The sequence below is a fragment of the Streptomyces sp. A3M-1-3 genome, from assembly GCF_024213665.1.
GTDB lineage: Bacteria > Actinomycetota > Actinomycetes > Streptomycetales > Streptomycetaceae > Streptomyces.
In genome coordinates this window covers 1-111,777 of sequence record NZ_JANAVP010000014.1, presented here as the reverse complement: position 1 = coordinate 111,777, position 111,777 = coordinate 1, and the positions used below count along the sequence as shown (strand labels likewise).

General features: G+C 69.3%; 122 protein-coding genes, 4 tRNA genes and 3 pseudogenes (1 of these 129 only partly in view). 31 read left to right on the top strand and 98 right to left on the bottom strand.

Translation table 11 applies throughout. The annotated features are described in order from the left end of the window. Nucleotides 1-578: the end of a glycosyltransferase family 2 protein gene (locus tag NLX86_RS18040; protein ID WP_254372785.1), read on the top strand. The gene continues 1,117 nt to the left of window position 1, outside the view; 578 of the gene's 1,695 nt are visible here — the last part of the coding sequence; its start codon lies off the left edge, out of view; the stop codon is at nt 576-578. Here NLX86_RS18040 and NLX86_RS18035 read toward each other — a convergent pair. The 5 genes and pseudogenes from NLX86_RS18035 to NLX86_RS18015 all read right to left on the bottom strand — a co-directional run. Then, nucleotides 572-1,489 (bottom strand): annotated as a pseudogene (locus NLX86_RS18035) (sorbosone dehydrogenase family protein); the annotation flags it as partial. The gene NLX86_RS18040 and the pseudogene NLX86_RS18035 sit on opposite strands and share 7 nt — an antisense overlap. Before the next feature lie 110 nt (nt 1,490-1,599). Further along, on the bottom strand, nt 1,600-2,586 hold the full coding sequence (locus NLX86_RS18030; protein ID WP_254372732.1) for a glycoside hydrolase family 5 protein: 987 nt from the start codon (nt 2,584-2,586) through the stop codon (nt 1,600-1,602). Between the two features lie 200 nt (nt 2,587-2,786). Next, complete coding sequence (locus NLX86_RS18025; protein ID WP_254372731.1) at nt 2,787-3,386, bottom strand: hypothetical protein; 600 nt, start codon at nt 3,384-3,386, stop codon at nt 2,787-2,789. Between the two features lie 89 nt (nt 3,387-3,475). Further along, on the bottom strand, nt 3,476-3,655 hold the full coding sequence (locus NLX86_RS18020) for a DUF397 domain-containing protein (RefSeq protein ID WP_308409606.1): 180 nt from the start codon (nt 3,653-3,655) through the stop codon (nt 3,476-3,478). Next, nucleotides 3,649-4,464, bottom strand: a complete 816-nt coding sequence (locus NLX86_RS18015) for a helix-turn-helix transcriptional regulator (RefSeq protein ID WP_254372730.1) — start codon at nt 4,462-4,464, stop codon at nt 3,649-3,651. Before NLX86_RS18015 ends, NLX86_RS18020 begins: the two co-directional genes overlap by 7 nt. Nucleotides 4,465-4,757: 293 nt before the next feature. On the opposite strand from NLX86_RS18015, the gene NLX86_RS34465 reads away from it, so the two are divergent. The 3 genes from NLX86_RS34465 to NLX86_RS18005 all read left to right on the top strand — a co-directional run bounded on the left by NLX86_RS34465 (nt 4,758) and on the right by NLX86_RS18005 (nt 5,951). Then, nucleotides 4,758-4,883: a hypothetical protein gene (locus NLX86_RS34465; RefSeq protein ID WP_302061458.1), complete on the top strand. Its 126-nt coding sequence runs from the start codon at nt 4,758-4,760 to the stop codon at nt 4,881-4,883. Between the two features lie 119 nt (nt 4,884-5,002). Continuing rightward, nucleotides 5,003-5,593: a TetR/AcrR family transcriptional regulator gene (locus tag NLX86_RS18010; protein ID WP_254372729.1), complete on the top strand. Its 591-nt coding sequence runs from the start codon at nt 5,003-5,005 to the stop codon at nt 5,591-5,593. A gap of 1 nt (nt 5,594) precedes the next feature. Further along, on the top strand, nt 5,595-5,951 hold the full coding sequence (locus NLX86_RS18005) for a hypothetical protein (RefSeq protein ID WP_254372728.1): 357 nt from the start codon (nt 5,595-5,597) through the stop codon (nt 5,949-5,951). A 371-nt stretch (nt 5,952-6,322) separates the two neighbouring features. Here NLX86_RS18005 and NLX86_RS18000 read toward each other — a convergent pair whose 3' ends face one another. From NLX86_RS18000 to tsaB, 4 genes are read right to left on the bottom strand one after another with little or no spacing between them, the layout of a single operon-like run. Then, nucleotides 6,323-6,589, bottom strand: a complete 267-nt coding sequence (locus NLX86_RS18000; protein WP_254372727.1) for a hypothetical protein — start codon at nt 6,587-6,589, stop codon at nt 6,323-6,325. Beyond that, on the bottom strand, nt 6,586-7,701 hold the full coding sequence (gene tsaD, locus NLX86_RS17995; protein ID WP_254372726.1) for a tRNA (adenosine(37)-N6)-threonylcarbamoyltransferase complex transferase subunit TsaD: 1,116 nt from the start codon (nt 7,699-7,701) through the stop codon (nt 6,586-6,588). The genes NLX86_RS18000 and tsaD overlap by 4 nt, the downstream gene beginning before the upstream one ends. Further along, nucleotides 7,694-8,215, bottom strand: coding sequence for a ribosomal protein S18-alanine N-acetyltransferase (rimI, locus tag NLX86_RS17990; protein ID WP_254372784.1), 522 nt, complete (start codon nt 8,213-8,215; stop codon nt 7,694-7,696). The genes tsaD and rimI overlap by 8 nt, the downstream gene beginning before the upstream one ends. Before the next feature lie 35 nt (nt 8,216-8,250). After that, complete coding sequence (gene tsaB / locus NLX86_RS17985; protein ID WP_254372725.1) at nt 8,251-8,919, bottom strand: tRNA (adenosine(37)-N6)-threonylcarbamoyltransferase complex dimerization subunit type 1 TsaB; 669 nt, start codon at nt 8,917-8,919, stop codon at nt 8,251-8,253. 122 nt (nt 8,920-9,041) lie between these two features. Here tsaB and NLX86_RS17980 point away from each other — a divergent pair, with 122 nt between their 5' ends. Then, the gene (locus tag NLX86_RS17980) at nt 9,042-9,602 is read left to right on the top strand and encodes a hypothetical protein (protein ID WP_254372724.1); all 561 of its coding nucleotides are present in this window, start codon (nt 9,042-9,044) and stop codon (nt 9,600-9,602) included. Between the two features lie 388 nt (nt 9,603-9,990). Here the strand turns inward: NLX86_RS17980 and tsaE are convergent, their stop codons facing one another. From tsaE to NLX86_RS17930, 9 genes are all read right to left on the bottom strand, one after another. Beyond that, the gene (gene tsaE / locus NLX86_RS17970; RefSeq protein ID WP_254372722.1) at nt 9,991-10,533 is read right to left on the bottom strand and encodes a tRNA (adenosine(37)-N6)-threonylcarbamoyltransferase complex ATPase subunit type 1 TsaE; all 543 of its coding nucleotides are present in this window, start codon (nt 10,531-10,533) and stop codon (nt 9,991-9,993) included. Further along, a complete protein-coding gene (locus NLX86_RS17965) occupies nt 10,505-11,737 on the bottom strand; it encodes an alpha/beta fold hydrolase (protein WP_254372721.1) in 1,233 nt (410 codons plus the stop codon). Before NLX86_RS17965 ends, tsaE begins: the two co-directional genes overlap by 29 nt. Next, nucleotides 11,734-12,912, bottom strand: coding sequence for an alanine racemase (gene alr, locus NLX86_RS17960; protein ID WP_254372720.1), 1,179 nt, complete (start codon nt 12,910-12,912; stop codon nt 11,734-11,736). The genes NLX86_RS17965 and alr overlap by 4 nt, the downstream gene beginning before the upstream one ends. A gap of 475 nt (nt 12,913-13,387) precedes the next feature. Beyond that, on the bottom strand, nt 13,388-14,803 hold the full coding sequence (locus NLX86_RS17955; RefSeq protein ID WP_254372719.1) for an NAD(P)H-hydrate dehydratase: 1,416 nt from the start codon (nt 14,801-14,803) through the stop codon (nt 13,388-13,390). A gap of 7 nt (nt 14,804-14,810) precedes the next feature. After that, nucleotides 14,811-15,179, bottom strand: a complete 369-nt coding sequence (locus NLX86_RS17950) for a holo-ACP synthase (RefSeq protein ID WP_254372718.1) — start codon at nt 15,177-15,179, stop codon at nt 14,811-14,813. Further along, complete coding sequence (gene glmS, locus NLX86_RS17945; protein ID WP_254372717.1) at nt 15,176-17,023, bottom strand: glutamine--fructose-6-phosphate transaminase (isomerizing); 1,848 nt, start codon at nt 17,021-17,023, stop codon at nt 15,176-15,178. Before glmS ends, NLX86_RS17950 begins: the two co-directional genes overlap by 4 nt. 122 nt (nt 17,024-17,145) lie before the next feature. Then, a complete protein-coding gene (locus tag NLX86_RS17940) occupies nt 17,146-17,901 on the bottom strand; it encodes a hypothetical protein (protein ID WP_254372716.1) in 756 nt (251 codons plus the stop codon). A gap of 183 nt (nt 17,902-18,084) precedes the next feature. Further along, nucleotides 18,085-18,276 (bottom strand): DUF397 domain-containing protein, encoded by a 192-nt coding sequence (locus NLX86_RS34745; protein ID WP_254372715.1) that lies wholly within the window; start codon nt 18,274-18,276, stop codon nt 18,085-18,087. A 12-nt stretch (nt 18,277-18,288) separates the two neighbouring features. Continuing rightward, the gene (locus NLX86_RS17930) at nt 18,289-19,140 is read right to left on the bottom strand and encodes a helix-turn-helix transcriptional regulator (RefSeq protein ID WP_254372714.1); all 852 of its coding nucleotides are present in this window, start codon (nt 19,138-19,140) and stop codon (nt 18,289-18,291) included. Between the two features lie 206 nt (nt 19,141-19,346). On the opposite strand from NLX86_RS17930, the gene NLX86_RS17925 reads away from it, so the two are divergent. The 4 genes from NLX86_RS17925 (at nt 19,347) to NLX86_RS17910 (ending at nt 23,465) form a co-directional block, all read left to right on the top strand. Further along, complete coding sequence (locus NLX86_RS17925; protein WP_254372713.1) at nt 19,347-19,823, top strand: ATP-binding protein; 477 nt, start codon at nt 19,347-19,349, stop codon at nt 19,821-19,823. Between the two features lie 104 nt (nt 19,824-19,927). Continuing rightward, entirely contained in the window at nt 19,928-21,349 is a 1,422-nt protein-coding gene (locus tag NLX86_RS17920; RefSeq protein ID WP_254372712.1) for an ATP-binding protein, read from the top strand. A gap of 126 nt (nt 21,350-21,475) precedes the next feature. Further along, nucleotides 21,476-22,474, top strand: a complete 999-nt coding sequence (gene coaA / locus NLX86_RS17915) for a type I pantothenate kinase (RefSeq protein ID WP_374213904.1) — start codon at nt 21,476-21,478, stop codon at nt 22,472-22,474. 25 nt (nt 22,475-22,499) lie between these two features. Then, entirely contained in the window at nt 22,500-23,465 is a 966-nt protein-coding gene (locus NLX86_RS17910) for a DUF389 domain-containing protein (protein ID WP_254372711.1), read from the top strand. Between the two features lie 6 nt (nt 23,466-23,471). On the opposite strand, the gene glmM is transcribed toward NLX86_RS17910, so the two are convergent. The 5 genes from glmM to NLX86_RS17885 form a co-directional block, all read right to left on the bottom strand. Continuing rightward, nucleotides 23,472-24,830 carry a phosphoglucosamine mutase gene (gene glmM / locus NLX86_RS17905; RefSeq protein ID WP_254372710.1) on the bottom strand — a complete coding sequence of 453 codons (1,359 nt, stop codon included), beginning with the start codon at nt 24,828-24,830 and terminating at the stop codon, nt 23,472-23,474. 140 nt (nt 24,831-24,970) lie between these two features. After that, a complete protein-coding gene (gene rpsI, locus NLX86_RS17900; RefSeq protein ID WP_254372709.1) occupies nt 24,971-25,489 on the bottom strand; it encodes a 30S ribosomal protein S9 in 519 nt (172 codons plus the stop codon). Between the two features lie 42 nt (nt 25,490-25,531). Next, nucleotides 25,532-25,975, bottom strand: a complete 444-nt coding sequence (gene rplM / locus NLX86_RS17895; RefSeq protein WP_254372708.1) for a 50S ribosomal protein L13 — start codon at nt 25,973-25,975, stop codon at nt 25,532-25,534. Between the two features lie 204 nt (nt 25,976-26,179). Next, nucleotides 26,180-27,403, bottom strand: coding sequence for a glycosyltransferase family 87 protein (locus NLX86_RS17890; protein ID WP_254372707.1), 1,224 nt, complete (start codon nt 27,401-27,403; stop codon nt 26,180-26,182). An 851-nt stretch (nt 27,404-28,254) separates the two neighbouring features. Beyond that, nucleotides 28,255-29,874, bottom strand: a complete 1,620-nt coding sequence (locus NLX86_RS17885) for an ATP-binding cassette domain-containing protein (protein ID WP_254372706.1) — start codon at nt 29,872-29,874, stop codon at nt 28,255-28,257. A gap of 56 nt (nt 29,875-29,930) precedes the next feature. On the opposite strand from NLX86_RS17885, the gene NLX86_RS17880 reads away from it, so the two are divergent. Then, entirely contained in the window at nt 29,931-30,797 is an 867-nt protein-coding gene (locus tag NLX86_RS17880) for a hypothetical protein (RefSeq protein WP_254372705.1), read from the top strand. Here NLX86_RS17880 and truA read toward each other — a convergent pair. The 31 genes from truA to rpsJ form a co-directional block, all read right to left on the bottom strand. Further along, nucleotides 30,768-31,625: a tRNA pseudouridine(38-40) synthase TruA gene (gene truA / locus NLX86_RS17875; protein WP_254372704.1), complete on the bottom strand. Its 858-nt coding sequence runs from the start codon at nt 31,623-31,625 to the stop codon at nt 30,768-30,770. The two genes, NLX86_RS17880 and truA, sit on opposite strands and share 30 nt — an antisense overlap. An 89-nt stretch (nt 31,626-31,714) precedes the next feature. Then, nucleotides 31,715-32,221, bottom strand: coding sequence for a 50S ribosomal protein L17 (gene rplQ / locus NLX86_RS17870; protein WP_254372703.1), 507 nt, complete (start codon nt 32,219-32,221; stop codon nt 31,715-31,717). A gap of 162 nt (nt 32,222-32,383) precedes the next feature. Further along, nucleotides 32,384-33,406 carry a DNA-directed RNA polymerase subunit alpha gene (locus tag NLX86_RS17865; protein ID WP_010473911.1) on the bottom strand — a complete coding sequence of 341 codons (1,023 nt, stop codon included), beginning with the start codon at nt 33,404-33,406 and terminating at the stop codon, nt 32,384-32,386. Nucleotides 33,407-33,533: 127 nt separating this feature from the next. Then, entirely contained in the window at nt 33,534-33,938 is a 405-nt protein-coding gene (gene rpsK, locus NLX86_RS17860) for a 30S ribosomal protein S11 (protein WP_003956432.1), read from the bottom strand. Between the two features lie 66 nt (nt 33,939-34,004). Further along, a complete protein-coding gene (gene rpsM, locus NLX86_RS17855) occupies nt 34,005-34,385 on the bottom strand; it encodes a 30S ribosomal protein S13 (protein WP_254372702.1) in 381 nt (126 codons plus the stop codon). Between the two features lie 192 nt (nt 34,386-34,577). Next, the gene (gene rpmJ / locus NLX86_RS17850) at nt 34,578-34,691 is read right to left on the bottom strand and encodes a 50S ribosomal protein L36 (protein WP_003956441.1); all 114 of its coding nucleotides are present in this window, start codon (nt 34,689-34,691) and stop codon (nt 34,578-34,580) included. A 63-nt stretch (nt 34,692-34,754) separates the two neighbouring features. Then, nucleotides 34,755-34,976 (bottom strand): translation initiation factor IF-1, encoded by a 222-nt coding sequence (gene infA, locus NLX86_RS17845; RefSeq protein WP_003956442.1) that lies wholly within the window; start codon nt 34,974-34,976, stop codon nt 34,755-34,757. A gap of 139 nt (nt 34,977-35,115) precedes the next feature. Next, nucleotides 35,116-35,952 (bottom strand): type I methionyl aminopeptidase, encoded by an 837-nt coding sequence (gene map / locus NLX86_RS17840; RefSeq protein WP_254372782.1) that lies wholly within the window; start codon nt 35,950-35,952, stop codon nt 35,116-35,118. A gap of 98 nt (nt 35,953-36,050) precedes the next feature. After that, complete coding sequence (locus tag NLX86_RS17835; RefSeq protein ID WP_254372701.1) at nt 36,051-36,710, bottom strand: adenylate kinase; 660 nt, start codon at nt 36,708-36,710, stop codon at nt 36,051-36,053. Next, nucleotides 36,710-38,020 (bottom strand): preprotein translocase subunit SecY, encoded by a 1,311-nt coding sequence (secY, locus tag NLX86_RS17830; RefSeq protein WP_254372700.1) that lies wholly within the window; start codon nt 38,018-38,020, stop codon nt 36,710-36,712. The genes NLX86_RS17835 and secY overlap by 1 nt, the downstream gene beginning before the upstream one ends. 252 nt (nt 38,021-38,272) lie before the next feature. Further along, the gene (rplO, locus tag NLX86_RS17825; protein ID WP_254372699.1) at nt 38,273-38,728 is read right to left on the bottom strand and encodes a 50S ribosomal protein L15; all 456 of its coding nucleotides are present in this window, start codon (nt 38,726-38,728) and stop codon (nt 38,273-38,275) included. A 1-nt stretch (nt 38,729) separates the two neighbouring features. Next, nucleotides 38,730-38,912 (bottom strand): 50S ribosomal protein L30, encoded by a 183-nt coding sequence (rpmD, locus tag NLX86_RS17820; protein WP_005313525.1) that lies wholly within the window; start codon nt 38,910-38,912, stop codon nt 38,730-38,732. Beyond that, nucleotides 38,912-39,514 (bottom strand): 30S ribosomal protein S5, encoded by a 603-nt coding sequence (gene rpsE / locus NLX86_RS17815; protein WP_254372698.1) that lies wholly within the window; start codon nt 39,512-39,514, stop codon nt 38,912-38,914. Before rpsE ends, rpmD begins: the two co-directional genes overlap by 1 nt. 46 nt (nt 39,515-39,560) lie before the next feature. Further along, nucleotides 39,561-39,944 carry a 50S ribosomal protein L18 gene (rplR, locus tag NLX86_RS17810; RefSeq protein ID WP_254372697.1) on the bottom strand — a complete coding sequence of 128 codons (384 nt, stop codon included), beginning with the start codon at nt 39,942-39,944 and terminating at the stop codon, nt 39,561-39,563. Between the two features lie 3 nt (nt 39,945-39,947). After that, a complete protein-coding gene (gene rplF / locus NLX86_RS17805; protein WP_254372696.1) occupies nt 39,948-40,487 on the bottom strand; it encodes a 50S ribosomal protein L6 in 540 nt (179 codons plus the stop codon). 21 nt (nt 40,488-40,508) lie between these two features. Further along, a complete protein-coding gene (rpsH, locus tag NLX86_RS17800) occupies nt 40,509-40,907 on the bottom strand; it encodes a 30S ribosomal protein S8 (protein WP_067163170.1) in 399 nt (132 codons plus the stop codon). Between the two features lie 249 nt (nt 40,908-41,156). Beyond that, entirely contained in the window at nt 41,157-41,342 is a 186-nt protein-coding gene (locus NLX86_RS17795; RefSeq protein WP_030368403.1) for a type Z 30S ribosomal protein S14, read from the bottom strand. A gap of 2 nt (nt 41,343-41,344) precedes the next feature. After that, on the bottom strand, nt 41,345-41,902 hold the full coding sequence (gene rplE, locus NLX86_RS17790; RefSeq protein ID WP_254372695.1) for a 50S ribosomal protein L5: 558 nt from the start codon (nt 41,900-41,902) through the stop codon (nt 41,345-41,347). Beyond that, complete coding sequence (rplX, locus tag NLX86_RS17785) at nt 41,902-42,225, bottom strand: 50S ribosomal protein L24 (protein ID WP_214920408.1); 324 nt, start codon at nt 42,223-42,225, stop codon at nt 41,902-41,904. The genes rplE and rplX overlap by 1 nt, the downstream gene beginning before the upstream one ends. 2 nt (nt 42,226-42,227) lie before the next feature. Next, nucleotides 42,228-42,596, bottom strand: a complete 369-nt coding sequence (rplN, locus tag NLX86_RS17780) for a 50S ribosomal protein L14 (RefSeq protein ID WP_003956455.1) — start codon at nt 42,594-42,596, stop codon at nt 42,228-42,230. A gap of 99 nt (nt 42,597-42,695) precedes the next feature. Further along, complete coding sequence (gene rpsQ, locus NLX86_RS17775; protein ID WP_254372694.1) at nt 42,696-42,980, bottom strand: 30S ribosomal protein S17; 285 nt, start codon at nt 42,978-42,980, stop codon at nt 42,696-42,698. Then, a complete protein-coding gene (gene rpmC / locus NLX86_RS17770) occupies nt 42,980-43,204 on the bottom strand; it encodes a 50S ribosomal protein L29 (RefSeq protein WP_254372693.1) in 225 nt (74 codons plus the stop codon). The genes rpsQ and rpmC overlap by 1 nt, the downstream gene beginning before the upstream one ends. Then, the gene (gene rplP / locus NLX86_RS17765; RefSeq protein WP_119286204.1) at nt 43,204-43,623 is read right to left on the bottom strand and encodes a 50S ribosomal protein L16; all 420 of its coding nucleotides are present in this window, start codon (nt 43,621-43,623) and stop codon (nt 43,204-43,206) included. Before rplP ends, rpmC begins: the two co-directional genes overlap by 1 nt. Nucleotides 43,624-43,628: 5 nt before the next feature. Further along, nucleotides 43,629-44,474, bottom strand: coding sequence for a 30S ribosomal protein S3 (gene rpsC, locus NLX86_RS17760; RefSeq protein WP_254372692.1), 846 nt, complete (start codon nt 44,472-44,474; stop codon nt 43,629-43,631). Next, nucleotides 44,474-44,821, bottom strand: coding sequence for a 50S ribosomal protein L22 (gene rplV, locus NLX86_RS17755; protein ID WP_004571827.1), 348 nt, complete (start codon nt 44,819-44,821; stop codon nt 44,474-44,476). The genes rpsC and rplV overlap by 1 nt, the downstream gene beginning before the upstream one ends. Nucleotides 44,822-44,862: 41 nt before the next feature. Continuing rightward, on the bottom strand, nt 44,863-45,144 hold the full coding sequence (rpsS, locus tag NLX86_RS17750; protein ID WP_254372691.1) for a 30S ribosomal protein S19: 282 nt from the start codon (nt 45,142-45,144) through the stop codon (nt 44,863-44,865). A gap of 12 nt (nt 45,145-45,156) precedes the next feature. After that, nucleotides 45,157-45,993, bottom strand: a complete 837-nt coding sequence (gene rplB / locus NLX86_RS17745) for a 50S ribosomal protein L2 (RefSeq protein ID WP_254372690.1) — start codon at nt 45,991-45,993, stop codon at nt 45,157-45,159. 39 nt (nt 45,994-46,032) lie between these two features. Next, nucleotides 46,033-46,365 carry a 50S ribosomal protein L23 gene (gene rplW / locus NLX86_RS17740; protein ID WP_254372689.1) on the bottom strand — a complete coding sequence of 111 codons (333 nt, stop codon included), beginning with the start codon at nt 46,363-46,365 and terminating at the stop codon, nt 46,033-46,035. Continuing rightward, a complete protein-coding gene (gene rplD, locus NLX86_RS17735; protein ID WP_254372688.1) occupies nt 46,365-47,039 on the bottom strand; it encodes a 50S ribosomal protein L4 in 675 nt (224 codons plus the stop codon). The genes rplW and rplD overlap by 1 nt, the downstream gene beginning before the upstream one ends. 4 nt (nt 47,040-47,043) lie before the next feature. Then, complete coding sequence (gene rplC, locus NLX86_RS17730; RefSeq protein ID WP_254372687.1) at nt 47,044-47,688, bottom strand: 50S ribosomal protein L3; 645 nt, start codon at nt 47,686-47,688, stop codon at nt 47,044-47,046. Nucleotides 47,689-47,702: 14 nt separating this feature from the next. Beyond that, complete coding sequence (gene rpsJ, locus NLX86_RS17725) at nt 47,703-48,011, bottom strand: 30S ribosomal protein S10 (protein WP_003948644.1); 309 nt, start codon at nt 48,009-48,011, stop codon at nt 47,703-47,705. 545 nt (nt 48,012-48,556) lie between these two features. Between rpsJ and NLX86_RS17720 the strand changes: the two genes are divergently transcribed. Together NLX86_RS17720 and NLX86_RS17715 are read left to right on the top strand one after the other, a co-directional pair. Then, nucleotides 48,557-48,814, top strand: coding sequence for a type II toxin-antitoxin system VapB family antitoxin (locus tag NLX86_RS17720; protein WP_254372686.1), 258 nt, complete (start codon nt 48,557-48,559; stop codon nt 48,812-48,814). Continuing rightward, complete coding sequence (locus NLX86_RS17715; protein WP_254372685.1) at nt 48,811-49,227, top strand: PIN domain nuclease; 417 nt, start codon at nt 48,811-48,813, stop codon at nt 49,225-49,227. Before NLX86_RS17720 ends, NLX86_RS17715 begins: the two co-directional genes overlap by 4 nt. Nucleotides 49,228-49,231: 4 nt before the next feature. Here the strand turns inward: NLX86_RS17715 and NLX86_RS17710 are convergent, their stop codons facing one another. Both NLX86_RS17710 and NLX86_RS17705 read right to left on the bottom strand, forming a co-directional pair. After that, entirely contained in the window at nt 49,232-49,417 is a 186-nt protein-coding gene (locus NLX86_RS17710; RefSeq protein WP_254372684.1) for a DUF397 domain-containing protein, read from the bottom strand. Beyond that, entirely contained in the window at nt 49,414-50,262 is an 849-nt protein-coding gene (locus NLX86_RS17705; protein ID WP_254372683.1) for a helix-turn-helix transcriptional regulator, read from the bottom strand. The genes NLX86_RS17710 and NLX86_RS17705 overlap by 4 nt, the downstream gene beginning before the upstream one ends. Before the next feature lie 118 nt (nt 50,263-50,380). Between NLX86_RS17705 and NLX86_RS17700 the strand changes: the two genes are divergently transcribed. From NLX86_RS17700 to NLX86_RS17690, 3 genes are read left to right on the top strand one after another with little or no spacing between them, the layout of a single operon-like run. Continuing rightward, nucleotides 50,381-50,827, top strand: a complete 447-nt coding sequence (locus tag NLX86_RS17700; protein ID WP_254372682.1) for an ATP-binding protein — start codon at nt 50,381-50,383, stop codon at nt 50,825-50,827. Next, nucleotides 50,824-51,078 (top strand): hypothetical protein, encoded by a 255-nt coding sequence (locus tag NLX86_RS17695; RefSeq protein ID WP_254372681.1) that lies wholly within the window; start codon nt 50,824-50,826, stop codon nt 51,076-51,078. Before NLX86_RS17700 ends, NLX86_RS17695 begins: the two co-directional genes overlap by 4 nt. Further along, on the top strand, nt 51,075-51,482 hold the full coding sequence (locus NLX86_RS17690; protein ID WP_254372680.1) for a PIN domain-containing protein: 408 nt from the start codon (nt 51,075-51,077) through the stop codon (nt 51,480-51,482). Before NLX86_RS17695 ends, NLX86_RS17690 begins: the two co-directional genes overlap by 4 nt. Nucleotides 51,483-51,576: 94 nt before the next feature. On the opposite strand, the gene NLX86_RS17685 is transcribed toward NLX86_RS17690, so the two are convergent. The 3 genes from NLX86_RS17685 to NLX86_RS17675 all read right to left on the bottom strand — a co-directional run bounded on the left by NLX86_RS17685 (nt 51,577) and on the right by NLX86_RS17675 (nt 53,720). Then, nucleotides 51,577-51,819 carry a hypothetical protein gene (locus NLX86_RS17685; protein WP_254372679.1) on the bottom strand — a complete coding sequence of 81 codons (243 nt, stop codon included), beginning with the start codon at nt 51,817-51,819 and terminating at the stop codon, nt 51,577-51,579. A gap of 104 nt (nt 51,820-51,923) precedes the next feature. Next, the gene (locus NLX86_RS17680; RefSeq protein WP_254372678.1) at nt 51,924-53,261 is read right to left on the bottom strand and encodes a lytic transglycosylase domain-containing protein; all 1,338 of its coding nucleotides are present in this window, start codon (nt 53,259-53,261) and stop codon (nt 51,924-51,926) included. Between the two features lie 6 nt (nt 53,262-53,267). Further along, on the bottom strand, nt 53,268-53,720 hold the full coding sequence (locus tag NLX86_RS17675; RefSeq protein ID WP_254372677.1) for a hypothetical protein: 453 nt from the start codon (nt 53,718-53,720) through the stop codon (nt 53,268-53,270). Nucleotides 53,721-54,098: 378 nt separating this feature from the next. Between NLX86_RS17675 and NLX86_RS17670 the strand changes: the two genes are divergently transcribed. From NLX86_RS17670 to NLX86_RS17660, 3 genes are all read left to right on the top strand, one after another. Next, the gene (locus NLX86_RS17670; RefSeq protein ID WP_254372676.1) at nt 54,099-54,974 is read left to right on the top strand and encodes a helix-turn-helix domain-containing protein; all 876 of its coding nucleotides are present in this window, start codon (nt 54,099-54,101) and stop codon (nt 54,972-54,974) included. Nucleotides 54,975-55,023: 49 nt separating this feature from the next. Continuing rightward, nucleotides 55,024-55,611 (top strand): Uma2 family endonuclease, encoded by a 588-nt coding sequence (locus NLX86_RS17665; RefSeq protein WP_254372675.1) that lies wholly within the window; start codon nt 55,024-55,026, stop codon nt 55,609-55,611. A 209-nt stretch (nt 55,612-55,820) separates the two neighbouring features. Continuing rightward, nucleotides 55,821-57,815, top strand: coding sequence for a PIG-L family deacetylase (locus NLX86_RS17660; protein ID WP_374213903.1), 1,995 nt, complete (start codon nt 55,821-55,823; stop codon nt 57,813-57,815). 98 nt (nt 57,816-57,913) lie between these two features. On the opposite strand, the gene tuf is transcribed toward NLX86_RS17660, so the two are convergent. The 14 genes from tuf to NLX86_RS17590 all read right to left on the bottom strand — a co-directional run bounded on the left by tuf (nt 57,914) and on the right by NLX86_RS17590 (nt 75,822). Further along, a complete protein-coding gene (tuf, locus tag NLX86_RS17655; protein WP_254372674.1) occupies nt 57,914-59,107 on the bottom strand; it encodes an elongation factor Tu in 1,194 nt (397 codons plus the stop codon). Between the two features lie 146 nt (nt 59,108-59,253). Further along, complete coding sequence (gene fusA, locus NLX86_RS17650) at nt 59,254-61,383, bottom strand: elongation factor G (protein ID WP_254372673.1); 2,130 nt, start codon at nt 61,381-61,383, stop codon at nt 59,254-59,256. Between the two features lie 38 nt (nt 61,384-61,421). Then, complete coding sequence (gene rpsG / locus NLX86_RS17645) at nt 61,422-61,892, bottom strand: 30S ribosomal protein S7 (protein ID WP_254372672.1); 471 nt, start codon at nt 61,890-61,892, stop codon at nt 61,422-61,424. Between the two features lie 2 nt (nt 61,893-61,894). Continuing rightward, nucleotides 61,895-62,266, bottom strand: coding sequence for a 30S ribosomal protein S12 (rpsL, locus tag NLX86_RS17640; RefSeq protein WP_003948652.1), 372 nt, complete (start codon nt 62,264-62,266; stop codon nt 61,895-61,897). A gap of 383 nt (nt 62,267-62,649) precedes the next feature. After that, nucleotides 62,650-66,549: a DNA-directed RNA polymerase subunit beta' gene (locus NLX86_RS17635; RefSeq protein ID WP_254372671.1), complete on the bottom strand. Its 3,900-nt coding sequence runs from the start codon at nt 66,547-66,549 to the stop codon at nt 62,650-62,652. A 95-nt stretch (nt 66,550-66,644) separates the two neighbouring features. Continuing rightward, complete coding sequence (rpoB, locus tag NLX86_RS17630) at nt 66,645-70,130, bottom strand: DNA-directed RNA polymerase subunit beta (protein WP_254372670.1); 3,486 nt, start codon at nt 70,128-70,130, stop codon at nt 66,645-66,647. A gap of 475 nt (nt 70,131-70,605) precedes the next feature. Next, a complete protein-coding gene (gene rplL, locus NLX86_RS17625; RefSeq protein WP_254372669.1) occupies nt 70,606-70,992 on the bottom strand; it encodes a 50S ribosomal protein L7/L12 in 387 nt (128 codons plus the stop codon). Nucleotides 70,993-71,102: 110 nt separating this feature from the next. Beyond that, on the bottom strand, nt 71,103-71,633 hold the full coding sequence (rplJ, locus tag NLX86_RS17620) for a 50S ribosomal protein L10 (RefSeq protein WP_254372668.1): 531 nt from the start codon (nt 71,631-71,633) through the stop codon (nt 71,103-71,105). Between the two features lie 276 nt (nt 71,634-71,909). Further along, nucleotides 71,910-72,788 (bottom strand): DUF1396 domain-containing protein, encoded by an 879-nt coding sequence (locus NLX86_RS17615; protein WP_254372667.1) that lies wholly within the window; start codon nt 72,786-72,788, stop codon nt 71,910-71,912. Nucleotides 72,789-72,950: 162 nt separating this feature from the next. Then, entirely contained in the window at nt 72,951-73,673 is a 723-nt protein-coding gene (rplA, locus tag NLX86_RS17610; RefSeq protein WP_254372666.1) for a 50S ribosomal protein L1, read from the bottom strand. Between the two features lie 84 nt (nt 73,674-73,757). Then, nucleotides 73,758-74,192, bottom strand: a complete 435-nt coding sequence (gene rplK / locus NLX86_RS17605; protein ID WP_254372665.1) for a 50S ribosomal protein L11 — start codon at nt 74,190-74,192, stop codon at nt 73,758-73,760. A gap of 167 nt (nt 74,193-74,359) precedes the next feature. Next, on the bottom strand, nt 74,360-75,271 hold the full coding sequence (nusG, locus tag NLX86_RS17600) for a transcription termination/antitermination protein NusG (protein ID WP_254372664.1): 912 nt from the start codon (nt 75,269-75,271) through the stop codon (nt 74,360-74,362). A gap of 82 nt (nt 75,272-75,353) precedes the next feature. Then, entirely contained in the window at nt 75,354-75,641 is a 288-nt protein-coding gene (secE, locus tag NLX86_RS17595; protein ID WP_254372663.1) for a preprotein translocase subunit SecE, read from the bottom strand. A 108-nt stretch (nt 75,642-75,749) separates the two neighbouring features. Continuing rightward, nucleotides 75,750-75,822, bottom strand: a tRNA-Trp gene (locus tag NLX86_RS17590). A 192-nt stretch (nt 75,823-76,014) separates the two neighbouring features. Between NLX86_RS17590 and NLX86_RS17585 the strand changes: the two genes are divergently transcribed. The 3 genes and pseudogenes from NLX86_RS17585 to NLX86_RS17575 form a co-directional block, all read left to right on the top strand. Then, a complete protein-coding gene (locus NLX86_RS17585; RefSeq protein WP_254372662.1) occupies nt 76,015-77,241 on the top strand; it encodes a pyridoxal phosphate-dependent aminotransferase in 1,227 nt (408 codons plus the stop codon). Between the two features lie 330 nt (nt 77,242-77,571). Further along, nucleotides 77,572-78,600, top strand: a complete 1,029-nt coding sequence (locus tag NLX86_RS17580; protein ID WP_254372661.1) for an adenosine deaminase — start codon at nt 77,572-77,574, stop codon at nt 78,598-78,600. A gap of 168 nt (nt 78,601-78,768) precedes the next feature. After that, nucleotides 78,769-78,870 (top strand): annotated as a pseudogene (locus tag NLX86_RS17575) (epimerase); the annotation flags it as partial. Between the two features lie 21 nt (nt 78,871-78,891). On the opposite strand, the gene NLX86_RS17570 reads toward NLX86_RS17575, so the two are convergent. The 7 genes and pseudogenes from NLX86_RS17570 to NLX86_RS17540 form a co-directional block, all read right to left on the bottom strand. Next, nucleotides 78,892-80,049: a UDP-N-acetylmuramate dehydrogenase gene (locus NLX86_RS17570; RefSeq protein ID WP_254372660.1), complete on the bottom strand. Its 1,158-nt coding sequence runs from the start codon at nt 80,047-80,049 to the stop codon at nt 78,892-78,894. 171 nt (nt 80,050-80,220) lie between these two features. Beyond that, nucleotides 80,221-80,495: pseudogene (locus NLX86_RS35080) on the bottom strand (MFS transporter); the annotation flags it as partial. 51 nt (nt 80,496-80,546) lie between these two features. Beyond that, the gene (locus NLX86_RS17560; protein ID WP_254372659.1) at nt 80,547-80,975 is read right to left on the bottom strand and encodes a MaoC family dehydratase; all 429 of its coding nucleotides are present in this window, start codon (nt 80,973-80,975) and stop codon (nt 80,547-80,549) included. A 5-nt stretch (nt 80,976-80,980) separates the two neighbouring features. Further along, entirely contained in the window at nt 80,981-81,433 is a 453-nt protein-coding gene (locus NLX86_RS17555) for a MaoC family dehydratase N-terminal domain-containing protein (RefSeq protein WP_254372658.1), read from the bottom strand. Nucleotides 81,434-81,591: 158 nt separating this feature from the next. Further along, nucleotides 81,592-81,756, bottom strand: a complete 165-nt coding sequence (rpmG, locus tag NLX86_RS17550; RefSeq protein WP_006604855.1) for a 50S ribosomal protein L33 — start codon at nt 81,754-81,756, stop codon at nt 81,592-81,594. Nucleotides 81,757-81,842: 86 nt separating this feature from the next. Further along, nucleotides 81,843-81,915: transfer RNA gene (locus tag NLX86_RS17545), tRNA-Met, on the bottom strand. A 48-nt stretch (nt 81,916-81,963) separates the two neighbouring features. Then, a tRNA-Thr gene (locus NLX86_RS17540) sits at nt 81,964-82,036 on the bottom strand. Between the two features lie 250 nt (nt 82,037-82,286). Here NLX86_RS17540 and NLX86_RS17535 point away from each other — a divergent pair. From NLX86_RS17535 to NLX86_RS17520, 4 genes are all read left to right on the top strand, one after another. Beyond that, the gene (locus tag NLX86_RS17535; RefSeq protein ID WP_254372657.1) at nt 82,287-83,534 is read left to right on the top strand and encodes an amidohydrolase family protein; all 1,248 of its coding nucleotides are present in this window, start codon (nt 82,287-82,289) and stop codon (nt 83,532-83,534) included. 93 nt (nt 83,535-83,627) lie between these two features. Further along, nucleotides 83,628-84,284, top strand: coding sequence for an SDR family oxidoreductase (locus NLX86_RS17530; protein WP_254372656.1), 657 nt, complete (start codon nt 83,628-83,630; stop codon nt 84,282-84,284). Between the two features lie 218 nt (nt 84,285-84,502). Then, entirely contained in the window at nt 84,503-86,140 is a 1,638-nt protein-coding gene (locus NLX86_RS17525; protein WP_254372655.1) for a serine hydrolase, read from the top strand. A gap of 665 nt (nt 86,141-86,805) precedes the next feature. Further along, complete coding sequence (locus NLX86_RS17520) at nt 86,806-87,027, top strand: hypothetical protein (RefSeq protein WP_254372654.1); 222 nt, start codon at nt 86,806-86,808, stop codon at nt 87,025-87,027. 111 nt (nt 87,028-87,138) lie between these two features. Here NLX86_RS17520 and NLX86_RS17515 read toward each other — a convergent pair. Beyond that, a tRNA-Tyr gene (locus tag NLX86_RS17515) sits at nt 87,139-87,220 on the bottom strand. Between the two features lie 193 nt (nt 87,221-87,413). Here NLX86_RS17515 and NLX86_RS17510 point away from each other — a divergent pair. Next, a complete protein-coding gene (locus NLX86_RS17510) occupies nt 87,414-87,902 on the top strand; it encodes a YajQ family cyclic di-GMP-binding protein (protein WP_254372653.1) in 489 nt (162 codons plus the stop codon). Between the two features lie 52 nt (nt 87,903-87,954). On the opposite strand, the gene NLX86_RS17505 is transcribed toward NLX86_RS17510, so the two are convergent. Then, complete coding sequence (locus tag NLX86_RS17505) at nt 87,955-91,152, bottom strand: AAA family ATPase (protein WP_254372652.1); 3,198 nt, start codon at nt 91,150-91,152, stop codon at nt 87,955-87,957. A 277-nt stretch (nt 91,153-91,429) separates the two neighbouring features. Continuing rightward, complete coding sequence (locus tag NLX86_RS17500) at nt 91,430-93,124, bottom strand: S8 family serine peptidase (RefSeq protein ID WP_254372780.1); 1,695 nt, start codon at nt 93,122-93,124, stop codon at nt 91,430-91,432. A 633-nt stretch (nt 93,125-93,757) separates the two neighbouring features. Here NLX86_RS17500 and NLX86_RS17495 point away from each other — a divergent pair. Beyond that, on the top strand, nt 93,758-95,005 hold the full coding sequence (locus tag NLX86_RS17495) for an APC family permease (RefSeq protein WP_254372651.1): 1,248 nt from the start codon (nt 93,758-93,760) through the stop codon (nt 95,003-95,005). Here the strand turns inward: NLX86_RS17495 and NLX86_RS34455 are convergent. From NLX86_RS34455 to NLX86_RS17425, 15 genes are all read right to left on the bottom strand, one after another. After that, complete coding sequence (locus NLX86_RS34455) at nt 94,986-95,339, bottom strand: barstar family protein (protein WP_308409608.1); 354 nt, start codon at nt 95,337-95,339, stop codon at nt 94,986-94,988. The two genes, NLX86_RS17495 and NLX86_RS34455, sit on opposite strands and share 20 nt — an antisense overlap. After that, nucleotides 95,336-95,638: a hypothetical protein gene (locus tag NLX86_RS34740; RefSeq protein WP_254372649.1), complete on the bottom strand. Its 303-nt coding sequence runs from the start codon at nt 95,636-95,638 to the stop codon at nt 95,336-95,338. Before NLX86_RS34740 ends, NLX86_RS34455 begins: the two co-directional genes overlap by 4 nt. Nucleotides 95,639-96,026: 388 nt before the next feature. Beyond that, on the bottom strand, nt 96,027-96,161 hold the full coding sequence (locus tag NLX86_RS34450) for a hypothetical protein (protein WP_302061455.1): 135 nt from the start codon (nt 96,159-96,161) through the stop codon (nt 96,027-96,029). After that, complete coding sequence (locus NLX86_RS17480; RefSeq protein ID WP_254372648.1) at nt 96,158-96,550, bottom strand: YccF domain-containing protein; 393 nt, start codon at nt 96,548-96,550, stop codon at nt 96,158-96,160. Before NLX86_RS17480 ends, NLX86_RS34450 begins: the two co-directional genes overlap by 4 nt. Then, nucleotides 96,547-97,410, bottom strand: coding sequence for a zinc metalloprotease HtpX (gene htpX / locus NLX86_RS17475; RefSeq protein ID WP_254372647.1), 864 nt, complete (start codon nt 97,408-97,410; stop codon nt 96,547-96,549). Before htpX ends, NLX86_RS17480 begins: the two co-directional genes overlap by 4 nt. 217 nt (nt 97,411-97,627) lie before the next feature. Further along, nucleotides 97,628-99,196 (bottom strand): NADH-quinone oxidoreductase subunit N, encoded by a 1,569-nt coding sequence (locus NLX86_RS17470; protein ID WP_254372646.1) that lies wholly within the window; start codon nt 99,194-99,196, stop codon nt 97,628-97,630. Then, on the bottom strand, nt 99,193-100,797 hold the full coding sequence (locus NLX86_RS17465) for an NADH-quinone oxidoreductase subunit M (protein WP_254372645.1): 1,605 nt from the start codon (nt 100,795-100,797) through the stop codon (nt 99,193-99,195). Before NLX86_RS17465 ends, NLX86_RS17470 begins: the two co-directional genes overlap by 4 nt. A 3-nt stretch (nt 100,798-100,800) precedes the next feature. Then, a complete protein-coding gene (locus NLX86_RS17460) occupies nt 100,801-102,771 on the bottom strand; it encodes an NADH-quinone oxidoreductase subunit L (RefSeq protein WP_254372644.1) in 1,971 nt (656 codons plus the stop codon). After that, nucleotides 102,768-103,097, bottom strand: coding sequence for an NADH-quinone oxidoreductase subunit NuoK (nuoK, locus tag NLX86_RS17455; RefSeq protein WP_254372643.1), 330 nt, complete (start codon nt 103,095-103,097; stop codon nt 102,768-102,770). The genes NLX86_RS17460 and nuoK overlap by 4 nt, the downstream gene beginning before the upstream one ends. Continuing rightward, nucleotides 103,097-103,660, bottom strand: coding sequence for an NADH-quinone oxidoreductase subunit J (locus NLX86_RS17450; protein WP_254372642.1), 564 nt, complete (start codon nt 103,658-103,660; stop codon nt 103,097-103,099). The genes nuoK and NLX86_RS17450 overlap by 1 nt, the downstream gene beginning before the upstream one ends. Continuing rightward, nucleotides 103,657-104,220, bottom strand: coding sequence for an NADH-quinone oxidoreductase subunit I (locus NLX86_RS17445; protein WP_254372641.1), 564 nt, complete (start codon nt 104,218-104,220; stop codon nt 103,657-103,659). Before NLX86_RS17445 ends, NLX86_RS17450 begins: the two co-directional genes overlap by 4 nt. Then, nucleotides 104,220-105,188: a complex I subunit 1 family protein gene (locus tag NLX86_RS17440; RefSeq protein WP_254372640.1), complete on the bottom strand. Its 969-nt coding sequence runs from the start codon at nt 105,186-105,188 to the stop codon at nt 104,220-104,222. The genes NLX86_RS17445 and NLX86_RS17440 overlap by 1 nt, the downstream gene beginning before the upstream one ends. Beyond that, a complete protein-coding gene (locus tag NLX86_RS17435; RefSeq protein WP_254372639.1) occupies nt 105,185-106,351 on the bottom strand; it encodes an NADH-quinone oxidoreductase subunit C in 1,167 nt (388 codons plus the stop codon). The genes NLX86_RS17440 and NLX86_RS17435 overlap by 4 nt, the downstream gene beginning before the upstream one ends. Continuing rightward, a complete protein-coding gene (locus NLX86_RS17430; RefSeq protein WP_254372638.1) occupies nt 106,348-106,956 on the bottom strand; it encodes an NADH-quinone oxidoreductase subunit B in 609 nt (202 codons plus the stop codon). Before NLX86_RS17430 ends, NLX86_RS17435 begins: the two co-directional genes overlap by 4 nt. Next, complete coding sequence (locus tag NLX86_RS17425) at nt 106,947-107,369, bottom strand: NADH-quinone oxidoreductase subunit A (protein ID WP_254372637.1); 423 nt, start codon at nt 107,367-107,369, stop codon at nt 106,947-106,949. Before NLX86_RS17425 ends, NLX86_RS17430 begins: the two co-directional genes overlap by 10 nt. Before the next feature lie 181 nt (nt 107,370-107,550). Between NLX86_RS17425 and NLX86_RS17420 the strand changes: the two genes are divergently transcribed. From NLX86_RS17420 to NLX86_RS17405, 4 genes are all read left to right on the top strand, one after another. Continuing rightward, nucleotides 107,551-108,744 carry a sensor histidine kinase gene (locus NLX86_RS17420; RefSeq protein WP_254372636.1) on the top strand — a complete coding sequence of 398 codons (1,194 nt, stop codon included), beginning with the start codon at nt 107,551-107,553 and terminating at the stop codon, nt 108,742-108,744. Between the two features lie 157 nt (nt 108,745-108,901). Continuing rightward, nucleotides 108,902-110,224: a sensor histidine kinase gene (locus tag NLX86_RS17415; RefSeq protein ID WP_254372635.1), complete on the top strand. Its 1,323-nt coding sequence runs from the start codon at nt 108,902-108,904 to the stop codon at nt 110,222-110,224. Between the two features lie 156 nt (nt 110,225-110,380). After that, complete coding sequence (locus tag NLX86_RS17410) at nt 110,381-111,040, top strand: response regulator transcription factor (protein ID WP_308409607.1); 660 nt, start codon at nt 110,381-110,383, stop codon at nt 111,038-111,040. Nucleotides 111,041-111,208: 168 nt separating this feature from the next. After that, the coding region (locus NLX86_RS17405) for a 2-oxoacid:acceptor oxidoreductase family protein (protein WP_254372633.1) at nt 111,209-111,777 on the top strand (569 nt) is incomplete at its 3' end.

The window sequence follows — 111,777 nt, the reverse complement described above, 5'->3', positions numbered from 1 at the left end:
TCCTTGCCCCGCTGATCCCCATCACCCTGCTGGTCGCCCTGCCCGGCCATCTCAAGGTCGAGTACACGCTGCTGGTCCTGCCCAGCGTCCTGTACACCACCGTCATCTTCCCCTGGTGGCACAACTGCCCCTACCGGCTCGAAGCATGGGCGGCGCGCATGCTGTACGGCTGGGCGCACGTGTTCGCCGTCTGGGACATCCTGCGCGGCAGACGCATGAGCTGGCGGCCCACCGGCTCGGCAACCGCCAAACAGGACGCCAGCCGTCGGCTGTGGACCGGTATCCGCCTCTGGAACGGCGGCACAGCCGTGGCCTGGGTGGGCACCGCACTGTGGCGCATGCTCACCCTGCACCCGCCCGACTTCGTCCTCATCCTGTGCTGCGGACTGTTCTACGCCGCCATCGTCGCCCGCGTGCTGATCCCCGGCGAGGCCACCCGGCCACGGCCACGCCGCTACTTGAGCGCGACCTCGAACACCTTGTCCCCGTCCTTGTCCCCGTCCTTGCCCGCCCGGTCGGTGGTGATCCACAGACTGCTGCGGCCCGGCACCTTCTCGGCGAGGCGCATCCGGCCATGAGCCTTGACGTAGTACGCGACCGGTTTGCCGGTGGTGGTGCCGGTGACCGGAATGCGCCACAGCCGCTCGCCGCGCAACGCCGCGACGTACAGGGCGCCATGGGCGTACGTGAGGCCGCTCGGCACGGCGTCGACGGGGCGCCACTGCTGCTTGGGGTTGGTCATACCGGCGACGGAGCAGGCGCCCTCGCAGGTCGGCCAGCCGTAGTTCTTCCCCGGCCTGATGAGGTTGACCTCGTCGTACGTGTCCTTGCCGATCTCGGTCTCCCACAGGCGGCCGTGCGCGTCCCAGGCGATGCCCTGCGGGTTGCGGTGGCCGTAGGAGTAGACGAGGGTGCCGAACGGGTTGCCGGGGGCCGGTTTGCCGGCGGTGGTCATGCGCAGGACCTTGCCGTTGAGGGACTTCTTGTCCTGCGCGTCGCGGGGCGTCCAGGCATCGCCGGTGGTGGCGTACAGATAGCCGTCCGGGCCGAACTTGATACGGCCGCCGTTCTTCCCGCCCTTCTTGATGCCGGTGACGAGCGTCTTGTAGCCGCTGAGCTTTGAGCCGTCGTAGACCATCCGGGCGATCCGGTTGCCCTCCTTGGCCGCGTGGTAGATGTAGATGTAGTGGTCGCGGCTCCAGTTGGGCGACACGGCGATACTGCGCAGCCCGCTCTCAGGCTTGGCGTTCACCACGTACGGCACGGTGCCGACCTTGGTCTTGACCCCGGACCGGGTGAGCTTGAAGATCTTGAAAGAGTCCCGCTCATTGATCAGCGCTGAGCCGTCGGGCAGCCAGCTCAGGCCCCAGGGAATATTCCACCCGGACGAGATGGCCCTGATACCGGACGGCACTTTGCCGGCGCCGGCGTCGGCGCCGGCGCCGGGCAGGATCGGAGCGGCATTGCCGGTCCCGGTGAGCGGCACCATCAGTCCGGCGACCGCGGCTGCCACGGCGCGCACTCTGCTGGTTCGGAGAAAACGTGGGACGGACACTGCACAACCTCCTGTAGGGCGGAAATGAGCGACGCGGCGCTCGCTCAGCCTCTGATCTGGTTCCTGACCCAGGCACCGGCGGGCTTGAGGACGCGGGTTCCGGCGAATGTGCGACCGCTGCAGACACCTTTGTTGAAGACCGAGAATTCACGCGCGTTGTCGGAGATGCTCCAGTTGGTCCAGCCGATCTTCTTTTTCTTCATCAGGTCGGTGTACCGCTGTGACATGGGGAAGTCGTTGCCGTAGCCCGTCCAGGACGTGGTGCCCCACTCCGTGACGAACACGGGGAGCCTGGACGAGGCGCGGTCGAGGGCCTTCAGGAACGGCTCCCCGGCCTTCGGGGCGTAGAAGTGGAACGTGTACATGATGTTGGTGGCGCGTACGGGGTCGTCGACGATGGCCTGCTCGTTGGAACCGTCGGCGAGGCCGAGCGTGGACCAGCCGGGGGTGGGCACGAGGATCACGCTGTCGCGGTCCAGGGCGCGGATCACCGGAATGACCTTCTCGGCGTAGCTCTTGATCGTCGACCAGTTCACGTGGTTGGGCTCATTGGCGATCTCGTAGAGCACATTGGACTTGCGCTTGTGCCGCTTGGCGATCTCCTTGAAGAACGCCTTCGCGTTGGCGATGTCAGCGTTCGGGTCGCCCGGATTGAGTGTGTGCCAGTCCACGATGACGTACATGCCCCGGGCGCTCGCCCGGTCGACCAATTGGCTCGCCAGGTCGGTGAACTTCTTCGGATTCTTCTCATACCCGCCCTCACGCGCGTACGTGGAGATCCGCAGGACACTCGCCTTCCAGTCGTAGGCGAACGCATCCATGGCGCGGTTCACCAGGCAATGGGGATACCACTGCGTACCGTGCGTGCTCATACCCCTGAGCTGAACGGGCTTGCCGGCCGCGCTGCACAGCTGGGTGCCGCAGACACGGACCTTGCCGTACGTCCCGACCGGAGTTCTGGCCCCGGCCGCCGCGCCGATTGCCTCGCCCCTCGCCGTATTCACGGCGAAGAGGCCGAGTACCGTAGCCATGACGAGGGTGACGCGCAGAAACCAGAAGTGAACGGAAGTGAGCGAGCGCACTCCACGCCTCCATTCGGACATTCGGGTGAGATGGCGACTGCGGGAATGCGACGTAATCGGAGCACCGCGATGCCGCAGCGTCAATTCGCTTCGGCGGAGCGGCAGGGATTATTCACTCTGCCGGCCGAAGCCCCGTATTCCCGAAGGCGTTAGAGCTGCGCGGCGCGCTTCAGCAGCAGCGTGCGCTCCCGCTCGTTCCGGGTGAGCGCCGCCGGGCGCGAACAAATGTCACGGCATCCGGCGCACTGGCCGCCCGGCAGGGCCTCCGGACGGCCCGGGATACCGCAGTTGGTGCACTCCATCAGCCGCAGCGGTACGGCGGCCGGAGCCGTCGGGACCACCGGTTCCAGCTCGGGCGGGAGCTTGTCGATCAGCCGGGTGCGGGCGAGGGCTCGCGCGCAGTGGACGACCGGTGGCAGCCCGGCCGTCAGTTCCGCGGCGCAGTCGGCCGCCGACAGCGTCATCCGCGGATCGGTACGGCCGACCTTGGCCAGCACGGCGTACGACCGCGGGCGAGCGGGCCTCGCGGGCTGCCGCTCCTGCGGTACGTCACCGGCCAGGAAGGCGGCCCACCAGTCGTTGTCCCGTGCGGTACGGGAGAAGAACGACCGGAACACCCAACGGATGCCGCCGTCCTGGTCCTTGCGTTCCCGGATACGGCGCAGATGCCCGGCGGCGGAGAGGTTGTTGAGCGCGGTCCGCACGGCGCACGGGCCGTAGTCGGCCAGCTCCTGGGCCAGGGTCTTCACAGAGATGTCCGCGCGGGCGGGTTGGGGCGGGCGGGTCAGGACCCACCACCCATTCCTTGGAAAAGGGGGCGTGTCTCGACGCCCGAAGCTCAAGCGATGTACGCGACGAACTCCGCCCAGGCGCCGACCGGAACGGCCAGCTCGGGACCGGAGTTGAGCTTCGAGTCCCGGACATGAACGGTGCCGGGACAGGCGGCGACCTCGACGCAGTCACCACCCTCGGTGCCGCTGTAGCTGGACTTGAACCACTTCAGTCCGCTGCTCACCATTCCGCCGCCACCCCTTCGATGAACCGCGCCGACTCTTCAGTGTCGAGGGCCTGCATCCGGATCATTCCATGGCGCTGAGTCAGCAAGTTGACTACTCCCGGGTCGGAGTGCAGCGCGCTCGTCGTCTGCCCCTCCTCGTACGCGAAGCGCTCATGGTCGACGTTCTCCAACAGCACCAGCGGGCCGTTCATCCCGGCATGCGCGCCCCGGTCGTTTGCCAGCACCTGTACCGAGACATTGCGCAACTCGCCCACCTCCAGCAGCCGGTGCATCTGCGTTTTCATCACGCCGGGCCCGCCCACCGGGCGGCGCAGCACCGCCTCCTCGACGACGAAGCCGAAGTACGCGGTGGGCTTGCGGATCAGCAGTTCCTGGCGCTCCATTCGGGCCGCTACCCGCTGTTCAATGGTCTCGTCGTCGAGCGGCGGATAGTGGGCGTTGAGCAGCGCCCGCGCATAGCCCTCGGTCTGCAACAGCCCCGGAATCAGCAGCGTCTGATACGAGTGAAGAGCGATCGCATCCGCCTCGCGTTCCATGAACTCCTGCGTACGCGGCGGGAACTTCTCCGGTTCCAGGAAGTTCGTCGCCGCCAGCAGCTTCCCCTCCGCCCCGAACAGCTCGTCCGCGACGCGCAGCACCTGCGGCGTCGGACGTCTCCGCCCGCACTCCATCGAGCGGACCGTGTCCTCCGCGTACCCGGCGGCCTCGGCCAGCTGCCGGCGGTTCAGCCCGGCAGCCGTACGCCACAGCTTGATCTGGTTGCCGCAGTACCGCCAGGCAGTCGGCGTCCGGGCACCCTGGTCCGTCATGGGACCCCCTCCCCCGTGTACAGCACTCTGTGTACGCGCATCGTCACTGAGCAGGCTATGCCCGCCCCAGCAGGCCGGATGCCATGAAGGACGAAACTCCCCCGACCGGGGCCCTGGTCGTCGACACGTACCGACCGGGTCGGGCACGTGATGGACCGCATCGGAAGGGTGGTCCAACTGCGCCCGCCCGGTGGCGGCGTGGAATGGGACTGTCCGCCGCAGCTGCGGCCGGCGGCCGACCGGGACGAACTCCGCGCCCGCATCAGCGAGATGAGCCGCCGACGGAGGCTGCCATGACGCCCACGACCATCCGAACCCTGCACTGGACGCTGGAGCCGGACCGCGAGCCGGACGCCGAACCGGTGATCCACCGCCCGTGGCGGGCCTGGTACGCAAACCCGGGGCGAGGGTGCATCTGAACCAGTGTCGACAGCGAGAGGCCGTGTCTCAGGAGTCTCAGATTCACGTACGGGCCAGGAGTCAAGTTTCGGAACGATCGTTCTTGACTGATCATTCTTAAACCTTTACCGTCTTGGGCATGGGAAGACCACGCGCCTTCGACGAAGACCAGGCCATCGCGGCAGCGGCCGAACTCTTCGCAGCCCACGGCTACGAGGGCACCTCGGTCGACGACCTCGTCACAGGACTCGGCGTCCACCGGGGCAGCCTCTACAAGGTGTTCGGCAGCAAGCGGGGGCTTTACCTCACCGCGCTGCGCCGCCACATCGACCAGCAGGTACTGCCCGTCGCTGCGGCGGTCGCGGCGTCTGCGAACCTGTGCCAGGCGCTCGCCTCGGCGAGCGCGGCCTACGACAGCGGCCCGGGGGCCGGACTGCTGCTACTGGCAGCAGTTGAGCGGGCACCGCACGATCCAGAGGTCGCCGCACTGGCGGCGGAAGCGTTCGAGGCCCTGGACCGAGCCATCGCAGAGGTTCTGGCCGTATCGGGCGAGACTCCCGATACAGGACCGGACCTCGCCACCGCGCTCAGCGCGACCGTCCTGGGCGTGCGCCTGCGCTCCCGCGCCGCCTCGGCCCTCCTGCCGGGCACGCCCACCAGCGCCCGGCCGGTGCTCGCCCTCGCGACCCGGATCTCTCCACTGCCCGCCAACCACCCGTCAGGAGAATGACATGGCCCGCGTCACCATCGAGAACGACACCCTCGCCGTCGAGATCGAAGGCCTCGACAAGCTGTGGGCACTCAGGAGCCGCCTCGATATCCCCCTCGCCAACGTCCGGGGTGCCACGCGTGATCCCGGCATCATCCGCGACCGCAAGGGTGTCCGAGCCCCCGGCACCCACCTCCCCGGCGTCATCACCGCGGGCACCTGGTATCACGAAGGCGAGCGCATCTTCTGGGACGTGAAGAACCCCGACGCGGCTGTCGTCATCGAGCTTGCCGATGAGCGCTACACCCGCCTCGTCATCGAGGTCGACGACCCCCGCGCCGTTGTCGCCCTCATCGAACGGGCGGCGAGCCTCCGCTGACAGACCGCCGGGCCGCGGGCCGTACCCCTGGGGCCGTCCAACAGCTTTCCCGCTCCCGGCCCACACTCCCGCAGGCGGGCGGCCCCAAACGGTCAACTCACGCTCCCGGGCAAGCCTCACCCCGGCAGCTTGATCCAGCTCCCTGTTGAAGCCGGCAGGGCTGCGGGGGCGATCTGCGCGCGACAGCCTGCCGCAACGCGGTGACGGTCGCCGCGGGCTGCGGAATCAGAGGCTGCTCGGAGGCACCGGCGGTCATACGGTCTCCCATGTACGGGATTCTGAGCCGTCCGCCCAGCCTACTCAGACCGAACGCCCACCCGGCCATCCGAACGAGCGGCGGACTACTGTCCCCTTGACCGCGCGGACGGCCGTCAGTCCGTACCAGCCGACTCGAAACGCCACCTGTGTACCGGGCGCGCGATCAACTCCGCCTCCGGCTCCGGTAGTTCCGGGAGTTCGTCGGTGAGGTTCGCCTGCCACCAGGTGATCACCAGGACCCGGTCCTGCTGCGCGCGGAAGAGCTCGCGGCGCTCCGGCTCGCGGGCGAGCTGGTCCGCCTGGGCGCGGGCCCACTCCAGCAGCTCCGGGCCCCGGCCCTCGACAGCGCGGGCCTCCCACATCAGCGCGACGGTCGTCATGAGTAGAGGTTGTCCTTGCTCAGCTCGTGCACATGGTCATGCGAATGCCCGCCACCGCCACCGGCCCCGGCCCCCGGTACGTGCGGCTCCGTCACCGGCAGCGACGAGTCCGCCGACAGGTCCCAGTCGGAAGGCCCCCGCCCCCGGGCCACCATCTCCGCGCCCAGCGCCGCGACCATCGCCCCGTTGTCCGTACACAGCTTGGGTCGCGGCACCCGCAGAATGATCCCCGCGTCGGCGCACCGCTCCTCTGCCAGCGACCGCAGCCGCGAGTTGGCCGCCACGCCCCCGCCGATCATCAGGTGGTCGACCCCCTCGTCCTTGCACGCGCGGATCGCCTTACGGGTCAGCACGTCGACCACCGCCTCCTGGAAGGACGCCGCGACATCGCGGACCGGCACCTCCTCGCCCGCGTTCCGCTTGGCCTCGATCCAGCGCGCCACCGCCGTCTTCAGCCCGGAGAAGGAGAAGTCGTACGCCGCGTCGCGCGGACCCGTCAGCCCGCGCGGGAACGCGATCGCCGCCGGGTCGCCCTCCTTCGCGAGCCGGTCGATGACCGGGCCGCCCGGGAAGCCGAGGTTCAGTACCCGCGCGATCTTGTCGAACGCCTCGCCCGCCGCGTCGTCGATGGTCGCACCCAGCGGCCGTACGTCCGACGTGATGTCGGGCGCCAGCAGCAGCGACGAGTGGCCGCCGGACACCAGCAGCGCCATCGTCGGCTCGGGCAGCGGCCCGTGCTCCAGCTGGTCGACGCAGATGTGCGAGGCCAGGTGGTTCACGCCGTACAGCGGCTTGCCGAGCGCGTACGCATACGCCTTCGCCGCCGAAACGCCCACCAGCAGCGCCCCCGCGAGCCCCGGGCCCGCCGTGACCGCGATGCCGTCGAGGTCCTTCGCACTGACCCCGGCCTTCTTCAGCGCGCGCTCGACGGTCGGCACCATCGCCTCCAGGTGCGCGCGCGAGGCGACCTCCGGCACGACGCCGCCGAAGCGCGCGTGCTCGTCGACGCTCGACGCGATCGCGTCGGCCAGCAGGGTGTGGCCGCGCACGATGCCGACGCCGGTCTCGTCGCAGGAGGTCTCAATGCCGAGGACGAGAGGTTCGTCAGCCATGGATCTCAGTTCCTTGTACAGGTCCTTGTACGGATACGGACTCGGATACGGGTTCGGATGCCGGTACGGACGACGGGTCGGTCAGCCGCATCACGAGGGCGTCCACATTGCCCGGCTGGTAGTAGCCGCGCCGAAAGCCGATCGGCTCGAAGCCGAAGCGCTCGTAGAGCCGCTGCGCACGCGTGTTGTCCACCCGCACTTCGAGCAGCACCTCGGAGCACTCGAAAGCGGTGGCGTACCGCAGCAGGTCGGTGAGCAGCCGGGCCCCGAGCCCGGTGCCCCACTGGTCGCGGGCGGCGGCGATCGTCTGTACGTCGCCGAGTCCCCCGGCGGCGGCCAGCCCCGCGTATCCGACCAGCCGGCCGGCAGCGTCCTCCGCCACCGCATAGTGGCGGGTGGCCTGCGGGCCCCGCGAGTGGGCGAGCTCGGACCAGAACATCCCGGCCGACCAGGCGTCCTCCGGGAACAGCTCGCGTTCGAGTTCCAGCACCGGCTCGATGTCCCACCAGCGCATCTCGCGCAGCTCGGCGGCAGCGGCAGCGGCGGCGCTCACTTCGGCGTAACCACCTTGTAGTTCTTGGGCACCTGCGCGTCCGGCCGGCGCAGATACATCGGCAGCGGCGCCAGGAACGCGGCGCCCGCCACCGACACCCCCGCCGCCAGCTTCTCGGCGGCCAGCGCCGCCAGCGCCGCCGCCGACTGGTGCTCGGGGCCGCGCGCGTCCGGGAAGACCTCCGGGTACAGCAGGGCGCCGGCGCCCACCGCCGGAAGCCCGGCGACATCCGCCGCGATGTCCGCGGGCCGGTCGACGGACGGCTCCGACGCGCGCGTACGGGCGTCGTCGTACCGCGCCCAGTAGACCTCCTTGCGCCGCGCGTCCGTCGCCACCACGAACGGGCCGTCGATACCGGACGCGTACGCGAGGCCGTCCAGCGTGCACAGCCCGTGCACCGGCACACCGAGCACCGAACCGAACGTCGTGGCGGTCACCAGTCCGACGCGCAGCCCGGTGTACGGGCCCGGGCCGACGCCGACGACGACGCCCGTCACCGCGTCGAGTTTCAGCCCCGCCTCGGCGAGCACCCGGTCCACGGCGGGCAGCAGCAGCTCCCCGTGCCGGCGGGCGTCGATCTGACTGGTCTCGGCGACAACGGAGTCGCCGTCGTGGAGGGCGACGGTGACGGCGGGCGTGGCGGTATCAACAGCGAGCAGGAGCACGCAAACAGCCTAGGCCCTGTCCGGCGGGGGCACGGCGCCCCGCCCCCGTGGGCACCGGCTGCTACCGTCACCACAAGTCCGTATGTACGAGTGGTGCGAGTGGTTGCGAGAGGTGGAGCAAGGTGTCACGGAGCAGCTCGGGATTCGTGGCCGGGCTCACCGCGGCGGCCCTCGCCGTGGTCGGTTTCCTCGCGTACCAGGCCTCGGCCAACGCGCCGGCGCTGCCGGTGAAGGCCAAGCCCTCCACGTCGGCCTCCGCCGAGGCGTCCACACCGCCGAAGGGGAAAGGCAAGGCCGGCTCCACGGCCGTCCCGGCCGATTCCGGTACGGGCGTACGTGTCGTCTACTCGCTCAGCGCCAAGCGCGTCTGGCTGGTGGGCGAGGCGGGTCGGCCCGTCACGACGTTCGAGGTCATGCCAAGCACGGTCAGCCCGGAGCCCGGCTCGTACAAGGTGACCTCGCGCACCGGTAAGACCACCGGATCCGACGGGGTTCCGGTCGAGCACGTCGTACGGTTCGCGAACGTCGACAGCGTCCCGGTCGGCTTCAGCGCCGCGGTGGACGGCTCGGTGCCGACCCCCGATCCGGGCCGCAAGACGGGCGGCATCCGCATGGCGCAGAGGGGCGGCGACGCGATGTGGAGGTTCGCGACGATCAACTCGAAGGTCGTCGTCGTCCCATAAGCTCACCCGTACGGAGTACGCATACCCGTAGGAGCCGCGTCACGCGGCGGCGCGTCCAGGCCCCTGCCGCTGCCCCTGCTCCGGCTCTCGGGGCGGCGTAGAAACGGCCGTCGCCGCGGCGCACGACGCCAGCAGGTCCCGCATCGACACGACCGACGGCGGCTGCGGCCGTGCGTGCGACCGCGCGGAGCCCGACTGCGAGGAACCCGACTGCGAGGAACCCGACTGCGCTTCGCGTTCTGATGCCGGCATGGATGCCTCCTGGGGCTCCGGGGGAAGGCGTGGTTAGGTAGACCTAACCAGGTCTCGGTATCCATGTGACCACGGGCGACACCACCCGCGCAACATCTTCCCGACGACTTGTCGGAACGTACGGGATCGAAAGAGTTCAGGCAGCCAGACCGGCCAGCTCCGCAGCCGTCCAGCGCGCGCCGATGCCGGTCAGCGTCACCTCGCGCACATCGTCGAGGACCATCTCGTGGCCGACGGCCCGCCTGATCACGACATGCAGCCGGTCGTCGGACAGCTCCTCGACCTTGTTGTCGCCCCACTCCACGACCACCACCGAGTCCGGCAGCGAGACGTCGAGGTCGAGATCCTCCATCTCGTCCAGCCCTCCGCCGAGCCGGTACGCGTCCACATGCACCAGCGGCGGGCCGCCGGCCGGCGACGGGTGCACGCGCGCGATCACGAAGGTCGGCGAGGTCACGGCGCCCCGGACGCCCATGCCCTCGCCCAGGCCCCGGGTCAGTGTCGTCTTGCCCGCGCCGAGTTCGCCGGTGAGCAGTACGAGGTCGCCGGCGCGCAGCACCTTGGCGAGCCTGCGGCCGAGCTCCTGCATCTGCTCGGGCGATTGAACGGTGATCCGGGCGACGCTCTCGGCTGCAACGCCCTCAGTTGCCTCAGTTGCCGGGTTGTGCGGTGCTTCCATACGCGCCAACGTTAGTCGCTGCCGGGACGGCCCCCGCGCGCGCCAGCAGATCCGCCAGCCGGTCGGTGACGGCCTCCGGATGTTCGAGCATCACCAGATGCCCCGCGTCCGGCACGATCACCAGCTCGGCGTCCGGCAGCAGGTCCGCGATCGCCTCGCTGTGGCCGCTCGGGGTCACCAGGTCCTTGTCCCCCGCGAGGACGAGCGTGGGGATCCCGACGAAGACGGGGAGCGCCTCCGCCTTGTCGTGCTCCTGGAACGCCGGGTAGAACTCCGCTACCACGTCGATCGGCGTGCCCTCGATCAGCCGCTCGGCGAACCGCGCGACCGCCGGGTCCACGTCCTTCGAGCCGAAGGAATAGCGCTTGATCATCCCCGCGAAGAGGTCGGCGGTGGCCCGCCTGCCCCGCTCGACGAGGTCCACCTGCGAGCCGAGCGCCTTGAGTACGCCCGGCAGCACCCTGCGGACGGCGTTCACGCCCGCCACCGGCAGCCCGTAGTTCACCTCGCCGAGCTTCCCGCACGACGTACCGACGAAGGCGACGCCGGCGACCCGCTCGCGCATCAGCTCGGGGTAGTGCGCGGCGAGCGCCATCATCGTCATGCCGCCCATCGAATGCCCCACCAGCACCAGCGGCCCCTCGGGCGCGGCCGCGTCGAGGACCGCCTTCAGGTCGCGGCCCAGCTGGTCGATCGTGACCGGCACGCCGTCCGCCTGCGCGGCGCCGCGCGCCGAGCGGCCGTGGCTGCGCTGGTCCCAGTGGACCGTACGGACGACGCCGCGCAGCGCGGCCCGCTGGAAATGCCAGGAGTCCTGGCTGAGGCAGTAGCCGTGGCTGAACACCACGGTTACGGGCGCGGGGGTCTTCCGGCCGAACAGCCGGCGCTTGCGCGGGGCCGTGCCGCCGGTGTCCGGGTCGACCTCGTCGACCTCGTAGTACAGCTCCGTACCGTCGTCGGCTACCACCCGGCCCGGCATGCCGCGCAGCGACCCGTACGGGCCCGAGGCGTCCAGCGCGAGCCGCGCCTTCCTTCGCATGCCCCGGCCCACCGTGAGCCGCTCCACCGCCACGCCCGCCGCGGCGCCCGCCGCGATGACGCCTATCGCGGCTCCGGCCAGCCCCGCCCGGCGCCAGTTGCCCGCCGCGGCCACGGCGTCCGCCACCGCCTCGGCCGCCGCTTCCCCCGCGTTGATCTCGCTCACTGTGCCGCTCCGTTCGCCCCGCGCTCCCGCTCGTCCGGACGCTCGTTCAGATAGACGCGCGGCACCCGCGATCCGATGCGCGTGACAATCTCGTACGCGATGGTGTCGGCCGCCTGCGCCCAGTCCTCGGCGGTCGGCTCACCCCGGTCGCCGGGCCCGAACAGCACGGCCTCAGCGCCGGGTTCGAGGAGGTCCCCGCCCAGGTCGATCACGAACTGGTCCATCGCGACCCGGCCGGCGACGGTACGCCGCTTGCCGCCGACCAGCACCGGGCCGCGGCCCGAGGCGTGGCGCGGAATGCCGTCCGCGTAACCGGCGGGCACGAGGCCGAGGGTGGTCTCGGTGGGGGTGACGTAGTGGTGTCCGTAACTGACTCCGTGGCCCTCCGGAGCGCGCTTGACCAGCGCCACGGAGGCGATCAGCGACATCGCGGGGCGCAGTCCGAGGGCCGCGGGCGTGCCGAGTTCGGGGCTGGGCGAGACGCCGTACACGGCGATGCCGGGGCGTACGAGGTCGAAGTGCGACTCCGGGACGGTCAGGGTCGCCGGGGAGTTGGCGATGTGCCGCACTTCCGGGTCGACGCCCTCCTTCTCGGCGTACGCCACCAGCTCCTGGAACACGGCCAGCTGGGCGGCGATGCTCGGATGCCCCGGCTCGTCGGCGCACGCGAAGTGCGACCACAGTCCGGTCACCCGGACGGCGCCCTCCGCCTCGGCGGCGCGCGCGTGCTGGACGAGTTCGGGCCAGTCGGCGGGCTGGCAGCCGTTGCGGCCGAGCCCGGTGTCGGCCTTCAGCTGGATCCTGGCCGTACGCCCCGCCGCGCGGGCGGCCGCGACGACCTCCCGCAGGGCCCACATCCCACTGACGGACACGTCGACATCCGCCTCGACGGCCTCGCGCCAGGGCCCGCCCGGCGTCCACAGCCAGCACATCACGGGCCCGCCGACGTCGGCGGCCCGCAGCGCGAGCGCCTCCTGCGGGGTAGCGGTCCCGAGCCACGCCGCACCGGCCTGCTGCGCGGCCCTGGCGCAGGGCACCATGCCGTGCCCGTACGCGTCGGCCTTGACGACGGCCATCAGCGCAGCCCGGGGCGCTCGGGCGCGCAGCGCGCGCACATTGGCGCGCACGGCGGCCAGATCGATCTCGGCGCGGACGCGCGGCGGTGTCTCGTTCATCGCGCCAAGTCTCTCAGAGCCCCACCCCACCCGATCCGCACACACCCCAAACGGCCCCGCGGACCAGAAGGCGGCGCAATGGGCAGGGCGGGGCGGCACGAAGCGCCCGCGCCGGGGGGACGCCCTCCGCAGCGCGCCGCACTCGGCACCCGCACGGGCGCGCCCGGCAAGGCCGCATACCCCGGCGCGAGGCAACCGCACCGGACGGTGGACTCCCCGGCGCGCCGCACTCAGCACCCGCCCGGGCGCGCCCGGCAAGGCCGCATACCCCGGCGCGAGGCAACCGCACCGGACGCCGGCGCGCCGCACTCGGCACCCGCACGGGGCCCCCGGGGAGGCGGCACGCCGCGGCGTGAAGCGACCGCGCCCCGCCGGGGGCTGGGGGCTTGCCCCCAGGGTTCGGGAAGGTGGGGGTCCCACGGACGGAGTCTGGGGGAGGGTAGGGGGAACAAGGCGCGCCCCGGCGGGGCCTCGCTCAGGGGTTTGTTACGTCGCGCCACGCGCCCGGGAGTTCCTCCGCCACTTCGTGGGCCGCGATCGGCGCGCCGGTCGCCGCCCTGCGTGCCGCCAGGCCGTGCAGGTACGCCGCCACCGAGCCCGCGTCCCGCGCGGCCAGGCCCGCCGCCAGCAGGGAGCCGGCCAGGCCGGAGAGGACGTCGCCGCTGCCCGCCGTGGCCAGCCAGGGCGTGCCCGTCGGGTTGACCCGTACCGGGCCCTCCGCGCCCGCGACGAGCGTGGTCGAGCCCTTCAGCAGCACCGTCACCCCGTACTTCCGCGCCAGCGCCCGTACGGACGCCAGCCGCGCGCCCTCCACCTCCTCCCGGGAGACACCGAGCAGCGCCGCCGCCTCCCCGGCGTGCGGGGTCAGCAGCGTCGGGGCCGTACGCCCCCGCAGCACCGTCTCGTCCAGCAGCCGCAGGCCATCCGCGTCGACCAGGGCCGGGACGTCGGAGGCGAGCACGTCGGCGACCTCCGACGAGCGGTCGCCCAGCCCCGGGCCGACGACCCACGCCTGGACCCGCCCCGCCTTCGACGGCGGTCCCGTGTGGACCAGGGCCTCCGGGAAGCGGGCGATGACCTCGTCGCCGCCCGGCCCGACGTACCGCACCGCGCCCGCACCACCCCGCAGCGCGCCCGCCACCGCGAGGACCGCCGCGCCGGGATAGCGCGCCGACCCGGCGACGACGCCCACCACGCCCCGCCGGTACTTGTCGCTCTCCGCGGCGGGCACGGGCAGCAGCGCGGCCACATCGGCGTGCTGAAGCGCCTCCAGGTCCGGCCCGGCGGGGAGTTCGAGCCCGATGTCCACGAGCCGCAGCGCGCCCGCCCGTTCGGCCGCCGGGTCGATCAGCAGCCCCGGCTTGTACGTCCCGAACGTCACCGTCGCGTCGGCCCGTACCGACTCACCCAGCACCTGCCCGGTGTCCGCCTCCACGCCGCTCGGCAGGTCGACGGCGACGACGACCGCCCCGGACGCCTCCGCCGCCCGCACCAGCGGAACCGCCGCCTCACGCAGCCCGCCGCGCCCGCCGATACCGGTGATGCCGTCCAGTACGAGATCCACCCGCGGCGGCACCTCCGGCACCACGCGGCCCCCCGCCGCCCGCAGCGCCGCGAGCCCGCCGGCGTGCGCCCGGTCGGGGGCCAGCAGTACGGCGAAGACGCCCGCGCCGCGCCGGGCGAGCCGCGCCCCGGCGTAGAGCGCGTCGCCCCCGTTGTCCCCGGCGCCCACCAGGAGCACGACGCGCGCCCCATAGACCTGGCCCAGCAGGCCCGCGCAGGCGGCGGCCAGCCCCGCCGCGGCGCGCTGCATCAGCGCGCCCTCCGGCAGCCGGGCCATCAGCGCCTGCTCGGCGGCCCGTACCGTCTCCATGCTGTACGCAAAACGCACCGGTTCCTCATCCCTCTGCGATCACCACTGCCGACGCGATACCCGCGTCATGGCTGAGCGAGACGTGCCACGACCGCACGCCGAGCTGCTCCGCCCGCGCGGCCACCGTGCCGCGCACCCGCAACTGAGGCTGCCCGCTGTCCTCGACGTACACCTCGGCGTCGGTCCAGAGGAGCCCGCTGGGCGCTCCCAGCGCCTTGGCCAGCGCCTCTTTCGCGGCGAACCGGGCCGCCAGCGAGGCGATTCCGCGCCGCTCCCCGCTCGCCAGCAGCAACTCCCGCTCGACGAAAAGCCGTTCGGCCATGTGCGGCGTACGGTCCAGCGCGGCCCGGAACCGGTCGATCTCGGCGACGTCGATGCCAACCCCGATGATCATTCGACAGTGACCGACTTGGCGAGGTTCCGCGGCTGGTCCACCTCATTGCCGCGCGCCGTCGCCAGTTCGCACGCGAACACCTGCAACGGCACCGTCGCGACGAGCGGTTGCAGCAGCGTCGGCGTGACCGGGATGCGGATCAGGTGGTCGGCGTACGGCACCACCGTCTCGTCGCCGTCCTCCGCGATCACGATGGTCCGCGCCCCGCGCGCCCGGATCTCCTGGATGTTCGACACGATCTTGTCGTGCAGTACGGACCGCCCGCGCGGCGACGGCACCACGACCACCACCGGCAGGTCGTGCTCGATCAGCGCGATCGGACCGTGCTTGAGCTCACCGGCCGCGAAGCCCTCCGCGTGCATGTACGCGAGTTCCTTCAGCTTCAGCGCGCCCTCCAGGGCGACCGGATAGCCCACATGCCGCCCCAGGAACAGCACGGTGTCCTTGTCGGCGAGCGACCGCGCCAGCTCCCGTACCGGCTGCATCGTCTCCAGGACCTTCCCGACCTTGATCCCGATCTCCGAAAGCTCCCGGATCACGGCCTGGATCTCGTCGCCCCACTTGGTCCCACGGACCTGCCCCAGATACAGAGCGACCAGGTAGCAGGCCACCAGCTGCGTCAGGAACGCCTTGGTCGACGCGACGGCGACCTCCGGCCCGGCGTGCGTGTAGAGCACGGCGTCGGACTCACGCGGGATCGTCGAGCCGTTCGTGTTGCAGATGGCGAGCACCCGCGCGCCCTGCTCGCGGGCGTGTCGCAGCGCCATCAGCGTGTCCATGGTCTCGCCGGACTGAGAGATGGCGATGACGAGCGTCCGCTGGTCCAGGATCGGGTCCCGGTAGCGGAACTCGCTCGCGAGCTCGGTCTCGCACGGGATGCGGGTCCAGTGCTCGATGGCGTACTTGGCGATCATGCCCGCGTGGTACGCCGTACCGCACGCCACGATGACGACCTTGTCGACCTCCCGCAGCACCGAGGCCGGAATCCGTACCTCGTCGAGCAACAGCGACCCGGCGGCGTCGATCCGCCCCAGCAGCGTGTCGGCGACCGCCTTCGGCTGCTCGGCGATCTCCTTGAGCATGAAGTAGTCGTAGCCGCCCTTCTCGGCGGCGGAGGCGTCCCAGTCGACGTGGTACGAGTGGACCTCGGCCGGCGCACCGGCGAAATCGGTGACCCTCACGCCGTCCCGGCGCAGTTCTACGACCTGGTCCTGTCCCAGCTCGATGGCCGACCGGGTGTGGGCGATGAAGGCGGCCACGTCGGAGGCGAGAAACGCCTCGCCGTCCCCGACCCCCACCACCAGCGGCGAGTTCCTTCTCGCCCCCACGACGACATCGGGCTCGTCCGCGTGCACGGCGACCAGCGTGAACGCGCCCTGAAGCTGCCTGCACACCTGCCGCATCGACTCGGCGAGGTCCCCGCAGGACGAGAACGACTCGGCCAGCAGATGCGCCACGACCTCGGTGTCCGTCTCGGACGCCAGGTCGTGCCCGCGGTCGGTCAGCTCGGCCCGCAGCGCGGCGAAGTTCTCGATGATGCCGTTGTGGACGACGGCGACGCGGCCCGAATTGTCCAGGTGGGGATGGGCGTTGACGTCCGTGGGGGCGCCATGGGTGGCCCACCGGGTGTGCCCGATCCCGGTCGTTCCGGTCGGCAGGGGCCGGTCGACCAGCTCCTTCTCCAGGTTGAGGAGCTTGCCCGCCTTCTTCGCCGCGGCGAGACCGCCATCGGCGAGAACGGCCACGCCCGCCGAGTCGTAGCCCCGGTATTCCAGCCGCTTGAGTCCTGCGACAACGACATCGAGCGCGGACTGCGCTCCGACGTAACCCACGATTCCGCACATGACGGCAGCCTACGACCCTCCGTGTGACGCAACACGTCTTGACGCGGTACGCACCCATTCCGGCCCCCGCCCAGCGATCTGCGCCAGGGCGGGGGCCGGGAAAATCCACCGACGTGGCGGGCTCAGCCGAGCTTGGCCACCTGCGCGTCGATGACGGCCTTCGGCAGGTCGTAGTCGGGGGTCGCGAGGTTGATCGCGGAGAAGGAGGCGAGCGTCGTGCCCTGGCGTACGAACGCGAGCTTGAACGCGCCCTTCTCCCCGTCCTGCTCCACGTGCACGGTCCAGGCGAGAGCCTCCTGGCCGCCGGAGACGGTCTCCGGAGTGAGCTTGGTGATCTTCTGCTTCTCGCCGGCGACAGACATGGTGAACCCGGTGGCACACGTACTGCCGGCCTCGCGCAGAACGCCGACGACGTCCTCGGCGCCCTCGCCCTCGTAGGAGGAGAGAGACGCCATCGTCATCGTCATGCCGAGGCCTGAAAGGAGTGCCTCCTCCGGCGAGGCGGAGGCATCCTTCTTGGGCTCGGCAACGACCTTGCGCTGGACGGTGGCCACGGGCTTGCCAACGGCGAGGGCGGAGAGCGCCTTGGCGACCGGCGCACACGCGGGCTTGTCGGCGGTGAGGCCGGCGGGCGTGAGGTCGTCCTTGGCGGGCTTGGCGATCTTGTGGTCCTTGACGTCACCCTGAACCAGCGCGAGCTTCTCCAGCTCGGCCGCCGTCAGCGCCTTGGCCGCGGGCTCGGCGGCAGCCGTCCCCTTTGCCTTCCCGTCACCCTTGGCGTCACCACCCGACTCCTGGCCACCGCAGGCGGCGGCCAGGAGAGCCAGGGAGACCGCGGAGGCGGCGACGGCACTACGACGTATGAGCATGGCTCGCATGGCACAACTTTCTGAGTCAATGAACAACGGCCCGCCCACCGGCGAGAAGGGTCAGCGCCTTGGGTGTCGCGGCCGGTTGTGGCTGTGCAAACCCTATGAGGTGACGTCACTTCGGTGATCTCAGGGGTCCAGGACGGTACGTGATCGTCATGTCTGCGTGACCAACGCAGACATGACGCCCATTCATCCCCGGTCGAACTGCCCCATGGCGACAGCGCCTATGAATCTGCGCAAGGCCTGGGAACTCGCGGCAAAGATGATTTCGGGCGCCTTGCTGTCGCGGAGTCGGAGGGTTCCGTCCGGGGCGACAGCGACGCAGACGCAGTTGGCGGCTTCGGCACTGTAGGAGGATTTCCGCCATTCGAGTTCGAGCACGAGGACTCCCTGTCAGGTGCCTTGGGCAATGTGGTGAATGAGTTCGCGGGACTTCGTGGCGGAGAGTGCTCGGGCCTCCATCCGGTCGAGCACGGACCTGTAGCGCCCCAACTGGGCCTCGGCATCCAGAAATTCACAGCCGTGGTCGGTGTCGAGGACGACCGTGTCGAGCTGGGGGACCGGCCCGGACGCATACGTGATCGACTGGCCGGAAGCGGGAAAGGACGCCTCGCCGAACGGGATGACCAGGATGGTCACGTTGTCGCGCTCGCTCTCTTCCAGCAGAGTGCCGAGCTGCTCACGGGCAACCAGGGGACCGCCATAGCCCATGCGCAGCGCAGCTTCGTGGACGATGGCCGTGTAGTGGGTGGGGATGCCCTCGTAGAGGACGGCCTGCCGTTTGATGCGGTACGAGACGCGGTGCTCGATCTCGTACGGCCGCAAGGGCGGGACGCTCTCCGCCATCACAGCACGTGCGTGGGCGGTGGTCTGGAGCAGGCCGGGAATGTGAATCACCACCGCGACGCGCAGGGCGGTTGCCTGATGTTCCAGCTCGGCGAGATCGAGCAGGCCAGGGGCCAGCAGTTCCTGGTACTCGTCCCACCAGCCGCGAGCGCGCGTGCCTGTCATGGACGCGAGCGCTTCGGCATAAGGCTCGTCCGAACAGGCGTAGTTGTGGGTCATGGTGCGCACCCGGTCCGCGCTCACCGCGTACCGGCCGGCCTCGATGTTGCTGATCCGGGACTGCGGGCCACCGAGAAGGGCCGCCGCCTGCGTCGAGGTGAGCCCGGCCCGCTCGCGGAGTTTGCGCAGCTCGGTACCGAGGCGTTGCTGGCGCAGGGTCAGGGACGTACGGGCCGGCATCGGGTCTCTCCAAGGTCACCCACACGAGTGGAGATGAAACATCTTCCCAGAATCGATATAAGACCTTACAACTTGCACGCTACGGTGTGACCCAAGCCACTCACCGGCCCGGCCGGTCAGCCGGAAGCGCACCGCATCCCGCGGCACTGCCACCGCACCGCGCCGTCGGCGCGTGAACCAACTCCACCTCCCCGCAGGAGACTTCCGTGAACACCGTATCCCCGCACGCACCCTGGTCGTACGTACTCCAACTCCCCCACGATCCCCGCGCCCCGCGCGTGGCCCGGAAGACGCTGCGGGCCGTACTGGGAGGGCATGGCATGGGTGAACTGCTCGATACCGCCGAACTGCTGGCCTGCGAACTGGTCACCAACGCGTACCGGCACTCCGCCGGGCCGGCGATGCTGCGGCTACGGCACATGGACGGAGGCTGGCTGCGGATCAGCGTCTGGGACAGCAACCCCGTCATCCCGGCCCCGTTCGACAAGCCTCCGGGAGCGCTACGACCCGTACCCGCCCGGGGCCCGGCCGACCGGGACGGCGGGCGGGGGCTGCTGCTCGTACGGCTCTGTGCCGACAACTGGGGCGGCTACCCGCTCGGCGAAGACCTCTTCGGCCGCGGCGGCAAACTCCTCTGGTTCGAACTCGGCCCCGGGCGGCCGGAACCGGCCCACGCCGCCTGAGTCGTGTTCCTGTTGATCGTATCGAGCACAATACTATCGGGTGCGATACTATTGCTATCGATACCATTCAGTGCCGAGGCTTGTCACCTGAGAGGTGGTCCCCCATGCCACGCTTCATCGGCAGAGAGCGGGAAATCCAGACCCTTGACGGAGTGCTCGAACAGGTGCGCACCGCCACCGGCGAGCCGCGTCCCGGGCAGTGCGTGCTCATCCGGGGGCGCAGGCGCATTGGCAAGTCCAGCCTGGTGGAGGAGTTCCTGCACCGGTCCGGCGTGCCGTTTCTGTTCTTCACCGCGGCCGGCCGATCCGCCGAGGCCGAGCTGGCGGAGTTCCTTGAGGCCGCGGCCGCCTCGGCGCTGCCCGAACGCGATCTGCTCACCGAGGCGGCGCCGACGCAGTGGCCGGCGGCGTTCCGCTTGTTGGCCCAGGTGCTCCCGGACGATGCTCCGAGCGTGGTCGTGCTGGACGAGGTGCCGTACCTGATGGACAGCGTCGACGCCTTCGAGGGCGTACTCCAACGGGCCTGGGACCGCCATCTCCGCAACAAGCCGGTGCTCCTGCTGCTGATCGGCTCCGACCTCTCGATGATGGAGGCCCTCAACAGCTACGAGCGACCGTTCCATCAGCGCGGCCGCGAAATGGTGGTCGGCCCGCTCAATCCCGCGGACATCGCCGACATGCTCGACCTCGACCCGGCGGCTGCCTTCGACGCCGCGCTGCTGACCGGCGGTCTGCCGCTCGTCTGCGCCGAGTGGCGGCCCGGTGCGACCGTATGGCAGTTCCTCGAAGCCTCCCTCGCCAATCCCATCTCGGCACTGCTGGTCTCCGCCGAGCGGTCGCTCGCCGCCGAGTTCCCGCCCCATGCGACGGCGCGCGAGGTCCTCCAGGCGATCGGCAGCGGCGAACGCACGTTCAGCAACATCGCCCGCGCGGCCGGCGGAATCTCGCACTCCACACTCAGCCGAGCGGCCGAACTCCTCGCCGGCAAGCGCGTGGTGTCAGCCGAACTGCCGGTCTCCCTGCGCCCCTCCAAGGAGCGCCGCTACCGCGTGGCCGACCCGTACCTGAGATTCTGGCTCGCGTTTCTCGGCCCGCACATGGCGGAGGTCGAGCGCCTGCGCGGTGATCTGACCCTGGCCAGGATCAAGGAACGCTGGACGAGCTGGCGTGGCAGGGCGGTCGAGCCCCTGGTCCGCGAATCGCTCGCACGGCTGCTGCCGGACGGTGACTTGCCCGCGGCCCCGGCGATCGGCGGCTACTGGACGCGCAGCAACGACGTCGAGATCGACATCGTCGCAGCGGATCGCGCCCCGGCCGCCAAGCGCCTGCTCTTCCTCGGCTCGGTCAAGTGGCTGGAGAACTCCCCCTTCGACGCCCACGACCTGGCCGCCCTCCACAAACACCGCGCCGCGGTGAGCGACGACCCACTGCCCCTGGTCGCAGTCTCCCGCAGCGGCGTCTCCTGCACCGGCTTCCAGGCCACGTACGGCCCGGAGGAGTTGCTGGGCGCCTGGCGCCGGCCCTGACTGACCGACTGACCGACTGACTGACTGACTGACGCATAGATCACCACATCCCGCCGATGGGGCGGGGGGCTCCCGCGTGACCGATCCCACCCGCCACAGTGTTCGTGGAGCCGCGACAATGGCTCTGTGATCACTTCGCCGCCAGGAAGCGCCCACCGCCGGGCCGACTCCACGACGTCGTCCCCGTACGTGGACCTCACCCGTACGGAGTGGAGCGCGCTGCGCGAGAAGACGCCGCTGCCGCTGAGCGCCGAGGAGGTCGAGCGGCTGCGCGGCCTCGGCGACGTCATCGACCTCGACGAGGTACGGGACGTCTATCTGCCGCTCTCCCGCCTGCTCAACCTCTATGTGGGGGCCACCAGCAGCCTGCGCGGCGCCCTGAACACCTTCCTGGGCGACGCGGGCAACGGCCATGGCGCCCAGCAGGGCACCCCGTTCGTCATAGGGGTCGCCGGCAGCGTCGCGGTCGGCAAGTCCACGGTCGCGCGTCTCCTCCAGGCGCTGCTGGCCCGCTGGCCGGAACACCCGCGGGTCGAGCTGGTCACCACGGACGGGTTCCTTCTGCCGATGAAGGAACTGCGGGATCGCGGCCTGATGTCGCGCAAGGGCTTCCCCGAGTCGTACGACCGCCGCGCGCTGACCCGGTTCGTCGCCGACATCAAAGCCGGCAAGGACGAGGTGACCGCGCCCGTCTACTCACACCTCATCTACGACATCGTGCCCGGCGAGCGCCTGACGGTCCGCCGCCCCGACATCCTGATCGTCGAGGGCCTCAACGTCCTCCAGCCCGCTCTGCCCGGCAAGGACGGCCGCACACGGGTCGGCCTCGCCGACTACTTCGACTTCAGCGTGTACGTCGACGCGCGCCCGGAGGACATCGAGAACTGGTACCTGAACCGCTTCCGGAAGCTGCGCGAGACGGCGTTCCAGAACCCCTTCTCGTACTTCAGGAAGTACACCCAGGTCTCCGAGGAGGAGGCCCTGGACTACGCGCGCACCATGTGGCGGACGATCAACCGGCCGAATCTGCTGGAGAACGTGGCTCCGACGCGCGGCCGTGCCACCCTGGTGCTGCGCAAGGGCCCTGACCACAAGGTCCAGCGACTCAGCCTGCGCAAACTCTAGGGGACGCCCCCGCTAAGGTGCGGCCATGCTGCATCTTCGGATGATCACCCCTCACGACCGTACGGACGAGGTGCTCGCGCTGATCGACAAGACGGTCGGTACCACCCATCTGGTCGTACTGACCGGCGCCGCCCGCAACCCCAAGGGCGATCTCGTACTGTGCGACGTCGCGCGCGAGGCGGCCGACGAGCTGCTGGCCGAGATGCGGACGCTCGGCATCGACAAGTCCGGGTCGATCGCCGTCGAGAACATCGACCTCTCCATCTCCAAGCGCGCCGAGCAGGCGGAGGAAGAGGCTCCGGGCGAGGCCGCGGACGCGGTGGTCTGGGAGCAGCTGGCCGAGGCAACCCATGAGGAGTCCACCCTCACGATCACCTACATCGCCTTCCTGATCCTCGCGACGATGATCGCGGCCTGCGGCGTGGTCCTGGACAACGCGATTCTGATCGTCGGCGCGATGGCGGTCGGCCCGGAGTTCGGCCCGCTCGCCGGAATCTGTACGGGCCTGGTGCAGCGCGCTCCGAGGCTCGCCGCGCGCTCGCTGGTCGCCCTGTTGGTCGGTTTCGCCGTGGCGATCGTGGCGACGACGGTGTTCAGCCTGGTGATGGACTCCCTCGGCCAGTTCGACCAGGGCATGCTCAAAAATCCCCGCCCGAACACCAGCTTCATCTGGCAGCCCGACCCCTTCTCCTTCATCGTGGCGCTGCTCGCCGGTGCGGCCGGGGTGCTCTCACTGACCTCCGCCAAATCCGGCGCTCTGGTGGGCGTCGCGATCTCGGTGACCACGGTCCCGGCCGCGGCGAACGCCGCCGTGGCGCTCAGCTACGGCGAGGTGGGCCAGATGTGGGGCTCGGCCGCGCAGCTGCTGCTGAACCTGCTCGGCATCATCCTCGCCGGCACGCTCACCCTCATCGGCTGGAAACTGCTGTGGCGCACCCAGCAGGGCCGGATGACCCGGCGACCGGGTACGCCACAGCTCCCGAAGGAGTAAGTCCGACTAGCCCAGCGCGGACTTGACCGCGTCCGCCAGTCGGCCCGCCACTGATCGGGCCTGGTCGATGTCGGCCGCTTCGACCATGACGCGGACCAGCGGCTCGGTGCCCGACGAGCGCAGCAGCACTCGGCCCGTCGAGCCCAGCTCGCGCTCGGCCTCGACGACCGCGGCGGCCAGCTCGGGTGACGTAGCGACGCGCGACTTGTCGACGTCGGGGACGTTGATCAGCACCTGCGGCAGCCGCTGCATAACGCCGGCCAGCTCGGCCAGCGAGCGGCCGGTGGCGGCGACCCGGGCGGCCAGCAGCAGGCCGGTGAGGGTGCCGTCGCCGGTCGTCGCGTGGTCGAGGATGATCACGTGGCCGGACTGCTCGCCGCCCAGCGCGTATCCGTGCTCCTTCATCGACTCCAGTACGTACCGGTCGCCGACGCCCGTCTGTACGAGCTCGATGCCCTCGCGCTCCATCGCCAGCTTGAAGCCGAGGTTGGACATGACCGTGCCGACGACGGTGTTCTCCCGCAGCTCGCCCGACTCGCGCATCGCGAGGGCCAGCACGGCGAGGATCTGGTCGCCGTCGACCTCCTCGCCCGCGCCGTCCACGGCGAGGCAGCGGTCGGCGTCGCCGTCGTGCGCGATGCCGAAGTCCGCGCCGTGCTCGACGACGGCGGCCTTCAGCTGGCCGAGGTGCGTGGAGCCGCAGCCGTCGTTGATGTTCAGGCCGTCCGGATCGGCGCCGATCGTCACGACCTCGGCGCCGGCGCGCGCGAAGGCCTCGGGCGAGACGCGGGAGGCGGCGCCGTGCGCCTCGTCGAGGACGACCTTGAGCCCGTCGAGACGGTTCGGGAGGACGCCGATGAGGTGGGCGACGTACCGCTCGAAGCCCTCACCGTACGAGCGGACGCGGCCGACACCGGAACCGGTGGGCCGCTCCCACGGGGCACCGGTGCGGTGCTGCTCGTACACCGTCTCGATGCGGTCCTCGAGGTCGTCGGCCAGCTTGTGGCCCCCGCGCGCGAAGAACTTGATGCCGTTGTCCGGCATGGCGTTGTGGCTCGCCGAGAGCATCACGCCGAGGTCGGCACCCAGCGCACCGGTGAGATACGCCACCGCCGGGGTGGGCAGCACACCGACGCGCAGGACGTCCACGCCCGCGCTCGCGAGACCCGCCACGACGGCGGCCTCCAGGAACTCTCCCGACGCACGCGGGTCACGGCCGACCACGGCGGTCGGCCGATGGCCCTCGAAGGTGCCCGCCTCGGCGAGCACATGAGCCGCCGCGACCGACAGGCCGAGCGCGAGCTCCGCCGTCAGATCCGCGTTGGCGACACCGCGCACACCGTCCGTGCCGAAGAGTCGTCCCACTGTTGTCCTCCGAATTGCTCCGAAACTGCAAGCGTTTGAACGCCCCAGTCACATATACGCCCTGCCCGCCATAGACGAACGCCCCGGCAGCACAGCGAGTGTGCCGCCGGGGCGGATTCGTGGCAGAAGCGAGCGGCGATTTAGCGCTTGCTGTACTGCGGCGCCTTGCGGGCCTTCTTCAGACCGGCCTTCTTGCGCTCGACCGCACGGTCGTCGCGGCTCAGGAAGCCGGCCTTCTTCAGCGGGCCGCGGTTGTTGTCCACGTCCGCCTCGTTGAGCGCACGGGCCACGCCGAGGCGCAGGGCGCCGGCCTGACCCGAGACGCCGCCACCCGAGATACGGGCGATGACGTCGTAGCGGTTGTCGAGCTCGAGCACCTTGAAGGGCTCGTTGACTTCCTGCTGGTGCACCTTGTTGGGGAAGTAGTCCTCAAGGGTGCGACCGTTGATCTTCCACTTGCCGGTGCCCGGAACGATCCGGACGCGGGCGATGGCGTTCTTGCGACGGCCCAGGCCGGCCGCCGGCTGCGGGTCGCCGAAGCGGGACGCCAGCGACTCGCTGGTGTACTCGCCCTCGACGGGGACCTCGGACTCGAAGGTCGTCACCTCGGCGAAGGTCTCTTCGCCCTCGACGGGGGTCTCAACAGTGGTCTCGGCCACGATGCTCCTCAGATTTCTTTTCGTCTTAGGGGGTGGCCGGAACTACTGCGCGACCTGGGTGATCTCGAACGGGACCGGCTGCTGAGCAGCGTGCGGGTGCTCGGCGCCCGCGTAGACCTTCAGCTTCGAGAGCATCTGACGGCCCAGGGTGTTCTTCGGGATCATGCCCTTGATGGCCTTCTCCACGGCCTTCTCCGGGCTCTTGGCCAGCAGCTCGTCGTAGCGGACGGAGCGCAGACCACCCGGGTAGCCGGAGTGGCGGTACGCCATCTTCTGGGTCTTCTTGTTGCCGGTGAGGTGGACCTTCTCGGCGTTGATGATGATGACGAAGTCGCCCATGTCCATGTGGGGGGCGTAGATCGGCTTGTGCTTGCCCCGGAGGAGGTTCGCTGCCGTAGTCGCCAGACGGCCCAGGACAATGTCCTGCGCGTCGATGATGTGCCACTGGCGCGTGACATCGCCGGGCTTGGGGCTGTACGTACGCACGGTCGTAGCCTTCGCTTCTTCAGTGAGTGGGTCCTGACAAGGCCACCCGGACGATCACGACAGCCATGGCGGACATACGGGGACGCAACCCGTGCCTGCCGCTGGTCATCGGCCCGGTGGACCGGCGTAAGGGCCTCTCACGTGAGAATGAACAAGCCAATACGCATAACGAACCAGCAGGATACCCGCGATGGCCCGTACGGGTCAAAACGGGGTCCGGGCGGCCACCACAGTGGCCTCCGGGGTCGCCGGCTGCTCCGTCCTCACCACGGTAGCGCGCTGCCGACGCAGACAGCACCACATGACGGTGAGGGCCAGCACGGCCAGGGTGGCGAGGTCCTTGAAGGCGCGCCGGGTGGGCGGCTCCGTGATGTACGGCCAGTAGAAGCCGCCGACCTGCGGCAGGAGGGCGATCCAGAACCAGGGCGTACGGGGCGCGGAGCGCGCTGCCGCGCCGGATGCGAGCAGCAGCGGAAGTACCACCATCAGGTAGTGGTCGAAGGACGGCCGCGAGACCAGGAACGCCGCGAGCATCAGCATGGAGCCGGTCTCCACGAACCGCAGCGGCCCGGGGTCGGCGCGCCGCCAGCGCTGCCACGCGCACCACACGCCCGTGCCGGCGGCCGCGGCGGCGATCAGGAATGCGGCGGACTGGGGCACCCCGAGCCGGGGCAGGACGGCGACCGGGGAAGCGTCCCAGACCAGGGCGAAGTCGTCCTGGCCGTTCAGCAGGAACGGCAGCGTACGGGTGAAGAAGAAGGTCGGATTGGGCATGGCCAGCGCCCCCAGCACGGACGCCGCCGCCGGCAGCAGGGCCGCGACGGCGAGGCCGCGCCACTGCCGCGCGAAGACGAAGAGCAGACCGACGGGTACGAGCATCGGCTTGAAGGCGATGGCCACCCCGATGACCAGCCCGGCCGCGACCCAGCGGGAGCGGTGCGCGAGCAGCAGCGCGAGCGGTAGCGCGGCGGCGGAGACGGCCGTCCAGTTCCCCAGCAGTACGAGATTGCCGAACGGTACGAACCCGAGCGCGAGCCCGCCGATCCCGAGGGCCGCGAAACGGCTGCCCAGCGGCACGGAGAAGATCCGCAGCGCGCAGCCCCACCCGGTGAGCAGCAGCGCCATGATCAGCGAGGGGACCAGCACCCGCAGCACCCGCAGGGGCAGCAGCGCCTCGGGCACGGCGGCGAGCACAGCGCTGGGCAGGTACAGGAACCGCTTGTCGGCGTACGGTGAGCGCCCTTCGAGCAGCGCCTCCGCGGCCCTCACCACAAACGCGTTGTCCATCCCCCCGTCCCAGGCCCGGCACGCGACGGAGGCGAGGACAACAAGCAGGATGCCGCCGACAGCAGCCCGGCACACCCAGGAGGCGGGCCGCATCAGCCACTCCAGCACCGGCAAAGAATTGTCCGGTTCATCCCTCTTCATGCGCCGCATGCTAGGCCGCGAACCGCCCCCGGCCACCGCCCCACGCCGGACCTGCGGCGCGACGACGGCACCCCCACCGCGCAGAAAGCGCCCCGCCACTCAGCGGACGCGGCCACGTCGGCGCCGCGCAGCAGGCGCCCCCGAGCGGGCAGGGGGCGCAGCCCCGCCCCCGGGGCCCTGCTGGGCCTCCGCCGCCGGCGCCAGCCCCCGTCCCACGGCACGCGGCACCGCGCAGCGGGCGCCCCCGAGCGGCACCGGCGCCGCGCAGCGGGCGCCCCCGAGCGGGCAGGGGGCGCAGCCCCGCCCCCGGCAACCCCGGAGGGGAAGGGGCGGGTGTGTGGGAGTGAGCCCGCCGCAAGCGCAGCCGGGCAGCGCCGCGAAGAGGCGCCCCCGAGCGGGCCGGGGGCGCAGCCCCGCTCCCGGGGCCCTGCTGGGCCTCCGCCGCCGGCGGAGGCCCCCGTCCCACGGCACGCGGCACCGCGCAGCGGGCGCCCCCGAGCGGCACCGGCGCCGCGCAGCGGGCGCCCCCGAGCGGGCAGGGGGCGCAGCCCCGCCCCCGGCAACCCCGGAGGGGAAGGGGCGGGTGTGTGGGAGTGAGCCCGCCGCAAGCGCAGCCGGGCAGCGCCGCGAAGAGGCGCCCCCGAGCGGGCCGGGGGCGCAGCCCCGCTCCCGGGGCCCTGCTGGGCCTCCGCCGCCGGCGGAGGCCCCCGTCCCACGGCACGCGGCACCGCGCAGCGGGCGCCCCCGAGCGGCACCGGCGCCGCGCAGCGGGCGCCCCCGGCACCCCCCGGAGGGGAAGAGGGCGGGTGGGTGGGGGTGAGCTCGCCGCAGGCGGCACGGGCCCGCACCCGCTAGCGCTTGCGGTCGACCCGGCGTTCGTCCCAGACCGGGTCGCTCGTCTCCCGGACGACCCCGTCCGCGCCGAACACCAGGTACCGGTCGAAGGACTTCGCGAACCAGCGGTCGTGCGTCACCGCCAGCACCGTGCCGTCGTACGCCTCCAGGCCGTCCTGCAGGGCCTCCGCCGACTCCAGGTCCAGGTTGTCCGTCGGCTCGTCCAGCAGCAGCGCGGTCGTGCCCGCCAGCTCCAGCAGCAGGATCTGAAAACGCGCCTGCTGGCCGCCCGAGAGCTTCTCGAACGGCTGGTCGCCCTGCCGCTCCAGCTCGTACCGCCGCAGTACGGACATCGCCCCGCCCCGGTCCTTCGCGTGCTCGGTCCACAGGATGTCCACCAGGGAACGGCCGATCAGCTCCGGATGGGCATGCGTCTGCGCGAAGTGCCCGGGTACGACCCGCGCGCCCAGCTTCCACGCTCCCGTGTGCGCCACCGGCTCCCCCGCCAGCAGCCGCAGGAAGTGCGACTTCCCCGACCCGTTCGACCCCAGTACCGCGACCCGCTCCCCGTAGAAGATCTCCAGGTCGAACGGTTTCATCAGGCCGGTCAGCTCCAGCTGCGCGCACGTCACGGCCCGCACGCCCGTGCGCCCGCCGCGCAGCCGCATGGTGATCTCCTGCTCGCGCGGCGGCTCCGGCGGCGGACCGGCCTCCTCGAACTTCTTGAACCGCGTCTGCATGGCCCGGTAGCGCGACGCCATGTCAGGGCTGATGGCCGCCTGGTTCCGCAGCCGCAGCACCAGCGCGCGCAGCCGCGCGTGCTCCTCGTCCCAGCGCCGCTTCAGCTCCTCGAAGCGCGCGAACCGCTCCTTGCGCGCCTCGTGGTACGTGGCGAAGCCACTGCCGTGCACCCACACATCGCTGCCCGCGGCCCCCGGCTCCACGCTCACGATCTTCTCGGCCGACCTGGCCAGCAGCTCCCGGTCGTGGGAGACGAAGAGCACCGTCTTCCGGGTCTCCTTCAGCCGCTCCTCGAGCCACCGCTTGCCCGGCACGTCCAGATAGTTGTCCGGCTCGTCGAGCAGCAGCACCTCGTCCGGACCGCGCAGCAGCGCCTCCAGCACGAGCCGCTTCTGCTCACCCCCGGAGAGCGTCCGCACCTGGCGCCACTGCGCCTTCTCGTACGGCATCCCCAGCGCGGCCATGGTGCAGATGTCCCACAGCGTCTCGGCCTCGTACCCGCGCACCTCGGCCCAGTCGCTCAGCGCCTGCGCGTACGCCATCTGCGCGGCCTCGTCGTCCCGGGTCATGATCGCGTGCTCGGCGGCGTCGACCGCGGCCGCCGCCTCCCTGATCCGCGACTGCGCGACCGACACCAGCAGATCCCGGACCGTGCGCTCGTCCCGCACCGATCCCACGAACTGGGGCATCACGCCCAGCCCGCCACTGACGGTCACGGACCCGCCGTGCGGCTGCAGCTCCCCCGAGATCAGCCGCAGCAGTGTCGTCTTGCCCGCACCGTTCGCGCCCACCAGGGCGACCACGGAACCTTCGCCCACACGGAACGAGGCATCCCCGAGGAGCACCCGCCCGTCGGGAAGGTAGTACTCCAGGTGTCCGGTTTCGAGATGTCCCATGGTCCGCATTGTCACCGCCGACACTGCCCTCCCCCAACACGTTTAGGATGCGCAGCATGAGCTTTGGGCAAGGGGGGCCTTCATGGGGCTCCGGGGGACCACAGGATCCGTACGGGTCGAGCACACCGGACTGGGCCGCGCTGGCCGACGCGTCCGCCGCGCGCAACCGCCGCAGGAAATTCCTCTGGATCGGCGGCGGCGCCCTCGCGACGGCCGCGATCGTCGGCATCGTGGCCACCGCCATCGTGTCCACGAACAACGGCAACGACCGGGACGGCAAGGCCGCCAGTGAACTGCCCACCCCGGAGCAGCTGCCGAGCAACAGCGCGCAGCCCGGCCCGTCCTTCTCCTCGGTCGCCCCGCCGCCCCCGCCCAACCCGCACGACTTCATCTCAAGCTCGAAGAAGGACAAGGCACCGCTCAGCGCGGACACCCTGTACCCGGGCAGGAGGCTGACGATGGGCGACCGCGTCTACGCGAAGGGCCCGACGAACCGCACCACCGGCTGCGCCTCGGCCACCCAGGGCGCACTCGGCGCGGTCCTGGCGAACAACGGCTGTACCCAGGTCATCCGCGCGACCTACGCCAAGGGCGGCGTGGCCGTCACCGTCGGCGTCGCGGTCTTCGACACCGAGGCGCAGGCCAAGAAGGCGAAGGAGCAGGCGAGCGGCGGCCTCGCCTCCCTCTCCGGCTCGGGTGTCCCGACGTTCTGCCGCGGTGGGGCGGTCTGCCGCAAGACCACCAACTCCTACGGCCGGTACGCGTACTTCACCGTCGGCGGCTTCACCAACGGCAAGAACGTCACCAAGAGCGACAGCGCCGTCTTCCAGGCCGGCGACGACCTCGCCGAGTTCACCTTCCAGCAGATCGTCCAGCGCGGCCGCAGCCAGGCCTCAGCAGCAGCCGGCGCTCAGGCCGGGTAGCGTCCGCATATTGCGGGCCTCGCGGCTGCGCGCGGCCAGCAACTCGTCCGCGGGGTAACCGACTTCCTCCAGGGTCAGGCCGTGCGGCCGTACGACGTGCACGGCCGGGTCCCGTACCCCCGCCGCCAGCACCCGGCCCGGCCAGTCCACCGTCCGGTGCCCGTCGCCGACGTACAGCAGCGCGCCGACGAGCGAGCGCACCATGTTGTGGCAGAAGGCGTCGGCCCGCACGGTCGCGGTGACGATGCCGTCCGCCCCGCGCTCCCAGCTGAGCTGCTGGAGCGTACGGATGGTCGTCGCGCCCTCGCGCTTCTTGCAGTACGCGGCGAAGTCGTGCTCACCCAGCAGCTCCCGCGAGGCAGTGTTCATCGCGTCCACGTCCAACGGCCAGTCGTGCCACAGCACATGACCGCGCCTCAGCGGGTCGACCCCGCCCTTGTGGTCACCGACCCGGTACGCGTACCGCCGCCAGATCGCCGAGAACCGGGCGTTGAACCCGGCCGGCGCCTCGGCCACCTTCCATACGCGCACATCGTGCGGCAGCCGCCCGGCGAGCCGCCGCAGCAGCTTGTCCGCGTGCTCGGCCCAGACGGCCTCCGGCAGGTCGACCTGCGCCACCTGGCCGCGCGCGTGGACGCCCGCGTCCGTACGCCCGGCGACGGTCAGGTCCACCGGGTCGGGCAGCCGCATGACGGTCTGCAGCGCGGACTCCAGCTCGCCCTGCACCGTGCGCCGCTCGCGCTGCTTCGCCCAGCCCGAGAAGTCCTTCCCGTCGTACGAAAGGTCCAGCCGCACCCGTACGAACCCGGGCTGCACTTCGTCACTCACCCTGTGATCCCCTCGAACCTCTTCACAAACAGAGCGGGCCCGCACCGCCCCGAAGGGTGATGCGGGCCCGTCCAGTGGTCTCAGAACGCTCAGGCGTCCTTGGACTCCTCGGCGGCAGCCTCGGCGGGCTTGGCGTCCTCGACGGTCTCGGCCGGAGCCTCGTCCTTCTTGAGGGCGTCTTCCTTGACCGCGCGCTTGGTCGCGGCCTCGGCCTCACCGGTGGCCTGCTGGGCCACGGTCAGGGCCTCCACCAGCTCGATGACCGCCATCGGGGCGTTGTCGCCACGACGGTTGCCGATCTTGGTGATGCGGGTGTAACCACCGGGGCGGTTCTCGTACCGCGGGGCGATCTCGGTGAAGAGCGTGTGCACGATGCTCTTGTCCGTGATCGTCTGCAGCACCAGGCGACGGTTGTGGATGTCGCCCTTCTTCGCCTTGGTGATCAGGCGCTCGGCGACCGGACGCAGCCGGCGGGCCTTGGCCTCGGTCGTGGTGATGCGGCCGTGCTCGAACAGCGACTTCGCGAGGTTCGCGAGAAGCAGACGCTCGTGCGCGGCGCTGCCGCCCAGACGGGCACCCTTGGCGGGCTTCGGCATGGTGTTACTCCTTCATATCTGCACCGGCCGTATCAGGTACCGGTGTCAGTTCCCCCGGGGCGGATGCCCCAGGGAAGCAAATCAGGCCCGGCCTCAATCTCCCCCCGGACGAAGTCCGGGGGGAGATTGAGGCCAAAACCTCAGCCGCCGGCGACGGGAAGATCAGTACTGCTCGGTCTCGACGAACCCGGCATCGGCGTCGTCGTCCGCGCCAAACGCGTCCGCGGCAGCGGTCGGGTCGAATCCGGGCGGGCTGTCCTTGAGCGCCAGGCCCATGCCGGCCAGCTTCGCCTTGACCTCGTCGATCGACTTCGCACCGAAGTTGCGGATGTCGAGCAGGTCGGCCTCGGAGCGGGCGACGAGCTCACCCACGGAGTGGATGCCCTCGCGCTTGAGGCAGTTGTACGAACGGACCGTGAGCTCGAGCTCCTCGATCGGCAGCGCCAGATCGGCGGCGAGCGCGGCGTCCGTCGGGGACGGGCCCATGTCGATGCCCTCGGCGTCGATGTTGAGCTCGCGGGCCAGACCGAACAGCTCGACCAGGGTCTTACCGGCGGACGCCATGGCGTCACGCGGGCGCATGGCCTGCTTGGTCTCGACGTCGACGATCAGCTTGTCGAAGTCGGTGCGCTGCTCGACTCGGGTCGCCTCGACCTTGTAGGTGACCTTGAGGACGGGGCTGTAGATGGAGTCGACCGGGATGCGGCCGATCTCCTGGCCCAGCTGCTTGTTCTGCACGGCGGAGACGTAGCCGCGACCGCGCTCGACGGTCAGCTCCATCTCGAGCTTGCCCTTGCCGTTCAGCGTCGCGAGGACGAGGTCCGGGTTGTGCACCTCGACACCGGCCGGCGGGGCGATGTCAGCAGCGGTGACCAGGCCGGGGCCCTGCTTGCGCAGGTACATCACGACCGGCTCGTCGTGCTCCGAGGAGACGACCAGCTGCTTGATGTTCAGGATGAGGTCGGTGACGTCCTCCTTGACGCCCGGCACGGTGGTGAACTCGTGCAGGACACCGTCGATCCGGATGCTGGTGACAGCGGCGCCGGGGATCGAGGAGAGGAGCGTACGGCGCAGGGAGTTGCCGAGGGTGTAGCCGAAGCCCGGCTCCAGCGGCTCGATCACGAACCGGGAGCGGTATTCGTCGACGACCTCTTCGGTCAGCGAGGGGCGCTGAGCGATAAGCATGATGGAGATCCTTCAGTCGTGGGCGCCCGCTATTTGACGCCCGACGGAGTGCTGCGTACTGCAAGGGTACGGGCGGCACGCCCCCCGGAGGAGACGTACCGCCCGGCACACTCAAAAACGCACAGCGTCAGACGCGGCGGCGCTTCGGCGGGCGGCAGCCGTTGTGCGGGGTGGGGGTGACGTCCTGGATCGAGCCGACCTCGAGGCCAGTGGCCTGGAGGGAGCGGATCGCGGTCTCACGGCCGGAGCCGGGACCCTTGACGAAGACGTCAACCTTGCGCATGCCGTGCTCCTGCGCGCGGCGGGCGGCCGACTCGGCGGCCATCTGCGCGGCGAAGGGGGTGGACTTGCGTGAGCCCTTGAAGCCGACGTGGCCGGCGGAGGCCCAGGAGATCACGTTGCCGGACGGGTCCGTGATCGAAACGATGGTGTTGTTGAACGTGCTCTTGATGTGGGCGTGCCCGTGAGCGACGTTCTTCTTTTCCTTGCGGCGCACCTTCTTGGCTGCGCCCTGACGGCCCTTAGGAGGCATGTCTTTACTCCTGCGTGGAGGTGGTCGGTCCTACAGCGAAGACCGCTGAACAGCGTCCGCTGAGGACTACTTCTTGCCCGGCTTCTTCTTACCGGCGATGGCGCGACGCGGGCCCTTGCGGGTGCGAGCGTTGGTGCTGGTGCGCTGACCGTGGACCGGCAGGCCACGGCGGTGCCGCAGACCCTGGTAGCAGCCGATCTCGACCTTGCGGCGGATGTCGGCCTGGATCTCGCGACGGAGGTCACCCTCGGTCTTGAGGTTGGCGTCCACGTACTCGCGGATCTTGACCAGGTCCTCTTCGGCCAGGTCACGAACGCGGGTGTTCGGGTTCACACCAGTGGCGGCGAGAGTCGCCTTCGACTGGGTGCGGCCGATGCCGAAGACGTAGGTGAGTGCGACCTCCACACGCTTTTCGCGCGGGATGTCAACACCGGAAACGCGTGCCATTCAATGGCTCCTGTGTGTTCGGGGGTCTTCCGCAGAACCACTCCCGGCCGCCGACCTCGCTGTGAGAGAGGTGGTACGTCCGGGTCCCCGGCCCCCGCCGGAGGTGTCGTCAGCCGTGGCTTGGACGGGTTCTGCGTATGTACGTATTGCTATGCGTCGCGCGAAGAACTGCGAGGTACAGGTGGTCGTGCTTCAGCCCTGGCGCTGCTTGTGGCGCAGGTTGTCGCAGATGACCATGACCCGGCCGTGACGGCGGATCACCTTGCACTTGTCGCAGATCTTCTTGACGCTCGGCTTGACCTTCATGGGATGTCAGGTTCTCCGGGTCAGTGCCACCACCCACGCCGAAGCGGGATGTGGGGACAAGATCTACTTGTATCGGTAGACGATCCGGCCACGCGTCAGGTCGTACGGAGAGAGCTCCACCACGACCCGGTCATCGGGGAGGATGCGGATGTAGTGCATACGCATCTTGCCGCTGATGTGCGCGAGGACCTTGTGACCGTTCTGGAGTTCCACCTTGAACATGGCGTTCGGGAGGGACTCGATCACGGTGCCCTCGATTTCGATGGCACCTTGCTTCTTGGCCACGCTTCGCCTTTCGAATCGGCTACCTTGATCAGCTCCCCGCAGACATGCAGACGCACGGATGCACGGGAGCCGACGAGTCAGTCTACGTCAGGGCATCAGTAAAGACGAATCGGGAGAGTCTGCCCACCGGAGCAGATCATTAAGCAAGAGGGTCGGGAGCGACTGGGATCCCGTACTCGGCGAGCTTCGCCCTGCCGCAGTCGGGAGCGGTCAGCACCAGCGGGCCTTCCTCGGTGAGCGCGATCGAGTGCTCCCAGTGCGAGGACCAGGTGCCGTCGGTGGTGATGACGGTCCAGTCGTCGGCGAGCACCTCGGTGTGCGGTGTGCCGAGGCTCACCATCGGCTCGATGGCCAGGCACACACCCGGGCCGAGCTTGATGCCCTTGCCGCGCTTGCGCGTGACGTAGTTCAGCAGATGGGGGTCCATGTGCATCTCGGAGCCGATGCCGTGGCCGCCGTACTCCTCGATGATCCCGTACTTGCCGGTGGCCGGCCGGGGCTGGCGGCGGATGAACGACTCGATCGCCTTGGAGATGTCGACCAGCCGGTTGCCGGTCTTCATCGCGGCGATGCCGGCCCACATCGACTCCTCGGTCACCCGGGAGAGCTCGACCAGCTCGGGGGCGTGGCCGGTACCGACGAAGGCGGTGTACGCGGCGTCACCGTGCCAGCCGTCGATGATCGCGCCGGCGTCGATGGAGATGATGTCGCCGTCCTTCAGGACGGTCTTGTCGTCCGGGATGCCGTGGACGACGACCTCGTTGACCGAGGTGCAGATGGTGGCCGGGAAGCCGCCGTAGCCGAGGAAGTTCGACTTGGCGCCGTGGTCGGCGATGACCTTGCGGGCCACCTCGTCCAGGTCCTTGGTGGTGGCGCCGGGCACGGCCGCCTCACGGGTCGCCGCGTGGATCGCGGCGACGACCAGCCCCGCCTCGCGCATCTTCGCGATCTGCTCCGGGGTCTTGATCTCCACCATGGCCTTTTTGCCTTCCACGTCCGTCGTATCTCTGCTCAACAGTACGGCCGCGGCGTCCATCGGACACCGCGGCCGAACCACTGGTACTGCGGTACTGCTCAGCCCTTGGCGGGCTTCTTCAGGGCGTCCATCGCCCGCTGCGTCACGTCCGCCACCGGGCCGAGCGCCGTGATCGTCACCACAAGCTCCTGCTGCTTGAAGTAGTCGATGATCGGCTCGGTCTCACGGTGGTAGACGTCAAGGCGGTTGCGGACGGTGTCCTCGCTGTCGTCGCCCCGCTGGTAGAGCTCACCGCCGCACACGTCGCACACGCCCTCGACCTCGGGCTTCTTGTACTCGATGTGGAAGGTGTGCGCGCTGTCCTTGCGGCAGGTACGGCGGCCGGCGATGCGCTTGACGACCTCTTCCTCGGGAACTTCGAGGTCGAGCACGCCGTCGAGGGCGATGCCCTTCTCGACGAGGTACGCGTCGAGCGCCTCCGCCTGGTTCACGTTGCGCGGAAAGCCGTCCAGCAGGAAGCCGCCCGCGGCGTCCGGCTGCTCGAGCCGGTCCTGCGCCATCCCGATGGTCACCTCGTCGGGGACCAGGTTCCCGGCGTCCATGTACGCCTTCGCCTGCTTGCCGAGGGCAGTGCCCTGGCTGATGTTGGCGCGGAAGAGGTCGCCCGTGGAGATGTGCGGGATGGACAGGTTCTTGGCAAGGAACGCGGCCTGCGTTCCCTTGCCGGCACCCGGCGGCCCGACGAGGACGATTCGCATCAGCGGAGGAACCCTTCGTAATTGCGCTGCTGGAGCTGGCTCTCGATCTGCTTCACGGTCTCCAGTCCCACACCCACGATGATGAGGATGCTCGTCCCGCCGAAGGGGAAGTTCTGGTTCGCGCCGAAGCCTGCCAACGCCATCGTCGGCACAAGAGCAATCAGACCCAGGTACAGCGACCCCGGCCAGGTGATCCGGTTGAGCACGTAGCTCAGGTACTCAGCAGTAGGTCGACCAGCCCGAATGCCCGGGATGAACCCACCATACTTCTTCATGTTGTCCGCGACTTCGTCGGGGTTGAACGAGATCGCCACATAGAAGAAGGCGAAGAACACGATCAACAGGAAGTACGTGGCGATGTAAATGGGCTTGCCATCGACGAAGTGCTTCTGAATCCAGGTCGCCCAGTCCGATTGGCCGCCGCTGAACTGCACGATCAGCATCGGGATGAAGAGCAGCGACGAGGCGAAGATGACAGGAATCACACCCGCCTGGTTCACCTTCAACGGAATGTACGTCGACGTACCTCCGTAGGACCGGCGGCCGATCATGCGCTTCGCGTACTGGACCGGGATCCTGCGCTGCGCCTGTTCCACGAAGACCACCAGGGCCACCATGGCGAGGCCCACCAGGATCACGATGCCGAACTCGACCCAGCCGTCGGCGATCTTGCCCTGCAGCTTGATGGCCCACAGCGCGCTCACGAAGCCGGCGGCGATCGAGATGAACATCAGGATCGACATGCCGTTGCCGATGCCGCGGTCCGTGATCAGCTCGCCGAGCCACATCACCATCGCCGTACCCGCGGTCATCGTGATCACCATGGTCGCGGTGACGAAGATCGACTGGTCGGGGACGATCTCGGTGGCGACCGGGCAGCCCTGGAACAGCGCGCCGCTGCGGGCGGTGGCCACCAGGCCGGTGCCCTGCAGGATCGCGAGGGCGACCGTCAGATAACGGGTGTACTGGGTGATCTTCGCGGTGCCGGACTGTCCCTCCTTCTTGAGGGCCTCCAGCCGCGGAATCACCACGGTCAGCAGTTGCAGGATGATGCTCGCCGTGATGTACGGCATGATGCCGAGCGCAAAGATCGTGATCTGCAGCAGCGCGCCACCACTGAACAAGTTGACGAGACCCATGAGGTTGTTACCGCTCTGGGCCTGGTTCACACAGATCTGTACGTTCTGGTAGCTGACGCCAGGGATCGGGACGTGGGCTCCGAGCCGGAACAGCACGATGATGCCGAGCGTGAAGAGCAGCTTCTTGCGCAGGTCGGGCGTCTTGAACGCCCGGGCGAACGCGGTGAGCACGGTGCCTCCTGCGACCCCCGCGCTACTGCGTCAGAGGTGACGGTCTTGAGGATCGACGAATACGGATCAATCAGAATCCGCACGATCCCAGTCAGCAGACCGTGCGGTCCGGGAGCCGGGGCCCCCTGAATACACCAACAGTGCACGCCACCTTACCGGCGAGTGTGCCCCCGTAGGAACGACCGACCGGGGATGCCCCTTTTGAGAGGCATCCCCGGTCGGTGTTTCTAGCTTTCAGCCATCGGACTCGTCTCAGACGAGCTCGGTGACGCTGCCGCCCGCGGCGGCAATCTTCTCCTTGGCGGAGCCGGAGACGGCGTCAACCGTCACCTGCAGCGCCACGGAGATCTCGCCCTGGCCCAGGACCTTGACGAGGCTGTTCTTGCGCACCGCGCCCTTGGCGACCAGGTCGGCCACCGTGACCTCTCCACCCTCGGGGTAGAGAGCGCCGAGCTTGTCCAGGTTCACGACCTGGTACTCGGTGCGGAACGGGTTCTTGAAGCCCTTGAGCTTCGGGAGACGCATGTGGAGGGGCATCTGCCCACCCTCGAAGCGCTCCGGAACCTGGTAACGGGCCTTGGTGCCCTTGGTACCACGACCTGCGGTCTTACCCTTGGACGCCTCACCACGACCCACACGGGTCTTGGCGGTCTTGGCGCCCGGGGCAGGACGGAGGTTGTGGACCTTCAGCGGGTTCTGCTCCGCCATGTCAGTCGACCTCCTCAACCGTCACGAGGTGGCGGACGGTGTGCACCATGCCGCGGAACTCGGGACGGTCCTCCTTGACAACCACGTCGTTCAGGCGCTTGAGCCCGAGCGAACGCAGGGTGTCGCGGTGGTTCTGCTTGCTGCCGATGTACGACTTCGTCTGCGTGATCTTGAGACGGGCCATTACGCACCCGCTCCCGCACGTGCACGAAGCAGAGCCGCGGGGGCGACGTCCTCGAGGGGCAGACCACGGCGAGCCGCGATCTCCTCGGGACGCTGCAGGCCCTTGAGGGCCGCCACGGTCGCGTGCACGATGTTGATCGCGTTGTCGGAGCCCAGGGACTTCGACAGGATGTCGTGAACGCCGGCGCACTCGAGCACCGCGCGCACCGGGCCACCCGCGATTACACCGGTACCGGGGGAAGCAGGCTTCAGCAGGACGACGCCCGCAGCCTTCTCGCCCTGGATCGGGTGCGGGATGGTGCCCTGGATGCGCGGGACCTTGAAGAAGTTCTTCTTGGCCTCTTCCACGCCCTTGGCGATGGCCGCGGGAACTTCCTTGGCCTTGCCGTATCCGACACCTACGGTGCCGTCACCGTCGCCCACCACGACCAGCGCGGTGAAGCTGAAGCGGCGACCACCCTTGACAACCTTGGCGACGCGGTTGATCGCGACAACGCGCTCAACGTACGCGGTCTTCTCGGCGGCAGGGCCACCGTCGCGACCCTTCCGGTCCCGCCGCTCGCCGCCACCGGCACCGCTTCCGCGGCGCTGGGGTCCAGCCATTGGATTTACCTCTCTCTGTTACGTCCGTTAGTCCCGGAACCGGGGCTTAGAACTTCAGCCCGGCTTCGCGGGCGGCGTCAGCCAGAGCGGCAATGCGCCCGGCGTACCTGTTGCCACCACGGTCGAACACGACAGCCTCGACGCCGGCGGCCTTCGCACGCTCGGCGACAAGCGCGCCGACCTGCTGGGCCTGGGCGCTCTTGTCGCCCTCGCCACCACGGATCGAGGTGTCCAGGGTCGACGCCGACGCGAGCGTGTGGCCCGCGATGTCGTCGATGACCTGCGCAACGATGTGGCGGTTGGAACGCGTCACGACCAGGCGCGGACGCTCCGGCGTACCGGAGACGTGCTTGCGGACGCGGATGTGACGACGCTTGATGGCAGCGCGCTTGTACGCGTCACCCTTGGCGATCTTTACACCGTATGCCATGGCTTACTTACCCGCCTTTCCGACCTTGCGGCGGATAACCTCGCCCGCGTACTTGACGCCCTTGGCCTTGTACGGGTCAGGCTTACGCAGCTTGCGGATGTTCGCGGCGACCTCGCCGACCTTCTGCTTGTCGATGCCCTCGACGCTGAGCTTCGTGGGCGACTCGACCTTGAAGGTGATGCCCTCGGGGGCCTCGATGAGGATCGGGTGGCTGTAGCCCAGGGCGAACTCCAGGTTGGAGCCCTTCGCCTGGACGCGGTAACCGACACCGCTGATCTCGAGCGCCTTGCTGTAACCCTGGGTCACGCCGGTGATCATGTTCGCCACCAGCGTGCGGGACAGGCCGTGAAGGGCCTTGTTCTGACGCTCGTCGTTCGGGCGGATGACGTTCAGGACGCCGTCCTCACCCTTGGTGACCTCGATCGGCGCGGCAACGGTGTGCGAGAGGGACCCCTTGGGGCCCTTCACCGCGACCGTGCGGCCGTCGATGGTGACGTCCACACCGGCGGGAACCTGGATGGGGAGCTTGCCGATTCGCGACATTAGCTTTTCCTCCGTTCCCGACTACCAGACGTAGGCGAGGACTTCCCCACCTACGCCCTTCTTGCCTGCCTGCTGGCCGGTCAGAAGACCGTGGGACGTGGAGATGATCGCCACGCCCAGGCCGCCAAGGACCTTCGGCAGATTGGTGGACTTCGCGTACACGCGCAGACCCGGCTTCGAAATCCGCTTGATGCCGGCGATCGAGCGCTCGCGGTTCGGGCCGAACTTCAGCTCGAGAACGAGGTTCTTGCCGACCTCGGCGTCCTCGACCTTCCAGCCGGTGATGAAGCCCTCCTGCTGGAGGATCTCCGCGATGTGCGACTTGATCTTGCTGTGCGGCATCACGACGGTGTCGTGGTACGCCGAGTTTGCGTTACGCAGACGCGTGAGCATGTCTGCGATGGGATCAGTCATGGTCATGAATTGGCCTTCGGCCTCTCTCGCCGGGGTTTCCTGTATGCGCCATCCCTCTCCCCGATCAGTGTCGGGACGGGTGCGGTGCGGGGACCTACGGCGTAGTAAGCGTCATATAGCGGGCTACGCCCGCGGGCGGTCAGGGCGGCGGACGCCCAACCCCGCAAGCCTACGGCATGCGAGGGAGGGCTTCCGCCGACCTGGATGCTTACCGAGAGCCTCTGGAAATCCGTACGCCCAAAGGGCAGTAGTGGATTACCAGGAGCTCTTGGTCACGCCCGGCAGCTCGCCACGGTGAGCCATCTCACGAAGGCACACGCGGCACAGGCCGAACTTGCGGTACACGGAGTGCGGACGGCCACAGCGCTGGCAGCGGGTGTACGCGCGCACACCGAACTTGGGCTTGCGGGCGGCCTTAGCGATCAGAGACTTCTTCGCCACGGTCAGTTCTCCTTGAACGGGAAGCCGAGGTGACGAAGGAGGGCACGACCCTCGTCGTCGTTGGTCGCCGTGGTGACCACGGTGATGTCCATGCCCCGGACCCGGTCGATCTTGTCCTGGTCGATCTCGTGGAACATGACCTGCTCCGTGAGACCGAAGGTGTAGTTGCCACGGCCGTCGAACTGCTTCGGCGACAGACCACGGAAGTCACGGATACGCGGCAGCGCGAGCGACAGCGTACGGTCCAGGAACTCCCACATGCGGTCACCGCGGAGGGTGACGTGGCAGCCGATCGGCTGGCCCTCACGCAGCTTGAACTGCGCGATGGACTTCCGGGCCTTGGTGACGGCCGGCTTCTGGCCGGTGATCGTGGTGAGGTCGCGGATGGCGCCCTCGATCAGCTTGGAGTCGCGGGCGGCGTCGCCCACACCCATGTTGACCACGATCTTGACGAGACCGGGAACCTGCATGACGTTCTCGTACGAGAACTCCTCACGCAGCTTGCCCGCGATCTCCTCGCGGTAGCGCAGCTTCAGACGCGGCGCGGTGGTGGTAGTCATCAGATGTCCTCACCGGTGCGCTTGGCAACGCGGATCTTGTTGCCCTCGTCGTCAAAGCGGTAGCCGACGCGAGTAACGACCTTCTTGCCGTCCTTCTCAACAACCAGCTGCACGTTGCTGACGTGGACCGGAGCCTCGGTCGTCACAATGCCGCCGGTCTGCGAACCACGAGCGGTCTGGCCGGCCTTGGTGTGCTTCTTGACCCGGTTGACACCCTCGACGAGGACACGGTTCTCAGTAGGGATGGCCAGAATGACCTTGCCCTGCTTGCCCTTGTCCTTACCGGTGATGACCTGAACCAGGTCGCCCTTCTTGATCTTCATGCTTACAGCACCTCCGGCGCGAGCGAGATGATCTTCATGAACTTCTTCTCGCGCAGCTCACGGCCCACCGGGCCGAAGATACGGGTGCCGCGAGGGTCGCCGTCGTTCTTCAGAATGACGGCGGCGTTCTCGTCGAAGCGGATGTACGAGCCGTCCTGACGACGACGCTCCTTGACGGTGCGAACGATGACGGCCTTGACGACGTCACCCTTCTTCACGTTGCCACCGGGGATCGCGTCCTTGACGGTGGCGACGATGACGTCACCGATGCCCGCGTAGCGGCGACCCGAGCCACCGAGAACACGGATGCAAAGGATTTCCTTGGCACCAGTGTTGTCGGCGACACGCAGTCGCGACTCCTGCTGGATCACGTCTATCTCCTGATTGTCTGCCGGTTCCCGGCGGGGGCTTCAGTGAAGAAGCCCCCGCCGAGCCTGGCGGAACTGACTTGAGGGAAACCCCTCAAGTAATTACTTGGCCTTCTCGAGGATCTCGACGATGCGCCAGCGCTTCGTCGCCGACAGCGGACGCGTCTCCATGATGAGGACGCGGTCGCCGACGCCGGCAGCGTTCTGCTCGTCGTGCGCCTTGAGCTTGTTGGTACGGCGGATGACCTTGCCGTACAGCGCGTGCTTCACGCGGTCCTCGACAGCGACGACGACGGTCTTGTCCATCTTGTCGCTGACGACGAGACCCTCACGGGTCTTGCGGAAGCCGCGGCTCTCGTTCGTCTCAGTCACATTCTTCTCGCTCATCAGGCGCTCTCCACCGTCTCGATGCCCAGCTCGCGCTCACGCATCAGGGTGTAGATCCGGGCGATGTCCTTACGGACGGACTTGAGCCGGCCGTTGTTCTCGAGCTGCCCGGTCGCCGCCTGGAAGCGGAGCTTGAACAGCTCTTCCTTCGCCTCGCGAAGCTTGATGACGAGTTCCTCGTCATTCAGCTCACGCAGCTCGGTCGCCTTGATACCGGCCGCCATCACGACTCACCTGCCTCGCGCCGAACAATCCGGCACTTCATCGGAAGCTTGTGAGCAGCGCGGGTAAGCGCCTCACGAGCAATCTTCTCGTTCGGGTAGGACAGCTCGAACATCACCCGACCGGGCTTGACGTTCGCGATCCACCACTCGGGGGAACCCTTACCGGAACCCATGCGGGTCTCGGCAGGCTTCTTGGTGAGCGGACGGTCCGGGTAGATGTTGATCCAGACCTTGCCGCCACGCTTGATGTGGCGGGTCATCGCGATACGAGCAGCCTCGATCTGGCGGTTCGTCACGTACGCCGGGGTCAGCGCCTGGATGCCGTACTCGCCGAATGCGACCTCAGTGCCACCCTTCGCCATACCGCTGCGCTTGGGGTGGTGCTGCTTGCGGTGCTTGACCCTACGAGGGATCAGCATGTCGGTCAGGCCTCCGTTCCAGTGCTCTCAGCCGGAGCAGCGGCGGCGGGAGCCTCGGCCTTGGGGGCCTCGGCAGCCGGCGCGGACTGCTGCGGCTTGCGGCCGCGGCCGCCACGCTCGCCACCACGACCACCACGGCCACCGGCCGGACGGTCGCCGGCGCCGCCACCACGGGCCGGGCGGTTACCCGCACGGGCCGCGGCGTTCTCGGCGCGAACCTCGGCGATGTTCTTGACGTCGCCCTTGTAGATCCAGACCTTCACGCCGATACGGCCGAAGGTCGTCTTGGCCTCGAAGAAGCCGTAGTCGACGTTCGCGCGGAGCGTGTGCAGGGGCACACGGCCCTCGCGGTAGAACTCCGAGCGGGACATCTCGGCGCCGCCGAGACGGCCACCGCACTGGATCTTGATGCCCTTGGCGCCGGCCTTCATCGTGCCCTGCATGCTCTTACGCATGGCGCGACGGAAGGAGACGCGGGAGGAGAGCTGCTCGGCAACGGCCTGAGCAACCAGCTGAGCGTCCATCTCGGGGTTCTTGACCTCGAGGATGTTCAGCTGGACCTGCTTGCCCGTGAGCTTCTCGAGGTCGCCGCGGATGCGGTCGGCCTCGGCGCCACGGCGGCCGATGACGATGCCGGGACGCGCGGTGTGGATGTCCACCCGCACGCGGTCACGGGTGCGCTCGATCTCAACCTTCGAGATGCCGGCGCGCTCCATGCCGGACGTCATCATCCGACGGATGGCGACGTCTTCCTTGACGTAGTCCTTGTACAGCTTGTCGGCGTACCAACGGGACTTGAAGTCCGTGGTGATGCCGAGCCGGAACCCGTGCGGGTTTACCTTCTGGCCCATTACCGGGTTCCTTCCTTGCTGCTGACGACCACGGTGATGTGGCTGGTCCGCTTGCGGATCCGGTAGGCACGGCCCTGAGCACGCGGACGGAACCGCTTCAGGGTCGGACCCTCGTCGACGTAAGCCTCGCTGATGACCAGCGAGGAGGCGTCCGTGTGGTCGTAGTTGTGCGCGGCGTTGGCAATGGCGCTGTCAAGCACCTTGCCCACCGGCACGCTGGCGGCCTGCGGGGCGAAACGCAGGACCGCCTGGGCCTCCGTGGCATCCATGCCACGGATGAGGTCCACCACGCGGCGGGCCTTCATGGGCGTGACGCGGATGTACCGCGCCTGGGCCCTGGCTTCCATGGTTGTCCCTTCGGTGTCGTTCATAGTCTTCGCACCCCGCCTTAGCGGCGCTTCGACTTGCGGTCGTCCTTGACGTGGCCGCGGAAGGTGCGGGTCGGCGCAAACTCGCCGAGCTTGTGGCCGACCATGGACTCGGTGACGAACACCGGGACATGCGTCTTGCCGTTGTGCACCGCGATGGTGTGACCCAGCATCGCCGGGATGATCATCGAGCGACGGGACCAGGTCTTGATGACGTTCTTGGAACCGGCTTCGTTCTGTACGTCCACCTTCTTGATGAGGTGGTCGTCGACGAAGGGCCCCTTCTTGAGACTGCGCGGCATCTAAACCCGCTCCTAGCGCTTCTTGTTCGTCTTGCGGCGGCGGACGATGTACTTGTTGGACGCCTTCTTCGGCGACCGAGTACGACCCTCCTTCTGACCCCACGGGCTGACCGGGTGACGACCACCGGAGGTCTTGCCCTCACCACCACCGTGCGGGTGGTCAACCGGGTTCATCGCGACACCGCGGACGGTCGGGCGGACGCCCTTCCAGCGCATACGGCCGGCCTTGCCCCAGTTGATGTTCGACTGCTCGGCGTTGCCGACCTCGCCAACAGTGGCGCGGCAGCGGACGTCGACGAGGCGGACCTCACCGGACGGCATACGCAGGTGGGCGTACTGGCCCTCCTTCGCCAGCAGCTGCACGGAAGAACCGGCAGAGCGGGCGAACTTGGCGCCACCACCGGGACGGATCTCGATCGCGTGGATCGTGGTACCGACCGGGATGTTGCGGAGCGGGAGGTTGTTGCCCGGCTTGATGTCGGCGCCGGGGCCGTTCTCGATCCGGTCGCCCTGGTTCAGCTTGGCCGGGGCGATGATGTAGCGCTTCTCGCCGTCTGCGTAGTGCAGCAGCGCGATGCGCGCGGTGCGGTTCGGGTCGTACTCGATGTGCGCGACCTTGGCCGGCACGCCGTCCTTGTCGTGACGACGGAAGTCGATCACTCGGTAGGCGCGCTTGTGGCCACCGCCCTGGTGGCGAACGGTCACACGACCGGCGTTGTTACGGCCGCCCTTGCTGTGCAGGGGGCGGACCAGCGACTTCTCCGGCGTGGACCGCGTGATCTCGACAAAGTCGGCGACGCTGGAGCCACGACGGCCCGGGGTCGTCGGCTTGTACTTGCGGATACCCATTTCTCAGTCCTCGTCCGATTCCGGACGACTAGGACTCCGTTAGGAGACCTGGCCGCCGAAGATGTCGATACGGTTGCCCTCGGCAAGGGTCACGATGGCGCGCTTGGTGTTGGCGCGCTTGCCGAAACCGGTCTTGGTGCGCTTGCGCTTACCCTGACGGTTGATCGTGTTGACCCCGGTGACCTTGACCGGCCAGACCGCCTCGACGGCCTGCTTGATCTGGGTCTTGTTGGCACGCGGGTCGACGACGAACGTGTACTTGTTCTCGTCCAGCAGCGCGTAGCTCTTCTCGGAAACCACCGGCTTGACCAGGATGTCACGGGGGTCCGTGAAGGTCTTGCTGGTGACGACCGCTGCAGTTTCCTCGCTCATCAGGCGTCGCTCCCTTCGAGCTCAACCTCAGAAGCGACGGCCTTGGCAGACGCGGCCGGACCGGCCACGAAGGACTCGAAGGCAGCCTGCGTGAAGATCACGTCGTCAGAGACGAGCACGTCGTACGTGTTCAGCTGGCCCGGCTCCAGGAGGTGCACCTGGGGCAGGTTGCGGGCGGAAAGCCACGCGGCCTCGTCGGCCCGCTCGACGACCAGGAGCACGCGGGGGCGCTCGCTGATCTTGCCCAGCAGGGTCTTCACGGCCTTGGTGGAAACCGTGCCGTCGACCACGCCGGTGACGACGTGGATACGGCTGTTGCGGGCCCGGTCGGAGAGGGCACCGCGCAGGGCGGCGGCCTTCATCTTCTTCGGGGTCCGCTGGGAGTAGTCACGCGGCGTGGGGCCGTGGACAACGCCACCGCCGACGAACTGCGGGGCACGGGTCGAACCCTGGCGCGCGCGGCCGGTGCCCTTCTGGCGGTACGGCTTGCGGCCGCCGCCTCGGACCTCGCCACGACGCTTGACCTTGTGCGTGCCCTGACGGGCGGCGGCCAGCTGCGCCACGACGACCTGGTGGAGCAGCGGGATGCTGACCTTGGCGTCGAAGATCTCGGCGGGGAGCTCTACGGTCCCGGTCTTGTCGCCGGAGGGCGACAGAATGTCAATGGTGGTCATATCCTCAGGCCCCCTTGGCCGCGGTGCGGACCAGGACGAGGCCGCCGTTCGGACCAGGAACTGCGCCCTTGATGAGGAGCAGGCCCTTCTCCGCGTCAACGGCGTGGATGGTCAGGTTCTGGGTGGTGACCCGCTCGTTGCCCATGCGGCCCGCCATGCGCATGCCCTTGAACACACGACCAGGGGTGGCGCAGCCACCGATGGAGCCGGGAGAGCGGTGCTTGCGCTGGGTGCCGTGACCGGCGCCGAGGCCCTTGAAGTTGTGACGCTTCATGACACCGGCGAAGCCCTTGCCCTTGCTCTTGCCCGTGACGTCAACCTTGACGCCGGACTCGAACACCTCGGCAGTGATCTCCTGGCCGAGCGAGTACTCGCTGGCGTCGGAGGTACGGAGCTCCACCAGGTGGCGGCGCGGGGTCACGTCGGCCTTGGCGAAGTGACCCTTGAGGGGCTTGTTCACCTTGCGAGGGTCGATCTCGCCGAAGGCGATCTGGACCGACTCGTAGCCGTCGATGTCGTTCTTACGGACCTGGGTAACGACGCAGGGCCCGGCCTTGACGACGGTCACCGGGACGACACGGTTGTTCTCGTCCCAGACCTGGGTCATGCCGAGCTTCTCGCCCAGGACGCCCTTGATCTGCTTAGCCATCTTCTCCGCGCCTCTCAGAGCTTGATCTCGATGTCAACGCCGGCCGGAAGGTCCAGGCGCATCAGCGAGTCAACGGTCTTGGGCGTCGGGTCGAGGATGTCGATCAGGCGCTTGTGCGTGCGCATCTCGAAGTGCTCGCGCGAGTCCTTGTACTTGTGCGGCGACTTGATGACGCAGTACACGTTCTTCTCAGTGGGCAGCGGCACCGGGCCCGCGACCGACGCACCAGTACGCGTCACCGTCTCGACGATCTTCTTCGCCGAGGAGTCGATGACCTCGTGGTCGTAGGCCTTGAGCCGGATGCGGATCTTCTGTCCCGCCATGGCTACTAGTAGTCCTGTCTCTCGAAACGCTCTGGAACCCGGCACGCTGTGCTGATCACACCGCTCCCCCTCCGACCCACGCGGTCGGGCGTGTCGCACTCCCTCCAAAGAAATTTCCGAGGAAATTCCCTGCCAAGGGGGTGCGGGCCATAGACCACGCATCGGGGGCGAACACCCACCGGGTGCCTGGCTGGTACCCCGCTGACACTTCCCGGAAGATTCCCGTACGTCCGCCCCAGCGCTGCCCAGGAGGCAGATAAGGCGACGAGTACTGTGGGACTCGCTTCCGGCCCTCCCGGCGGGAGGCGCGCAGCATCGGCACTCAACCGAGCAACCTGGTCAGTGTGCCATATGGGGCACGCAGCACGCCAATCGCGGCCGGAGAGATTACCCCGCGGGGGTTGCGTGTCAAGCGGCGCAGGCCCGGAAACCTCCGGACGGGCGCACGCCGATGCTCATCCGATTTTCTCTCTGCTGCCGTACCCACGGCCGCGATATCATCGTTTACGACTCTGCCGATATCAACATCACGGAGAGGAGTGAACATGACCCGTACCGTCATCGATCTCGACGACAAAGTCGTCGAGGAAGCCATGCGCCTCTACGGCGTCACCACCAAGGCCGCGGCTGTACGCGCCGCCATGGAGGACGCCGTGAAGCGCCGGCTGCGCCGGGAATTCCGGGACGCGATCCGCAGCGGCGAGATCGACACCACCGAGATCGTGGAGTCCACCGGCCCCAAGAACCGCGACGGCACCCTGAAGCGCAAGACGCCCGCCGCGTCCGCCAAGAAGGCCGCGTGAGGGCGGCCTTCCTCGTCGACAAGTCCGCCTTGTACCGCTGGGGCAACGACGTGGCGGCCGAGCTCCTGGACGATCTCGAGGAGCGCGGCCTCCTCGCCATTTGCGCACCCATCGAGTACGAGATGGTCTACAGCGCGCGCAACAAGGAGGAGGCCACCCGCCTCCGCAGCTGGCTACGCGGCTTCGACTACGCCTTCTGCAATGAAGAGCAGCACGAGCGCGCCCTGGCCATCCAGAACGAGGCACTGACCCGCGGCTTCCACCGCGCCCTGTCCTTCACGGACCTCCTCATCGCGGCCGTCGCCGAGCACGAGGGCCTGACGATCCTTCACTACGACGGCGACTTCGACATGATCGCCGAGATCACAGGCCAGTGGACCCGCTGGGTCGCCGAGCCGGGCACCGCGGACTGAGCGGTCAGCGGCCTGCCGCGTACGCCACGAAGTCAGTCCACGCGGCCGGTGTGACGGCGAGCTGCGGGCCCTGGGTGTTCTTGGAGTCGCGGACGAGGACCGTACCGGGGGCGGCGGCAACCTCAACGCAGTCGTTGCTGTCACTGGCGCTGTAGCTGCTCTTGGTCCACTCCAGCTCGGAAGTGTTCATGTCTCCCCCAGCACTTTCTCGATGAAGGCCAGAGACTCCCGTGGGCTGAGAGCCTGGGCCCGGATGATCCCATACCGCAGCTCTAGGACCTGGATCAGTTTCGGATCGGGGACCAGGCGGCTCATGAGCTGGGCCTCGGAGTAGCCCACCGCTGAACCGTCTCCGAACTTCAGCACCTGAAGCTGACCGCCCATTCCTGCATGGTCGTCGCGGTCCGTTGGCATCACCTGCATCTCAACGTTCCTGAACTGGGCAACCTCCAGCAGGCGTTCGATCTGTCGGCGTAGGACGATTCTGCCTCCGACGGGGCGCCGCAGCGTCACTTCCTCCTGCACGAAAGTGAGGGCCGGCGCAGGCGACCGATCGAAGATCGCACGCCTGGCCATGCGAGCCTCCACCTGCCGGTCCACCTCGTCCCTGGAGTACGCGGGTCGCCGCATGTCGAACAGTGCCCGCGCGTACTCCTCGGTCTGCAACAGACCATGGATGTTGTGGTTGCCGTACGCGCCCAGCTCGACGGCCTCGGCTTCCAGCTTCGCCAGATCCCGCACTTTCTTCGGGTACCTGGCCTCCTCCACGTCCTTCTTCATCGCCTCGATCCGGCCGCCGGCCGACAGCACCCGGTCCGCCTGCTCCAGATACTCCGGCTTCGGGATACGGCGGCCGCGCTCGACCGCCGAGACCATCTCCTCGCCGTACCCGATCGCCGCGCCGAACTCCCCCTGCCGCAGGCCGGCCGCCTCGCGCCACAGCTTGAGCTGCCGCCCGACCGTTTTGATCACGGCCCCGCTGTCGTCATCGTCCAGGCCGGGGGCGCCCGCCCCTTCCGTACCGTCGCTGTCCATACGACACCCGCCTTCACCCCGTACTGGCCCGGACAGGCCCGGACCGCCGCCGGACAGTCACTGTCCGTACCCGATTCGTCGCTGTCCAGCGTAGGCGCACCCGGCCACGCTGAGTGATGTGAATCGAGAAATCACCCAGCCCAGGGCCGACGTCCGGCAGTTCTCCGTCCAGCTCTCCGCCACCCGCCGGGGCGCCCGGCTGGCCCGGCTGCTGGCGACCGAGCAACTCCGCTCGTGGGGTCTGCCGTTGGAGGACGCCGCCCACATCGTGGCCGAGCTGGCGGCGAACGCCACGACGCACGGCCTCGTACCGGGGCGGGACTTCCGTCTCACGCTCGCCGTCACGGCCGCGGACACCCTCCGTATCGAGGTGACCGACGCGCGCGGCGACCGGCTCCCCGCCGCGCAGGAGCCGGGGGACGGCGAGTCCGGGCGCGGGCTGCTGCTGGTCGACGCACTGGCCGACCACTGGGGCGTCATCTCGGGCCCGGCGCCCTGCAAGACGGTGTGGGCCGAGCTCACCTTCGTACAGCGCGGGGTCGGGAAAGCTAGCCTCAGCGTATGAGCGTGGCCCCTGACCACCACCCGGAACTGCACCGCCTGATCGACAGGCTGCGACCAGAGCAGGCCGAGGCGGTGCCGTCCGTGGTGCTGCAACTCGTCGTCGACAACACGCCTGCCGACGAAGCCGCCGCGCCCGCCGAACAGCAAAGGCGCCGACGGCTCCCCTTCGGCGGACCCATCGAAGCCGAACCGGACCTGGCTACGCGCTCGTCCGACATCCTCCGCAAGGAACTGGGTGACACCGGCCAGTGATCATCCACGACACCGGACCGATCGCCGCGTTCAACTCCAAGGACGCCCGGCACGCCGAGTGCCTGGAGGTCCTGGAAACGCATCCCGGCCCGCTGCTGGTCCCAGGGCCAATCCTCACTGAGGTCTGTTATCTCCTGGCGACACGCAGCGGCCCGCGTGCGGAAGCGATGTTTCTGCGGACGCTGGAGTCCGAGGAGCTGCGCCTCGTCCCGCTCCTGAGTGGAGACCTCTCACGTATGGCCGACCTGGTCGAGCAGTACGCCGATCTCCCGCTCGGAGCTGCCGACGCGTCCGTGTTCGCGATCGCCGAGCGCCTGGGAGTCGCCGATGTCGCGACCATCGACCTTCGGCACTTCCGCGTCGTGCGCCCGCGACACGTAGACGCGCTCACGCTGCTTCCCTGAGCGCCCATCGACCGGCATGTCGAGCGCATGTTCCCACCGGGCCCGCCGCCTTGCAAGAGCGTTCTGGGCCGAAATCGGGCTCTGCGGCTGCCGGTCAGAGCTCGGGGGCGAGGACCGTGAGCCGCAGCAGCGCGGCGATGGCCAGCAGGGCCGGCGGCGCGTACCACCACCTCCGCAGCCACTCGGCCTTCACGAACACAAGCGTCAGGAGTGCTGTCACGAGGGAGCTGGCCAGCGCAAGACCGGCGGCGAAGCCGGAGTGGGCGACGGTCTCGCTGTCCCAGGGGCCGACGGGCTCAGCCATGTAGGCGACGAAGGTGACGTAAGTCGTCCACACGTGTCCCAGGGTGAGGAGGGCTGCGCACACTACTGTGCCGAAGAGCCTGGGGGCACCCGGACCCCGCCCGGCAGAGTCCCTGGTCGGTGGGCGAGCAGCGCTGGTCACCGCAGTGCCTCCTTCGCGTTGTCCAGTTTGCTGTCGAATCCCCGGCCGTACGCCTGGGCCGCGTCGCTCTCGTAGTAGGGGCCACCGTTGTAGCGGGCGGCGAGTTCCCACATCTGCGCGCGGGTCATCTGGTCCGGCGGTACGTCGGCGAAAGCACTCTCCGCCTTCAGCTGGGCCAGGTATTCCGAAGCAATGAACGTGTTCTGGGCAGGATCCTTGATCGCGTCCACAATGACGCCGCGCTGCATGTCGGTGAGGTTGTGCGGGTCGTATCCCAGTACTTCCGCAGCGCGACGGACCTGGATTGCCATAGGGCCCATGGACGTCAAGTCCGGGTCGTCTGTGCTGGGGATGACCTTGCGCCCCCCGTAGGCGAAGTCGTCCAGCCAACCGGGATCACCCTCGACCTCCTGCCAGGCGATCCCTGCGACCATCTCCGCCGGCAGTCCTGAGTCCCGCGCGGCGGCCTTTATGAGCTCCTTGTTGCCGGATATGTAGTCGCGGCGCCCTTCGTCCGAGCTCGACGGCAGCCAGTAGTTGTTCCCCTGGCCTTCCGGCAGTCCGGCCACCCGGGTCTGAATCCGGTAGAGGGCGCTGGACACCAGGACGTCGTCGCCGACGGCGGGAATCGAGTCCACCTTCGGCCCCGCGCCCGGCAGCTGGACGTACGGATTGTCGCGTGCCTGCTGCGCCTCGGCGCGCAGGGGTCCCAGGTTCTTGAGGAACTGGTCCGGGTCGGGGACGCTGCCACGGAAGTCGGGGATGGAACGGTACGCCGTCTTGAGGTCGGCGACGCACTTCTCGCGAGCCTCGGACTCCACGCGGAGGGCATCTGAGTAGTGGCCCTTGGTCTCGTTGTAGTAGCCCTCGGCTTCTTCCCGGATGTCGTCCAGGTCGACAGTCACCTCAGCGAAGAAGTCGAGAACGCCTGTCGTCCCTCGCAGGTCCTCCCACTGTCGCAGGGGTTCCGCGGCCCGCGCGGTCGGGGTGATCGCGGTGGCCTCACGCGACATGACCTCGACAAGCTTCGACTCGGTGCGTTTCCCGCCGGCGTAGTGGTTCTTGGCCGTGGCAACCGCGTCGGCATAAAAGGCCAGGGCCGTCCCCGCCAATCGGAAGGCTTCCGAAAGCGCATCGGCGAGGTCCTTGCCCTCCCTCAGCCGCTTCACGTACAGGTCGCGGGCCTCGCTCTCCCACTCGACCTTGGCCGCCTTGCGAAAAGCGTCGTCGGTGCAGTCGATCAGGTTGTGAAGCCGCCTGAATTCCGCCGCGTTACGGTCGATGAGGGCTGGGTTCGAGTCCTCCAGGAACTCAACCGTTTCACGGTAGGTCACGAGTGATCACCGGTTCTCGGGGGCGACGTAGCGTCCCGACTCCAGCATGGAGTTCATCTGACGCCGGACACCGGCATCGAATTCCGTGTAGGAGTTGCTGGAGGACTTCAGCTTGCTGGACAGGGCCGCCAGGAGCACGACCATGTCGTCGTACTGGTCCTTGGCGAAACGAGCGAGGGTGCCAACGTTCCCAGCCACCTCCACATGCGCCCGTGGCGCCCGGCACATCGTCGCGTTCTCGCCGTCCATGCGCCCCTCGTAGAGGAGTCCCGCAATCTCCATGAGCAGATGCGAACTTCCGTCGATGGAGGCCGCGTTCGCCAGGAATCCATCCCCACCGGCGCTCGGCGAGCCGGGGTGGTCGCCGCCGGCCGGTGCCTGATTCAGTCGCGTCTGCGCCGAGTCCTGTCCGGTGACTGCCGCAGCCTTGTGCTGAGCCCATTCCTCGTCGAACGACACAGCCGTCCACCTCCCCCGACCGAGCCCCGGAGCGCGTCCCGAGCACATGTTCCAGTCCGCGCCAAGTTTGTCACAGGTACATCACGGTGGTGCGCTCGACCAAAGTGGCTTGTGCAGTTGGGTACTTCACCGGGTCGCGGTGCACCACGACCCGGTGCGCCGCGACATAAAAGGCTTTCAATCCCTGCGGAGAAAAAAACCTCCCAACCCCTCCAGCCTCCCCGTCACTCGCACGGGTGAACTGCGCCAACTGGGGTGGATTTCGACGGGGTTGGCGGGCATATGCTCACCGCGACAACCGCAGACATGCGACGGCCCCCGGCCGGGACTCGCAATCCCGATCGAGGGCCTGACCAACGAGGAAGTTAGGGCTTCCCGATGGCTCTTCAGCACCTTAGCGCGCCCTCGCGCGCCTCGTCCCGCGTTCCCCGACCGGCCGCCCGTTCCGGTGTGGTTCACGACAACGTCCAGCACACCACCCGCTACACGGTGGTCGGCAACCACCTCGCCCAGCACCGCGAGCTGACCCTCGTCGCGATCGGGCTCGCCGTACACATCCAGTCGCTGCCCGCCGGAGCCCGCATCGGCATCAAGTGCCTCGCGGCCCGCTTCCCCGAGGGCGAGGCGCGCATCGCCTCCGCCCTGCAGGAGCTGGAGGCGGCCGGCTATCTGGCGCGTACTCGGGAGCGGCTGCCCAGCGGCCTGATCGTCACGCGCACGGTTTCGTACAACCAGCCCGAGGCAGCCCGGCCCGCCCCCGCCGACGTACCCCCGGAGCCGTCCCCGGAGCCGCAGCCGAGGTCGGAACCCGCACCGGCACCCCCCGTGCCGGTGCCCAGCCCTGTTCCGCCGCCCCCGCTTCCGGCGCCGCGCTCCCCCGACCCGCTGCGCCACCAGTTCGCCACCACCCTGCTCACGGAGCTGCGGCGCGACGACCCGCGTCCGCTGCTCGCCGAGCGGGACATCCAGCGGCTCGCGCCCGGCGTGGTCGCCTGGCTGGAACGCAGCGCCGCCCCCGATGCCGTACGCCGCGCCCTGACCGCCAACCTCCCGGCGGAACCGCGCCACCCGGCCGCCCTGCTGGCCCACCGCCTCACCGCACTGCTCCCACCACCGCTGCCAGACCTGCCGCCCCTGCCGCCGGCCGTACGGCCGGACCCGCTCCAGAACTGCGACAACTGCGACCGCGCCTTCCGCGCGCCCGGACCTGGCCACTGCCGCGACTGCCGCCCCGACCTGAAGGAGGCCGCCTAGCATGAAGGTCACGACCCTTGCACCTGGGCACAGACGAGGAGCGAGCGCTATGACCATCGCCCCGGACGACGCACGGCGGGACACACTCCGGTACCGGGCGATGCGCGACATCGTCGAGCGGATGCAGGACGGCGTTCCCGGCAAGCTGGAGATCACCAAGGAAGGGATCGTGCACGACATGATGGCACCGGGTCGTCCCCACGAGCTGACCGCAGCCCAGGTCAGCCGCCGTCTGGAGAAGGTCATGCCGGACGAGTTCATGGCCCACACAGGGACGCCCGATGTGGAAGACGAGCCGGAAGGCGTTATGCGTCACCCGGACGTCATGGTGATCGCCGTGGCAGACATGGAGGGGGCCGGTTCCTTTGACCCCCGTACGATCCTCGCCGCTGTCGAAGTCGTGTCGCGGTCCAACCCGGACAACGATTGGGTGAGCAAGATGCGGGACTATCCCCTCCTGGGCATTCCCGTGTACGTGATCTTCGATCCGCGCACCGGCTCCGGCGCCGTGTGCTCCGACATCCACTCGACCCCGAGCGGCCCCCGTTACGCGACCCGGAAGGACTTCCTGTACGGCGAGGACGTCACGATCGGCGAGTGGACCATCTCGACGGAGAAGCTGCCCCGCTACTCGTAGGCCGACCCCAGTGCGACCGCCCCTTCCGCGCCCGAAACCAGGCAGGTGCCACAACAGGACCGACATATGGCCACCGCGTGCCGCTGCTCACATCGGTGGCGTCCCGGGCAACCTTCCGGCCCGTTTCTCCGTCAAGCAGCACGGATCGTAGGAAGAGCGCAGCCCCGGGGGACCCGTCCGCTGCGGGGTGGCAGGCGGGGGCGACAGCGGTGCGCGTTTCTTGGGGGGCCGGGCTGTCCCGGCGCGGTCTGCTGGGCGAGGCCACCGCCACCGTCCTCGCCGCCGCCGGATGTACCGCTCCCGCGCCCCGCCGCGCGGGGCCCACCGCCGATCCGGCCCCCGGCAAGCCGATCGCGCTCGCCCGTGACGCGTTGCTGATGCAGATCCTCGCCCACCCGGACGACGACCTGTACTTCATGAACCCGGACACCCAGCGCTGCCTCGACTCCGGGGTGCCGCTCGTCTGCGTGTACGTCACCGCGGGCGAGGCCGACGGGGTCAACAAGATCCCCGGCGAGCCGCGCCCGCCGGCCGACAAGGCCGCGTACTCCTCCGCCCGGCATCAGGGGCTGCGCCAGGCGTACGCCGCCATGCTCGGGCTACCGCCCTTCACCGCATGGCACAAGAGCGTCACCACCCTGCGCGGCGGGCACCTGGCCGAGACCAACACCCTCGCGAACGGCAGCCGCAAGGTCGAGCTGGTCTTCCTCAACCTCGCCATGCACACCCCGCAGCGCCGCATGGGCCTGCCCGCCCTGTGGAGCGCCAGGGGCTTGTCGCTGCGGACCGTGGTGGCCGACGACTCGCCGCTGCGCGAGGCCGGCTCGTACGACCACGACGACCTCACCGGCGTACTCACCGGGCTCATGGACCAGTACCGCCCGACCGTCATCCAGACCCTCGACCCCGATCCCGACATCCAGCACAGCGACGACGCCACCCGCCGCAAGGACAGCGAGCAGCCGGGCTACTCCGACCACGCCGACCACACCGCGGTCGCGCTGTTCGCCTGGAAGGCGATGGCCCGCTGGGTCGCCGAGAGCACCGAGCGGGGCAACGAGGTGCCGGCGTTCGCCGCCACCGCCTACCGCGGCTACTACAACCGCCACTGGCCCAAGAACCTGCCGGAGCGGGTGCTGCTGGAGAAGGCCGGCCACCTCGCCCCGTACGGCGGCCACCCCGACTGGGACTGCGGCAACGCGGCCGGCTGCGGCGACTACAACGTCGGCCAGGGCCGCCCGCTGACCAACCGCAAGGGCTGGGTGCGCTCGACCCACTACCGTCACCCGGGCCCGCGTACGGCCGTGGCCACCGGCCCGGACGGGCGGCTCACCGCGTACGGCGTCCTCGGGCTGCGCGCCGTGCGCTGGCGCGAGACCGCTCCGGGCAGCGGGCAGTGGGGCGCGCCGGACGACCTCGGCGGCGGGCCGCTGGGACCCGTACTCGGCGCGGCCACCCTGAAGGACGGCCGGCAGCTGCTGTTCGCCCTGCGCTTCGCGTCGTTCGGCGGCCGCGGCGGACCCGGCCGCCGCGAGATCGTACTGCTCGAACAGCGGTCTCCCGGCGGGGAGTTCAGCGCGTGGACCGGCCTCGGCAACCCGGAGCGGCAGAACGACCGGGGGCGCCGTATCGGCTCGCCGGTCGCGGTCGCGGCGCCCGACGGGCGGGTCCATCTCTTCGTACGCAACGCGGACCGGGGGCTCAGTACCCGTGTGCGCGCCACCGACGGCAGCTGGGGCCCGTGGCGTGACCTCGGCGGCGGGGAGGTCCAGGACGGGCCGGCGGCGGTGTCCGACCGGGACGGTGCCGTGCACGTCTTCGCGTCCGGCCGGGACACCGTGCACCACTGGGTGGACGGCGCCCTGTGCCAGGAGCCGGCGCTGACGGCCCCGGGCGACTTCCCCACCGCGGTGCCGGTGCCGGGCGCCGCCGGCGTGGACGTCGTCTACCGGGGGCCCGCCACGGACCGGGTGACCACGGTACGGATCGGTGGCGCGGCCGGCCCGGCCGCCGGCCCCGTACTGCTCGGCAACGACGACCGGGGCCACGTGCAGCTACGGCTCTCCGGCGGCAGCGTGCTGCGGCGGACAGAAGGCCCGGTGGCGCTGGTGGGCCCGGTCCTGCACTCGGGCCCGCTGGGCCCGCTGGTGGTGGGCCTGGGCCCGGACGCGGCGCCCTGGATCTGGCGGCCGCAGTACCCGTAACCCGGCCGTAGTACCCGTAACCGCAGAACCCAAAGGGCCCCGGTCCGCCGCGAACGGCGGGCCGGGGCCCCTCAGTAGACGCTCCTAGGAGCGGCAGGTCACTTGGTGATCTTGGTGACCTGGCCGGCGCCCACGGTCCGGCCACCCTCACGGATGGCGAACTTCAGGCCCTCTTCCATGGCGACGGGCTGGATCAGCGAGACCGTCATCTCGGTGTTGTCGCCCGGCATGACCATCTCGGTGCCCTCGGGGAGGGTCACGACGCCGGTCACGTCCGTGGTACGGAAGTAGAACTGCGGGCGGTAGTTGTTGAAGAAGGGGGTGTGACGGCCACCCTCGTCCTTCGACAGGATGTAGGCCTGGGCCTCGAACTCGGTGTGCGGCGTGACCGAACCGGGCTTGATGATGACCTGGCCGCGCTCGACGTCCTCGCGCTTGATGCCACGGAGGAGCAGACCGACGTTCTCACCGGCCTGGCCCTCGTCGAGCAGCTTGCGGAACATCTCGATGCCGGTGACCGTGGTGGTGGTCTTCTCCTGCTTGATGCCGATGATGTCAACGGTCTCGTTGACCTTCAGGACACCACGCTCGATACGGCCGGTGACGACCGTACCGCGACCGGTGATCGTGAAGACGTCCTCGACGGGCATGAGGAACGGCTTCTCGGTGTCACGCGGCGGGGTGGGGATCGACTCGTCGACGGCGGCCATCAGGTTCAGGACCGTCTGGCCCCACTCCTTGTCGCCCTCGAGCGCCTTGAGCGCCGAGACCTTGACGACCGGAACGTCGTCGCCCGGGAAGTCGTACTCGGAGAGGAGCTCACGGACCTCGAGCTCGACGAGCTCCAGGATCTCCTCGTCGTCCACCATGTCGGCCTTGTTCAGGGCGACAACGATGGACGGCACGCCGACCTGGCGGGCCAGGAGCACGTGCTCCTTGGTCTGCGGCATCGGGCCGTCGGTGGCGGCGACCACGAGGATGGCGCCGTCCATCTGCGCCGCACCCGTGATCATGTTCTTGATGTAGTCCGCGTGACCGGGGCAGTCGACGTGCGCGTAGTGACGCGACGCGGTCTGGTACTCGACGTGCGCGATGGAGATGGTGATACCGCGCTGGCGCTCCTCAGGAGCCTTGTCGATCTGGTCGAAGGCCGAGGCCTCGTTCAGGTCCGGGTACGCGTCATGCAGCACCTTGGTAATGGCGGCCGTGAGGGTCGTCTTACCGTGGTCAATGTGACCGATGGTGCCGATGTTGACGTGCGGCTTAGTCCGCTCGAACTTCGCCTTCGCCACTGTGGTCCTCCTGGAGTGGTTCTGTACGCCTTACTCATCGGCGCCAGGTGATCTTTGCTGGGATGCCGGCCCCCGGGGCATCCGTCGCGGTTGCGTGGATGCCACGGAGAATCCGGTGACAAGCCTAAAGCGTGTACTCGGAAGAGTTACTCGCCCTTGGCCTTCGCGATGATCTCCTCGGCGACGTTCCGGGGAACCTCGGCGTAGGAGTCGAACTGCATCGAGTAGCTTGCGCGACCCGAGGTCTTGCTGCGGAGGTCGCCGACGTAGCCGAACATCTCCGACAGCGGAACCAGGCCCTTGACGACCCGGGCACCGCTGCGCTCCTCCATGGCCTGGATCTGGCCACGGCGGGAGTTTAGGTCGCCGATGACATCGCCCATGTAGTCCTCGGGCGTGGTGACCTCGACGGCCATCATCGGCTCAAGAAGTACGGGGGACGCCTTGCGGGCACCCTCCTTGAACGCCTGCGAACCGGCGATCTTGAAGGCGAGCTCCGAGGAGTCGACCTCGTGGTAGCCACCGTCGAGAAGGGTGACGCGGACGCCCACCATCTCGTAGCCGGCCAGGATGCCGAACTGCATGGCCTCCTGCGCACCGGCGTCCACCGAGGGGATGTACTCCCGCGGGATACGGCCACCGGTGACCTTGTTCACGAACTCGTAGGACGCGTCGCCACCCTCGAGGGGCTCCAGCGCGATCTGCACCTTCGCGAACTGACCGGTGCCACCGGTCTGCTTCTTGTGCGTGTAGTCGATACGCTCGACGGTCTTGCGGATCGTCTCGCGGTACGCGACCTGCGGCTTGCCGACGTTCGCCTCGACGCGGAACTCGCGCTTCATGCGGTCGACAAGCACCTCGAGGTGAAGCTCGCCCATACCACCGATGATGGTCTGGCCGGTCTCCTCGTCCGAGTGAACCTGGAAGGAGGGGTCCTCCTCCGAGAGACGCTGGATGGCGACACCCAGCTTCTCCTGGTCACCCTTGGACTTGGGCTCGATGGCGACCTGGATGACCGGCGCCGGGAAGTCCATGGACTCCAGGATGACGGGCAGCTTCTCGTCGCACAGCGTCTCACCGGTGGTGGTCTGCTTCAGGCCCATGACGGCGATGATGTCGCCGGCGCCCACCGAGGCGATCTCCTCACGCTTGTTCGCGTGCATGCGGTAGATCTTGCCGATGCGCTCCCTCTTGCCCTTGACCGAGTTCAGCACGGAGCTGCCGGCCTCGAGGCGGCCCGAGTAAACCCGGACGAAGGTGAGCTTGCCGAGGTGCGGGTCGCTCATGATCTTGAACGCGAGGCCCGAGAACGGCTCGTCGTCCGACGGCTTGCGCTTGACGACCGTCTCCGCGTCCTTGACGTCGTGGCCCTCGATGGCCTCGACGTCCAGGGGAGACGGCAGGTAGCGCACGACCGCGTCGAGCAGGGGCTGGACGCCCTTGTTCTTGAACGCGGTACCGCAGAACACGGGGGTGACGGTGACGGAGTCCTTGCCGCCCTTGGAGGCGAGGGTGATGCGGCGGATGGCCGCGATCAGCTGCTCCTCGGTGGGCTCCTGGCCCTCGAGGTACAGCTCCATCATCTGGTCGTCGTTCTCGGAGACGGCCTCGAGCAGCTTGCCGCGCCACTCCTCGGCCGCCTCGGTGTGCGTGGCCGGGATGTCGACGACGTCGTACATCTCGCCCTTGGCGGCCTCGACGGACCAGACGAGCGCCTTCATCTGGACGAGGTCGACCACGCCCTTGAAGTCCGCCTCTGCACCGATCGGCAGCTGCATGACCAGCGGCACCGCACCGAGGCGGTCGACGATCATGTCGACGCAGCGGTGGAACTCGGCGCCGGTGCGGTCGAGCTTGTTGACGAAGCAGATACGCGGCACGCCGTAGCGGTCCGCCTGACGCCAGACAGTCTCGGACTGCGGCTCGACGCCCGCGACACCGTCGAACACGGTGACGGCGCCGTCGAGGACGCGGAGCGAACGCTCCACCTCGACGGTGAAGTCGACGTGACCCGGCGTGTCGATGATGTTGATGGTGTGGTCAACATCGTTGAGCGGCCAGTGACAGGTCGTCGCGGCGGACGTGATCGTGATGCCGCGCTCCTGCTCCTGCTCCATCCAGTCCATCGTGGCAGCGCCGTCGTGGACTTCACCGATCTTGTAGCTCACACCGGTGTAGAAGAGGATCCGCTCAGTGGTGGTCGTCTTGCCCGCGTCGATGTGGGCCATGATCCCGATGTTGCGGACCTTGGCCAGGTCAAGCGAAGTGGTGGCCATAAGGCTCAATCTTCTCTCGGTCTCGATGTGGGTAGCGACTACCAGCGGTAGTGCGCGAAGGCCTTGTTGGACTCGGCCATCTTGTGGGTGTCCTCGCGCTTCTTGACGGCAGCGCCGAGGCCGTTGGAGGCGTCGAGCAGCTCGTTCATGAGGCGTTCGGTCATGGTCTTCTCGCGGCGGGCGCGGGAGTAACCCACGACCCAGCGGAGCGCGAGGGTGGCGGCGCGACCGGGCTTGACCTCGATCGGCACCTGGTAGGTGGCGCCACCGACGCGGCGGGACTTGACCTCGAGAGACGGCTTGACGTTCTCGAGGGCACGCTTCAGCGTGATGACCGGGTCAGCGCCGGTCTTCTCGCGGAGGCCCTCCATGGCGCCGTAGACGATCCGCTCGGCGGTGGAACGCTTGCCGTCAAGCAGAAGCTTGTTGATCAGCGACGTGACAAGAGGAGAGTTGTAGACCGGGTCGATGATGACCGGGCGCTTCGGGGCGGGGCCCTTACGAGGCATTCTTACTTCTCCTTCTTGGCGCCGTAGCGGCTGCGGGCCTGCTTGCGGTTCTTGACACCCTGGGTGTCGAGCGAGCCGCGGATGATCTTGTAGCGAACACCCGGCAGGTCCTTCACACGGCCACCACGCACGAGCACGATGGAGTGCTCCTGCAGGTTGTGTCCCTCACCCGGGATGTAGGCCGTGACCTCGATACCGGAGGTCAGACGCACACGCGCGACCTTGCGGAGCGCCGAGTTCGGCTTCTTCGGGGTGGTCGTGAACACACGCGTGCAGACGCCGCGGCGCTGGGGCGAACCCTCGAGCGCGGGCGTCTTGTTCTTCTCGACCTTGTCCTGCCGGCCCTTCCGGACCAGCTGCTGGATCGTAGGCACTACTTCTCCGGTTTCTGTGTGCCGTAGTGAAACTAACCTGGAACGTCACCGACCCACGCGGTCGGGTGTGTCGAATACTGCAGACCCCCGCCCAAGGCGGATAAGCGCAGATTGCGGTGTGGTTCTTCCTGGGCTCCCCATACGGTCTAAAGGCACGCACGGGAGCCCAGGGCACACCCCAGGCACAAGGTCAGAGCGTACCTATAGCATCGGCTGCGGTCAAAACAAATGCCCACGCGCAGGACAGACCACGCGCATGGTAAGCCCGCAGGCGCGAATCCGCGCGCCAACGCCGCAGGGCGGCCACCCCTCGGAAGGGATGGCCGCCCTGCGGTACAGCAGCACGACGGTCAGCCGTGCTGTGCCGGTCTGGGCCGACTCCGTCAGCCGTTGTAGGGGCCGTAGTCGTAGTCCTCCAGCGGGACAGCCTGGCCGGAGCCGGTGCCGAAGGGCGAGTAGTCGATGTCGTCGTAGCCGACGGCCGAGTACATCGCGGCCTTCGCCTCCTCGGTGGGCTCGACCCGGATGTTGCGGTAGCGGGCAAGGCCCGTACCGGCCGGGATGAGCTTACCGATGATGACGTTCTCCTTGAGGCCGATCAGGGAGTCCGACTTGGCGTTGATCGCCGCGTCGGTCAGAACCCTGGTCGTCTCCTGGAAGGACGCCGCCGACAGCCACGACTCGGTCGCCAGCGAGGCCTTGGTGATACCCATCAGCTGCGGACGGCCGGAGGCCGGGTGGCCGCCTTCCGTGACCACACGACGGTTCTCACCCTCGAAGCGGCCGCGCTCCACGAGCTCGCCCGGCAGCAGCTCCGCGTCGCCGGACTCGATGATCGTCACACGGCGCAGCATCTGCCGGATGATGATCTCGATGTGCTTGTCGTGAATCGACACACCCTGCGAGTTGTAGACCTTCTGGACCTCGCCGACCAGGTGGACCTGGACCGCGCGCTGACCGAGGATTCGCAGCACGTCGTGCGGGTTGGTGGCACCCACGGTGAGCCTCTGGCCCACCTCGACGTGGTCGCCCTCGCCCACCAGCAGACGGGCACGCTTGGAGATCGGGAACGCCGTCTCGTCGCTGCCGTCGTCGGGGGTGATGACGAGCTTCTTGGTCTTCTCGGTCTCCTCGATACGGACGCGGCCGACCGCCTCCGAGATCGGGGCGACACCCTTGGGCGTACGAGCCTCGAAGAGCTCGACGACACGGGGCAGACCCTGGGTGATGTCGTCACCGGCCACACCACCGGTGTGGAAGGTGCGCATCGTCAGCTGGGTACCGGGCTCACCGATGGACTGGGCGGCGATGATGCCGACCGCCTCACCGATGTCGACCAGCTTGCCGGTGGCCAGCGAGCGTCCGTAGCAGAAGGCACAGGTGCCGACCGCGGACTCACAGGTCAGGACCGAGCGGGTCTTGACCTCCTCGACGCCGTTGGCGACGAGGGCGTCGATCAGGACGTCGCCCAGGTCGACATTGGCCGGCGCGATGACCTTGCCGTCGATGACGACGTCCTCGGCCAGCATGCGGGCGTACACGGACGTCTCGACGTCGTCCGTCTTGCGGAGGATGCCGTCCTCGCCCTTGACCGCGATCTTCAGCTTCAGACCGCGCTCGGTGCCACAGTCCTCCTCGCGGATGATCACGTCCTGCGAGACGTCCACCAGACGACGGGTCAGGTAACCCGAGTCGGCGGTACGCAGGGCGGTGTCGGCGAGACCCTTACGGGCACCGTGGGTGGAGATGAAGTACTCCAGCACGGAGAGACCCTCACGGAACGACGCCTTGATGGGCCGCGGGATGGTCTCGTTCTTCGCGTTCGACACCAGACCACGCATACCGGCGATCTGCCGCATCTGCATCATGTTTCCTCGGGCACCCGAGTCAACCATCATGAAGATGGGGTTCGTCTTGGGGAAGTTCGCGTTCATCGCCTCGGCAACCTCGTTGGTCGCCTTGGTCCAGATCGCGATGAGTTCCTGCGTGCGCTCGTCCTTGGTGATCAGACCGCGCTCGTACTGCTTCTGGACCTTCTCGTCCTGCGCCTCGTAGCCCGCGACGATGGCCTTCTTGGCCTCGGGCACGACGACGTCGGAGATGGCCACGGTGACGCCCGAACGGGTCGCCCAGTGGAAGCCGGCCGCCTTCAGGTTGTCGAGCGTCGCCGCCACGATGACCTTGGGGTAGCGCTCCGCCAGGTCGTTGACGATCTCGGAGAGCTGCTTCTTGCCCACCGAGTAGTCGACGAACGGGTAGTCCTCGGGCAGCAGCTCGTTGAACAGCGCGCGGCCCAGGGTCGTACGCAGACGGAAGCTGTCGCCCTGCTGGAACTCCTGCTCGCCCTCCTCGGCGACCGGCGGCACCCAGCCACGCGGCGGGATGGTGCCCACCGGGAAGCGGATGTCGACCTTCGCCTGGAGCGAGAGCTCCCGGTTGTCGAAGGCCATGATCGCCTCGGCGCTGGAGCCGAAGGACCGGCCCTCGCCCTTGACCTCGCGCTCCTCCTCGTCCGTGGTGAGGAAGAAGAGGCCGAGCACCATGTCCTGGGTGGGCATGGTGACCGGACGGCCGTCGGCCGGCTTGAGGATGTTGTTCGAGGACAGCATCAGGATGCGGGCCTCGGCCTGAGCCTCCGCGGAGAGCGGCAGGTGGACGGCCATCTGGTCACCGTCGAAGTCCGCGTTGAACGCGGTGCAGACGAGCGGGTGGATCTGGATGGCCTTGCCCTCGACCAGCTGCGGCTCGAAGGCCTGGATGCCGAGTCGGTGCAGCGTGGGCGCACGGTTCAGCAGCACCGGGTGCTCGGCGATGACCTCTTCGAGCACGTCGTACACGACCGTGCGGCCGCGCTCGACCATGCGCTTCGCCGACTTGATGTTCTGCGCGTGGTTCAGGTCGACCAGGCGCTTCATCACGAACGGCTTGAAGAGCTCAAGCGCCATCGCCTTCGGCAGACCGCACTGGTGCAGCTTCAGCTGCGGACCGACGACGATCACGGAACGCGCGGAGTAGTCCACACGCTTGCCGAGCAGGTTCTGACGGAATCGGCCCTGCTTGCCCTTCAGCATGTCGCTGAGGGACTTCAGCGGACGGTTGCCGGGGCCCGTGACCGGGCGACCACGACGGCCGTTGTCGAAGAGGGCGTCGACCGCCTCCTGGAGCATCCGCTTCTCGTTGTTCACGATGATCTCGGGGGCACCGAGGTCGAGCAGACGCTTCAGACGGTTGTTGCGGTTGATCACGCGGCGGTACAGGTCGTTCAGGTCGGAGGTCGCGAAGCGGCCACCGTCCAGCTGCACCATCGGACGCAGGTCCGGCGGGATGACCGGCACGCAGTCCAGCACCATGCCCTTGGGGCTGTTGCTGGTCTGCAGGAACGCGGAGACGACCTTGAGGCGCTTGAGCGCACGGGTCTTCTTCTGGCCCTTGCCGGTACGGATGATCTCGCGGAGGCGCTCGGCCTCCTCCTCGAGGTCGAAGGACTCCAGGCGCTTCTGCAGCGCCGCGGCACCCATCGAACCGTCGAAGTACGTGCCGAAGCGGTCGCGCAGCTCGCGGTAGAGCAGCTCGTCGCCCTCGAGGTCCTGGACCTTGAGGTTCTTGAAGCGGTTCCACACCTCGTCGAGACGGTCGATCTCGCGCTGCGCACGGTCGCGCAGCTGCTTCATCTCACGCTCGGCACCCTCGCGCACCTTGCGGCGCACGTCGGCCTTGGCACCCTCGGCCTCGAGCTCGGCCAGGTCGGTCTCGAGCTTCTTGGCGCGGGCCTCGAGGTCGGCGTCGCGGCGGTTCTCGACCTGCTGACGCTCTACGGAGACGTGGGCCTCCAGCGACGGCAGGTCACGCGTGCGGCGCTCCTCGTCCACGAACGTGATCATGTACGCGGCGAAGTAGATGACCTTCTCGAGGTCCTTCGGCGCCAGGTCGAGCAGGTAGCCCAGGCGGGACGGGACGCCCTTGAAGTACCAGATGTGCGTGACGGGAGCGGCCAGCTCAATGTGGCCCATCCGCTCACGGCGCACCTTGGCGCGAGTGACCTCGACGCCACAGCGCTCACAGATGATGCCCTTGAAGCGGACACGCTTGTACTTGCCGCAGTAGCACTCCCAGTCCCGGGTCGGACCGAAGATCTTCTCGCAGAAGAGTCCGTCCTTCTCGGGCTTGAGCGTACGGTAGTTGATGGTCTCCGGCTTCTTCACTTCGCCGTGCGACCAGGTCCGGATGTCGTCCGCGGTGGCAAGGCCGATCCGCAGCTCGTCGAAGAAGTTGACGTCGAGCACTGTGCGTCAATCCCTCTTTCGGGGTCGAGTCTCAATCATGGTCTGAACGGGCCCGGGGATCACCGGGGAGCCTTTACGGCTCCCCGGCCAACCCGTCAGACCTCTTCGACGCTGCTCGGCTCGCGCCGGGACAGGTCGATACCGAGCTCCTCCGCGGCGCGGAAGACGTCCTCGTCCGTGTCGCGCATTTCGATGGACATACCGTCCGAGGACAGCACCTCCACGTTGAGGCAGAGCGACTGCATTTCCTTGATGAGCACCTTGAAGGACTCAGGAATGCCGGGCTCGGGGATGTTCTCGCCCTTGACGATGGCCTCGTAGACCTTCACGCGGCCGGTGACGTCGTCGGACTTGATGGTCAGCAGCTCCTGGAGGGCGTAAGCGGCGCCGTATGCCTCGAGCGCCCACACCTCCATCTCACCGAAGCGCTGGCCACCGAACTGAGCCTTACCACCCAGCGGCTGCTGGGTGATCATGGAGTACGGGCCGGTCGAACGGGCGTGGAGCTTGTCGTCGACCAGGTGGTGGAGCTTGAGGATGTACATGTACCCGATCGAGATCGGGTCCGGGAACGGCTCACCGGAGCGGCCGTCGAACAGCCGGGCCTTGCCGGACGGGAGGACCAGACGGTCGCCGTCTCGGTTCGGAACGGTGTGCTCGAAGAGCCCGGCGAGCTCGTCCTCACGGGCCCCGTCGAACACCGGGGTGGCGACGTTGGTGCCGGGCTGGACGTCGTCGGCGCCGATGGCCTGCAGACGCTGCGCCCACTCCTCGCCGAGACCGGAGACGTCCCAGCCGCGGCTGGCGAGCCAGCCGAGGTGGATCTCCAGGACCTGTCCCGGGTTCATTCGGGACGGGACACCCAGCGGGTTGAGGATGATGTCGACCGGGGTGCCGTCCTCCAGGAACGGCATGTCCTCGATCGGCAGGATCTTGGAGATGACGCCCTTGTTGCCGTGACGGCCGGCGAGCTTGTCACCATCGGTGATCTTGCGCTTCTGCGCGACGTAGACGCGGACCAGCTGGTTCACGCCCGGCGGCAGCTCGTCGCCCTCTTCGCGGTCGAAGACGCGGACGCCGATGATCTTGCCGGTCTCGCCGTGCGGGACCTTCAGCGAGGTGTCACGGACCTCACGGGCCTTCTCACCGAAGATCGCGCGGAGCAGGCGCTCCTCCGGGGTCAGCTCGGTCTCACCCTTGGGCGTGACCTTGCCGACCAGGATGTCGCCGGCGACGACCTCGGCACCGATACGGATGATGCCGCGCTCGTCGAGGTCGGCGAGGACCTCCTCGGAGACGTTCGGGATGTCCCGGGTGATCTCCTCGGGGCCGAGCTTGGTGTCACGGGCGTCGACCTCGTGCTCCTCGATGTGGATCGAGGAGAGGACGTCGTCCTGCACCAGACGCTGGCTGAGGATGATGGCGTCCTCGTAGTTGTGGCCCTCCCACGGCATGAACGCCACGAGGAGGTTCTTGCCGAGCGCCATCTCGCCGTGCTCGGTGGCCGGACCGTCGGCGAGAACCTGGCTCTCGACGACCCGGTCGCCCTCGTTGACGATGACCTTCTGGTTGACCGAGGTGCCCTGGTTGGAGCGGGAGAACTTCGCGACGCGGTACGTGGTGTACGTGCCGTCGTCGTTGGCGACGGTGACGTAGTCGGCCGAAACCTCCTGGATCACACCGTCCTTCTCCGCCTTGATGACGTCACCGGCGTCGACCGCACAGCGGTACTCCATGCCGGTGCCGACCAGCGGGGCCTCCGCCTTGATGAGCGGAACGGCCTGGCGCATCATGTTCGCGCCCATGAGGGCACGGTTGGCGTCGTCGTGCTCGAGGAACGGGATCATCGCGGTCGCGACCGACACCATCTGGCGCGGCGAGACGTCCATGTAGTCGACGTCGTCGCCCGGGATGTAGTCGATCTCGCCGCCACGGCGGCGGACCAGGACGCGGGACTCCTCGAAGCGCATGTCCTCGGAGAGCGTCGCGTTGGCCTGCGCGATGACGAAGCGGTCCTCTTCGTCGGCGGTCAGGTAGTCGACGTCGTCGGTGACGACACCTTCGACGACCTTGCGGTACGGGGTCTCGACGAAACCGAACGCGTTGACACGGCCGTACGACGCGAGCGAACCGATCAGACCGATGTTCGGGCCTTCAGGGGTCTCGATCGGACACATGCGGCCGTAGTGCGACGGGTGAACGTCACGGACCTCGAAGCCGGCCCGCTCACGGGACAGACCACCCGGGCCCAGCGCCGACAGGCGGCGCTTGTGGGTCAGACCCGACAGCGGGTTGTTCTGGTCCATGAACTGGGACAGCTGGCTGGTGCCGAAGAACTCCTTGATGGAGGCGACGACCGGCCGGATGTTGATCAGGGTCTGCGGCGTGATCGCCTCGACGTCCTGGGTGGTCATGCGCTCACGCACGACGCGCTCCATACGAGCCAGACCCGTTCGGACCTGGTTCTGGATGAGCTCGCCGACGTTGCGCAGACGACGGTTGCCGAAGTGGTCGATGTCGTCGGTCTCGACGACGATCGTGCGACCGCTCTCGCCGGCCGTCTCGACCTCGCCGGCGTGCAGCCGGACCAGGTACTTGATGGTGGCGATGATGTCCTTGCTGGTGAGGACACCGGCGTCCAGCGGCTCATCGGCGCCGAGCTTCTTGTTCACCTTGTAGCGGCCGACCTTGGCGAGGTCGTAGCGCTTGGGGTTGAAGTAGAGGTTCTCGAGCAGCGTCTGAGCGGCCTCGCGCGTCGGCGGCTCGCCCGGACGCAGCTTGCGGTAGATGTCGAGCAGCGCGTCGTCCTGGCCCTGGGTGTGGTCCTTCTCCAGGGTGGCGCGCATCGACTCGTACTCGCCGAACTCCTCGAGGATCTGCTCGGTGGTCCAGCCGAGAGCCTTCAGGAGTACGGTCACGGACTGCTTGCGCTTGCGGTCGATGCGGACACCGACCATGTCGCGCTTGTCGACCTCCATCTCCAGCCAGGCACCCCGGGACGGGATGATCTTGGCGGAGAAGATGTCCTTGTCGGACGTCTTGTCGATGGAGGAGTCGAAGTAGACACCCGGCGAGCGGACCAGCTGCGAGACCACGACACGCTCGGTGCCGTTGATCACGAAGGTGCCCTTGTTGGTCATGAGCGGGAAGTCGCCCATGAAGACCGTCTGGGACTTGATCTCGCCGGTCTCGTTGTTGGTGAATTCGGCGGTGACGAACAGCGGAGCCGCGTACGTGAAGTCGCGCTCCTTGCACTCGTCGACAGAGTTCTTCGCGGGCTCGAAACGGTGGTCGCGGAAGGTCAGCGACATCGACCCGGAGAAGTCCTCGATCGGCGAGATCTCCTCGAAGATCTCTTCCAGACCGGACTTGGTGGGGACGTCCTGTCCACTCTCGAGAGCCGACTCGACGCGAGCCTTCCAGGCGGCGTTGCCGAGCAGCCAGTCAAAGCTCTCGGTCTGCAGCGCCAGGAGGTTCGGAACCTCGAGGGGCTCCTTGATCTTTGCAAAGGAGATGCGCAGCGGGGCAGTGCTGGCGCCGGTGTTCGTATTGGCAGTCGAGGCGTTGCGCGAGGCGGCCAAGAGGGGGTCCTTCCGAGGGCTCGGACTCACTACGCGCGTACCGGTCCCCGCCGGGCACAGCGATGGAAATCCCAGGTCAGGGAATTCAAATCGTCGATGCTCAAGCGTGGGCATGCCCCTGGTGACGGGCAGGAGGCAGCTAACAGGCAGCGCAAAGGGTCAGTGTAGCCACTTGGCCCACTGATGTCCAGACCGAGTTTCCGGAGACCGGCAACAGGCCTTCCCTCTAGTTGTTCAACGCCTGCGAAAGAGCTTCCCTCTTCGTCGTCGATCCATGCCTCGAATCCTGGATCGGTGCGACGACGCGTCCTGAGAATTGCGCGCTGCGTGCGGTTCGTCAAGGCCCCCCACGACATCGAAGATCACCCTACTCGTCGCGACGGGAAGAGCAAGGCAGGCGTCCGGGAACGCCGAAGGGCGACCACCCGTACGGGTGGTCGCCCTTCAGGAACGAGTCAGCAGACCCGTTACAAGGTCACTTGACCTCGACGGACGCGCCAGCGGCCTTGAGGGACTCGGCGGCCTTCTCAGCGGCCTCCTTGGCGACCTTCTCGAGGACCGGCTTCGGAGTGCCGTCGACGAGGTCCTTGGCCTCCTTCAGACCCAGCGAGGTCAGCTCACGCACGACCTTGATGACCTGGATCTTCTTCTCGCCGGCGCCGGTGAGGATGACGTCGAACTCGTCCTGCTCCTCGACGGCCTCGGCGGCAACGGCACCGGCGCCACCGGCGGCGGCAACGGCGACCGGGGCAGCGGCGGTGACGTCGAACTTCTCCTCGAACGCCTTCACGAACTCGGAGAGCTCGATGAGGGTCAGGGTCTCGAACTGCGCGAGCAGCTCGTCCTGGGACAGCTTCGCCATGATTGGCGTCCTTCCACTAATTCGGCAGGTGCCGATGTACATGTCGGCGGGCGTACAGGCCCGCTGCGACCAACGCGCCCTATGCGGCGTCGGTCAATGCGCGAGCCGAATTACTCGGCACCGCCCTGCTCGGCCTTCTTGGCGCGAAGCGCTTCCGCAGTGCGGACGAACTTCGACGGGAGCGCCTGGAAGAGCGCGGCAGCCTGGGACTGCTTGCCCTTCATGGCGCCCGCCAGCTTGGCGAGCAGAACCTCGCGGGACTCGAGGTCCGCAAGCTTCTTGATCTCATCAGCGGTAAGCGCCTTACCGTCAAGGACACCGCCCTTGATGATGAGGTTGGGGTTGTCCTTGGCGAAGTCACGAAGACCCTTCGCCGACTCCACCGGGTCACCGGTGACGAAGGCAACCGCCGTCGGACCCGAGAACAGGTCGTCGAGCGAGTTGATCCCGGCCTCGTTGGCCGCAATCTTGGTCAGCGTGTTCTTCACCACGGCGTACTGGGCGTTCTCACCGAGAGAACGGCGCAGCTGCTTCAGCTGCGCGACGGTGAGACCCCGGTACTCGGTCAGCACAGCGGCGTTCGAGCTGCGGAACTGGTCCGTCAGCTCGGCTACCGCGGCAGCCTTGTCGGGCCTTGCCATAGAGCGTCGGCCTCCTTCCGGGTGATGAGGACCGCTCAGAAGGGACCGGGCAAAACGAAACGCCCCGGCACAAGTGCACGGGGCGTGAGCTCAACCGAATGGAATCCGGGAGCACTATCCACAGTCACCTGCGCAGGACGTCCGCACCCGGCGGAACCTTCGGCCACCGCACTCTCTTGCGAGAGCATGGCAACGACCAGCGGTCTTTGGCTTCTGGGGAAGAGTACGCGAATCGATCGCCGTCAAGCAAATCGGGCTATCGGGTCCGGATTCGGCTCAGGTTCCGTCGGACGCGTTCTTCATCATCTCGGCGAGATCAAGGGTCTCGGAGGCCGGCGGGGCCTTGACGGTGACCGGCTTGTTGTAGTCCAGGAACTTGATCGTCAGGTCGAGCGGGCCCTTGTCCGCCGCGCCCCGCGTACGGAACTGCTTGGTGTGGTCGTTCTCGTCGACCCACATGTCCATCGTGAGCGCGTCGACGCCCATGCTCTCGTACTGCTTCAGGCCCTTCTCGCGGCGCTCCTCGGTGGCCGCGTCCTGGCCCTTCAGGCTCGCGCGCATGGCGGCGATCGTGACGGTGCCCGCGTAGTGCGTGGTCCGTACGCCGTCGACCGTCTCCTCGCCGACCTTCCTGAGGTCCTTGGCGGCGGTCAGCGAGGCGGAGTCCTGGGCGGGATTCCGGTCCGCCTGGTCGGACAGACCGCCCAGCGGGTCGGCCCCGGCGGAGCCCTTGCCGAGCGCGGACAGGTCGAACTTGAGCCAGCTCTTGCCGTCCATCTCCGCCGCGGCTTCCTTGCCGCCGTTCATGTACATGGCGCCATCGACGAGGCGGATCTCCACCTCACCGGTCTCCCCCGCGGTCCCACCGCGCATGCTCATCTGCATCGCGGGCGGCTTGATGCTCATCGAGGCCCTGGCCTCGACGCTGCCGCCGTCGGGGACCTTGCCGCTCATCGTGTACGTGAGCGAGGTGAGCTTCTCGTTCTTCTCGGCCGCCCGCTTCACGGCCGCGGCCGCGGCGGGTGTCACCTGGAGCGGCTTCTGCCCGGCCTTGTTGCCGGCCGCCGGCCTGCTCTCGGTCGTACAGGCGGCTGTGCCGCACAGCAGAGCGCCGGCGAGAGCGGCCCCGGCCGCCTTCCGGTACATCACACGCATGTTCTGTTCCCCCCACGGGTGTTCGCTTGTCGGTCTGGTCGACGACCTCGGGTGACCCTACCGGCCGCCTGCGACATCGCCACGTAAATAAACCGGCCCCGCACCTCCTGGGGAGGTGCGGGGGCCGGTTTCAGCACGCGTGACCCGCGGCTGCCGTCAGGATCAGACGGCGGCCGGGTCCTCCTCGACGAGGAGGTTGCGGGTGCGGTTGGCGTCCAGCGGGATGCCGGGGCCCATCGTGGTGGTCAGGGTCGCCTTCTTGATGTAGCGGCCCTTCGCGGCGGACGGCTTGAGACGCAGGATCTCGTCCAGCGCCGCGGCGTAGTTCTCGACCAGCTTGGTCTCGTCGAAGGAGACCTTGCCGATGATGAAGTGCAGGTTCGAGTGCTTGTCGACGCGGAACTCGATCTTGCCGCCCTTGATGTCCGTGACAGCCTTCGCCACGTCCGGGGTGACCGTGCCGGTCTTCGGGTTCGGCATCAGACCACGCGGACCGAGCACGCGGCCGAGGCGGCCGACCTTGCCCATGAGGTCCGGGGTGGCGACGACGGCGTCGAAGTCCAGACGGCCCTTCGCAACCTCGTCGATCAGTTCGTCGGAGCCGACAATGTCGGCGCCGGCGGCTTCCGCGGCCGCAGCACGGTCACCGGTCGCGAAGACCAGGACCCGGGCGGTCTTACCGGTGCCGTGCGGAAGGTTCACGGTGCCACGGACCATCTGGTCCGCCTTGCGCGGGTCGACACCCAGACGCATGGCGACCTCGACGGTGCCGTCGAACTTGATCGAGGAGGTGTCCTTGGCGAGACGGACGGCCTCGAGCGGGGCGTACAGCTTCTCCCGGTCGACCTTGGCGTCCGCAGCGCGGAAAGTCTTGCTGCGCTTCACTTCTGCTCCTGATGTGTTTGAGCGTGGAGTCGTGGTGCGGACCAGCGCTTGGTCCTACCACTGAGGGTGAACGGAGGGGCTGAATCAGCCTTCGACCGTGATGCCCATGGAACGGGCGGTGCCGGCGATGATCTTCGACGCGGCGTCGAGGTCGTTGGCGTTCAGGTCGGGCAGCTTGACCGTGGCGATCTCGCGGACCTGGTCGCCGGTGAGCTTGGCAACCTTCGTCTTGTGCGGCTCGCCCGAGCCCTTGTCCACACCCGCGGCCTTGAGGATCAGCTTGGCGGCCGGCGGAGTCTTGGTGATGAAGGTGAAGGAACGGTCCTCGTAGACCGTGATCTCCACCGGCACGACCATGCCACGCTGCGACTCGGTCGCGGCGTTGTAGGCCTTGCAGAACTCCATGATGTTGACGCCGTGCTGGCCGAGCGCGGGGCCGACCGGCGGGGCCGGGTTCGCCGCACCGGCGTTGATCTGGAGCTTGATAAGCCCCGTGACCTTCTTCTTCTTGGGAGGCATTGCTCTCTCCGGGTCCTAGTGAGAGTTTTCAGCCGGCCATCCGGTCATCCGGATGGAGGCATACCGCACCACGATAACGGGTATCAGCGCGGGGCTAAAAACCGAGCAGGTCAGAGCGGCTGCGAGAGCCGTTCTGACCTGGTCGGAGGCTTATGTTCCAGAGGGAACTAGTTCTTCTGGATCTGGTCGAAGCTGAGCTCGACCGGGGTCTCGCGGCCGAAGATCTCGACGAGGCCCTTGACCTTCTTCGAGTCGGCGTTGATCTCGTTGATGGTCGCCTGCAGTGTCGCGAACGGGCCGTCGGTGACGGTGACCGAGTCGCCGACCTCGAAGTCCAGTACCTGGACCTCCATCTTGCGGGACGGAGCCGGCAGTCCGGCCTCCTCCGCGGCGGCCTTGGCGGCCTTCTCCTCGGCCTCCGGCGCGAGCATCTTGACGATCTCGTCCAGAGTCAGCGGGTACGGGTCGTACGCGTTGCCCACGAAGCCGGTCACGCCGGGGGTGTTGCGGACAACGCCCCATGACTCGTTGGTGAGGTCCATGCGGACCAGGACGTAGCCGGGAAGCTTGTTCTGGCGGACGTTCTTGCGCTCGCCGTTCTTGATCTGGACGATCTCTTCCTCGGGCACTTCGGCCTGGTAGATGAACTCCTCGACGTTCAGCGAGACGGCACGCTGCTCCAGGTTGGCCTTCACGCGCTTCTCGTACCCGGCGTACGTGTGGATGACGTACCACTCGCCGGGGAGCAGGCGGAGTTCCTGGCGGAGGGCCTCGACCGGGTCGACGGGCTCGGCCGGCTCGGACTCCTCGGTGGCCTCTTCCTCAGCCTCTTCGGCGTCGGCGGCGGCCTCGGCGGCCTCGGCATCGGCGGCCTCGACGTCGTCAGTGCCCTCGTCGGTCTCGTCGGCGTCGTCCGCCGCCTCGACGTGCAGTGCGGCCTCCTCGGCCGGCTCGCCCGCAGCGGCGTCGGCAGCCTCGGCCTGGTCGGGACCGTCGGCGTCCGCCGCCTCGACGATGTCGAGCTCGTCCTCGACGGACTCGACCGACTCGGAGGCGTCGTTCAGGTTCGGGTCAGACACGTGGCTGCTTCTTCCTGGCTACATATGGGTGGAACATGCGAAAGGGGCGGCAGACCTATCAAGGCGCCGCCCTCCGCGTCGATCAGCCGAAGACGTACTTGATGGCTTCCTGGAATCCATAGTCAATCACGGTCACAAGACCGATCATGATGACAACGAAGACAATCACCACAGTGGTGTACGTGGTCAGCTGGTTGCGCGTCGGCCAGACAACCTTGCGAAGCTCCGCGACGATCTGGCGGTAGAAGAGCGCGAGACGGCCGATGGGGCCCTTCTTTCCGCGCTTTCCGCCCTTCCGAGCCTTCTTCTTCGACTCGGGCGTCTCGTCCTCGGCGTCAGGCATGTCGATGGAGCCAAGGGCGTCCGTCACGTCTCTCACCTGAATCCGGGTCGTGGCCGTGCCGCGCCCGGTTGAGCCGCACGGCGGTGCATTGAAGTACGTACATGCGCGCACACATCCTGGCGAAGGAGTGTGTAGCAGGGCCGGAGGGACTTGAACCCCCAACCGCTGGTTTTGGAGACCAGTGCTCTACCAATTGAGCTACGACCCTTTGTGGTTCCCCAACCTACCGCATCCGACCGGGTGCACGGAGTGCATGAAAAGCCCGGGAGCGAAGGCGGCCGGTGAAGGCCAACGACAGGTGAGTGTACGTGCTTCGGGACGCGGCGTCGAACAGAAAGCTCCTGTCCGGTCCCTGAAACCAGTGTGCCCGGGTGCTGCGGGGTCTGGGACGATTGGTCGCATGACCTCTGCAACTCCTCCCACCGAGCGCCGGGTCTCCGCCCGTATCGGCGCGATCTCCGAGTCCGCGACCCTCGCAGTGGACGCCAAGGCCAAGGCCCTCAAGGCCGCCGGGCGCCCCGTGATCGGCTTCGGCGCCGGCGAGCCCGACTTCCCGACTCCCGACTACATCGTCGAGGCCGCGATCGTGGCCTGCCGCAACCCGAAGTACCACCGCTACACGCCGGCCGGAGGGCTCCCCGAGCTCAAGGCCGCCATCTCCGCGAAGACGCTGCGCGACTCCGGTTACGAGGTCGACCCCTCGCAGATCCTGGTCACCAACGGCGGCAAGCAGGCCATCTACGAAGCGTTCGCGGCGATCCTGGACCCGGGCGACGAGGTCATCGTCCCGGCGCCGTACTGGACGACCTACCCCGAGTCGATCCGCCTCGCGGGCGGTGTCCCGGTCGAGGTCGTCGCCGACGAGACCACCGGCTACCGGGTGTCCGTGGAGCAGCTGGAGGCGGCGCGTACGGAGAGGACCAAGGTGGTCCTCTTCGTCTCCCCGTCGAACCCGACCGGCGCGGTCTACACCGAGGCCGAGACCGAGGCGATCGGCCGCTGGGCCGTCGAGCACGGCCTGTGGGTACTGACGGACGAGATCTACGAGCACCTGGTGTACGGCGACGCGTCCGCCGTCTCCCTCCCGGCGGTCCTGCCCGAGCTGCGGGACAAGTGCATCGTGGTCAACGGTGTCGCGAAGACGTACGCGATGACCGGCTGGCGGGTGGGGTGGATCATCGGTCCGAAGGACGTGGTGAAGGCCGCGACCAACCTGCAGTCGCACGCCACGTCGAACGTCTCCAACGTCGCGCAGGTCGCGGCTGTGGCCGCGGTCTCCGGCGACCTGGACGCGGTCGCCGAGATGCGTTCCGCTTTCGACCGCCGCCGCAAGACGATCGTGCGGATGCTCAATGAGATCGACGGAGTCCTGTGCCCGGAGCCGCAGGGCGCCTTCTACGCGTACCCCTCGGTCAAGGCACTGCTCGGCAAGGAGATCCGCGGCAAGCGCCCGCAAAGCTCGGTCGAGCTGGCCGCGCTGATCCTGGACGAGGTCGAGGTGGCGGTCGTCCCGGGCGAGGCCTTCGGCACCCCGGGCTACCTGCGGCTTTCGTACGCGCTGGGCGACGAGGACCTGGTCGAGGGCGTCTCGCGAATCCAGAAGCTGCTGGCCGAGGGCCGCGACTGATCCGGCACCCCCGCAACGGGAAGGTCGGCACCTGGGCTACGGTGCCGACCTTCCCGTTTCTGCGTTCGGCCGTTGCTGCGTTCGAGCAGGGGCACGATCGGGGAATCAGGCTGCCGAACGGCTGGCGTGTGCGGCAGGATCACCCAGTGACTCCTCCACCCCGCGAACGGGGCGGCTTCTCACTTGGCTCCGTAGAGCCTCATGACGGCCAAGCCCTGACCGCTGCCCCAGGGCAGGGGCCAGAGCGTACTACGCCGCTTCGCGGCTCCGAGGGCAAATGATGCGATTCCCCCACCGGCCAAAGCGGGTGGCCCCTGGCCAGGAGGGCTGATGGAGCACGTACGCGATCTCACGCTTCTGCCGAAGGCCCACCTGCACCTGCACTTCACCGGGTCGATGCGCCCCACGACCCTGCTGGAGCTCGCCGACAAGTACGGCGTACACCTGCCCGACGCACTCACCGGCGGCGAGCCGCCCAAGCTGCGGGCCACCGACGAGCGGGGCTGGTTCCGTTTCCAACGGCTCTACGACATCGCCCGGTCCTGCCTGCGCTCGCCCGACGACATCCGCCGACTGGTGCGCGAGGCCGCCGAGGAGGACGTCCGGGACGGCGCCGGGTGGCTGGAGATCCAGGTCGACCCCACGTCGTACGCGCCGATGCTGGGCGGGCTGATCCCGGCCCTGGAAATCATCCTGGACGCGGTGCAGTCCGCCTCGCGGGAGACCGGCCTCGGGATGCGCGTACTGGTCGCGGCGAACCGGATGAAGCACCCGCTGGACGCGCGGACGCTGGCCCGGCTGGCGGTGCGGTACGCGGACCGCGGCATCGTCGGATTCGGCCTGTCCAACGACGAACGCCGGGGCATGGCGAGGGACTTCGACCGGGCCTTCGCGATCGCGCGGGAGGGCGGGCTGCTGGCGGCGCCGCACGGCGGTGAGCTGACCGGCCCCGCGTCGGTACGGGACTGCCTCGACGACCTGCACGCCTCGCGCATCGGGCACGGCGTGCGGGCGGCCGAGGACCCGCGGCTGCTGCGCAAGCTGGCCGAACGTGGGGTGACCTGCGAGGTGTGCCCGGCCTCGAATGTGGCGCTGGGTGTGTACGAGAAGCCCGAGGACGTGCCGCTGCGCACGCTGTTCGACGCGGGGGTGCCGATGGCGCTCGGCGCGGACGACCCGCTGCTGTTCGGCTCGCGGCTGGCCGCGCAGTACGAACTGGCCCGGCGGCACCACGGCTTCACGGACGCCGAGCTGGCCGAGCTCGCCCGGCAGTCCGTACGGGGCTCGGCGGCGCCGGAGGGCGTACAGGCGAAGCTGCTGGACGGGGTCGACGACTGGCTGGCCGGCCCGGCCGACTGAAGCGAGCCGACCAGCGCGGGCCGTCCCTTGACCACGCTCTTCTGGACGAGCGTCCGGGCCTGGGAGGCGGGCCGCAGCTGGTCCCGCTCCTTGGCGTCATCCTCGGCTTCACCCGGCTCAGGGTGCGGAGCGCCGTTCCTCGTCGTCAACGGAGATTCCGCGCAGGACCGCGGCGGCAACTCGATCGGCCGGGCCGACGTGGCGCACGCGATGCTGAGGATGACGGACGACCCGGCGACCCTGAAGCAGGCGGTGGGCGTCGCGTACTAGCGAGCCGGACGGCCCATCCGGCTAGAGCTGCACGCCGACCGTCACCGGCTCGTTGACGAGGGTGACGCCGAACGCCTCGCGCACTCCCGCCACGACCTCCCGGGCCAGGGCGAGGAGGTCCTCCGTCGTCGCCTCCCCCCGGTTGGTGAGGGCGAGGGTGTGCTTGGTCGAGATCCGGGCCGGGCCGGTGCCGTACCCCTTACTGAAGCCCGCCTTGTCGATCAGCCAGGCCGCGGACGTCTTCGTACGCCCGTCCCCCGCCGGGAACGCGGGCGGCGCGATGTCCGGGCCGAGCCGCTCATGCGTACGGGCCAGGAAGGACGCGTACTCCTCGGCCGTCAGGATCGGGTTGGTGAAGAACGACCCCGCCGACCAGGTGTCGTGGTCCTCCGGGTCCAGCACCATGCCCTTGCCGGCCCGCAGCCGCAGCACCGTCTCGCGGGCCGTGGCGGCGGCGACGCGCTCGCCCGCCTCGACGCCGAGGGCGCGGGCCGTCTCCGGGTACTTCAGGGGCGCCGAGAGACCCCCCGCGTCCTCCAGCAGAAAGCGGACGCGCAGCACGACAAAGCGTTCGGGGTCCTGCTTGAAGCGGCTGTGGCGGTACGAGAAGTCGCACTCGGCGCCCGCGAGGGTGACCGTCTCGTCGGCGCGGCGGTCGTATGCGACCACCTCGGTGATCGTGCTGGAGACTTCCTGCCCGTACGCGCCGACGTTCTGGATCGGGGTCGCTCCGGCCGAGCCGGGGATGCCGGCCAGGCACTCGATGCCCGCAAGGCCGGCCTCGACGGTGCGGGCGACGGCGTCGGCCCAGACCTCGCCGGCCGCCAGTTCGAGCTTCGTACCGTCGAGGTGGAAGCCCTGCGTCGCGATACGCAGCGCGGTGCCGTCGAATCCCTTGTCGCCGATCACCAGGTTGCTGCCGCCGCCGATGATCAGCAGCGGGGTGCCGCTCGCATCGGCCTCGCGGACGGCGGCGATCACCTCGGCGTCGGTCGTCGCGGTGATCAGCCGGGTGGCGGGGCCGCCCAGGCGGAAGGTGGTCAGCGGGGCGAGGGGGGCGTCGTGGAGTTCCTGCACGGGGACAAGAGTACGGTCCGCGGCTCCACCGCTCGGGCGGGGCCGCGGACCGTACGTACGGCGCACGGGGTCAGACCGCGACAGGCTCGCGGTCCGCCGCATCCTGCGCGTCCTGCACGCCCTCGGCCGCCATCTTCCGCGCCCGGCGGCGGCCGGGTATCAGCAGCGCGGTCAGGGCCGCGAGGGCCACGGCTGTCGCGCCGATCCAGAGCGCCGGGACGGTGCCGTCGGTGAAGGCCCGGCCGGACTCGTATCCACCCCGGGCGGCGAAGACAGACGCATGGGGAGCATCGGCCGCTTGGCGCGGATTCCGTGGTGGACAAACCCGCCGACGAGCGCGCTGCCGACGATGAGCCCGGTGAGGACGCAGGCGCTGGTCCAGCCCTCGGCGCGTTGACCAGGGCGTAGACGATGCCGAAGAGTCCGCCGCTGATGAGGATCGTGCCGGGGATGTCGAGGCGGGCGTCCGGGGCGTACGACTCCTTCAGCCGCAGCCGGGCGAGCGGCAGCAGGGCCAGGCCGACCGGGACGTTCAGCCAGAAGATCCACTCCGAAAGGGCGCCCGCCGAGACGGGCGCCCCTGCCTGCTTCGGACCGCCTCAGGCGAGCCGGACCACGGCGCGGGACATGCCCAGCACCTTCTGGCCGGCACTGGTCGCGGTCAGGTCGACCCGTACCAGGCTGTCGTCGAGCTTGGCGGCGACCTTGGCGCTCACCTCGATCAGCGCGCCCTTGTCGTCGTTCGGGACGACGACGGGCTTGGTGAACCGGACGCCGTACTCGACCACCGCGGCCGGGTCGCCCGCCCAGTCTGTGACCACGCGGATCGCCTCGGCCATGGTGAACATGCCGTGCGCGATGACGTCCGGCAGCCCGACCTCCTTGGCGAACTTCTCGTTCCAGTGGATCGGGTTGAAGTCACCGGAGGCGCCCGCGTACTGCACGAGCGTGGCGCGGCTCACCGGGAAGGACTGGGCCGGCAGTTCGGTGCCGACCTCGACCGCTTCGTACGCAACCTTCGCTGTCATGCGTGTCACTTCCCCTCGGCCGCGCGCGAGACGAGCTTCGTCCAGGCGGTCACCACGTGCTCACCGGACTCGTCGTGGACCTCGCCCCGGATGTCCACGATGTCGTTGCCCGCGAGGGACTTGATCCCCTCGATGGTCGAGGTGACCGACAGCCGGTCCCCCGCCCGGACCGGGCGCGTGTACGCGAACTTCTGGTCACCGTGCACCACGCGGCTGTAGTCCAGCCCCAGTTGCGGGTCGGCGACGACCTGGCCGGCAGCCTTGAACGTGATGGCGAACACAAAGGTCGGCGGCGCGATCACATCGGAGTGGCCGAGCGCCTTGGCGGCCTCCGGGTCGGTGTACGCCGGATTGGTGTCACCCACCGCTTCGGCGAACTCGCGGATCTTCTCCCGGCCGACCTCGTACGGATCGGTGGGCGGGTAGGACCGCCCGACGAAGGACTGATCGAGCGCCATGGCTCGTACCTCCTGCTGTGGTGAATGCCTGATGCGTGCGTGTTGCGTGTTGCGTGTTGCGTGGTGCGTGGTGCGCGACGCTGTGGAAACGACGCGAGGCCGCCCCCGGTGAAGGGGACGGCCTCGTGCCTGTGCCTGTGAGGAAAACAGCGCCAGTGTCAGCGCGTTTCGCGGTGCGCGGTGTGCGAGTTGCAGCGCGGGCAGTGCTTCTTCATCTCAAGACGGTCCGGGTCGTTACGCCGGTTCTTCTTGGTGATGTAGTTCCGCTCCTTGCACTCCACGCAGGCCAGCGTGATCTTCGGGCGGACGTCGGTGGCAGCCACGTGAGTGCTCCTTGACGGATATGGACGGATGAACGCAAGAAAGAGTAGCCGATCGGGAGACCGACCCCACAATCGGCTACTGCGTGTAGCGGTGACCGGACTTGAACCGGTGACACAGCGATTATGAGCCGCTTGCTCTACCGACTGAGCTACACCGCTTTGATGTGATCCGTTCCCCGCCCGAAAGCGGGGAACCTCTCACACCAGAGCCCCAATACGGAATCGAACCGTAGACCTTCTCCTTACCATGGAGACGCTCTACCGACTGAGCTATTGGGGCGAGCGATGAAGACATTACACGGTCGGCTGCCGATCGCCCAAATCCTTATCCAGGCACCCCTGCCGACCCTCTGCCCGGCCCTCCACTGCGCCCCCCACTGCGCCCTCCGCCAAGCCATCACAGGCGCCTCAGCAGCCGCCACGCACCACACCGGTACGACTATTGCGCTCCTCCGCCAAGGTGGCTGGCCAGCGCCCTAGGCTCGACTCACGCTGCGTGATCTTGCAGCCCGAGCCCCATCTGGAGCGCGATGCCCGACAGTCAGCCGCAGCCGCATCAGCCCCCCACGAACAGCGCGGCCGACAGTACGGCGCTGCTGCTCTGCGGCGCGCGGCTGACCGACGGCCGCACCGTGGACGTCCGCCTCAGCGGCGGGCGTATCGAGGCGGTCGGTACGTCCGGCAGCCTGGCCGGCCACGCCGCCCGCGTCGACCTGAGCGGCTACCTGCTGCTGCCGGCCCCCGCCGAGCCGCACTCCCACGGCGACACCGCGCTCAGCGCCGACGCCGAAGGCCCCCTCTCGTACGGGATCGAGGACGTCCAGCGGCGCACCACCGAGGCCGCGCTGCTCCAGCTCGGGCACGGCGCCACCGCGCTGCGCTCGCACGTACGCATCGGCGATGTGCAGGGGCTCGGGCCCATGCAGGCAGTGCTCCAGGCCCGCCGCTCGCTGCGCGGGCTCAGCGACCTCACGGCCGTCGCCGTGCCCCGGCTGCTCACCGGGGCGGCCGGGGCCGACGGGGTCGCGATGCTGCGCGACGCGGTGAAGATGGGCGCCTCGGTGGTGGGTGGCTGCCCGGACCTCGACCCCGATCCGACGGGGTACGCGCAGACGGTCCTGGAGGTCGCCGCCGAACACGGCTGTCCCGTAGACCTGCATACGGACGGTGACGATCCGGCCCGGCTCGCGCGCCTCGCGGCGATGGCCGGCGGGTTGCGGCCCGGCGTCACGATCGGCCCGTGCGGCGGGCTGTCCCGGCTCCCCCTGGACGTCGCCGGCCGCGCCGCCGACCAGCTCGCCGCGGCCGGCGTCACCGTGGTCTGCCTGCCGCAGGGCGACTGCGGCGCCCTTGAGCGGCGCGGACCGCGGACCGCTCCGGTGCGGCTGCTGCGGACGGCCGGGGTCAGGGTGGCCGCCGGCAGCGGTGCGCTGCGGGACGTCAGCAACCCGGTGGGTCGCGGTGACCCGCTGGAGGCCGCCTATCTGCTGGCCTCGCAGGGCGGGCTGCGGACGCAGGAGGCGTACGAGGCGATCAGCGCGGCGGCCCGGGACGCGCTGGGCCTGCCGGAGGTACGGGTGGAGGCGGGCTTCCCGGCCGAGCTGCTCGCGGTTCGGGGCGACCGGCTCGCGGGGGTGCTCTCCCTGGCGTACAGCAGGATCGTGATCCACCGGGGCCGGGTGGTGGCGCGGACCAGCGCGGTGCGCGAGTACTGCGACTCGGCCGCCGCGGTGGCACTCGACCTGCCGCGGCAGGGGCGTCCCGATCCGGGCCCGTGATCAGGGACCGCGATCCGTGAGCGTGATCAGGGATCAGGGACCGTGATCGGGGACCGTGAGCGAGGCCCGGTCGCGCGGCGTACGGTCGTAGACATGCGCATCGTCATCGCGGGTGGACATGGTCAGATCGCGCTGCGGCTGGAGCGGTTGCTCGCCGCGCGCGGGTACGAGGTCGCGGGCATCATCCGCAAGCGCGAGCAGGGCGACGACCTGCGGGAGGTGGGCGCCGAACCCGTACTCTGCGACCTGGAATCGGCCTCGCTGGAGCAGGTCGCGGCGGTACTCCAGGGGGCGGGCGCGGCGGTCTTCGCGGCAGGCGCGGGGCCCGGCAGCGGCGTCGAACGCAAGGACACGGTGGACCGCGGCGCGGCCGTGCTCTTCGCGGACGCGGCAGAGCGTGCGGGCGTACGGCGGTACATCGTCGTCTCGTCGATGGGCGCCGACGCCAAGCACCCGGGCGACGAGGTGTTCGACGCGTATCTGCGGGCCAAGGGCGAGGCCGACGAGTACGTGAAGACCCGGCTCGGCCTGGACTGGACGATCCTGCGGCCGGGCTCCCTGACGAACGACGCGGGCACCGGCCTGGTCCGCCTGGAGGCCGCCACCGGCCGAGGCCCGGTTTCGCGCGACGACGTGGCTGCGGTCCTCTCGGAGCTGATCGACACCCCGGCGACGGCCGGGCTGACCCTGGAACTGATCTCCGGATCGAAGCCTGTCGCCGTCGCGTTGAAGGACGTCGCGGGCAACTGAGCCCGGACCCAAGCGCGTTGATACGGCGCCCGGAAGTCGCCGCCGACGCCTGCGACTTGAGCGGTTGCGTCGGCGGGTCCATCCGCAATCGGCCAGTCCGGACAGCCTTGTCGGGTACGTGGGTACAGTCCTGTCGGCCCCTCGGCGTCGTCGCCTGCCGGACGGCCGGCGCGGCAGTTTCGGGCGACAACGGTCCGCATCGGGCGTTCAATGGCAGTATGCGCCCCGCGAAGCGCGTGCGTCACCGCACGAGTCGTACGCTCGCCGGATCGGGCCTGGTCGTCCTGCTTGCTGGGACGACCGCCCTGACCTCCGGTGCCGCTGCGCCGGGCCCCTCGCCGTCGCCTTCGCCGTCCGCTCCACAGGCGCCTCCTCCCCAGCCCCCGCCACAGCTCACCAGGGCGGAGGTGGATGCTGCTCTCGGCAAGCTCGACGGGGTCGTCGAGAGCGCGATGCGACGCACCGGCGTGCCCGGGACGGCCGTGGGCGTCGTGTACCAGGACCGGGTGGTCTACCTGAAGGGCTTCGGCGAGCGGAGGGTCGGCCAGTCGGCGGAAGTCGGGCCGGACACGGTCTTCCAGCTGGCGTCGCTCTCCAAGCCGCTCGCCTCCACCGTCGTCGCCGGGGCCGTTGGGGACAAAGTCGTCAGCTGGGACGAGCCAGTGGCCGGACATCTTCCCGGCTTCGCCCTCAAGGACCCCTGGGTGACGCGTCATGTGACCGTCGCGGATCTCTTCTCGCACCGCAGCGGCCTGCCCAACCACGCCGGGGATCTCCTGGAGGACCTCGGCTACGACCGTCCGTACATCCTGAGTCACCTGCGGTACGAGCCGCCGGCCCCGTTCCGCGCGAGCTACGCGTACACCAACTTCGGCCTCACCGCGGCCGCGGAAGCCGTCGCCCGCGCCAAGGGCGTCGGCTGGGAGAAGCTCAGCGAGGACACGCTGTACAAGCCGGCCGGGATGGATTCCACCAGCTCCCGCTTCGCCGACTACGAGCAGGCCCCGGACAAGGCCGTCACCCATGTGAAGTCTGACGACGGCAACTGGCGGGCGGCCTTCGTGCGTGATGCGGACGCGCAGGCTCCGGCCGGCGGTGTCAGCTCCACTGCCCGTGACATGACCCGGTGGCTGCGGTTGCAGCTGGCGAACGGGAAGATCGACAGTCGGCAGATCATCGACGCCGAGAGCCTGGAACGCACCCACTTGCCCGAGATCGTCTCCCAGCCGCCGGCGGCCCCGGCCGGCCGCGCCGGCTTCTACGGCTTGGGCTGGAACGTCAGTTACGACGACCACGGCAGACTCCGTCTCTCACACTCCGGCGCATTCGCACTCGGCGCCAACACCAATGTGACGCTGCTGCCCGGCGAGCAGCTGGGCATCGTCATCCTCACCAACGGCGAACCCGTCGGCATGGCCGACGCCGTCGCCCTCGACTTCTTCGACACCGCCCAGAACGGCAGACCCAGCGCCGACTGGCTGCCGCTGGTGGGCGGTATCTACGCGAAGGAGGAAGAGGAGGCCAAATCACCCACGGACTACGCCCATCCGCCCGCCGATGCCGAGCCCGCCCGCGCCGGCAGCGCGTACACCGGCACGTACGACAACGCCTACTACGGGAAAGCCGTGGTCACAGCGGGCGAGAACGGCAGGCTCACGCTGCAGCTCGGCCCGAAGGGGATGCGGTTCCCCCTCACGCACTACGACGGGGACACCTTCAGCTTCGCGACCAAGGGGGAGAACGCGGTCGGACTCACCGGCGTCACCTTCACCGTCGGAGGCCGGGACACGGCCGACAAGGTCCGCGTCGAATACCTCGACAAGAACGGCCTGGGAACCTTCACCCGCGGAGACTGACCAGCCCGCACACGAACGGCCCCTGATCCGCGTTTACGCAGATCAGGGGCATCCCACCACGCAGCAGCAGAGGATCCGCCTCTTCACGGCGCTTCCAGTCGGCGTCTCCACCACGGGTCGCGAGGCGAAGCAGACGGATCGTTGAGTGTGCGGGCGAGGAAGCGCTCATCGAGGGGCTTGAGCGCCTGGCGGAGCTCACGTGCCGAGCTCCGTGACAGGGCGCAGCACAGCTCCTCCAGAAGCGCGCGGTAGTCGTTGCCCGTAAAGGGGTCACAGCACTCACATCCGCCGCCCCCCGGCACGGCGTACATCACCCATGGCCCGGGCTTGCAGTCCGACTCCCGCCATCGCACCAGCGCTCGATGCGCATCACCGGACCAGTGCCGGCGCCGCTCGATCCGGGTAATCTCCGCAAGCGCCCTGGCGGAGAGCCCGGGTATCACCGCTCTGCTGTCCCACGACCGTGGCCTCTGTGGCAGATCCAGCCTGACCTGCGAGGGAGCCCTACGCGGCATAAGCCTTTCGTCTGTTGATCACGCCGACATGATGCCTCGCACCGCACTACTCGCCCATCCATTTTCCGCCTTTGACAGCCCACCGAGAGGGGAGGAGGGTTGAAATGGCCTGAAAGTCCGATTAGCGATAAGGGCTCGGAGGTGCACGAGATGCGCCGCAGGATCATTGCCGCAGTCTCAGCAGGGGCCGCAGGGCTCGCACTTGGTGTGATGCCGGCAACCGGGGCGTTCGCCTCGAGCGATACCAGGTCCGATTACGGTTGCTCCGACTGGAGGAGCTGGGACGACCGTCGCCACCATTGCGACGACCGCGACGACCACGACGACCGGAACCTCAACGACGTGGTGATCATCCTTGTCGCCTTGACGTAGTTCCGACGCACGCCACGTGACAGCAGCACTCATCCAGGCCCCTGGCGCAGCCCGCAAACGACAACGGCCCCTGATCCGCGTTTCCGCAGATCAGGGGCCGTTTCTCTCGCGTGGCGGCGCCAGGATTCGAACCTGGGTAGGCTAAGCCGACGGATTTACAGTCCGTTCCCATTGGCCACTCGGGCACACCGCCATGGGATGTCGCCTTCGCAGAACCGCCCTGGGGTGGTGCTCCGTGGCAACGACGTAAACGATACCCGATGCCCGGGGGTGCTTCGCCACCGGATTGATCAGCGCTCCGGGCGGGTGCGGTGGCTAGGCTTTGCAGTGCACTCACTCCATTGAGCCACTGAGCAACCGCACCCGATTTCAAGGAGCCACAGGACATGGCCGACTCCAGTTTCGACATCGTCTCGAAGGTCGAGCGGCAGGAGGTCGACAACGCCCTCAACCAGGCCGCCAAGGAGATCTCGCAGCGGTACGACTTCAAGAACGTCGGCGCCTCGATCGACTGGTCCGGCGAGAAGATTCTGATGCAGGCGAACTCGGAGGAGCGGGTCAAGGCGATCCTCGACGTCTTCGAGACCAAACTCATCAAGCGCGGGATCTCGCTGAAGGCGCTGGATGCGGGCGAGCCGCAGCTGTCGGGCAAGGAGTACAAGATCTTCGCTTCGATCGAGGAGGGGATCTCGCAGGACAACGCGAAGAAGGTCGCCAAGATCATCCGCGATGAGGGCCCGAAGGGCGTCAAGGCGCAGGTGCAGGGCGACGAGCTGCGGGTCAGCTCGAAGAGCCGGGACGACCTCCAGGCCGTCCAGGCGCTGCTGAAGGGCAAGGACCTGGACTTCGCGATCCAGTTCGTGAACTACCGCTGACGTCGGAGCCGGGGCGGCGGTACGGGATTGACGTGCCGCCGCCCCGGCTGCGTCAGACCGGGGCCTCGGCGCCGCTCTCCGCGCCTTGGCGCCCCGCCCACGAGCCCAGCGTGGTCGCCAGCTGGGCCCGCGAACGTACGTCCAGCTTCTGGTAGATGCGGGTCAGCCGGGCCTCGACGGTCTTGACGCTGAGGTACAGCTTTGCCGCGGCCTCCTGGTTGCTCGCGCCCTGGGCGACCAGCAGGGCGAGCCGCTGCTCGGCCTCGGTGAGGGCCGACAGGGCTCCGCCGTGTGCCGGGGCCGCCTCCACCCGGGACGGGGTTTCGGTGGCCAGTTGCAGCCAGGGTGCCGCGGCGGCCCGGTCGAAGATCGCGGCGGCGGAGTGCAGCGCGGCCTGGGCCGACGCCCTTCTGCGGCGGCGGCGTTCGACGCGGGCGAGCGCGACCAGGGCGCGGCCCTGCTCCAGCGGGAGGCCGGCCGCTTCGAAGCGTGCGGCCGTCTCGCTGAGCAGCCGGACGGCCTCGCCGGCCTCACCAGTGGCCGCGAGGTAGCGCGCGTACGCCCGGTCGTAGCCGATCAGCACCGAGGTGCGGCCCAGGCGTTCCGCCACCGGACGCACCTCGGCGAGCAGGGCCGCGGCCTCGTCCGGGGCGTCGTTGGCCAGCATCGCTTCGGCCAGTTCCTCGTGCCAGCGCAGCAGGGAGGGGTCGATGGTGCCCTGCGCCCGCTCGCCCTCCTGGACGCGGCGCAGGGTGTCCAGTGCGTTCGCGACGTCGCCTGTGATGAGCTGAACGCGCCCCAAGGCGTAGAGGTTCCGGGACAGGAAGACGTGGTCGCCCTCGTCCTCCGACGCCCGGGCGCCGCGCCGGGCGTAGCTCGCCGCGCGCATGAAGCTGCCGCCGGCGGTCTCGGCGAGGGCCACGGAATACCACGCGGGGCCCGGCGAGAGTCCGGCGTCGAGAGTCAGCGCGAGCGACCGGCCCGCGTGCGAGAGGGCCGCCGCGCAGTGGCCCTGGCGCGCCTCGACCTCGGCGAGGGTGCGCCGGATCTCGATGGCGTCCTCGACCGGGCCCCTGCGCTCGACGAGCGGGAGCAGGGCGTGCAGCTGGGTACGGGCTTCGGTGAGCCGGTCGTCGAAGAGTGCGTGCCGAGCGGTCAGGATCTGGGCGGAATTGTGGACTCCGAGCGGTCGCTCGGCCACTTCCAGGGCCCGCGCCTCGGCAAGGACCGGCTCGGCCTCCGGCGCGCCGAGGCAGCGGTCCATCCGGGCCCGTACGGTCAGGGCGTCGGCCGCGGTCCGCTGGTCCCCCACTGTGGCGGCGAGGAAGGCGGACTCGACGGCCGCGGCGCGTGACCGTACGGGGTCGCCGTCGGCCAGTACGTACTTCCACGCCAGGCGCAGGTGGACGGCCGCCTGCAGCGCGGTGTCGCCCGCGGCATCCTGCATGGCGTGTACGTACACCTCGTCGAGGTCGCAGAGCCCCTGCCCGGCGGTGTCCAGGACCGCGAGGCGGGCGCGTACCCGGTCGGCCGGGGAGTTGTCGCGGGCCAGGATCTCGGTAGCGGCGCGCAGCGCCAGGTCGGCGCGGGCGGCGCGGGCGGCTTCCCCGGCCGCGTCGACCAGCCTGGTGAGCCGCTCGGCGGCGAGGTGCACGGGGGTGGACTCGGCGGCAAGGAGGGCGAGTTCGGCGGCGAGCGCGCGGTGCCCGCGGCGGCGCGCGGCCTCGGCCGCGGCGGCGACCTCGGCGGCCAGCTCCTCGTCCGGGGCGTCGGCGGCCAGGGCCCGCTGGCGGGCCGCTTCGACGGGGTCGTCGGCGGCGCGGGCCAGGGCGGCGTGGGCGGCGCTGCGCTCCGCCCAGCAGGCGTCGTGGACGAGGGTGGAGGGCAGCACGCCGGCGGTGAAGGCGACCGTGCCGTCCTCCTTGAGGGAGATCAGGTTGGCCCGCTCGGCGGTGGACAGGTCGGCTTCGGCGTCGAGCCGGCCCGCGCGGCGGATCATCGAGACGGTGGGGCGGAGGGCGAGGGCGGCCACCAGGAGGGTGCCGCGGATGGCCGGCGGCGCGGCGGCGAGCATCTGCCGGGCGAGATCCCGAGCGCGCCCGGACAGCGGCAACGCCTCGGCGTGGTGCACGCGGGGATGCGCCTCGGCGAGCGAACGGCCCAAGGCGAGCGCGAGCCGGGGGTTGCCGCCGGCGGCCTGATGAATGCGCCCGGCCAGCCGCGAGGGCAACCGGTGGTGCACGAGCAGCTCGGCGACCTCGTCGGCGTGCAGGGGCGGCACGAGCAGAACGTCGGCATCGGCAGAACCCCAGAGCGGCTCGACGGGCTCGGATTCCCCACCGCGCGACGGGGCAGCTGAGCCGGACCGGCGGGCGGCCGAGGCGCCGGACACGTCGCCGTGCCCTGTGCCGGACGCGTCGCCGGGCTGGTCCGCGGCCGGGGTGCCCCGCCAGGTGCCGGACGCGTGGCCCGGCCGGTCCGCGGCCGGGGTGCCCCGCCAGGTGCCGGACGCGTCGCCGGGCACCACGTCGGGGCCGCAGGCCCGGGGGCCGGGCACAGGGTTGGCTTCCGCCGGCTCGCCGGGCCCGTCGACGGTTGCGACGCCGGGGCGGGGGGCGGGCCGGGTACTCGGATCGTCGTTCGGGTGGTCTGCGGTTCGGGCGTGGGGCCGCCGGTTGGCCGGGTCTCCGGCGGCTTTCGCAGCCGCCCGCGGGGCGGGGGCCAGGGGGGCCGTTGGCGGGGACTCGACCGCTATGACTCGCAGGGTCGGCGGAGCGAGTTGGAGGCCGAAGCGGAGGAGGTCCGCGCTGTCCGGGTCCAGGCGTTGTACGTCGTCGATGACGAGCAGCACCGGGCCCGTACTGGTCAGCGCCCGCAGGACCTGGGCGACCGCGAGCCGTAGGGCGATGGGGTCCCAGCCCCGGTCCGGCGTCGGCGCCTCCCGGCACAGCATGGCGACGGCGGCGCGTTGCGGCCCCGGCAGGCCCTCCACGGCGGTGGCGGGCACCGAGGCGAGGAGGGTGGCGGCCGCCGCGCCGGGCATGCAGCGGTCTGCTGTCTGCGGGGCGAGCCGGACGACCGTCTCGCCGCGGGACTCGGCGCGGGCGGCGGCAGCCATCGCGACCTCGGTCTTGCCCACGCCCACGGCGCCGGTGAGCAGCGCACGCCCGCGGGCGTGCAGCATTCCTTCGAGACGTACCAGCAGGTCGTCCCGTCCGACCGGCGTGTGAGGGTACGCCGTCGAGTCCACGTAACCACCACCACCCTTTGGTGTGCCCGCAGATCGCTTGCCCGCAGGTCGCTTGCCCGCAGGTCGCGTGCCCGCAGGCCGCTTGCCCGCAGGTCGCTTGCCCGCAAATCGCGTGCTTCGCGAGCAGAAGATACGAAGTCTTCGGGCAGAGTCCAGGCTTGTCCGGCATGCGGACGCGGCGGGCGACGGACGCGCAGCGGGGCCTGTCGGCATCCTTGCGCCGACAGGCCCCGTTGACCAGGGTTTTCACATGTGATCCGGTCCGATCGGAATCGGATCAGAAGGTGAGGCTCCAGGAGTCGATGTAGCCGGTGTCACCCGAGTACACGTCCCGGACCTGCAGCTTCCAGGTGCCGTTGGCGACCTCGCTGGAGGCGTCGACCGTGTACGTCGCGAGGACGTTGTCGGCGCTGTCCGAGCTGGCGGAGGCCTTCAGGTTGCGCACCGTGCCGTCCGGGGCGACCAGCTCGATGACCAGGTCCCCGCGCCACGTGTGCTTGATGTCCACGTCCACCTTGAGGGCGGCCGGCGCGTTGCCGGTGAGACCGGTGACGGCGATCGAGGAGCTGACGTTGGCACCGGTATCCGGAATGTTGACATTCGCGGCGTTGGTGAAGGTGGTGCCACCGGTGGTGCCGGTGACCGCGTCCACCGTCTTGGCGGCGTCGGCGATGCCGGCGCCGCAGCCACCGGTGCAGGTGCCCGGCAGCGGACGGGCATTGCTCTTGATCGCGGACTCGATCGTCGCCGGGGTCAGCGTGCTCTTGGCCGACTTCAGCAGCGCGGCGAGGCCGGCGATGTGCGGGGCGGCCATCGAGGTGCCCTGGTAGGGCTTGTAGTTCTCGGTGGACTGGGTGGTGGTGCCGGAGTTCAGCGTGGAGAGGATGCCGTTCTCGGGCGTGGTGACGGTGCCGGGCGTGTCCGTGCCGCGGCGGGTCTCACCACCCGGAGCGGCGACATCGATGATGGTGCCGTAGTTCGAGTAGAACGAGCGGTTGCCCTCACGGCTGGTGGACGCCACGTTGATGACGTTGGCGCAGTTGGCGGGCGTGAAGCCGGACGCGTTGGCGTTGCTGTTGCCGGCCGCCACGACGACCGTCGTACCGCGGTTCACCGCGCCGTTGATGGCGTTCTGGTAGACGCTCGGGCAGGTGGAACTCGCGCCACCCAGGCTCATGTTGATGACCTGGGCCGGGTTCGGGTTGGCCGGGATGCCCGGGACGGTTCCGCCGGACGCCCAGGTGATCGCGTCGGCGATGTCCGACGACGAGCCGCCGCACTTGCCGAGCACGCGGACGTGCTGGACCTCGGAGCCGTATGCGATGCCCGCAACGCCCTTGCTGTTGTGGGTCGTCGCGGCGATGGTGCCCGCGACGTGCGTACCGTGCCAGGACGAGTTGCTCGCCTTGGAGCCGGCGCCGCACTCGCCGTCGGTGGCGTTCCAGTCGCCCTCGTCATTGGGGTTGCTGTCGCGGCCGCCGCCGTCACGGGCGTCGGTGGCGCTGGAGATGAAGTCGTAACCGGAGACCGTGTTCGCGCTCAGGTCCGTGTGGGTGGCGGAACCGGTGTCGATGACCGCGACGGTCACTCCGGTGCCGGTGGTCTTGTCCCACGAGCCGGGTACGTTCATGCCGCCGGTGACCTCGAAGAGGTCCCACTGCTTGGCGTACTCGGTGTCGTTCGGGGTGACCGCCATCGCGTACGCGCGGATGTCGGGCTCGACGGTCGCGACCGAGGGGTCGGCGCGGAAGGCGTCCATGACCTCGGTGAGGTCCTGCTTGGACGCGTCGCCGCCGAGGTCGACGAGCGCCGAGCCGCCGGCGAGCCGGCGCTCGAACGACAGGCTCTCGCCGGTCTCCGTGCCCTTGGCCTTGGCGTCGCTCTTGGCGGCCGTGTTGGAAGTGGCCTCGGCCGTCTTGGACTTGTACGTGACGATGACCTTCTCGACCGGCGTGGTCGGCAGCTTGGTCATGGACTGCGAAGCCGGGACGGGCTTCGGCGAGGGGGTGGCCTGGGCGGCCAGTGCCACGGAGGACGTGGCAGCCACACCGACGAGCGTGGCACTCGCGGCCACGACGGATATCAGTCTTCGCCTGGAACCGTTCAAGGTGTTCCCTTTCAGGGTCTCCGGGGTTGCCGGAGCAGCTGACGGTGCGTTGCGCAGCGGAACGGCTGGGGAGCTGTGGTGGGGTGTGGGGATTAAGAGCCACAGCTCCCCGGGGCTGGGTTGCCCACTCGCCGCCGCCTACGCGACGGCCCCGGGTCAAGGGCCGCCACCGGATGAGCTCATGTAATTACATGCACCTGACAAGCGCGCTTCTCCTCGTCGCTGGGGAGCGTCGGGGAGGTGGGGCCGGGCCGGACAGGCAGCGAGAACAACCGGTGGGCAGACAGTAGGCAACGGCGAGATGAAGCCGATACAGGGAAAACCCTTGTTCGATCGGGGAAAACGCTTGCAAGCGGCTGGGGTCCGGATTCTTCAGCGGATCCCACAACTCCACCGATCGCCAAACAGGGGCACAGCAGGCCCAGTTGGACCGGACCAATGGTGGAACGCCAAGCTCCGGCCGGAGTGCCCGAACGGGAGATCAGTAGGCTGCGGCGCATGACACAGGAGCTGCGGCGGACACTGGGAGTGTCCGATGCGGTCGTGATCGGGCTCGGGTCGATGGTCGGGGCGGGAGTGTTCGCCGCGCTCGCGCCGGCCGCGCGGGCGGCCGGGTCGGCCCTGCCGGCCGGGCTGGCGCTGGCCGCCGTGGTCGCGTACTGCAACGCCATGGCGTCGGCCCGGCTGGCCGCCCGCTATCCGGCCTCCGGCGGGACGTACGTGTACGGACGCGAACGGCTCGGCGAGTTCTGGGGGTATCTGGCCGGCTGGGCCTTCGTGGTCGGGAAGACGGCCTCCTGCGCGGCGATGGCGCTGACGGTGGGGACGTACGCCTGGCCGGGGCAGGCGCATGCGGTGGCGGTCGCGGCGGTGGCGGCGCTGACCGCCGTGAACTACGGGGGCATTCAGAAGTCGGCCCTGCTGACGCGGGCGATCGTGGCCGTGGTGCCGGCCGTCCTGGCGATGGTCGTGGTCGTCTCGCTGGGGTCGGCCGCGGCGGACTTCGGGCGGCTGGGGCTGGGGCTGGGGCTGGGCTCGGCGGACTCCGGGGGCGTGGGCGGGGTGCTCCAGGCGGCCGGGCTGCTGTTCTTCGCCTTTGCCGGGTACGCGCGGATCGCCACGCTCGGCGAGGAGGTGCGGGATCCGGCGCGCACGATTCCGCGCGCGATCCCGCTCGCGCTCGGCATCGCGCTGGTGGTGTACGCCGCGGTGGCGGTGGCGGTCCTTTCCGTACTGGGGGCGGACGGGCTGGCGGACGCGACCGCTCCGCTCGCCGAAGCGGTACGGGCTGCGGGGGCGCCGGGGCTGGTTCCGGTCGTCCGGGCGGGGGCGGTGGTCGCCGCACTCGGTTCGCTGCTGGCGCTGATCCTCGGGGTGTCGCGGACGGCGCTGGCGATGGCGCGGGACGGCCATCTGCCGGGCGCGCTGGCCGCCGTACACCCGCGCCGTCAGGTGCCGCACCACGCCGAACTGGCGGTGGGTGCGGTCGTGTCGGTGGTCGCGGCCACGGCCGACGTGCGCGGGGCGATCGGCTTCTCGTCGTTCGGCGTACTGGCGTACTACGCGATCGCCAACGCCTCGGCCTGGACCCTCGGTTCGGGCCGGATCCTGGCCGTTGCCGGGCTCGTGGGGTGCGCGGTGCTGGCGTTCGCCCTGCCGGTCTCCTCGGTGGTGGCGGGGGCGGCGGTACTGGCGCTGGGGGCGGCGGTCTACGGGCTGCGGAGGATCAGGCGAGCACGATCTTGATCTTCTCCTCGGTGAAGAAGGCGAGGATCTCCTCGAAGGTCATCGAGCGGCGCGTCGACGGGGCCACGCCCAGGCAGCGGCGGGCGACCTCCGAGTCGTGCCAGACCAGAGTGAACGGCCACCGCACACCGAAGTTGCCGCACAGGCAGTCCGCGAGGGCGTCCAGGCCCCAGCCGAAGTATGTGCCGGGGCCGTTCATCGCCTCGCCGAGGGCGCAGTAGAAGCCGGGCTCGTCGGTCACGTACCGGCCGTCGAGGTGGTACGTACCGCCGGGCGGGGCGTCGGGCGTGCGGCGGTTGTCGCGGTTGCCGCGCGCGGCCTCCCGCCAGGCTATTCGGGTGGCCTCGTCGAACCGCGCCCAGAGGTTGGGCCCGGACGGGCGCCCGGTGAACCACAGTTCGTGGACCTGCCGGGCTGCTGTCCCCGGCCGGGGGGGGCGAAGGCGTGGACGTCCAGGGTGAGGTCGACCAGGCCGACGCCGAGGGCGGAGGGCTCCCAGGCGTCGACGTACAGGCAGGCCCATGACTCCTCTATGGCACGGCCCGTGCGGTCGAGCGCCCTCAGATAGACGCCGCCCAGATCGAACTCGTCGTTCGTTTCCAGCTCGGCGTTCGCGCAGCGCCCCTCCGGCACACAGCCGAGGAGTTCTTGACATCCTCGCCCCGGAGGCGGGGCGATTCCCTCCCTGGCGTCCGCGTGTTAGGGGCGCCTTGAGTCGGGTTCCTGGTTCCTCCCCACCATTGGTTGGGGCTGCGCACGTGCCGGGACAAGTCCCGGTCTTACCGGTGCTCCGCAGGCGTTTACTCACGCCGTTGCCGGCTTGAGGCCCCATGCCCTGGGGTGGGTGGTACGTGCCAGGCTGTGTCTGTCCTGGCGGTTCGGGGCTTCCGGCGCTTGCACTGTCCCTTCGCCCCGCACGACAGCTGACGCTACTACAAATGCGCAGTGCGCTCCGGCGCTTTGCGTCTCCTGGCCAAAGATGCGCTTCACCTCCGCCCTGAAGGACGGAGCGCCGCCCAAATCACCGGTAGCGCTCGCGGGCGGCAGGCTGCGGATCGACGAAGTAGTCCTCCGCCTCGCGGCAGAGGGCCAGGACTTCATATCCCGGGTCCTCGTCGGTCTCGCCCAGCAGCTGGTACCTGAACTGCGGGCTCACCGGGTGGCGAAGGGCTGGTCGGTCGGGACGATCTCGCGGCCCAGTGGCAGCAACGAGATCGGGATCATCTTGAAGTTCGCGATACCGAACGGGATGCCGATGATCGTGACGCACAGCGCGATGCCGGTGACGATGTGCCCCAGCGCCAGCCACCAGCCCGCCAGGATCAGCCACAGCACGTTGCCCACGAAGGACCCGGCGCCCGCGTCGCGGCGCTCGACCGTCGTGTAGCCGAACGGCCACAGCGCGTAGACGGCGATACGGAAGGCGGCGATGCCGAACGGGATGCCGATGATCGTGATGCAGAGGATCAGGCCCGCGAGGCAGTACGCCAGGAAGAGCCAGAGGCCGCTCAGGATCAGCCAGATGATGTTGAGGATTGTTTTCACGGGCGACGGCCTGCCATCTGCTCGAGCCGGGCGATGCGCTCGGCCATGGGCGGGTGGGTGGAGAACAGCTTGGACATGCCCTGACCGGGCCGGAACGGATTCGCGATCATCATGTGGCTCGCCGTTTCCAGCCGGGGCTCGGGCGGCAGCGGCAGCTGCTTCGTACCGGCGTCGAGCTTGCGCAGGGCGCTCGCCAGGGCCAGCGGGTCGCCGGTGAGCTGGGCGCCCGCGGCGTCCGCCTCGTACTCCCTGGAACGGCTGATGGCGAGCTGGATGACCGACGCGGCCAGCGGGCCCAGGAGCATGATCAGCAGCATGCCGAACAGACCGGGGCCCTCGTCGTCACTGGACCGGCCTATCGGGATCAGCCAGGCGAAGTTGACCAGGAACAGAATCACCGAAGCGAGCGCGCCGGCGACCGACGAGATCAGGATGTCGCGGTTGTAGACATGGCTCAGCTCATGGCCGATGACACCGCGCAGTTCGCGCTCGTTGAGGATGCGCAGGATGCCCTCGGTGCAGCAGACCGCGGCGTTGCGCGGATTTCGGCCGGTCGCGAAGGCGTTGGGCGCCTCGGTCGGCGAGATGTAGAGGCGGGGCATGGGCTGGCGCGCGGAGGTGGAGAGCTCACGCACTATGCGGTAGAGCTCGGGCGCCTCGAACTCGCTGACGGGGCGGGCCCGCATGGCGCGCAGCGCGAGCTTGTCGCTGTTCCAGTACGCGTACGCATTGGTGCCGAGCGCCACGCAGAGCGCGACGATCAGGCCCGTACGCCCGAAGAAACTGCCGATCAGGATGATGATCGCGGACAGTCCCCCGAGGAGTACGGCGGTCTTCAGCCCGTTGTGCCGGCGGTGCACGGTACGCCCTCCAAATGGTGCGGCAGGGGACCCTTTGCTTGAGGGGCTTCCACGGTTCGGTGGGGACCGGTCCAGTGGACCCTCCCTTCCTGGTCAACGCCAGGCGGGGAGCGCTGGTTCCCCGTGTGTACCGGAGGAGGTTGGCCCGGACGGGTGATACGCCGCCCGCAGGCCGTGTCCGGTGCCGGCAGAGCGCGGCCCTGGAAGAGCCGCGGCCCTAGAAGAGCGTCGTGGAGGCGAAGCGGAGCACCAGCTGCGGGGCGCCGGAGGCGACGATGCCGACAGCGGCGGTCAGGGCGATCGCCAGGGTGATCGGCGCCGGGACCCGGTGCCTGGCCGCGGCCGTGACCGGCTCCCCCTGGGCCGCCGCCTCGACCCCGGCCTCGACCCCGGCCTCGGCGGCCTCCGGGGCGCGGAAGAGGACCGCTGTCCACTTCAGGTAGTAGTAGAGGGCGATCACGACGTTCACGGCCATGACGACGGCCAGCCAGCCGAGGCCCGCCTCGACCGCGGACCGGAAGACAATGACCTTGGCGAACAGACCGATGATGCCGGGCGGCAGGCCGGCCAGGCAGAGCAGGAAGAAGCCCATGGCGAGCGCCGCGAGCGGGTTGGTCGCGTAGAGGCCGCGGTAGTCGCTGATGCGGTGCTGGGGGTGCGTACGCGCGACCAGTGCGGCGACGGCGAACGCGCCGAGGTTCACGGCGGCGTACATCAGGGCGTACGCGACGGTGGCGCCGATCTGGTCACGGTCCGTGTACGCGGCGGCCGCGATCGGGACCAGCAGATAGCCGGCCTGGCCCACGGACGACCAGGCGAGCAGCCGCACCGCGCTGTTCGCCCGGGTCGCGGACTGGCGCAGGGCCGCCACATTGCCGGCGGTCATGGTGAGGGCGGCGAGTACGGCGACCACCGGCCCCCAGACATCCGCGTACGCCGGGAACGCGATCACCGTGACCAGGACGAGGCCGGTGAATCCGACCGCCTTTCCGATGACGGAGAGGTACCCGGCGATGGGCAGCGGCGCGCCGACGTAGGTGTCGGGGACCCAGAAGTGGAACGGGACCGCGGCGGTCTTGAAGGCGAAGCCGACCAGGGTCAGCGCAACGCCCGCCATGGCGAGCGTGTCGAGCCGCTCCGGCACGTCGAACAGCCGGTCGGCGACCTCGGTGAGGTGCAGGGTGCCGGTGGCCGCGTACACGAAGCTGACGCCCATGAGCGTCACGGCGGTCGCGGCGACGGAGGACAGGAAGAACTTGAGCGCGGCCTCGGAGGAGAGCCGGTCGCCGCGCCGCAGGCCGACCAGCGCGAACGCGGGCAGCGAGGCGACTTCGAGGGCGACGACGAGGGTCGCCAGGTCGCGGGAGGCGGGCAGCAGGGCCGCGCCGGCCGCGGAGGAGAGCAGCAGGAACCAGTATTCGCCGGCCGGGAGCTTGGCCTCCCTGACGGCGGTCAGCGAGAGCATCGCGGTGAGCAGGGCCCCGCCGAGTACCAGGAACTGGATGGAGAGCGCGAAATGGTCGGCGGTGTAGCTGCAGACGTTCGCGTCGGAGGTGAGGCAGAAGGTGGAGCGGTCGCCCGCGCGCAGCGGTACGAGCGCCAGGACGGCCGCGGCCAGGCCGGCCACCGACACCCAGCCGAGGACGGACTTGCGGTTCTCCGGTAGGAACAGGTCGGCGACCAGGACGAGCAGGCCGACGACCGCGGCGACGGTCGGCGGTGCGATCGCGAGCCAGTCGACGGTCTGGACCAGGCTCGTGGCGGTCGCGGCTGCGGTCGCCGTCATGAGTTGCCTCCAGCGAGGAGCTTCTGCACAGCCGGGTCGGTGAGGCCGAGGAGGGCCGCGGGCCAGAGTCCGGCGAGGACGGTGAGGGCGACGAGCGGGGTCCAGGCGGCGAACTCGTAGCTCTGGACGTCCGCGAGCTGCTGCGGTCCGGCGGGGGCTTCCTGCTGCTGCCGGCCGGTCTGTCCCGGGTCGCCCATGCAGACGCGGCGTACGACGACGAGCATGTACGCGGCGGTGAGCAGGGTGCCGAGGCCGCCGATCGCCATGAAGGTGAGGAAGGCGGGGCGGCTGAGCCCGTCTGCGGGGTCGAACGCGCCGAACAGGGCGAGCATTTCGCCCCAGAATCCGGCGAGGCCCGGGAGTCCGAGGGAGGCGACCGCGCCGAAGGCGAGGAGCGCGCCGAGACGCGGGGCCTTCCCGTAGAGGGCGGCGCCGGTGGCGCCGGCGAGGGCGTCGAGATCGGTGCTGCCGTAGCGGTCCTTGAGCGCGCCGACCAGGAAGAAGAGCAGGCCGGTGATGAGGCCGTGGGCGATGTTGGCGAAGAGCGCGCCGTTGACTCCGGTCGGGGTCATGGTGGCGATGCCGAGCAGCACGAAGCCCATGTGGCCGACGGAGGAGTACGCGATCAGGCGCTTGAGGTCGCCCTTGGCGCCCTGCCGGGCGAGGGCCAGGCAGGCGAGGGACCCGTAGATGATGCCGACGACCGCGAAGGCGGCGAGGTAGGGCGCGAAGGTGACCATCCCGTCGGGGGTGATCGGGAGCAGGATGCGCACGAACCCGTACGTGCCCATCTTCAGCAGTACGCCGGCGAGGAGGACGGAACCGACCGTCGGAGCGGCGGTGTGGGCGTCCGGGAGCCAGCTGTGGAGCGGCCACATCGGGGTTTTGACGGCCAGGCCGATGCCGATCGCGAGCACGGCCAGGAGCTGGGTGGTGTGGGTCAGGCCGCGGCCGTTGTCAGTGGCGAGTGCCACCATGTCGAATGTGCCGCTTCCCAGCCCGATGAGGAGCAGGCCGAGCAGCATGACCACGGAACCGAGCAGCGTGTAGAGGATGAACTTCCAGGCGGCGGGCTGCCGCTGGTCGCCGCCCCAGCGGGCGATCAGGAAGTACATCGGGATGAGGACCATCTCGAAGGCGAGGAAGAACAGCAGCAGATCGAGGACGGCGAAGGTCGCGAGAGTGCCGGACTCCAGGACGAGGAGCAGGGCGACGAATGCCTTGGGAGACGGGCCCGCAGGCATTTTGAAATAGCTGTAGAGCGCGCAGAGGAAGGACAGCAGCGCGGTCATCACGAGAAGGGGGAGCGAGATGCCGTCGATGCCGAGGTGGAGCCTGACGTCGAGCGCCGGGATCCAGCTGATGTCGGTCGTGGCCTGCATCTTCGAGGGCTGGCCGTGGTCGAACCCGAGGGCCAGGACGATGGTCGCGGCCAGGATCACGCCGGTGACGGTCACGCCGTGGCGGAGGACTGCCTGGTCGGGGCCGGAGCCCTTCAGTCCGGGAGGGGCGGGAAGGAGGGCCGCGGCGGCGCCGACGAGCGGTCCGGCCACGATCAATGCCAGAAGGAACTGCATCACGGATTCGCTGATATCAATCACGGCTCACGCTCCGGCGGCGACGAGTACGGCGGCGATCGCCAGGACGACGGAGCCGGCGAGCAGGGCGCTGAGGTAGGTCTGCACATTGCCGGTCTGGGCGCGGCGGACGACCGCTCCCAGCAGGCGGGGGCCGGCGCCCGCACCGTGTACGTACGTGTCGACGACCTCGCGGTCGAGGAAGCGGACGAGTTCGGCCGCGGCGCGGACGGGGCGTACGAACAGGGCGGAGTAGACGGCATCCACGTGGAAGGCGGCGGCCGCGTGGCGGTGGAGCGGGCCGAGGAGGAGCCGGCCGGGATCGGCGGGGTCCGACGCGGGGTGCGGCAAACCGATGGCCTCCGCCTCGACTTGTCCGCCTTCGGCGTCGGGGTGAGCGACGATCCCGTCGATCGGGATGTGGGCAGCCAGGGCAGTCGTGTGCCGCCACGCTGCGTAAATGATCAGTCCGCCGACCAGGGCGACGCCCGTACCGAGGACGGAGGTGGTGAGGGTCGGGGTGAGCGCGTGGCCGTCGAACCAGCCGTCGAGGTAGCCGGCGGTCAGGCCGAAGCCGAGTGAGGGGACGGCGAGGAGCCAGAGCACGCCGGTCATGGCGAGCGGCTGCCTGCCGTGGTCGGCGACCTCGGGGCCGGTGCCGCGGAAGGCCAGCAGCCACAGGCGGGTGGCGTAGGCGGCGGTGAGGAGGGCGGTGAGGAGGCCCGAGAGGAGGACGGTCCAGCCGGCGGCGCCGGGGGCGATCTCCGACTCGCCGAGGGCCGCGTGTTCGGCGGCGACGAGGACGGCTTCCTTGGAGAAGAAGCCGGCGAACGGAGGGATCGCGGCGAGGGCGAGCAGGGCGATCGTCATCGTCCAGAACGCGTCGGGGATCCGCTTGGCCAGGCCGCTCATCCGGGACATGGCGGCCAGCGAGTTGGTGCCCGCCGCGTGGATGATCACGCCCGCCCCCAGGAAGAGGAGGGCCTTGAACGCACCGTGCGAAAGGAGGTGGAAGACGGCGGCACCGCGGTCGCCGACCGCCAGGGCGCCGGTCATGTAGCCGAGCTGGCCGACGGTCGAGTAGGCGAGGACGCGCTTGATGTCGTCCTGTGCGAGGGCGGCGAGCGCCGAGCCGACCATCGTCACCGCGGCCATCACGGCGAGCACGACCAGCGCGGCGGCGGAGGCCGCGAAGACGGGGAGGAGGCGGGCCACGAAGTAGACACCGGCGGCGACCATCGTCGCGGCGTGGATCAGCGCCGAGACGGGGGTCGGGCCCGCCATCGCGTCGGGCAGCCACGTGTGCAGCGGGAACTGCGCCGACTTGCCCGCCACGCCCGCGAGGAGCAGCAGCGCGATCAGGGTGGGGTGGTCGAGGCCGCCGTCGGCGACCGTACGCAGGATGCCGGTGATCCGGAACGTACCGGCGTCGGCCGCCAGCGCGAACAGACCGAACAGGAAGGGGACGTCACCGAGCTTGGTGACCAGGAAGGCCTTGAGGGAGGCGGCGCGGGCGACCTCGGTCTCCCAGTAGTGGCCGACCAGGAAGTACGAGCAGATGCCCATGATCTCCCAGCCGACCAGCAGCACCATCAGGTCGCCGGAGTAGACGACCAGCAGCATCGCGGAGGTGAAGAGGGAGATGAGAGCCGCGTAGGACGGGTAGCGCGGGTCGTCGCGCAGATACGCCGTCGAGTAGATCTGCACGCAGGACGCGACGATCCCGACCAGGACGGCGACGAGGACCGCGAAGCCGTCGAGGTACAGGGCCAGTTCGACGGGGACCGAGCCGGTGGGCGTCAGTTCGGTGGCGGCGCCGATCGCCCTGCCGCCGCCCTGGCGGACGGCGACGACCACCGCGAGCGCGGCCGCGGCGAGGGTGGGCAGCACAGCCAGCGGCCGGACGAATCCGGGTGCCTTGCGGCCGAGGAGCAGTCCGGCCGCGGCGCCCAGGAAGGGAAGAAGGGGGACGAGGACGGCGAGGGTCGTGATGGTCACGCGGCGACCTCGGAATCAGCGGTCTCGGCGGTGTCGCGCAGCTTGTCGATGTCTGCGGTGCCGCGGTTGCGGTAGACCATCAGCACGATCGCCAGGCCGATGCCGATCTCCGCGGCGGCGATGGCGATGGTGAAGAGGGTCAGCGCCTGGCCGGCATGCAGAGCGTCGCGGAGCCAGACGTCGAAGGCGACCAGGTTGAGGTTGACGGCGTTGAGCATCAGCTCGACGGACATCAGCACCAGGATGGAGTTGCGACGCGCGAGCACTCCGTACAGACCGGTGGAGAAGAGGAGGACCGCGAGCACGGCGGGATAGGCGAGGTGCATCAGCGCTGCTCCTTACCGCTCTTGCTCTTACGGGACAGGACGATCGCGCCGACGAGGGCGGCGAGCAGCAGGACGGAGAGCGCCTCGAAGGGCAGCACCCAGTGCTGGAACAGGATTTCGCCGGACACCCTGGTGGAGCCCTGGACCGGTCCGTCCAGGTCGATCCAGGTCGTACGGAACGCGTCCACGACCACCCAGACGAGCGCCGCGGCCGCGGCGAGCGCGACACCGAGCGCCACCCAGCGGTTGTCCGAATCGGCGTCCGGGGAGCGGCCGATGGGGGCCTTGGTCAGCATCAGCCCGAAGAGAAGGAGGACGACGACGGAACCGAGGTAGATGAGGACCTGCACCCAGGCGATGAACTCCGCGGTCAGGAGCAGGTACTCGACAGCGATCCCGCCCAGCGCGACGACCAGCCAGAGGGCGGCGTGCACCAGCTGCCTGGTCGTGACGGTGATGACGGCCGCGCCGAGCGTCGCGATGCCGACGAGAAGGAACGCGATCTCGACGCCGGTGGGAGAGAGGAAGCCGTGCTCGGCGGCTGTGGTCGCTGCGAGAGTCACGCCTCCCCCTCCTGCTGTTGCTGCTGAGCTTCGAGTTGCTGGGCTTCGAGCTTCTCCGCCGCCTTGCGGGCCGCGGCGATCTCCTTCGGCTCCTCGGCAGCCGGGTCGAGTGCGGGCGGCGCGGGCACGGTCCACATCCACTCGCGGAGCTTGTCCCGCTCGTGGGTGAGTTCGTGGATGTCCGTCTCGGCGTACTCGAACTCGGGCGACCAGAACAGGGCGTCGAAGGGGCACACCTCGATGCAGATACCGCAGTACATGCAGAGGGAGAAGTCGATGGCGAACCGGTCGAGGACGTTCCGGCTGCGCTCGCGGCCACCGGGGGCGGCGGCGGGCATCGTCTCCTTGTGGGAGTCGATATAGATGCACCAGTCCGGGCACTCACGCGCGCAGAGCATGCAGACCGTGCAGTTCTCCTCGAACAGGCCGATGACGCCGCGGGTGCGGGGCGGGAGTTCGGGCTGGACGTCCGGGTACTGCGCGGTGTGCGACCGCTTCGTCATCGTCCGAAGGGTGACGGCCAGGCCCTTGGCGAGGCCGGAGCCGGGGATGGGGGCCATTACTGGATCGCCACCTTCACGATTCCGGTGAGCGCGATCTGCGCGAGAGCGAGCGGGATGAGCGTGGTCCAGGCGAGCTTCTGCAGCTGGTCCTCGCGGAGCCGCGGGTAGGTGACGCGCAGCCAGATGACGCCGAAGGCGAGGACTGCCGTCTTGAGGAGAGTCCAGACCCAGCCGAGGCCGTCGGCGCCCCAGGGTCCGTGCCAGCCGCCGAGGAAGAGGACGGTGGTGAGGCCGCAGAGGACGACGATGCCGGCGTACTCGGCGAGCAGGAAGAGCGCGAAGCGGAGGCCGGTGTACTCGGTGTAGGCGCCGAAGATGATCTCCGAGTCGGCCACCGGCATGTCGAACGGCGGGCGCTGGAGTTCTGCGAGGCCGGCAGTGAAGAAGACGAGGGCGCCGACGATCTGCCAGGGCAGCCACCACCACTCGAAGGCGTTGAGGATGCCAAGGAGAGAAACGGTGCCGGCCGCCATCGCGACGGAGGCGGCGGCGAGCAGCATGGGCAGCTCGTACGCGAGCAGCTGCGCGGCGGTGCGGAGCCCGCCGAGCAGGGAGAACTTGTTGGCCGACGCCCAGCCGGCCATGAGGCTGCCGAGCACTCCGACGCCCATGACCGCGAGCACGAAGAAGATGCCCGCGTCGACGACCTGGCCGACCGCGCCCTCGCTCGGGCCGATCGGGATCGCGACGAGCACGAGAAGGTACGGGAGCAGGGCGACGGCGGGGGCGAGCTGGAAGATGCGGCGGTCGGCGTTGGCCGGGATCACGTCCTCCTTCTGCGCGAACTTCACGCCGTCGGCGACGAGTTGGGCCCAGCCGTGGAAGCCGCCGGCGTACATGGGGCCGAGGCGGCCCTGCATGTGGGCCATCACCTTGTGCTCGGTCTGCCCGATGACGAGCGGGAGCACCAGGAAGACTGCGAAGACGACGATCAGTCGCAGGGCGACGTCGAGGGCGTCGTTCACTCGTCGCCTCCGGCGGCATCGCGGTCATCGCCCGGCCGATTCCCGGCCCGGGAGTCCTTCTGTACGTCGTCCCCATCGGCCCCGGGTTCGGCCCCGGGCTCGCCGGAATCGTCGACGGGGTCGAACGCGGGGCGCGGGTTGTGCCAAGGGGCGTCGGAGCTGCGCGCCGGCCGCGGTGCCGCGGCCCCGCCCGCCGGGCGGTTCGCAGGCGCCGCGGCCGCCGTACGCGCAGGCGTCCCTGCCGGGGCGGCGCCGAGATCCGTGGGAGCCGCAACGCCCCCGGCGTCGGAGCCGGCCCCAGCCGGCTGCGACGCCGAGCCCTCCGCGGCGGTACGCGCACGCCGCGCCGGGGCGCCGGGCTCCGTGGCGGGCGTCTCCGACGCAGCCTGCTGCGACCCCGAGCCCCCCGCCGCCGGGGCGGTGGGATCCGTTGCGGCCTGCGCAGCCTGCTGCGACGCCGAGCGCTCGGCGGCGGTACGCGCGCGCCGGGCCGGCTCGGCCTCCTGCGCGGCGCGGGTGCGGGCGGGTGGGCGGTCGGTTGTTGCGCGGGGTGTTCGGGCCGGGCGGGTTGGGGCCGGGGGGAGCTGGCCCTTCAGGGGGCCCCATTCGTTCGGGTCCGGGACGCCCGGCGGCAGCATCTGGCGCCGCTTCGGGCCGCCGTGCTCCGACTCCCCCGGCTCCTTCGCCCCGGGCCACGCCTTCGCGACCCGCGCGGCCAGCACGAAGTCCTTGCGCAACGGGTGGCCCTCGAAGCCCTCCGGGAGGAGCAGCGGGACCAGGTGCGGGTGGCCGGTGAAGGTGACGCCGAACATCTCGTACGTCTCGCGTTCGTGCCAGCTCGCGCCCGCGTAGATGTCCACCGCGGAGGCGAGCACCGGGGCCTCGTGCGGGACCGTCGTGCGCAGGAGCAGGCGGCTGACCGTACCCCGCTCCAGCGAGACGACATGCGCGCAGACGCGGAATCCCGTGCCCGGCTCGTCGACCGCGCTCAGCCAGTCGAAATAGGTGCAGCCCAGCTTGTCGCGGGCGATTTCCAGCGCCGCGATCCAGAAGCCGGCCGGCACGTCCACCGTGAGGAGGTCGTACGCCCGCTCGGCCGTGGCTTCCGCGGTGAAGACCTCCGTCACCGCGTCCGGGAGGCTGTCGTACAGAGGCGCGTTCACTGTCCGCCCTCCCCCGGAGTGGTTGGAGTGGGCGCGGGGACCAGGCCGCTCTGCAGCGCGGCGGCCGACGGCCGGGCGGCTGCGCCCGCATCCGCGTACCGCTCGCCCAGCGACTCCCGGGCGATCTTCTCCTGGAGCTTGAGGATGCCCTGGAGCAGGGCCTCGGGGCGGGGCGGGCAGCCGGGGACGTAGACGTCGACCGGGATGATCTGGTCGACACCCTTCGTCACGGAGTACGAGTCCCAGTACGGCCCGCCGCAGTTGGAGCACGCGCCGAAGGAGATGACGTACTTCGGCTCGGGCATCTGCTCGTACAGCCGCTTGACCGCCGGGGCCATCTTGTCCGTCACCGTGCCCGAGACGATCATCAGGTCCGCCTGGCGCGGTCCGGGCGCGAACGGGATCACGCCGAGCCGTATGAAGTCGTGCCGGGCCATCGACGCGGCGATGAACTCGATCGCGCAGCAGGCGAGCCCGAAGTTGAAGACCCACAGGCTGTAGCGGCGGCCCCAGTTGAGGACCACCTTCATGGGCTCGGGAGCCAGGCGGGACAGCGCGCCCAGCCGCTTCGGCTCGGGCAGCAGCTCAGGCTGGGTCACGTCCATTCGAGGACGCCCTTCTTCCAGGCATACAGCAGACCGACGGCCAGGAAGCCGAGGAAGATGAACATCTCCACCAGCGTCGTGGCGCCGTATCCGGCGGCGGCGAAGACCGTCGCCCACGGGAACAGGAAGATCGAGTCGACAGCGAAGATCACGTAGAGGAAGGAGTACACGTAGTAGCGGACCTGGGTGTGCGCCCAGCCCTCGCCGACCGGGTCCACTCCGCACTCGTACGTGAGCATCTTCTCGCGCGTCGGCACCACCGGCCGCAGCAGCCGTCCGGCCCCGAAGGCCACGGCGACGAACAGCACCCCGATGAGCGCCATCAGTCCGACGACCGAATAGCTCGCGAAGTAGTCGGCCGCATGGTCGGCGCCACGCTCGGCCGAAAGCACGGTCACGGTCGGTTCCAGCACGTCCGCCCCTCGCTCCCCATGGCCACTGTCGACGATCTGTACGGACGGGAGTCTAGGCCCTGCTAAAGACACGATAAGCAGTCGCGTCGGGCTGAAGCGAACCTGAGGTGGGGTTATCCCTACTTCTCACCCACTGCCCACCCCATGGCATCGGCCCGTCCGCCCCGGCAGTCTGTGCCGTATGACCGCGAGCACCGACGCCACCGCCAGCGCCCACGCCGACGACCGGCTGCCCGACGACCGGCTGCCCCCCGTGCGCTTCGCGTACGACGCCCACACCTGGAAGGAGATCGCCCACCTCCTCGCCAATCTACCGATGTCGATCATCGGATTTGTTTACGTGGCTGTCATGATTTACACGGGCGCCCTGCTGTCGGTGACGGTGATCGGGCTGCCGCTGCTCGCGGCCGGCCTGCTGTGCTCGCGGCAGCTCGGCAAGGCGGAGCGGTGGCGGGCGCGGAAGCTGCTCGGTCTGCGGATCGACGAGCCGAGCCCGATACCCGCCCGCCGCCGCCAGGGCGACTTCTTCACCTGGCTGTGGACGAGCCTGAAGGACCCGGTCGGCTGGCGCACCGTGCTGTACGACTTCATCCGGCTGCCCTGGGGCGTGCTGACCTTCACGGTCGCGCTGACCGGCCTCTTCGTCGCCTGGCCCGTCCTGCCGTACATCGCCCGCGGCCTGACCAACGCCGACCGGGCGATGGTGCGCGGGCTGCTGTCCCCGTCCGACGAGCTGGAGCGGCGGATCGCCGAGCTGGAGTCGGACCGCGGGGTCGTCGTCGACACCGCCGCCGCCGATCTGCGCCGTATCGAGCGGGATCTGCACGACGGGGCACAGGCCCGCCTCGTGGCCCTCGCCATGGGCCTCGGCCTGGCCAAGGAGAAGCTGCTGGAGGATCCGGACGCCGCGGCGGCGATGGTCGACGAGGCGCACGGTGAGGTGAAGCTCGCCCTCCAGGAACTGCGCGATCTGGCGCGCGGTATCCACCCGGCCGTCCTGACCGACCGCGGCCTGGACGCCGCGCTCTCGTCGGTCTCCGCGCGCTGCACGGTTCCGGTGAAGGTGTCAGTCGACCTGGCGGCCCGTCCGGCGCAGGCGATCGAGGGCATTGCGTACTTCACCGTCTCCGAGCTGCTGCAGAACGTCAGCAAGCACGCCCGCGCGACCAGTGCGTCCGTCGATGTCCGGCGGGCGGAGGAGCGGCTGCTGATCCAGGTACGGGACGACGGGCGCGGCGGCGCGCGGCTGGACGGGGGCAGCGGTATGGCCGGGCTCGCGGAGCGGCTCGGTGCGGTCGACGGGCTGTTCGTCCTCGACTCGCCGGCCGGCGGGCCGACCACGGTCACGGCGGAACTGCCCTGGCGGGACCGCTAAGCCCTGTCCGGCCACAGGCCGCTGCTGTGCCGGCCCCGGGTAGGGGAAACCCCCGGTCCGAGACGCCGACCGGCTCCATGGCCCGGCAGGCCCCTCCCCAGCAGCCTTGACGTACCAGCCCGCAGAACATTCCGCAGAGTAGAAACGGACGACGCAGATGGCCACGGACACGGACACGGATTACCGACCGGAGACCCGCCGGCACATCCTCCCGCCGGCACTGCGCGCGCCGGTCGAGGCCCGCACGTGGCGCGAGTTCGGCTATCTGATGCTGAGCCTGCCGATCAGCATCGCCCTCTTCACCTGCGCGGTCACGATGACCTCGGTGGGCGCGGGGCTGCTCGTCACCTTCCTCGGCGTCCCGGTGCTCGCCGCCGGCCTGGCCGCCTGCCGCGGCCTCGGCGCGCTGGAGCGGACCCGGGCACGCGCCCTGCTGGGTCTGGCGGTGGCGGATCCGGAGCCGGTCCGTACAAAGAAGAGCGGGCCGATGGCCTGGATGGGCGGCATCCTCAAGAGCGGGGTGTCCTGGCGGCACCTGCTGTACGCGCTGCTGCACTTCCCGTGGGCCGTCTTCGCCTTCTGTGTGGCGCTGACCTTCTGGGCCTACGGCTGGGCCTTGCTGCTCTACCCGCTGTACCACTGGATCCTCCCGGTGTACGCCGGGCAGGACGGCATCCAGCTGTACGGCGACGGAACGCACAACTTCTACCTCGACAGCCCGTTCGAGCTCGCGATGACCAGCGTGATCGGACTGCTCCTCACGCTCGCCACCCCGTGGATCATCCGCGCGCTGACGACCGTGGACCGGGTGATGGTCCTCGGCCTGCTGGGGCCGTCCCGGCTCGCCACCCGGGTGACCGAACTGGAGTCGGACCGCGGGGTCGTCGTCGACACCGCCGCCGCCGATCTGCGCCGTATCGAGCGGGACCTCCACGACGGGGCGCAGGCCCGCCTGGTGGCCCTCGCCATGGACCTCGGCCTTGCAAAGGAAAAGCTCACGGAGGACCCCCAGGCGGCGGCCCGGATGGTCGACGAGGCGCACGGCGAGGTGAAGATCGCGTTGCAGGAACTGCGCGATCTGGCGCGCGGCATCCACCCGGCCGTCCTGACCGACCGCGGCCTCGACGCCGCACTGTCGGCGGTCGCCTCACGGTGTGCGGTGCCGGTACGGGTCGATGTCGATCTGCCGGCGCGGCCGGCCGCGGCGATCGAGGGGATCGCGTACTTCACGGTGTCCGAGCTGCTGCAGAACGTCAGCAAGCATGCGCGGGCGCGCACGGCGAGCGTGGAGGTGTGGCGCACGGCGGACCGGCTGCTGCTCCAGGTGACCGACGACGGCCAGGGCGGCGCGGACACCACGGCGGGCAGCGGGCTGGCCGGCCTTGCGGAGCGGCTGGACGCGGTCGACGGAATCCTGGTTGTCGACTCCCCCGCGGGCGGCCCGACGACGGTGACGGCGGAGCTGCCTTGGCGGGCCTAGGTCTCCGGCCCGCTCAGCCACCGCTGCCCCCGCCGGAGGCGACCCGCGCACCAATCCACGAGCCTGGGCCCCGTCCGTTCCTGATACTGGGATGCTGGAGCAGCCCCGGTTGGGGCGCGGACGACAGGTGGGGGATACGGAGTCGTGGAGGACAGGGTGCGGGTGGTCATCGCCGAGGATTCAGTGCTGCTTCGGGAGGGCCTGACCCGGCTGTTGACCGACCGGGGGCATGACGTCGTCGCAGGCGTGGGGGACGCGGTGGCCCTGGTCAAGACGGTCGCGGACCTCGCGTCGCAGGACGCGCTGCCGGACGTCGTCGTCGCGGATGTGCGGATGCCGCCGACGCATACGGACGAAGGGGTACGGGCAGCGGTGCAGCTGCGCAGCGAGCACCCCGGCGTCGGCGTGCTGGTGCTGTCGCAGTACGTGGAGGAGCAGTACGCCACCGAACTGTTGGCCGGATCCAGCCGGGGCGTGGGCTACCTGCTCAAGGACCGGGTAGCCGAGGTACGTGAGTTCGTGGACGCGGTCGTAAGGGTGGCGCGGGGCGGGACCGCCCTGGACCCCGAGGTCGTGGCGCAGTTGCTGGGCCGCAGCCGGAAGCAGGACGTGCTGGCAGGGCTGACACCGCGGGAGCGGGAGGTTCTGGGCCTGATGGCCGAGGGGCGCACGAATTCGGCCATCGCCCGGCAGCTGGTGGTCAGCGACGGAGCGGTCGAGAAGCATGTAAGTAACATCTTTCAGAAGCTCGGCCTCTCCCCCAGTGACGGGGATCACCGCCGCGTGCTGGCCGTGCTGACCTATTTGAATTCCTAAATTCCCAGCGAGCTGACACCCTGTCAGAGAGCAGGAAAATGTCTCAAAAAGTGGTCCAGCATATGAGCGGTCCGGGGAAGGCGGCCCTTACCGACGTAGGGTGGGCCATGGGGGACGACCGGTCGGCCGGCCGTGCCCGAGCCGCCGCCTCGAAGGAGGTCCAGTTCAGTGACCAGCCAGGTCAGTAGCCCAGCCGAACAGGCCGACGGGGCCAATGAGGCTGTCGTCGGGGAACAGCGCAAGTCCTCCGGTGAGAAGGAGGTGCGCCGTCTGGACCGGGTGATCATCCGTTTCGCGGGTGACTCGGGTGACGGTATGCAGCTCACCGGTGACCGGTTCACGTCGGAGACGGCGTCGTTCGGCAACGACTTGTCGACGCTGCCGAACTTCCCGGCCGAGATCCGGGCCCCTGCCGGCACGCTGCCGGGCGTCTCGTCGTTCCAGCTGCACTTCGCCGACCACGACATCCTCACCCCCGGTGACGCCCCGAACGTACTGGTGGCGATGAACCCGGCCGCGCTGAAGGCGAACATCGGGGACGTGCCGCGCGGCGCGGAGGTCATCGTCAACACCGACGAGTTCACCAAGCGGCCGATGGCCAAGGTCGGCTACGACACCTCGCCGCTGGAGGACGGCTCGCTGGACGGCTACCAGGTCCATCCGGTGCCGCTGACGACCCTGACGGTCGAGGCGCTGAAGGACTTCGGGCTCTCCCGCAAGGAGGCCGAGCGGTCCAA

Coding starts and splice junctions, on each gene's coding strand:
- NLX86_RS18030 (WP_254372732.1), bottom strand. CDS start 2,586: ATGGCTACGGTACTCGGCCTCTTCGCCGTGAATACGGCGAGGGGCGAG.
- NLX86_RS18020 (WP_308409606.1), bottom strand. CDS start 3,655: ATGGTGAGCAGCGGACTGAAGTGGTTCAAGTCCAGCTACAGCGGCACC.
- NLX86_RS18015 (WP_254372730.1), bottom strand. CDS start 4,464: ATGACGGACCAGGGTGCCCGGACGCCGACTGCCTGGCGGTACTGCGGC.
- NLX86_RS34465 (WP_302061458.1), top strand. CDS start 4,758: ATGACGCCCACGACCATCCGAACCCTGCACTGGACGCTGGAGCCGGAC.
- NLX86_RS18010 (WP_254372729.1), top strand. CDS start 5,003: ATGGGAAGACCACGCGCCTTCGACGAAGACCAGGCCATCGCGGCAGCG.
- NLX86_RS18005 (WP_254372728.1), top strand. CDS start 5,595: ATGGCCCGCGTCACCATCGAGAACGACACCCTCGCCGTCGAGATCGAA.
- NLX86_RS18000 (WP_254372727.1), bottom strand. CDS start 6,589: ATGACGACCGTCGCGCTGATGTGGGAGGCCCGCGCTGTCGAGGGCCGG.
- tsaD (WP_254372726.1), bottom strand. CDS start 7,701: ATGGCTGACGAACCTCTCGTCCTCGGCATTGAGACCTCCTGCGACGAG.
- rimI (WP_254372784.1), bottom strand. CDS start 8,215: ATGCGCTGGTGGGACATCGAGCCGGTGCTGGAACTCGAACGCGAGCTG.
- tsaE (WP_254372722.1), bottom strand. CDS start 10,533: ATGGAAGCACCGCACAACCCGGCAACTGAGGCAACTGAGGGCGTTGCA.
- alr (WP_254372720.1), bottom strand. CDS start 12,912: ATGAACGAGACACCGCCGCGCGTCCGCGCCGAGATCGATCTGGCCGCC.
- NLX86_RS17950 (WP_254372718.1), bottom strand. CDS start 15,179: ATGATCATCGGGGTTGGCATCGACGTCGCCGAGATCGACCGGTTCCGG.
- glmS (WP_254372717.1), bottom strand. CDS start 17,023: ATGTGCGGAATCGTGGGTTACGTCGGAGCGCAGTCCGCGCTCGATGTC.
- NLX86_RS17940 (WP_254372716.1), bottom strand. CDS start 17,901: ATGCGAGCCATGCTCATACGTCGTAGTGCCGTCGCCGCCTCCGCGGTC.
- NLX86_RS17930 (WP_254372714.1), bottom strand. CDS start 19,140: ATGCCGGCCCGTACGTCCCTGACCCTGCGCCAGCAACGCCTCGGTACC.
- NLX86_RS17920 (WP_254372712.1), top strand. CDS start 19,928: ATGCCACGCTTCATCGGCAGAGAGCGGGAAATCCAGACCCTTGACGGA.
- NLX86_RS17910 (WP_254372711.1), top strand. CDS start 22,500: ATGCTGCATCTTCGGATGATCACCCCTCACGACCGTACGGACGAGGTG.
- NLX86_RS17890 (WP_254372707.1), bottom strand. CDS start 27,403: ATGAAGAGGGATGAACCGGACAATTCTTTGCCGGTGCTGGAGTGGCTG.
- NLX86_RS17885 (WP_254372706.1), bottom strand. CDS start 29,874: ATGGGACATCTCGAAACCGGACACCTGGAGTACTACCTTCCCGACGGG.
- NLX86_RS17880 (WP_254372705.1), top strand. CDS start 29,931: ATGAGCTTTGGGCAAGGGGGGCCTTCATGGGGCTCCGGGGGACCACAG.
- rplQ (WP_254372703.1), bottom strand. CDS start 32,221: ATGCCGAAGCCCGCCAAGGGTGCCCGTCTGGGCGGCAGCGCCGCGCAC.
- NLX86_RS17865 (WP_010473911.1), bottom strand. CDS start 33,406: ATGCTTATCGCTCAGCGCCCCTCGCTGACCGAAGAGGTCGTCGACGAA.
- rpsK (WP_003956432.1), bottom strand. CDS start 33,938: ATGCCTCCTAAGGGCCGTCAGGGCGCAGCCAAGAAGGTGCGCCGCAAG.
- rpsM (WP_254372702.1), bottom strand. CDS start 34,385: ATGGCACGCGTTTCCGGTGTTGACATCCCGCGCGAAAAGCGTGTGGAG.
- rpmJ (WP_003956441.1), bottom strand. CDS start 34,691: ATGAAGGTCAAGCCGAGCGTCAAGAAGATCTGCGACAAGTGCAAGGTG.
- map (WP_254372782.1), bottom strand. CDS start 35,952: ATGGTGGAGATCAAGACCCCGGAGCAGATCGCGAAGATGCGCGAGGCG.
- NLX86_RS17835 (WP_254372701.1), bottom strand. CDS start 36,710: ATGCGAATCGTCCTCGTCGGGCCGCCGGGTGCCGGCAAGGGAACGCAG.
- rplO (WP_254372699.1), bottom strand. CDS start 38,728: ATGGCGGAGCAGAACCCGCTGAAGGTCCACAACCTCCGTCCTGCCCCG.
- rpmD (WP_005313525.1), bottom strand. CDS start 38,912: ATGGCCCGTCTCAAGATCACGCAGACGAAGTCGTACATCGGCAGCAAG.
- rpsE (WP_254372698.1), bottom strand. CDS start 39,514: ATGGCTGGACCCCAGCGCCGCGGAAGCGGTGCCGGTGGCGGCGAGCGG.
- rplR (WP_254372697.1), bottom strand. CDS start 39,944: ATGGCATACGGTGTAAAGATCGCCAAGGGTGACGCGTACAAGCGCGCT.
- rplF (WP_254372696.1), bottom strand. CDS start 40,487: ATGTCGCGAATCGGCAAGCTCCCCATCCAGGTTCCCGCCGGTGTGGAC.
- rpsH (WP_067163170.1), bottom strand. CDS start 40,907: ATGACCATGACTGATCCCATCGCAGACATGCTCACGCGTCTGCGTAAC.
- rplE (WP_254372695.1), bottom strand. CDS start 41,902: ATGACTACCACCACCGCGCCGCGTCTGAAGCTGCGCTACCGCGAGGAG.
- rplX (WP_214920408.1), bottom strand. CDS start 42,225: ATGAAGATCAAGAAGGGCGACCTGGTTCAGGTCATCACCGGTAAGGAC.
- rpsQ (WP_254372694.1), bottom strand. CDS start 42,980: ATGAGCGAGAAGAATGTGACTGAGACGAACGAGAGCCGCGGCTTCCGC.
- rpmC (WP_254372693.1), bottom strand. CDS start 43,204: ATGGCGGCCGGTATCAAGGCGACCGAGCTGCGTGAGCTGAATGACGAG.
- rplP (WP_119286204.1), bottom strand. CDS start 43,623: ATGCTGATCCCTCGTAGGGTCAAGCACCGCAAGCAGCACCACCCCAAG.
- rpsC (WP_254372692.1), bottom strand. CDS start 44,474: ATGGGCCAGAAGGTAAACCCGCACGGGTTCCGGCTCGGCATCACCACG.
- rplV (WP_004571827.1), bottom strand. CDS start 44,821: ATGGAAGCCAGGGCCCAGGCGCGGTACATCCGCGTCACGCCCATGAAG.
- rpsS (WP_254372691.1), bottom strand. CDS start 45,144: ATGCCGCGCAGTCTCAAGAAGGGGCCCTTCGTCGACGACCACCTCATC.
- rplB (WP_254372690.1), bottom strand. CDS start 45,993: ATGGGTATCCGCAAGTACAAGCCGACGACCCCGGGCCGTCGTGGCTCC.
- rplW (WP_254372689.1), bottom strand. CDS start 46,365: ATGAGCGAGGAAACTGCAGCGGTCGTCACCAGCAAGACCTTCACGGAC.
- rplD (WP_254372688.1), bottom strand. CDS start 47,039: ATGACCACCATTGACATTCTGTCGCCCTCCGGCGACAAGACCGGGACC.
- rplC (WP_254372687.1), bottom strand. CDS start 47,688: ATGGCTAAGCAGATCAAGGGCGTCCTGGGCGAGAAGCTCGGCATGACC.
- rpsJ (WP_003948644.1), bottom strand. CDS start 48,011: ATGGCGGGACAGAAGATCCGCATCCGGCTCAAGGCCTACGACCACGAG.
- NLX86_RS17720 (WP_254372686.1), top strand. CDS start 48,557: ATGACCCGTACCGTCATCGATCTCGACGACAAAGTCGTCGAGGAAGCC.
- NLX86_RS17710 (WP_254372684.1), bottom strand. CDS start 49,417: ATGAACACTTCCGAGCTGGAGTGGACCAAGAGCAGCTACAGCGCCAGT.
- NLX86_RS17705 (WP_254372683.1), bottom strand. CDS start 50,262: ATGGACAGCGACGGTACGGAAGGGGCGGGCGCCCCCGGCCTGGACGAT.
- NLX86_RS17695 (WP_254372681.1), top strand. CDS start 50,824: ATGAGCGTGGCCCCTGACCACCACCCGGAACTGCACCGCCTGATCGAC.
- NLX86_RS17670 (WP_254372676.1), top strand. CDS start 54,099: ATGGCTCTTCAGCACCTTAGCGCGCCCTCGCGCGCCTCGTCCCGCGTT.
- NLX86_RS17665 (WP_254372675.1), top strand. CDS start 55,024: ATGACCATCGCCCCGGACGACGCACGGCGGGACACACTCCGGTACCGG.
- fusA (WP_254372673.1), bottom strand. CDS start 61,383: ATGGCCACCACTTCGCTTGACCTGGCCAAGGTCCGCAACATCGGGATC.
- rpsG (WP_254372672.1), bottom strand. CDS start 61,892: ATGCCTCGTAAGGGCCCCGCCCCGAAGCGCCCGGTCATCATCGACCCG.
- rplL (WP_254372669.1), bottom strand. CDS start 70,992: ATGGCGAAGCTGTCCCAGGACGAGCTGCTCGCGCAGTTCGAGACCCTG.
- rplJ (WP_254372668.1), bottom strand. CDS start 71,633: ATGGCAAGGCCCGACAAGGCTGCCGCGGTAGCCGAGCTGACGGACCAG.
- NLX86_RS17615 (WP_254372667.1), bottom strand. CDS start 72,788: ATGCGTGTGATGTACCGGAAGGCGGCCGGGGCCGCTCTCGCCGGCGCT.
- rplK (WP_254372665.1), bottom strand. CDS start 74,192: ATGCCTCCCAAGAAGAAGAAGGTCACGGGGCTTATCAAGCTCCAGATC.
- NLX86_RS17585 (WP_254372662.1), top strand. CDS start 76,015: ATGACCTCTGCAACTCCTCCCACCGAGCGCCGGGTCTCCGCCCGTATC.
- NLX86_RS17580 (WP_254372661.1), top strand. CDS start 77,572: ATGGAGCACGTACGCGATCTCACGCTTCTGCCGAAGGCCCACCTGCAC.
- NLX86_RS17570 (WP_254372660.1), bottom strand. CDS start 80,049: ATGCGGCGGACCGCGAGCCTGTCGCGGTCTGACCCCGTGCGCCGTACG.
- NLX86_RS17560 (WP_254372659.1), bottom strand. CDS start 80,975: ATGACAGCGAAGGTTGCGTACGAAGCGGTCGAGGTCGGCACCGAACTG.
- NLX86_RS17555 (WP_254372658.1), bottom strand. CDS start 81,433: ATGGCGCTCGATCAGTCCTTCGTCGGGCGGTCCTACCCGCCCACCGAT.
- NLX86_RS17535 (WP_254372657.1), top strand. CDS start 82,287: ATGCCCGACAGTCAGCCGCAGCCGCATCAGCCCCCCACGAACAGCGCG.
- NLX86_RS17530 (WP_254372656.1), top strand. CDS start 83,628: ATGCGCATCGTCATCGCGGGTGGACATGGTCAGATCGCGCTGCGGCTG.
- NLX86_RS17525 (WP_254372655.1), top strand. CDS start 84,503: ATGCGCCCCGCGAAGCGCGTGCGTCACCGCACGAGTCGTACGCTCGCC.
- NLX86_RS17520 (WP_254372654.1), top strand. CDS start 86,806: ATGCGCCGCAGGATCATTGCCGCAGTCTCAGCAGGGGCCGCAGGGCTC.
- NLX86_RS17510 (WP_254372653.1), top strand. CDS start 87,414: ATGGCCGACTCCAGTTTCGACATCGTCTCGAAGGTCGAGCGGCAGGAG.
- NLX86_RS17500 (WP_254372780.1), bottom strand. CDS start 93,124: ATGACCAAGCTGCCGACCACGCCGGTCGAGAAGGTCATCGTCACGTAC.
- NLX86_RS17495 (WP_254372651.1), top strand. CDS start 93,758: ATGACACAGGAGCTGCGGCGGACACTGGGAGTGTCCGATGCGGTCGTG.
- NLX86_RS17470 (WP_254372646.1), bottom strand. CDS start 99,196: ATGACGGCGACCGCAGCCGCGACCGCCACGAGCCTGGTCCAGACCGTC.
- nuoK (WP_254372643.1), bottom strand. CDS start 103,097: ATGCACCTCGCCTATCCCGCCGTGCTCGCGGTCCTCCTCTTCTCCACC.
- NLX86_RS17445 (WP_254372641.1), bottom strand. CDS start 104,220: ATGGCCCCCATCCCCGGCTCCGGCCTCGCCAAGGGCCTGGCCGTCACC.
- NLX86_RS17430 (WP_254372638.1), bottom strand. CDS start 106,956: ATGGACGTGACCCAGCCTGAGCTGCTGCCCGAGCCGAAGCGGCTGGGC.
- NLX86_RS17420 (WP_254372636.1), top strand. CDS start 107,551: ATGACCGCGAGCACCGACGCCACCGCCAGCGCCCACGCCGACGACCGG.
- NLX86_RS17415 (WP_254372635.1), top strand. CDS start 108,902: ATGGCCACGGACACGGACACGGATTACCGACCGGAGACCCGCCGGCAC.